This is a genomic window from Mucilaginibacter pineti, assembly GCF_900101875.1.
In the GTDB taxonomy this organism is placed as follows: domain Bacteria; phylum Bacteroidota; class Bacteroidia; order Sphingobacteriales; family Sphingobacteriaceae; genus Mucilaginibacter; species Mucilaginibacter pineti.
On the sequence record NZ_FNAI01000019.1, the window covers coordinates 1 to 115,343 of the forward strand.

92 protein-coding genes are annotated in these 115,343 nt (G+C 44.7%); 22 read left to right on the forward strand and 70 right to left on the reverse strand.

Annotation, left to right across the window (positions count from 1 at the left end):
* Window positions 1-329, forward strand: a 329-nt coding sequence (locus tag BLS59_RS27380) for a response regulator transcription factor (RefSeq protein WP_143014263.1), incomplete at its 5' end; no start/stop codon positions are given.
* 487 nt (window positions 330-816) lie between these two features.
* On the forward strand, window positions 817-1,410 hold the full coding sequence (locus BLS59_RS27385; protein ID WP_143014264.1) for a DUF6624 domain-containing protein: 594 nt from the start codon (window positions 817-819) through the stop codon (window positions 1,408-1,410).
* Between the two features lie 17 nt (window positions 1,411-1,427).
* Here the strand turns inward: BLS59_RS27385 and BLS59_RS27390 are convergent, their stop codons facing one another.
* Both BLS59_RS27390 and BLS59_RS27395 read right to left on the reverse strand, forming a co-directional pair.
* Window positions 1,428-2,408: a transposase gene (locus BLS59_RS27390; RefSeq protein WP_091155791.1), complete on the reverse strand. Its 981-nt coding sequence runs from the start codon at window positions 2,406-2,408 to the stop codon at window positions 1,428-1,430.
* 442 nt (window positions 2,409-2,850) lie between these two features.
* On the reverse strand, window positions 2,851-4,788 hold the full coding sequence (locus BLS59_RS27395) for a heavy metal translocating P-type ATPase (protein ID WP_091155793.1): 1,938 nt from the start codon (window positions 4,786-4,788) through the stop codon (window positions 2,851-2,853).
* A 138-nt stretch (window positions 4,789-4,926) separates the two neighbouring features.
* On the opposite strand from BLS59_RS27395, the gene BLS59_RS27400 reads away from it, so the two are divergent.
* Window positions 4,927-5,748, forward strand: coding sequence for an SDR family oxidoreductase (locus BLS59_RS27400; protein ID WP_240315358.1), 822 nt, complete (start codon window positions 4,927-4,929; stop codon window positions 5,746-5,748).
* Between the two features lie 40 nt (window positions 5,749-5,788).
* Here the strand turns inward: BLS59_RS27400 and BLS59_RS27405 are convergent, their stop codons facing one another.
* From BLS59_RS27405 to BLS59_RS27420, 4 genes are all read right to left on the reverse strand, one after another.
* Window positions 5,789-7,021 carry a cation:proton antiporter gene (locus BLS59_RS27405; RefSeq protein WP_091155798.1) on the reverse strand — a complete coding sequence of 411 codons (1,233 nt, stop codon included), beginning with the start codon at window positions 7,019-7,021 and terminating at the stop codon, window positions 5,789-5,791.
* 38 nt (window positions 7,022-7,059) lie between these two features.
* Entirely contained in the window at window positions 7,060-7,515 is a 456-nt protein-coding gene (locus BLS59_RS27410) for a MarR family winged helix-turn-helix transcriptional regulator (RefSeq protein ID WP_162842791.1), read from the reverse strand.
* Window positions 7,516-7,547: 32 nt separating this feature from the next.
* The gene (locus BLS59_RS27415) at window positions 7,548-9,131 is read right to left on the reverse strand and encodes a DHA2 family efflux MFS transporter permease subunit (protein ID WP_091155801.1); all 1,584 of its coding nucleotides are present in this window, start codon (window positions 9,129-9,131) and stop codon (window positions 7,548-7,550) included.
* Between the two features lie 250 nt (window positions 9,132-9,381).
* On the reverse strand, window positions 9,382-10,842 hold the full coding sequence (locus BLS59_RS27420; RefSeq protein ID WP_091155803.1) for a sensor histidine kinase: 1,461 nt from the start codon (window positions 10,840-10,842) through the stop codon (window positions 9,382-9,384).
* A gap of 156 nt (window positions 10,843-10,998) precedes the next feature.
* Here BLS59_RS27420 and BLS59_RS27425 point away from each other — a divergent pair, with 156 nt between their 5' ends.
* A complete protein-coding gene (locus BLS59_RS27425) occupies window positions 10,999-11,358 on the forward strand; it encodes a response regulator (protein WP_091155805.1) in 360 nt (119 codons plus the stop codon).
* Window positions 11,359-11,562: 204 nt separating this feature from the next.
* Here BLS59_RS27425 and BLS59_RS27430 read toward each other — a convergent pair whose 3' ends face one another.
* The 15 genes from BLS59_RS27430 to BLS59_RS27500 form a co-directional block, all read right to left on the reverse strand.
* A complete protein-coding gene (locus BLS59_RS27430; RefSeq protein ID WP_091155807.1) occupies window positions 11,563-12,573 on the reverse strand; it encodes an LLM class flavin-dependent oxidoreductase in 1,011 nt (336 codons plus the stop codon).
* Window position 12,574: 1 nt separating this feature from the next.
* Entirely contained in the window at window positions 12,575-13,450 is an 876-nt protein-coding gene (locus tag BLS59_RS27435; protein ID WP_091155809.1) for an SDR family oxidoreductase, read from the reverse strand.
* Window positions 13,451-13,475: 25 nt separating this feature from the next.
* Window positions 13,476-13,781: a VIT1/CCC1 transporter family protein gene (locus tag BLS59_RS32105; protein ID WP_205411368.1), complete on the reverse strand. Its 306-nt coding sequence runs from the start codon at window positions 13,779-13,781 to the stop codon at window positions 13,476-13,478.
* 217 nt (window positions 13,782-13,998) lie between these two features.
* Entirely contained in the window at window positions 13,999-14,754 is a 756-nt protein-coding gene (locus BLS59_RS27445; RefSeq protein WP_091155813.1) for a glucose 1-dehydrogenase, read from the reverse strand.
* Between the two features lie 46 nt (window positions 14,755-14,800).
* The gene (locus BLS59_RS27450; protein WP_091155816.1) at window positions 14,801-15,820 is read right to left on the reverse strand and encodes an aldo/keto reductase; all 1,020 of its coding nucleotides are present in this window, start codon (window positions 15,818-15,820) and stop codon (window positions 14,801-14,803) included.
* A gap of 30 nt (window positions 15,821-15,850) precedes the next feature.
* Window positions 15,851-16,267, reverse strand: a complete 417-nt coding sequence (locus BLS59_RS27455; protein ID WP_091155818.1) for an organic hydroperoxide resistance protein — start codon at window positions 16,265-16,267, stop codon at window positions 15,851-15,853.
* 46 nt (window positions 16,268-16,313) lie between these two features.
* Complete coding sequence (locus BLS59_RS27460; RefSeq protein ID WP_091155819.1) at window positions 16,314-17,303, reverse strand: NADP-dependent oxidoreductase; 990 nt, start codon at window positions 17,301-17,303, stop codon at window positions 16,314-16,316.
* Between the two features lie 19 nt (window positions 17,304-17,322).
* Window positions 17,323-17,745: a MarR family winged helix-turn-helix transcriptional regulator gene (locus BLS59_RS27465; RefSeq protein WP_091155821.1), complete on the reverse strand. Its 423-nt coding sequence runs from the start codon at window positions 17,743-17,745 to the stop codon at window positions 17,323-17,325.
* A gap of 65 nt (window positions 17,746-17,810) precedes the next feature.
* The gene (locus tag BLS59_RS27470; protein ID WP_091155822.1) at window positions 17,811-18,791 is read right to left on the reverse strand and encodes an MlaD family protein; all 981 of its coding nucleotides are present in this window, start codon (window positions 18,789-18,791) and stop codon (window positions 17,811-17,813) included.
* 5 nt (window positions 18,792-18,796) lie between these two features.
* The gene (locus tag BLS59_RS27475) at window positions 18,797-19,573 is read right to left on the reverse strand and encodes an ABC transporter ATP-binding protein (RefSeq protein WP_091155824.1); all 777 of its coding nucleotides are present in this window, start codon (window positions 19,571-19,573) and stop codon (window positions 18,797-18,799) included.
* Between the two features lie 2 nt (window positions 19,574-19,575).
* On the reverse strand, window positions 19,576-20,349 hold the full coding sequence (locus tag BLS59_RS27480) for an MlaE family ABC transporter permease (RefSeq protein WP_091155826.1): 774 nt from the start codon (window positions 20,347-20,349) through the stop codon (window positions 19,576-19,578).
* 437 nt (window positions 20,350-20,786) lie between these two features.
* The gene (locus tag BLS59_RS27485; RefSeq protein WP_091155828.1) at window positions 20,787-21,383 is read right to left on the reverse strand and encodes a TetR/AcrR family transcriptional regulator; all 597 of its coding nucleotides are present in this window, start codon (window positions 21,381-21,383) and stop codon (window positions 20,787-20,789) included.
* Between the two features lie 60 nt (window positions 21,384-21,443).
* Window positions 21,444-22,733 carry a TolC family protein gene (locus tag BLS59_RS27490; RefSeq protein WP_091155831.1) on the reverse strand — a complete coding sequence of 430 codons (1,290 nt, stop codon included), beginning with the start codon at window positions 22,731-22,733 and terminating at the stop codon, window positions 21,444-21,446.
* A gap of 11 nt (window positions 22,734-22,744) precedes the next feature.
* On the reverse strand, window positions 22,745-25,837 hold the full coding sequence (locus tag BLS59_RS27495) for an efflux RND transporter permease subunit (protein ID WP_240315359.1): 3,093 nt from the start codon (window positions 25,835-25,837) through the stop codon (window positions 22,745-22,747).
* Window positions 25,838-25,862: 25 nt separating this feature from the next.
* A complete protein-coding gene (locus BLS59_RS27500; protein ID WP_091155834.1) occupies window positions 25,863-26,933 on the reverse strand; it encodes an efflux RND transporter periplasmic adaptor subunit in 1,071 nt (356 codons plus the stop codon).
* 82 nt (window positions 26,934-27,015) lie between these two features.
* Between BLS59_RS27500 and BLS59_RS27505 the strand changes: the two genes are divergently transcribed.
* From BLS59_RS27505 to BLS59_RS27515, 3 genes are all read left to right on the forward strand, one after another.
* Window positions 27,016-27,294 carry a hypothetical protein gene (locus BLS59_RS27505; RefSeq protein WP_091155837.1) on the forward strand — a complete coding sequence of 93 codons (279 nt, stop codon included), beginning with the start codon at window positions 27,016-27,018 and terminating at the stop codon, window positions 27,292-27,294.
* Between the two features lie 236 nt (window positions 27,295-27,530).
* On the forward strand, window positions 27,531-28,241 hold the full coding sequence (locus BLS59_RS27510) for a potassium channel family protein (protein ID WP_091155841.1): 711 nt from the start codon (window positions 27,531-27,533) through the stop codon (window positions 28,239-28,241).
* Window positions 28,242-28,659: 418 nt separating this feature from the next.
* Window positions 28,660-29,517 carry a PAS domain S-box protein gene (locus tag BLS59_RS27515; protein ID WP_091155844.1) on the forward strand — a complete coding sequence of 286 codons (858 nt, stop codon included), beginning with the start codon at window positions 28,660-28,662 and terminating at the stop codon, window positions 29,515-29,517.
* On the opposite strand, the gene BLS59_RS27520 is transcribed toward BLS59_RS27515, so the two are convergent.
* Entirely contained in the window at window positions 29,498-29,884 is a 387-nt protein-coding gene (locus BLS59_RS27520; protein ID WP_162842792.1) for a sensor histidine kinase, read from the reverse strand. The two genes, BLS59_RS27515 and BLS59_RS27520, sit on opposite strands and share 20 nt — an antisense overlap.
* A gap of 638 nt (window positions 29,885-30,522) precedes the next feature.
* Here BLS59_RS27520 and BLS59_RS27525 point away from each other — a divergent pair.
* From BLS59_RS27525 to BLS59_RS27540, 4 genes are all read left to right on the forward strand, one after another.
* Complete coding sequence (locus tag BLS59_RS27525; RefSeq protein WP_091155852.1) at window positions 30,523-30,819, forward strand: hypothetical protein; 297 nt, start codon at window positions 30,523-30,525, stop codon at window positions 30,817-30,819.
* Window positions 30,820-31,065: 246 nt separating this feature from the next.
* The gene (locus tag BLS59_RS27530) at window positions 31,066-31,389 is read left to right on the forward strand and encodes an ArsR/SmtB family transcription factor (RefSeq protein ID WP_091155856.1); all 324 of its coding nucleotides are present in this window, start codon (window positions 31,066-31,068) and stop codon (window positions 31,387-31,389) included.
* Window positions 31,390-31,430: 41 nt separating this feature from the next.
* Complete coding sequence (locus BLS59_RS27535) at window positions 31,431-31,922, forward strand: SRPBCC family protein (protein WP_091155860.1); 492 nt, start codon at window positions 31,431-31,433, stop codon at window positions 31,920-31,922.
* A 45-nt stretch (window positions 31,923-31,967) separates the two neighbouring features.
* Complete coding sequence (locus BLS59_RS27540) at window positions 31,968-32,408, forward strand: VOC family protein (RefSeq protein WP_091155863.1); 441 nt, start codon at window positions 31,968-31,970, stop codon at window positions 32,406-32,408.
* Window positions 32,409-32,833: 425 nt separating this feature from the next.
* On the opposite strand, the gene BLS59_RS27545 is transcribed toward BLS59_RS27540, so the two are convergent.
* Window positions 32,834-33,460, reverse strand: a complete 627-nt coding sequence (locus tag BLS59_RS27545) for a class I SAM-dependent methyltransferase (RefSeq protein ID WP_091155867.1) — start codon at window positions 33,458-33,460, stop codon at window positions 32,834-32,836.
* Window positions 33,461-33,712: 252 nt separating this feature from the next.
* Between BLS59_RS27545 and ppsA the strand changes: the two genes are divergently transcribed.
* Together ppsA and BLS59_RS27555 are read left to right on the forward strand one after the other, a co-directional pair.
* Window positions 33,713-36,361 carry a phosphoenolpyruvate synthase gene (gene ppsA / locus BLS59_RS27550; protein WP_091155870.1) on the forward strand — a complete coding sequence of 883 codons (2,649 nt, stop codon included), beginning with the start codon at window positions 33,713-33,715 and terminating at the stop codon, window positions 36,359-36,361.
* 129 nt (window positions 36,362-36,490) lie between these two features.
* The gene (locus BLS59_RS27555) at window positions 36,491-36,913 is read left to right on the forward strand and encodes a DUF2846 domain-containing protein (RefSeq protein ID WP_091155874.1); all 423 of its coding nucleotides are present in this window, start codon (window positions 36,491-36,493) and stop codon (window positions 36,911-36,913) included.
* 96 nt (window positions 36,914-37,009) lie between these two features.
* Here BLS59_RS27555 and BLS59_RS27560 read toward each other — a convergent pair whose 3' ends face one another.
* The 17 genes from BLS59_RS27560 to BLS59_RS27640 form a co-directional block, all read right to left on the reverse strand.
* Window positions 37,010-38,821: a right-handed parallel beta-helix repeat-containing protein gene (locus BLS59_RS27560; RefSeq protein ID WP_091155878.1), complete on the reverse strand. Its 1,812-nt coding sequence runs from the start codon at window positions 38,819-38,821 to the stop codon at window positions 37,010-37,012.
* Window positions 38,822-38,825: 4 nt separating this feature from the next.
* Window positions 38,826-41,084, reverse strand: a complete 2,259-nt coding sequence (locus BLS59_RS27565) for a beta-galactosidase (protein ID WP_162842793.1) — start codon at window positions 41,082-41,084, stop codon at window positions 38,826-38,828.
* A 79-nt stretch (window positions 41,085-41,163) separates the two neighbouring features.
* Window positions 41,164-44,091 carry a glycoside hydrolase domain-containing protein gene (locus BLS59_RS27570; protein ID WP_091155885.1) on the reverse strand — a complete coding sequence of 976 codons (2,928 nt, stop codon included), beginning with the start codon at window positions 44,089-44,091 and terminating at the stop codon, window positions 41,164-41,166.
* 356 nt (window positions 44,092-44,447) lie between these two features.
* Window positions 44,448-44,870 carry a DUF5018-related domain-containing protein gene (locus tag BLS59_RS27575; RefSeq protein ID WP_091155889.1) on the reverse strand — a complete coding sequence of 141 codons (423 nt, stop codon included), beginning with the start codon at window positions 44,868-44,870 and terminating at the stop codon, window positions 44,448-44,450.
* Between the two features lie 76 nt (window positions 44,871-44,946).
* Window positions 44,947-46,830, reverse strand: coding sequence for a RagB/SusD family nutrient uptake outer membrane protein (locus BLS59_RS27580; RefSeq protein ID WP_162842794.1), 1,884 nt, complete (start codon window positions 46,828-46,830; stop codon window positions 44,947-44,949).
* A 16-nt stretch (window positions 46,831-46,846) separates the two neighbouring features.
* Window positions 46,847-50,131 carry a SusC/RagA family TonB-linked outer membrane protein gene (locus BLS59_RS27585; protein WP_162842795.1) on the reverse strand — a complete coding sequence of 1,095 codons (3,285 nt, stop codon included), beginning with the start codon at window positions 50,129-50,131 and terminating at the stop codon, window positions 46,847-46,849.
* Between the two features lie 173 nt (window positions 50,132-50,304).
* A complete protein-coding gene (locus tag BLS59_RS27590) occupies window positions 50,305-51,378 on the reverse strand; it encodes a FecR family protein (protein ID WP_091155900.1) in 1,074 nt (357 codons plus the stop codon).
* Window positions 51,379-51,579: 201 nt separating this feature from the next.
* The gene (locus tag BLS59_RS27595; protein ID WP_091155903.1) at window positions 51,580-52,152 is read right to left on the reverse strand and encodes an RNA polymerase sigma factor; all 573 of its coding nucleotides are present in this window, start codon (window positions 52,150-52,152) and stop codon (window positions 51,580-51,582) included.
* A gap of 356 nt (window positions 52,153-52,508) precedes the next feature.
* Complete coding sequence (locus tag BLS59_RS27600; protein ID WP_091155906.1) at window positions 52,509-55,070, reverse strand: family 20 glycosylhydrolase; 2,562 nt, start codon at window positions 55,068-55,070, stop codon at window positions 52,509-52,511.
* Window positions 55,060-56,223, reverse strand: coding sequence for a sialidase family protein (locus BLS59_RS27605; RefSeq protein WP_091156135.1), 1,164 nt, complete (start codon window positions 56,221-56,223; stop codon window positions 55,060-55,062). Before BLS59_RS27605 ends, BLS59_RS27600 begins: the two co-directional genes overlap by 11 nt.
* A 2-nt stretch (window positions 56,224-56,225) precedes the next feature.
* Window positions 56,226-57,404 carry an AGE family epimerase/isomerase gene (locus tag BLS59_RS27610; RefSeq protein ID WP_091155910.1) on the reverse strand — a complete coding sequence of 393 codons (1,179 nt, stop codon included), beginning with the start codon at window positions 57,402-57,404 and terminating at the stop codon, window positions 56,226-56,228.
* An 11-nt stretch (window positions 57,405-57,415) separates the two neighbouring features.
* Window positions 57,416-59,524 carry a GDSL-type esterase/lipase family protein gene (locus BLS59_RS27615; protein WP_091155912.1) on the reverse strand — a complete coding sequence of 703 codons (2,109 nt, stop codon included), beginning with the start codon at window positions 59,522-59,524 and terminating at the stop codon, window positions 57,416-57,418.
* 28 nt (window positions 59,525-59,552) lie between these two features.
* Window positions 59,553-60,785, reverse strand: a complete 1,233-nt coding sequence (locus tag BLS59_RS27620) for an MFS transporter (protein WP_091155916.1) — start codon at window positions 60,783-60,785, stop codon at window positions 59,553-59,555.
* Window positions 60,782-61,948 carry a kelch repeat-containing protein gene (locus BLS59_RS27625; RefSeq protein WP_162842796.1) on the reverse strand — a complete coding sequence of 389 codons (1,167 nt, stop codon included), beginning with the start codon at window positions 61,946-61,948 and terminating at the stop codon, window positions 60,782-60,784. The genes BLS59_RS27620 and BLS59_RS27625 overlap by 4 nt, the downstream gene beginning before the upstream one ends.
* Window positions 61,949-61,977: 29 nt before the next feature.
* Entirely contained in the window at window positions 61,978-62,916 is a 939-nt protein-coding gene (locus BLS59_RS27630) for a dihydrodipicolinate synthase family protein (RefSeq protein WP_091156140.1), read from the reverse strand.
* Between the two features lie 58 nt (window positions 62,917-62,974).
* A complete protein-coding gene (gene nanU / locus BLS59_RS27635; protein ID WP_091155923.1) occupies window positions 62,975-64,519 on the reverse strand; it encodes a SusD family outer membrane lipoprotein NanU in 1,545 nt (514 codons plus the stop codon).
* An 18-nt stretch (window positions 64,520-64,537) separates the two neighbouring features.
* The gene (locus tag BLS59_RS27640) at window positions 64,538-67,837 is read right to left on the reverse strand and encodes a SusC/RagA family TonB-linked outer membrane protein (RefSeq protein ID WP_091155926.1); all 3,300 of its coding nucleotides are present in this window, start codon (window positions 67,835-67,837) and stop codon (window positions 64,538-64,540) included.
* Between the two features lie 176 nt (window positions 67,838-68,013).
* On the opposite strand from BLS59_RS27640, the gene BLS59_RS27645 reads away from it, so the two are divergent.
* Window positions 68,014-68,721, forward strand: a complete 708-nt coding sequence (locus BLS59_RS27645) for a FadR/GntR family transcriptional regulator (RefSeq protein ID WP_091155929.1) — start codon at window positions 68,014-68,016, stop codon at window positions 68,719-68,721.
* Between the two features lie 103 nt (window positions 68,722-68,824).
* Here the strand turns inward: BLS59_RS27645 and BLS59_RS27650 are convergent, their stop codons facing one another.
* From BLS59_RS27650 to BLS59_RS27660, 3 genes are all read right to left on the reverse strand, one after another.
* Window positions 68,825-69,862 (reverse strand): hypothetical protein, encoded by a 1,038-nt coding sequence (locus tag BLS59_RS27650; protein WP_091155933.1) that lies wholly within the window; start codon window positions 69,860-69,862, stop codon window positions 68,825-68,827.
* An 11-nt stretch (window positions 69,863-69,873) separates the two neighbouring features.
* The gene (locus BLS59_RS27655; protein WP_091155937.1) at window positions 69,874-70,518 is read right to left on the reverse strand and encodes a collagen-like protein; all 645 of its coding nucleotides are present in this window, start codon (window positions 70,516-70,518) and stop codon (window positions 69,874-69,876) included.
* Window positions 70,519-70,740: 222 nt separating this feature from the next.
* Window positions 70,741-72,048: a DUF3472 domain-containing protein gene (locus tag BLS59_RS27660; RefSeq protein ID WP_091155940.1), complete on the reverse strand. Its 1,308-nt coding sequence runs from the start codon at window positions 72,046-72,048 to the stop codon at window positions 70,741-70,743.
* A gap of 204 nt (window positions 72,049-72,252) precedes the next feature.
* On the opposite strand from BLS59_RS27660, the gene BLS59_RS27665 reads away from it, so the two are divergent.
* The gene (locus tag BLS59_RS27665; protein ID WP_091155944.1) at window positions 72,253-72,696 is read left to right on the forward strand and encodes a DUF1569 domain-containing protein; all 444 of its coding nucleotides are present in this window, start codon (window positions 72,253-72,255) and stop codon (window positions 72,694-72,696) included.
* 3 nt (window positions 72,697-72,699) lie between these two features.
* Here the strand turns inward: BLS59_RS27665 and BLS59_RS27670 are convergent, their stop codons facing one another.
* The 3 genes from BLS59_RS27670 to BLS59_RS27680 all read right to left on the reverse strand — a co-directional run bounded on the left by BLS59_RS27670 (window position 72,700) and on the right by BLS59_RS27680 (window position 74,221).
* The gene (locus tag BLS59_RS27670) at window positions 72,700-73,089 is read right to left on the reverse strand and encodes a hypothetical protein (RefSeq protein ID WP_091155947.1); all 390 of its coding nucleotides are present in this window, start codon (window positions 73,087-73,089) and stop codon (window positions 72,700-72,702) included.
* 159 nt (window positions 73,090-73,248) lie between these two features.
* Window positions 73,249-73,758, reverse strand: coding sequence for a hypothetical protein (locus BLS59_RS27675; protein ID WP_091155948.1), 510 nt, complete (start codon window positions 73,756-73,758; stop codon window positions 73,249-73,251).
* Between the two features lie 79 nt (window positions 73,759-73,837).
* The gene (locus tag BLS59_RS27680) at window positions 73,838-74,221 is read right to left on the reverse strand and encodes a winged helix-turn-helix transcriptional regulator (RefSeq protein ID WP_240315360.1); all 384 of its coding nucleotides are present in this window, start codon (window positions 74,219-74,221) and stop codon (window positions 73,838-73,840) included.
* Window positions 74,222-74,327: 106 nt separating this feature from the next.
* Between BLS59_RS27680 and BLS59_RS27685 the strand changes: the two genes are divergently transcribed.
* Window positions 74,328-74,924: an FMN-dependent NADH-azoreductase gene (locus BLS59_RS27685; protein WP_091155956.1), complete on the forward strand. Its 597-nt coding sequence runs from the start codon at window positions 74,328-74,330 to the stop codon at window positions 74,922-74,924.
* Between the two features lie 57 nt (window positions 74,925-74,981).
* On the opposite strand, the gene BLS59_RS27690 is transcribed toward BLS59_RS27685, so the two are convergent.
* The 10 genes from BLS59_RS27690 to BLS59_RS27735 form a co-directional block, all read right to left on the reverse strand.
* On the reverse strand, window positions 74,982-77,486 hold the full coding sequence (locus tag BLS59_RS27690; RefSeq protein ID WP_091155960.1) for a glycoside hydrolase family 2 protein: 2,505 nt from the start codon (window positions 77,484-77,486) through the stop codon (window positions 74,982-74,984).
* A 446-nt stretch (window positions 77,487-77,932) separates the two neighbouring features.
* Window positions 77,933-79,384 carry a TlpA family protein disulfide reductase gene (locus BLS59_RS27695; RefSeq protein ID WP_091155964.1) on the reverse strand — a complete coding sequence of 484 codons (1,452 nt, stop codon included), beginning with the start codon at window positions 79,382-79,384 and terminating at the stop codon, window positions 77,933-77,935.
* Between the two features lie 113 nt (window positions 79,385-79,497).
* Window positions 79,498-80,877, reverse strand: a complete 1,380-nt coding sequence (locus BLS59_RS27700; RefSeq protein ID WP_091155968.1) for a glycosyltransferase family protein — start codon at window positions 80,875-80,877, stop codon at window positions 79,498-79,500.
* Window positions 80,878-81,443: 566 nt separating this feature from the next.
* Complete coding sequence (locus BLS59_RS27705; protein ID WP_091155972.1) at window positions 81,444-82,283, reverse strand: hypothetical protein; 840 nt, start codon at window positions 82,281-82,283, stop codon at window positions 81,444-81,446.
* A 93-nt stretch (window positions 82,284-82,376) separates the two neighbouring features.
* Window positions 82,377-83,351: a Gfo/Idh/MocA family protein gene (locus tag BLS59_RS27710; protein ID WP_091155977.1), complete on the reverse strand. Its 975-nt coding sequence runs from the start codon at window positions 83,349-83,351 to the stop codon at window positions 82,377-82,379.
* A gap of 8 nt (window positions 83,352-83,359) precedes the next feature.
* Entirely contained in the window at window positions 83,360-84,895 is a 1,536-nt protein-coding gene (locus BLS59_RS27715; RefSeq protein ID WP_091155979.1) for a GMC family oxidoreductase, read from the reverse strand.
* A gap of 100 nt (window positions 84,896-84,995) precedes the next feature.
* Window positions 84,996-85,868: a phosphatidylinositol-specific phospholipase C/glycerophosphodiester phosphodiesterase family protein gene (locus BLS59_RS27720; RefSeq protein ID WP_091155983.1), complete on the reverse strand. Its 873-nt coding sequence runs from the start codon at window positions 85,866-85,868 to the stop codon at window positions 84,996-84,998.
* Between the two features lie 93 nt (window positions 85,869-85,961).
* Window positions 85,962-86,417 (reverse strand): PIN domain-containing protein, encoded by a 456-nt coding sequence (locus BLS59_RS27725; protein ID WP_091155987.1) that lies wholly within the window; start codon window positions 86,415-86,417, stop codon window positions 85,962-85,964.
* A complete protein-coding gene (locus tag BLS59_RS27730; protein WP_091155993.1) occupies window positions 86,410-86,637 on the reverse strand; it encodes a UPF0175 family protein in 228 nt (75 codons plus the stop codon). The genes BLS59_RS27725 and BLS59_RS27730 overlap by 8 nt, the downstream gene beginning before the upstream one ends.
* A gap of 40 nt (window positions 86,638-86,677) precedes the next feature.
* The gene (locus tag BLS59_RS27735) at window positions 86,678-88,822 is read right to left on the reverse strand and encodes a glycoside hydrolase family 31 protein (RefSeq protein WP_091155996.1); all 2,145 of its coding nucleotides are present in this window, start codon (window positions 88,820-88,822) and stop codon (window positions 86,678-86,680) included.
* Between the two features lie 102 nt (window positions 88,823-88,924).
* Here BLS59_RS27735 and BLS59_RS27740 point away from each other — a divergent pair, with 102 nt between their 5' ends.
* Window positions 88,925-90,460, forward strand: a complete 1,536-nt coding sequence (locus tag BLS59_RS27740; RefSeq protein WP_143014266.1) for a glycoside hydrolase — start codon at window positions 88,925-88,927, stop codon at window positions 90,458-90,460.
* Between the two features lie 398 nt (window positions 90,461-90,858).
* On the opposite strand, the gene BLS59_RS27745 is transcribed toward BLS59_RS27740, so the two are convergent.
* Window positions 90,859-91,950, reverse strand: a complete 1,092-nt coding sequence (locus BLS59_RS27745; RefSeq protein WP_091156005.1) for a lysylphosphatidylglycerol synthase transmembrane domain-containing protein — start codon at window positions 91,948-91,950, stop codon at window positions 90,859-90,861.
* 135 nt (window positions 91,951-92,085) lie between these two features.
* Window positions 92,086-92,676: a DUF4202 domain-containing protein gene (locus tag BLS59_RS27750; protein ID WP_091156007.1), complete on the reverse strand. Its 591-nt coding sequence runs from the start codon at window positions 92,674-92,676 to the stop codon at window positions 92,086-92,088.
* Window positions 92,677-93,854: 1,178 nt separating this feature from the next.
* Here BLS59_RS27750 and BLS59_RS27755 point away from each other — a divergent pair.
* A complete protein-coding gene (locus BLS59_RS27755) occupies window positions 93,855-94,829 on the forward strand; it encodes a metallophosphoesterase (protein WP_091156011.1) in 975 nt (324 codons plus the stop codon).
* 242 nt (window positions 94,830-95,071) lie between these two features.
* On the opposite strand, the gene BLS59_RS27760 is transcribed toward BLS59_RS27755, so the two are convergent.
* From BLS59_RS27760 to BLS59_RS27770, 3 genes are all read right to left on the reverse strand, one after another.
* The gene (locus BLS59_RS27760) at window positions 95,072-96,316 is read right to left on the reverse strand and encodes a YdcF family protein (protein WP_091156013.1); all 1,245 of its coding nucleotides are present in this window, start codon (window positions 96,314-96,316) and stop codon (window positions 95,072-95,074) included.
* A gap of 118 nt (window positions 96,317-96,434) precedes the next feature.
* On the reverse strand, window positions 96,435-97,835 hold the full coding sequence (locus BLS59_RS27765; protein ID WP_091156017.1) for a sugar porter family MFS transporter: 1,401 nt from the start codon (window positions 97,833-97,835) through the stop codon (window positions 96,435-96,437).
* A 27-nt stretch (window positions 97,836-97,862) separates the two neighbouring features.
* On the reverse strand, window positions 97,863-99,683 hold the full coding sequence (locus BLS59_RS27770) for a class I mannose-6-phosphate isomerase (RefSeq protein WP_091156020.1): 1,821 nt from the start codon (window positions 99,681-99,683) through the stop codon (window positions 97,863-97,865).
* 534 nt (window positions 99,684-100,217) lie between these two features.
* Between BLS59_RS27770 and BLS59_RS27780 the strand changes: the two genes are divergently transcribed.
* A complete protein-coding gene (locus BLS59_RS27780; protein WP_091156028.1) occupies window positions 100,218-100,946 on the forward strand; it encodes a GntR family transcriptional regulator in 729 nt (242 codons plus the stop codon).
* Between the two features lie 40 nt (window positions 100,947-100,986).
* Here the strand turns inward: BLS59_RS27780 and BLS59_RS27785 are convergent, their stop codons facing one another.
* The 6 genes from BLS59_RS27785 to BLS59_RS27810 form a co-directional block, all read right to left on the reverse strand.
* Entirely contained in the window at window positions 100,987-101,331 is a 345-nt protein-coding gene (locus BLS59_RS27785; RefSeq protein ID WP_091156032.1) for a hypothetical protein, read from the reverse strand.
* A 258-nt stretch (window positions 101,332-101,589) separates the two neighbouring features.
* Window positions 101,590-102,936 (reverse strand): glycosyl hydrolase family 18 protein, encoded by a 1,347-nt coding sequence (locus BLS59_RS27790; protein ID WP_091156037.1) that lies wholly within the window; start codon window positions 102,934-102,936, stop codon window positions 101,590-101,592.
* Window positions 102,937-102,970: 34 nt separating this feature from the next.
* Complete coding sequence (locus tag BLS59_RS27795) at window positions 102,971-103,990, reverse strand: glycosyl hydrolase family 18 protein (protein WP_091156039.1); 1,020 nt, start codon at window positions 103,988-103,990, stop codon at window positions 102,971-102,973.
* Window positions 103,991-104,010: 20 nt separating this feature from the next.
* Window positions 104,011-105,609, reverse strand: a complete 1,599-nt coding sequence (locus BLS59_RS27800; protein ID WP_162842797.1) for a SusD/RagB family nutrient-binding outer membrane lipoprotein — start codon at window positions 105,607-105,609, stop codon at window positions 104,011-104,013.
* 28 nt (window positions 105,610-105,637) lie between these two features.
* Window positions 105,638-109,147 (reverse strand): SusC/RagA family TonB-linked outer membrane protein, encoded by a 3,510-nt coding sequence (locus BLS59_RS27805; RefSeq protein WP_091156045.1) that lies wholly within the window; start codon window positions 109,145-109,147, stop codon window positions 105,638-105,640.
* Window positions 109,148-109,199: 52 nt separating this feature from the next.
* Window positions 109,200-110,258 carry a FecR family protein gene (locus tag BLS59_RS27810; protein ID WP_091156050.1) on the reverse strand — a complete coding sequence of 353 codons (1,059 nt, stop codon included), beginning with the start codon at window positions 110,256-110,258 and terminating at the stop codon, window positions 109,200-109,202.
* 215 nt (window positions 110,259-110,473) lie between these two features.
* On the opposite strand from BLS59_RS27810, the gene BLS59_RS27815 reads away from it, so the two are divergent.
* The gene (locus BLS59_RS27815) at window positions 110,474-111,073 is read left to right on the forward strand and encodes an RNA polymerase sigma factor (protein ID WP_162842798.1); all 600 of its coding nucleotides are present in this window, start codon (window positions 110,474-110,476) and stop codon (window positions 111,071-111,073) included.
* A gap of 362 nt (window positions 111,074-111,435) precedes the next feature.
* Here the strand turns inward: BLS59_RS27815 and BLS59_RS27820 are convergent, their stop codons facing one another.
* The 3 genes from BLS59_RS27820 to BLS59_RS27830 all read right to left on the reverse strand — a co-directional run bounded on the left by BLS59_RS27820 (window position 111,436) and on the right by BLS59_RS27830 (window position 114,281).
* Window positions 111,436-112,119 carry a hypothetical protein gene (locus BLS59_RS27820; RefSeq protein ID WP_091156057.1) on the reverse strand — a complete coding sequence of 228 codons (684 nt, stop codon included), beginning with the start codon at window positions 112,117-112,119 and terminating at the stop codon, window positions 111,436-111,438.
* 222 nt (window positions 112,120-112,341) lie between these two features.
* Window positions 112,342-112,905: a hypothetical protein gene (locus BLS59_RS27825; RefSeq protein ID WP_091156061.1), complete on the reverse strand. Its 564-nt coding sequence runs from the start codon at window positions 112,903-112,905 to the stop codon at window positions 112,342-112,344.
* A gap of 479 nt (window positions 112,906-113,384) precedes the next feature.
* A complete protein-coding gene (locus BLS59_RS27830) occupies window positions 113,385-114,281 on the reverse strand; it encodes a LysR family transcriptional regulator (RefSeq protein WP_091156064.1) in 897 nt (298 codons plus the stop codon).
* 102 nt (window positions 114,282-114,383) lie between these two features.
* Here BLS59_RS27830 and BLS59_RS27835 point away from each other — a divergent pair, with 102 nt between their 5' ends.
* Window positions 114,384-115,016: an NAD(P)H-dependent oxidoreductase gene (locus BLS59_RS27835; RefSeq protein ID WP_091156067.1), complete on the forward strand. Its 633-nt coding sequence runs from the start codon at window positions 114,384-114,386 to the stop codon at window positions 115,014-115,016.
* A complete protein-coding gene (locus BLS59_RS27840; protein WP_091156069.1) occupies window positions 114,988-115,278 on the forward strand; it encodes a putative quinol monooxygenase in 291 nt (96 codons plus the stop codon). The genes BLS59_RS27835 and BLS59_RS27840 overlap by 29 nt, the downstream gene beginning before the upstream one ends.
* Window positions 115,279-115,343 lie beyond the last annotated feature (65 nt).

A 115,343-nucleotide genomic window follows, 5' to 3' on the forward strand; every position in this document is an offset into this window, starting at 1 on the left:
ATAATGAAACACTCCAAAGCCTGATTGCCCAATTCCTGCTTGGTAGCGGTTACCGGGTCACGAGTTACCCGGCATTGACCAGCATCGAAGAATTAGCCGCGATACAAGCGGATCTATTCATCATTGATGAACGCCTGCCATCCGTTAGCGGACATATTATTTGTATCATGTTGCATACTCATCCAGGCACCCAATCTATCCCGCAGATATTGATATCGGGCAGTCCCATGCTGGACAGATATGCGGAGCTAGCTGAAGTTACGGCAAGCCTGCAAAAACCATTTGGGATGGCTGAATTATTAATTCTAGTGAAGGATATTTGCGGGTAATTGCTGGTCATGACGGCATAAACATCACTGCAGGTGCTGCAGGAATCGTACTTTCGCTAGAAGTCGATCACAAGATAACTGATACTAAGACGGCCTCTTCGTCTGGCCATTGATAAAAGTATCCAGATGTCCCTTTTTACCAAATAAATCAACTGAAAAGCTTATTGACGTTTCTTATTTAGCCTCTTTATAGTTGAGGTCTTTGAGATGATATTGACTTCCGATACATTTTCTCTAATGCCGCTGCTCGCTTTCGGTCATGAGCTGGTGGTGTAAAGATCGGCACCCATGAGTTCAACGAGGAACTGCTGGAGACCAGCTTTCGTCTTTTCTGGGATGCAATAAAAGCTTAAAACCTCGGCTCAGTCCAATGCCATTAAGTTAAGAGGAATGGATATTGATCAATTTCCTCTTAACCTATAGGCCCCAAAAAAATAATTTTATGAAAAATGGGAGCAAAGATCTATCTTCACCTAAATTATTAGTTATGAAACTACTGTCTGTTTTTTTATTTTTTATCGTGCTGTCCCCTGTTGCTTTTTGTGAATCGAAAATCGATTCTGTATTGCTAAAGAGCATCATGATGATGTTTAAAGAGGATCAAAAATGGCGAATTGAATCTCGCAACCTTATAAATGGCAAAAAATCCCTATATAATGAGGCAACTATCAACAAAAATACGGGAAGAGTGGATAGTTTAAATATGATTGAAGCTAAAAAAATAATTTCCAAACATGGCTTTCCAGGTTACGACTTAGTTGGTGAAGATGGCAGTAAGGGTTTTTGGGCAATCATACAGCACTGTGACGAGGATTTAGCATTTCAACAGAGAGCGTTAGTACTGATGAGCAAGCAAGTTAAACGACACAATGCATCAGGAGAGAATTATGCCTTTTTACAAGATCGAGTATTGATTGGTCAAGGACATAAGCAATTGTATGGGACACAAGTCAGTATAGATTTAAAAACACACTACGCAAAGCCACTACCAATTCAAGATTCACTTAACGTTGATTTACGTCGAAAGACAGTTGGGTTGTCCCCATTAAATGACTATCTGAAACTTTTTGACAGACGTTAAACTACTTTAAAGCCAACTCAAATAGCTCTTTTATAATTAGTTAGCGTCTCGTATTTACTTCTCGATTTGTAGGTTTTTCTGCAATGTGGATATTTTCGATTTGGCCTCACTGGTTCGAGATAATGAATAAATAATTCTTCCAGATGATGCACTATCTTTTCAGGATATCGATTCATAAACAAGTCTATCAGCCTGTTTTTCATTATTCCAAAGGCAATGTTCTTATTGATTTTATATTGATGTAGCCGTTTTGAAGTAATTAAGACTATCTTTTTTTCACATGGTTTTGCGATGATCGCCTGCAAATTGGACAGGAAGAAAGTAATATAAAAATCTTGCATGATCGTCGTAACGCGCTGTCCGCTGAACGCTTCCAATTGTAATTGATTTTTGATCGAGCTAAAATTAGTTTCAATGCCCCATCGCAAAAAATACAACTCTTTGAAGATTTCTTGTGGGTGTTCTGCTTTGTTAAACAGATTAGTTGCCAATACTTCTATTGTACCATCGTCAAGCACGACCTTAATTAACCGAACATTGATAGTTGAACCTGTCGGAACAAGTAATCCATGCTTGTATAACTCATCTGATGAGTACTTATTCGCTCTAAAAGCAACCACTGTGTCGTTATCAATACTAATAACAAAGTCTCTTATCTCGTAAGTAAACCTTAGCGGACAACGCATAATGAATGGTTGTGGCTGTTCTTTATTTTGGTGAAGGAAGAAACTGATAAAGCCAGGACAACCACGATCATAGATCAACAACATATTCGGTTCATAATATTGCACCCAATGTTGTGCCATTCTCTGTTCAGATATTTTCACAGGATACAGTTCTGTTCTTATGGTAATCTCATTTAATATATCATAAGCGGATAGTGCCTGCCCCATTGGGATTTTTTTCTCTCTTTTATTGCTTTGAGTGCCAAAGTGATTTATGACTTCCTCGTAATGAATCAAATTTATTATTGACCCATCTACGGCAATAACTCGCATTCCATTCCAACGCTTAATATCCTGTCCTAATGCTCATAGAAACCTTGTACCAAAACTTCATTGAGGCAAGCAAAGAATAAATCTTTGATTTTCATACGTTGCTGACAAAAAGCTGATTTGCTTACCATTAGTTCATCTATTTCCAACCAATTATAAAATTCAGCGATTTCAATACTGTAACTCTTACGGAAAATTAATTAATAAAAGAACCAATCGCTCAAACCCTAACTTTCTATTGCGGGAGAAATCCGTTTTTGAGTGTGTGAATAATTCCTTTAGTTCTATTTGAGTAGCAGACTGTGTAATAAAGTTCTTTAGGTCGTTAATGATTTTAATGTTTGCAGGCATATACAGCTATGATTTCCGTAAAATTAAAGAACCGGATATGATCCGGTTCTTGACTGTAAAGCCGTCAGGTCCTCAACTTAATGGCATTGTCGACTCAGTCCAGCTTCATCTGCTGGATCCGCACCGCGTTGAGAATGGCCAATAAGGCTACTCCCACATCGGCGATGACCGCCTCCCAGAGGTTAGTCACGCCGCCTGCGCCGAGTACCAAAACGATGACTTTGACGATCATCGCCAGGCTAATGTTCTGCCAGACGATCCGTTTGGTGAGCTGACCTACCCCAATAGCTGCCGTGATCTTAGCGGGCTGATCATTCTGGATCACGATATCAGCGGTCTCAATGGTGGCATCGCTGCCCAGGCCGCCCATAGCGATCCCTGCATCGGCCAGCGCCACAACCGGGGCATCATTCACCCCATCGCCCACAAAGGCGATACGCCTGCCTGCGTCCTTAAAAGCCTGAACCTTTTGCACCTTGCCATCGGGAAGCAGGTCGCCATAAGCTTCATCGATACCTAATGCCTTGGCCACCTGGTCGACCACCGCTTGCTTATCCCCGGACAGCATCACCGTGGCGATGTTCAGTCGATGCAGTTGTTCAATAGCCTGGCGGGCATCCTCCTTGATCTCATCCGCAATGGTCAGGTAACCGGCATATTTTTCGTTAACAGCGATCACGACGACTGTATCGACCAGTGTGTCTACCTGGGCAGGATATGGGATATTGAATTTCTTTAGCAGCCGGGTATTGCCTGCTAAGACACTTTTGCCATCAACCGAGCCTTTCAGACCGTGCCCGGAGATCTCTTCTACGTTTTCCGCTTTTAGTCCGCCCGGCGTGTCACCGGCATAGGCTACGATCGCTTTGGCGATCGGGTGTGTAGAATTCTTTTCGATCACCGCTGCCAGGCGCACCAGTTCTTCCTTGTCCAGTCCTTCCGCGACCACTTCCTGGACTTTGAATACCCCTTTGGTAAGCGTCCCGGTCTTATCCATGATTACCGTGTCGATACGGGTCATTACATCCAGGAAATTGGAACCCTTGAACAGGATACCATTGCGCGAAGCCAGGCCGATACCACCGAAATAACCTAAGGGTATAGATACCACCAGGGCGCAGGGGCAACTGATCACCAGGAACACCAGCGCCCGGTAAAACCACTGGTGAAAGTTATAGGCGTCTGTAAAGAAATAGGGCGCGAAGCATACCAGCAGCGCCAGTGCGAAAACGATGGGTGTATATACCCTGGCAAACCGGCTGATAAAAAGCTGGGTTTGTGATTTACGGGCGGTGGCGTCCTGCACCATTTCCAGGATCTTGCTGAGTTTACTGTCTTTAAAAAGGGACTTGACCTGGACCTCGGATACTTTATCCAGGTTGATCATGCCTGCTAAAACTGCTTCACCTGTCTTTTTGGTATCCGGCCGGCTTTCACCGGTCAGGGCAGCGGTGTTGAAGGTGGCCGACTCCGAATGAAGGATGCCATCGAGTGCGACTTTTTCACCCGCTTTAATCTGTATGATCTCGTCTAGCTGAACGGCTTTGGGATCGATGACCGAAGGCTGTCCGTCCCGGATCACGGTAACCTGGTCAGGCCGGATATCCAGCAGCGCTTTGATGCTGCGCTTGGCGCGGTCTACTGCCGCATCTTGGAACCACTCGCCAATGGAATAAAAGACCATCACCGCTACCCCTTCGCTGTAAGAACCGATGCTGAAAGCACCGACGGTCGCTACGCTCATCAAAAAGAATTCGTTGAAAAAGTCGAAGCGTTTGGCCTTACGCCAGGCCATGCCTAATACATTATAACCGGCCAGCAGGAAAGCAATGGTAAAAATGACCAGGTTAATCGGGAATGGGGGCTGATAACGGAACCCGAATTCGAGGATCAGCATGGCCAGCAGGATCAGCAACGCGGTGAGCAGCGGCCAATGGCTCAGCCAACTTTCCTGTTCAGGCTCTTTTGTCAGATCTAACGTTTCTTCTTCCTCTTCATTATCGGTAGCTGGTATTACTTTATCCGTATTCATCGTTCTTAATTAATATTTAATGATTAGTGCAGCTGCGTTGCTGTCCGTCAACGTTTGCATAAGCGCAAACGTTAAAGGTAGGGATAAAGGACGGTATCTACTGCGGCGCAGTAGTGACCCTGGTCACTAACACTGCTGATGCCGGTCATCGTTCGCCAGTTCTTTTTAGCCTACCTTTGTCAAATATCGGAACAGAAAATGAATAAATTGGAAAATAAAGTAGCTGTCGTTACCGGGGCCGCTTCCGGAATGGGGAGAGCTATCGCCCTGTTATATGCGCAGGAGGGTGCTAAAGTTGTGGTGTCGGATATTAATTTAGCCGGTGCCAGGCAGGTTGCCACCGAAATCCAGACAGCCGGCGGAACCGCCGTTGCAGTGCTGACCAACGTAGCGCTGGAAAGTGACATTCGGCTCCTGATCGACACGGCGATCGAGAAATTCGGTACGCTGGACATCCTGGTCAACAATGCGGGCATTATGGATGACTTCGTACCGGTGGGAGAGATCACGGACGAATTATGGGATCGGATCCTGGCGGTAAATATTACCGGCCCAATGCGGGCAATGCGAAAAGCACTACTGGTCTTTGTTGAAAAAGGTTCGGGTGTGATCATTAACGTAGCTTCTATCGGCGGCTTGCAGGGGTCAAGAGGCGGCGCCAGCTATACGGCCTCTAAGCATGCCCTGATCGGACTGACCAAAAGCGTGGGCTTCCAATACGCAAAAATGGGTATCCGTTGTAATGCGATAGCGCCGGGAGCGGTCAATACCAGTATCTCTGACACCATCAAAGCTCCCAGCGAACTGGGTATGGAAAGAGCAATGTCCGGCATCGGCCTTAACCCCAGGACCGGTGAAAGTGATGAGATCGCGACAGTTGCCTTATTTCTTGCCTCGACGGATGCCAGCTTCGTGAATGGAACAGTTATCGTTGCCGATGGCGGCTGGACGGCCTATTAGGCTTAAGTTATTATTAAGCGCCATAGGAGGCACTTCTAAGCTAAATTAGCTTATTGACCACCTTGTTCAACGTTAAGCCCTGGAAGACGATGGAGAAGACCACGATGAAAAAACTGCCGGCCAGTATAATTTCCCTGTAGGGTGAATCAGGTAGCGACAACGCTAAGGCTACCGATATGCCACCCCTTAATCCACCCCAGGTCAGGATAAAAATGCTGCTATATTGCAGCTTAAGCGACCGGCGTAAAAAAACGATAGGGAGGATGATGCTCAATCCTCTTGCGATTAATAAAATAACAATGGCAAGCCCTCCTACAAGCAAATAATTCCAGCTAAAGGACACCGAAACCATTTGCAATCCGATCAATACGAACAAGATCGTGTTAAGTAATTCATCCATGAGCCCCCACACTTTTTCCAGGTATTCCTTAGTGTCATGCTCCGGGTCTTTGCCGAAACAGCGGCTGCCGATCAACAATCCGGCAGCAACAACTGCTAAAGGAATGGATACGTGCAGCAATCCCGCTACAACGGAGATTCCCATCACCAGTGTGATCGATATCAATACGATCGTCTGAAAATCATCAACAGAGCGGATCATTCGGTAAGCCAGCCAGCCCATGACGCTTCCCAGTACGATTCCGCCAAAAACTTCCTGCGCGAATAATTGTGCAGCGACAGAAAGCGAAAACGTTTTCCCTGGAGTCTCCGTAAGTTCTAAGAACGTAACGAACAACACCAGTCCGATACCGTCGTTGAAGAGTGATTCCCCGGATATGATCGTTTCTAACCGTGCGGGCATCTTTGACTTTTTTAACAACGCTGCCACGGCCACGGCATCTGTGGGAGAAATTAACGCGCCAAACAACAAACAGTAGATTAAAGGAATGGGTAAATGAATCAGTCCAACTATGAAATATAAAAGACCGCCAAACAACAAGGTCGATAACAACACACCCACCGTGCTGATGATGAGCACGCCTCTTAAATTTTCTTTCAGTTTATTAAGGTCGAAGTGCAGGGCACTGGCAAATAGTAAAAAGCCAAGCAAAACATCTAACAGCGTTTTTGAAAAATCAATCGACCGGGAGAGATCAAGTATAAAACGGCTAAAGCCAGGCAACGCTTTACCCGCTACTAAGGTAAGTAAGGCTGTGACTATCGCCAGCACCATCACGCCGATAACGCCCGGAAGCTTGATCCAACGCGCATTAACGTAGCTGAACAAAGTGCTAATCGCGAACAAAAAAGTAATAATAACAAACAGGTTCATATACTTAACGGTGTTGATCCTAAAGGAATTGATAACGGTTAAATCATAAATTCCGTTAACGAGTGATTCATTTTAGCCAGCATCGCGATGCCCGCTTTAATTTCTATGCCGGTCACCTCAGCGGCTAAAGTTAAGTAGCAATCTGTGACCAATGGCGCCAGCTGTATTTTTAACTGCTGAGCTTTCGGTGTTAGTATGATCAGCTTATTGCGCCGGTCATTTTCGTCTTCCTTCCGGGTAACCAGGCCGGCCTTAACCATGTTGTCGATCAGATAAGTCATGCTGGATTTATCCTTAAATAACAGATCCGATAACTCCTGCTGGTTTAAACCAGCCTGGTTACCTAATAGTTTCAGGATCTCCAACACTTCAAAGCTAACACTGATACCGGCCTCTTTGAGTTTCAACTGGAACATTCGGCGCAGCTTGTACCGTAGTTCGAATATAGACTGGCAAAATTCGGCAATCAGCTCAGCTTTTGGATCAGGTTTCATCATTACAAATTTACTGGATAATCAATGAAAATTTAATGTGCGGCATCTGCCAGGCTTACTTTGGAACTGGATTTCTTAATAAACAACAATACCAGCGGAACAAATATTACGAACAGGATGCCGACCATCATGAAAACATCCATGTAGGAAAGCAGCGTAGCCTGCACCGTAACCGAACCGTCCAGCATTTGATAAGCGGTATTCCGTGACGTTAAGCTGTCCAGGCCATGCGTCCGCATCCCGGCAGCCAGTTGAGCAACCCGGTTTTGTACATTCAGATCATTGACATTCAGTTTGCTCACCATGTCCACCCGATGAATGCTCGTTTCCCTGGACAAAAAAGTGGAAATCAGCGCTACCCCAAATGAGCCGCCCAATTGGCGCATCATGCCAGTAAAAGCGGCGCCCTGACCGATCTCCTGTCCTTTAAGTGTAGACAAGGACATGGTACTTACCGGCACGGATAATAAGCCCATGCCCAGCCCCCTAACGATCAATGGCCAAAAGAAATCTCCCGCGCTGGTATCGGGCACGATGATCTTGTAACACATCATACAAAAAATATAAAAGATGAACATGCCCAGGGCGATCAGGTATTTTTGTTGAACACCTCTTTGTATGAGCATAGCCACTACCGGCATCATCACCGCTACGAACAAGGTACTGGGTAATTGCAGTACACCGGCCTGCTGGGCGGTCCAGCCCAAAAGTGACTGGGTAAATAGCGGGATCACGAAGGTGGATCCGAACGTGCCAAAACCCATAATGAAAGACAACATAACCCCCATCCGTAAGTTACCGTTTTTTAACACTCTCAGGTTAACCACCGGGAACCTGGTTTCCAGCTGGCGCCAGACAAATAAATACAAGCCCAGGAAAGCGGTAATGCATAAAGTGATGATCAATTTGCTATTGAACCAGTCATCTTCCTGCCCTTTTTCCAGCACATACTGTAAAGAGGAGATACCGACGGTCAGCAAAAATATTCCGGCCCAGTCGATCTCGCTGGCAGTTCTCTTTTGTTCATATTTCGGGCTTCTTACATATGACAAGGTTAATAACGTGGCAACGATACCCACCGGGATATTGATAAAGAAGATAAACGGCCAGGAAAAGTTATCTACGATGTAGCCGCCCAGCGGAGGGCCCAGGGTTGGCCCGACAATAATACCTAAAACATAGATGGCCTGGGCCATCGCACGTTTTTCTGGCGGCCAGCTCTCGGTGATGATCGTTTGCGAAGTGACCAGCAAGGCGCCGCCGCCCATTCCTTGTAAGAACCGAAAAATGATCAGCTCCGTAATCGAATGCGCATTGCCGCATAGGAAGGAACATATGGTAAAAATTATAATGGATGCCGCAAAATAATTCCGCCGGCCAAATTGCTGGGATAGCCAACTGGTTAAGGGTATAATGATCACGTTGGCCAAAGAATAGGCAGTGATCACCCAACTGATCTCGTTTAAAGTAGCGCCTAAGCTACCGCGCATATTGTTTAGCGCAACATTTACGATCGTAGTGTCTATGATCTCCAGTAACGCGCAAAATACTGCGGTAACGGTGATGATCACCAGCCGCGGTCCATGTTCAACTAACGATTCGCTCTGCTGTTGCATAAGATATTAAATATAATGCAAAGTTAGAATTCCAACAGTTTAAATTCAAACTATTTTTTCGTGTTTGAACTAATGTAGCTTTTGGGTGGTTCAGGCCAAAGCGATTCTTTTCGTTTCAAGCATACGGATCACAAGCCCTGCGAGCGTATATCCGATGCAGCGCTTTATTAAATTCTGACTGGAGGACGTTTGGTTGTTTTGATCCCCACAATAAGCTTCTGTTAACTTTTTATGCCGATCTTATCCCTCTTTAACATGGCAACGTAAACCAGAAAGTACTTCCTTGATTTAGTTTGCTTTCAGCCCATATTTTGCCCTGATGCCGCATGACGATCTCATAACATAAGTAAAGTCCTATGCCCAGCCCGGAAATTTGCGGGTTCTTGTCATCAACCCGGTAGAACCTCGAAAATATATCGTTTAGCTTATCCGGTGCTATTCCAACGCCATGATCCTTGACCCCGATTTTTATAAAATCACTTTCTCTGCTTAAGTAAACCTCAATTTTATGCTGGCCAGGCGCATATCTTATAGCATTGGTTAACAAATTGATCATGACTTGTTCTATTCGATGTGCATCCCCGTAAATAAGCTGCTCGTTTAAATCAGTATGCAAACTGATCTCATAGCCTTCATTCGAATGGGAAATTAGGTCGATCGCATCCTCTACTACTTCTCGAATAGCTAATGCCTCATTCGAGAATTGCAGTTTCCCAGCTTCAATTTTAGACACGTCCAGCAGATCGGCCACTAAAGCGCTTAACTTAGCCACCTGTTTTTTTGTCTTCTGAACGAACATTTTGTTTTTTTCATCAGTTACGCGTTGGGAAAGGATCTGCATGTAACCATGTATACTGGTTAAAGGTGTTTTAAGCTCGTGGCTTGCGAGTGCTATAAATTCATCCTTTTTAGCGTTAAGATCTTTCAACTGTTCATAGAGGTCAGCCTTTTCCTTTTGCGTAGCGTGGTCGCCGCTGATATCACGGGCAATTTTTGAAGCGCCGATAATATTCCCGTTATCATCTTCTATCGGGGAGACGGATAATGAGATGGGGATCAGTTCACCGATTTTTGTTCGTCTGAAAGTTTGAAAATGATCTACCTTATTGCCCTTTTTAATTTCACCGATTATAAAGCTTTCTTCCTGTATACGGTCAGGGGGAATAATGAGTGAAATATGTTTACCAACTGCTTCACCTTCATCGTAGCCGAAAATTTTGGTTGCGGATCTGTTCCAGCTGGTAATGATGCCATCCAAAGTTTTGCTGATGATCGCATCATCGGAAGTATTAACAATAGCGGCGAGTGTAGCTTTTCTTTCTACCGATCTTTTCTGTTCTGATATATCCCTGGCGATTTTGGAAGCACCGATGATATTGCCGCGGCTATCTATGATCGGTGAAACGGTGACAGAGATCGGTATAAGAATGCCGCTTTTGCTTTGTCGCACCGTTTCAAAATGGTCGACTTTTTTACCGCTTTTGATCTGACCGATAATGAAATTTTCTTCTTCTAACCGGTCATCAGGGATGATCAGGGAGATATGTTTTCCGATAGCTTCCTCCGCGGTGTAACCAAACATGTTTTCCGCAGCAGGATTCCAGCTGGTAATTATTCCTTCAAGGGACTTACTGACAATAGTGTCATCGGTAGATGCAATGATCGCAGATAGAATAGCCTGTTTTTCTTCTAATAGGTTAAAAGTGTCCATAGGTGATATTAAGCGAGGTTGTCAACGAAACTAAACTCCCAAATCTCTAAAATATTTTAACAACTAAAAAGATCCAATAGTTGAACACGGCTAAATTTCAATTTTTTCATCAATCAAATATGGTCTGCCTTTTGTTAAAGTCTTGATTTACTTGCTATGAAACAGAAAATATTAGTCTTGGATGATGATCAGGACATTTTAGAAATCATATCGTATATTTTATTGGATAAAGGGTATGAAGTGGAAACACTGAATACCGGTGAGGATGTTTTTAAAGTGATACAGCAATTTCACCCTGACCTGATATTAATGGATGTCATGTTAGGCAACATGGATGGCCGGGTTATTTGCCGTCATATAAAAAGTAGCTTGGAAACAGAGAATGTGCCTGTTATCCTGATATCGGCTTCACATAATTTATCACAATCCCTAAAGCAAGATGGCGCACCAAATGATTTTATAGCTAAGCCCTTCGATATTGATGATTTAATAAAAAAAGTGGAAGCAAATTTATAGGTATTACTTATAAGACAAATATTTTTTTTAGATGTTGAATTTAAAACACAAGTTACCTTAAGCCCTTATTATCTATCTATTTCCAATGAACCGATAGTTTTCAACTCCCTTTAGATGCAATATTAGACCATTAGCGCCTGATATCAGGCCGGTTGATTATAACTACTCGGCCATTCATCTCCTTTTCTACGCTCGAATTTGCCGTCAATTGCTCCTGATCACAGGTACTACCTTGCCTGCAAATAGCTCTACTCCTTTAATGACGTCAGTAAAATCCTGCCCGCCGATATCGATCTGCCCGACATAACGGGTAAGCCCCATGTTTTCCTTCAGATACAGCAGCTTATCAATAACCTGCTGCGGGCTCCCCGCGATCAGCGAACCGTACGGAGAAAGCATACTATGATAATGCGCTTTGGGCATGGCTTGCTTATACAAAGGCTCCAGGTAAGCAGAATAGTAGGGATAAAAATCGTTAACAGTCTCCTGGGATGTACCCGTAACATGCAAATGTGAAAAAACAGCTAAGCGCAGGTCTTGCCTTGCGTAGCCGCTTTGTTCCCAGGTTTGCTGGTAAAGATTTGCCGTTTGCGCATAGCCGGGAAGCGATCCGCCCAATACTGGAATCGCTACCGGGTATCCCATTGAAGCCGCCCGTGCCACACTGGCCGGGGAACCCGCGCCGATCCATACGGGCAGTTTTGGCTGTGCCGGCCTTGGCGCGATCTCGGCATGGTCAAGCGGCGCCCGGAACCTGCCCTGCCAGCTTACCTGCTCACTGGTATTGAGCTGCTCAAACAGTTTAAGCTTTTCCATAAAAAGGGCATCGTAATCTTTAGTGTCAAAGCCGAATAAGGAAAAGTTATCCGTAAAAGCACCTCTGCCGAATATCAGTTCGATCCGTCCCTCCGATACCAGGTCGGCGGTTGCAAATTCCTGGAAGGTACGTACCGGATCAGCTGTGCTGAGCAAGGTGGTCGCGCTGGTCAGCCTGATCCGTTTGGTAATAGCGGCCATGGCTGAAAGCGTGGTAGCTGTAGCCGAATTCACGAATTTAAGTCCGTGATGTTCGCCGACACCCAGGATATCCAAGCCTGCCTCATCTGCGATCACCGCCATTTCCAGCATCTGGCGCATCCGCTCAGTGGCAGAAACACTTTTCCCGGTTTTAGGATGGCGCACCAGGTCGCCAAAAGTATATAGACCCAGTTCCATATTATAACTGATACGCGTTTTTCAGGAATTCCTTTAAGGTTTCCGGCTTCCTGCCGATGAGTTGCTCCAGTTCGGTCCCCGGGAAATCGAATTCGCCCTGTGCAATAGCCTGGCAGAATGTGGCCGCGCCCATTATCGCTTCATCCGGTACGCCGACCTGTTTTAAGGTGCCGGTGAACGTTTCCACATCAGGCGCTGCATAATGTACCTGTTTGCCCGATAGTTCGGTAAGCAAGGCAGCGATATCGTAAAACGAATAAGCTTCAGCTACCGCGATCTCGTAGGTTTTATTTTCATGACCGGTACCGGTTAATACCGCTGCACCCGCAGCAGCCATATCTAAACGCGAAGTATAAGCGCACTTGCCTTCTCCTGCCGGCAGGAAGATCGTCCCGGTGTTCAGTACCTGGTCACCCATAAACATCGGTAAAACATCGGCATACAAGGCATGCTTTAAAATGGTATAAGTAAGGCCGGATGCTTTGATCAGTTTTTCAGCCAGTAAATGTGCCTGCGCCACAAAGGCGATAGGAGAAGAGCCGTCTTCTGTTTTGCGCTGGAAGCTGGTGTAAATCACGTGACCGACTTTCGCCGCTTTTGCCGCCTGAATAATATTTTCATGCTGCCTGCTGCGATGAGCCACATCGCTGCCTGATACAAAATAGAGTTTGTCGACGCCCTGAAATGCGGCGACGAGTGAATCATGATCATTGTAATCGCCCTGAACCAGTCGCACGCCTTTTGTATCCAGCTCATGGGCTTTCGACAGATCCCTGACCATAGCGGAGAGCTGTGCTGTTTGATCTCTGCTGATCAATTCATTGATCACGGCTTTTCCCAGATGCCCGGTGGCCCCGGTAATTAATATATTTCCCATAGCTTGATTCTTTATTTTTAATGTATTAGCCGGCGTCTCCCAGGTATAAGCCGATCGCCAGCACGATCGCACCGCCTACGATCACCTGGATGATCGTTTTGATCAGCGGCGTCTTCATGAACCTGTACCTGATATAGGCGATGGCCAGTAGTTCGAGCCCAACCACGATATAAGCCGTGTGAAGGGCAACGGTTAAATTGGGGATCAAAAAAGGAAAGGTATGGAGCATGCCCCCGATGGCTGTACCTGCCCCGGTTATCGAACCCCTGCTCCAGGGACTGCCTCTTCCCGTTACCGAACCGTCATCGGTCAATCCTTCCGCCAATCCCATACTGACGCCCGCGCCCAAAGAGGCAGCCAAACCGACAAAGAAGGCCGATAACGGTTTGCCGGTCAAGCCCGCAGCGGCGAAGATAGGCGCCATAGTAGACACGGAACCGTCCATCAGGCCAAGCAGAGCCGGTTGAACTTTTTGAATAACAAAACGGCTTTCCGCCTGCTGCTGCGCTTCCGTTATTGGTCGCATACTCAAATTTTGTGTTTACTGATTATTTAGCGGTCAAACCGCCATCCGTTGGCAGTGGTACGCCTGTAATTAAGGATGCGGCATCGGAACAAAGCCATAGAGCGGCATTGGCCACTTCCTGGGGTGTCCCAAAGCGCTTCATGGGTTGATTCGCACGATACTGATCTAAAAATTGGGCGAATTCGCCCTGCGTCAGTCCGGGCGTTTCAATTGCGCCGGGGCAGATGGCATTCACCCGGATCCCTTTTTCCGCGTACTCGATCGCCGCAGTTTTGGTCATACCCACCACCGCATGCTTCGAGGCGGAGTAAGCCACCATGTTGGGTGTCGCATCCAAACCCGCAGTAGAGGCCATATTAACGATCGATCCCTTGCCGCCTTGTTTTAAGAACTGCTGCAGCTCATACTTCATGCACAGAAATACGCCTTTCTGGTCTACCGCTACGGTATGATCATAAACTTTTTCATCATATTCATGAAGAGGTGCAGATACACCGCCAACGCCCGCATTATTAAAGGCACAATCCAGCCTTCCGTAGGTTTCCACTGCTTTGGCAACCATGGCCTGCACGCTGGCGCTGTCCGATACGTCCGTTTTGACAAATACTGCTTCACCACCCGCATCACTGATCAGCTGCAGCGTCTCTGCACCGCCTTTTTCACTGAAATCTGCTACGACTACTTTAGAGCCTGCGGCAGCGAACTGCACCGCAGCGGCCTGCCCGATGCCGGAACCGGCGCCAGTGATTATGACTACTTTTTCTTTTAAACTTTCCATCGTTTCTCCTTTAGAATAATTACAAGTGTGTTATGGTAACGATAATTTATATCTGCCTGTCGCCGCCTGTATAATCCAGCATCCAGTTCGGGTATTCGGCGGGTAATTTACTCGCGGCATCGAGTTGCTGTAATTCTTCCGGTGTAAATTTGAGGTCTATCGACTTCAGATTGTCCTCCAGCTGTTCCATCTTATTGGCGCCGATGATCACGGTTGTTACTGCTTGCTGATGCAACAGCCAGGCTAAGGCCAGCTGTGCTACCGTCGCACCTTTAGCCGCAGCCATGGGCTGCAAAAGATCAACTAGATCAAATGCCCGGTCCCGGTTCACCGGCGGAAAATCAAAGTTGGCACGCCGTCCGTTCTCTTTATTTTGTTCATCGCGGCTATATTTCCCGCTCAGCAAACCGCCTGCTAGTGGCGACCAAACCATCAGCCCGATCTTTTGATCGTTAAGCAATGGGATCAGTTCGCGTTCCAGGTCACGTCCGGCAATGGTATAATAGGCCTGGAGGGATACGAACCTGGAAACCTTGTTATAAAAGCTGTAATCCAATGATTTCATCAATTGCCAGGCTGCCAGGTTGCTGGCGCCGATATAGCGTACCTTACCACTTTTTACCAAATCGTCCAGTGCGCCGATCGTTTCTTCAAAGGGCGTAAGGGGATCATAACTGTGTATCTGGTAAAGGTCGATATAGTCCGTTTGGAGCCGTTTCAAACTGGCCTCGGCCTGCTGGAAGATATGTTTACGGGTCAGGCCGCTATCGTTAGGACCGTCGCCCATTTTACCTCTTACTTTGGTTGCCAATACGAGGTCATCTCTATTCAGACCAAGATTTCGGATCGACTGACCGGTTAGTTCTTCGCTCATCCCTTCCGAATAAACGTTGGCAGTATCGATAAAGTTAATGCCCCCGTCAATTGCCCGTTTCATCAGTGCATCGACAGGCTCCTGGCCCAGGTTGCCTATGGCGGCAAACCTTCCTTTGCCGCCGAAGGTCATCGTGCCCAGACAAAGTTCTGAGACTTTAAGCCCGGTATTTCCCAATAAATTATATTTCATTTCAGTAGATTTTAAAGCGATTGGCCTATGTTATTTAACCACCAGTTTGACATCCACATTGCCGCGTGTCGCATTAGAATACGGGCAACCATGATGCGCTTTATTGACCAGTTCTTCGGCTACGGCACGTTCCACGCCGGGTACTTCTACTTCCAGTGTGATCTCCAGGTTGTAACTGCCGTCTTCCTTTTTACCCAGGCTAACTTCTGCGGTAACCGAGGTCTGGCCCGCTTTGATCTTTTCAGCGCGGATAATGTTCAGCAGCGCGTTATCAAAACAGGCCGCATAACCGCCTGCAAATAAGATCTCCGGGTTCAGGTAATCGCCTTTAGGGCCGCCCAGCGATTCGGGGGTACGTACTTCGATATCCAATACGCCATTATCCGATTTGACATGTCCGTTTCGTCCGCCGGTAGCGGTGGCTTTCGCCGTATACATTATTTCCATTTCGTTGGTTATTATAATTTTGAATTGATATTCTTTACTATTACTTTTATACCCTAACCAGCATTTTGCCGGTGTTTTTACCGGAGAATAGCCCTATAAAAGCAGCCGGTAATTGCTCAAAACCTTCCAGTACCGTTTCCTGGTTTTTTATTATTCCTTTTTTGTACCAACCTGAAAGTTCCTCGATAGCATCCGGGAATCGTTCCTGGTAAGTCGGCACATGATAACCCTGCACAGTAATGCTGCGATTCAGTATGAACGGCAACAGATCCAGCGCATCTTTTCCATGACCGCCGTTATAGGTTGCTATCTGCCCGCAGATCACCGCACGGCCGAACATGTTTAATTGCTGGATGACCCTATCCGAGATTTCACCTCCTGTATTATCGAAATAAACATCAATGCCCTTTGGGCAGGCAGTTTTCAAGGCCTCGGGAATATTGTCTGTTTTGTAATTGATCACTTCATCATAGCCCAGTTCCGCTTTCAGCAACCGCACTTTATCGGCCGAGCCGGCTAGCCCGATCACGCGGCAGCCTTTTAACTTGGCAATCTGCCCGATAATAGTTCCTATAGCGCCCGCAGCGCCTGATATGACTACCGTTTCGCCGGCCTTGATCTTTCCGACGTGTAACAAACCAAAGTACCCGGTTAAACCGGGCACGCCCAGCAAGCCTAAATAGGCGCTGGCGGGAATCCCGCCGGTATCTATCTGCTGTAATTGCCGGGTATTGGAAATGACCCGCGTTGCCCAGGGCAAGTGCCCGGATACGATGGTGCCAACCGGCAGTGTTTCATCAGTACTCTCGGCTACCCGGGCCACAGCTGCCCCTGAAATAGCCTTTCCGATGGCAAAAGCTCCGGACGGTGATTCGTTCATGCGTCCGCGCATGTAGGGGTCTACCGAAAAGAACAACGGTTCTAAAACTACTTCTCCCGGCTGCAACGGGCGTAGCACTGTTTCTTCCAGCCTGAAATCACCTTCCTTCGGTACTCCTTCCGGGCGTTTCGCCAGGACGATCTGTCTTACTTCCATATCATTGATTAATTACTTGTTAAGCGATTTCCCGTAACAAATTATCCAGCATAGACCGGACAGATATATATTCTGCTTCTTTCAGCTTGAGCGTTTTGTTCAATTCTTCAGGAATACATTCCGCCTGATGCTGTAAGGATCCGCCTGTCTTTGTCAATTGTACGATCACGCTCCGTTCATCTGCAGGATCCCGCCGTCGGGTCAGCAATTCTTTTTTCTCCAGCCGCTTTAACAAGGGTGTGAGCGTGCCGCTATCTAAATATAAAAGGGTACCCAATTCTTTAACCGAAAGTTGCTGCTGCTCCCATAAGACCAGCATAACCAAATATTGGGGATAGGTCATATCGAGTTCCTCCAGCAAGGGACGATATAAACTGGTGATCTGCCGGGATAAGGCATACAATTTAAAGCAGAGCTGATCGCTGAGAACCGGCATTTTCATTTTGGCAAATTTAATTGTGCAAAACTAATCTAAATTATCGATTTAAAATACTTGGATTGTCATTATTAATGAAGCTGCGCCTTCTTTTTGTCGGCTTTTTTGAAATAGCCCTTGAACAGAAAATTGTGTTTCAAGGCTTCCATGTTCTGATTGAACCCGTCGGTCCCTTTCTGCAGGTTTTCTATCGTTTTGTTTAGGTTGCTGCCTGCCGCAGAATCCCGCAGCAAGACCTGTAAGGGGCCTTTTCCATAAGCGAGGTCCTGGTGTACGCCATCGACCACCTCGTTAAGCTGCTTGGTCAGCGCACTGGTCTGTTCGCTTGCGGACCTGATCTTCATGCCGGCCTGCCGTAAATTACCTGCAAAAGCAGTATCCGTCAGTAAAAGGCCAAGTGAGCCTTTTCCCTGTTTTATCCCGGTAACGAGGGTGTTCAGGCCGTAAGTAATATGGCTGGCATCCTCCGTTGCTTTATTAATATTTCGTAACGAAGCTTTTAAGTTTTCTCCCATTTCCTTATTATCGATAACTTCCATGAGTGTGCTGCTGTTGATACGTGTGATCGTGCCTTTTAAACCTTCAGATATCACCGCCAGATTGTTATTTGTTTTGGAAAGCGTTTGCAACATTTCCTCGGTACTAACGGTTTTCTGCGGACTCAGCAGATCTCCGTTCGCTACGTTAACGGCAGTACCTTTCACCTGGATGATATTGACCACTTTATTACCCATCAGGCCTTCGGTACCGATCGCTACTAACGCATTTTTATGGATATATGCTTTTACCTTACTGTTGATCGCTAAGGTAACCTCGATAGTCGTATCATTGATCAATGCAATATTTTTGACGGTACCGGCCTGGATGCCTGCGTAAAGCACATTGTTCCCCTCCATCAGCCCATTTAAATTGGAAAAACGCGCTTTCAATACAAAGTCGCCGCCGAAAAGGCTTTTGTTTTTACCGATCATAAAGAATGTTAATATCAGTACGAAAAGGCCGGCCATCACGAATATGCCGAGCTTGGTGTTATTTTCTCCCTGGTTTGCCATGTTGACTATTCGAAAAATTGTTTAATATTTTCATCTGCTGATTGTTCTAGTTCCTGGTAAGTCCCTTCCGCGTAGCATTTACCGTCCAGCAACAAGATCACCCGGTCAGCAGTCGTCTTGACGCAATTCATATCATGTGAAATAATGATCGAAGAGGTATGGTATTTTTCCTGCAGGCTGAGGATGAGCTTGTCAATCTCCCGGGCAGTAACGGGATCAAGACCGGTAGTAGGTTCATCATACAGGATGATCTCCGGCTTGAGGATCATGGTTCGTGCCAGGGCAATGCGTTTCTGCATGCCCCCGGATAACTCTGCCGGCATCAGGTCTGCCGTTTGCGCCAGGCCCACGTTTTCCAGCACCTCGGCTACCATATCATCGACCTGCTTTTGTGTAACATCTATCCAGTGTCTTCGTAAAGGGAACTCCAGATTTTCCCTGACCGTCATGGAATCATATAAAGCATTTCCCTGGAATAGGAAACCCATTTTGCTTCTTACACGATCGAGTTCCTCATGCGTTAATTTAGTGACATCGTCGGCACCCACGATGATTTTTCCTTTATCAGGCCTTAACAGGCCGATGATGCATTTGATCAGTACCGACTTGCCCGCGCCTGATTTTCCCAGTACGACCATATTCTCTTCCTTCTGCAGCGTCAGGTTAAAATCGTTCAGCACGATATTATTTCCAAATTGCTTATACAGGTGCTCGATCACGATTGCAGGTTCACCCATCGGAGTACCGGTCTTGCCGGTCGGAATTTTCATGGCTTGGTCCATTTTTAATTAAGTCCTAAAACATCGGTCAACTGCACGACCAGCAGATCAATGACAAAGATCAAAACCGAGGACAATACCACCGCAGAATTCGCGGAGATGCCCACGCCCCGTGTTCCCTTGCTGGAATTGAATCCTTTATAGCAGCCTACGATACCGACTGCAAACCCGAAAAAGAAGGTTTTGATGAATGCCGGCAGTACATCTCCGAAACTGAGGCTTTGGTAGATCTGTGTAAAGAACAGGTTGAAGCTGGTTACCGACCGGATGTTAACGCCAATATAAGCGCCAAATAAGGAAATGGCATCCCCCAGCAGGGTCAGCATCGGCAACATAAGGGTGCAAGCAAGCACCCTGGTCGCTACCAGGTATTTAAATGGGTTCGTTCCGCTGACATCCATCGCATCGATCTGCTCGGTCACTTTCATTGAACCAAGTTCTGCGCCGATACTGCTGGCAATTTTTCCGGCAAATATCAGTGCCGTAATTACCGGTCCGATCTCACGTACAATAGCGATCCCGACCATAACCGGCAGTTGCGATTCTACGCCGTAGCTTACCAATGAAGGCCTTAACTGCATGGTTAATACCAGTCCCATAATAAAGCCGGTCAATCCCACCAGGGGGAACGACTTATAGCCAATCTGATAGCATTGGGCTAAAAGTTCCCTGAATTCATACCTGGGCTTGATGCCCAGCGAAAAAAAATGACCGGCAAACCTGGAAAGGTTGCCGGTTTCATCAAAAAAAGCGCGGATTCTTGCCGTTAAGGTAGTCACTATATACAGGTGTGAATGTCGAATTAAACAGTCAATAAAAAACAGATCATTACACAATAGCCATCGCTAAGATTGTGCATTCAGCTCGCCGACTCTTCTTTCAATACTGAAAAAAGGAACCAGTTTTGCATTGATCTCTGTTGGACAAAAATACATATAATGTCGGTTGCCTATATGATCGAGGCTATTTTTTTACAAGATTCAGACGTTTTCGCCTGTAATTTGTTATTTTTACATAATACAGAAAGTGTATAGGTTTCGCCTGGTCGCCCCCTGGCAACGAGTTCTGAATTTAACTGAATTCACCTCTTTTGATGGCACATGCCTGGGTGATTGCTGGCTGGATCAGATGCTTTTTGGAAACGGCTATCCCTTTTGCGGTTAAAGCATCCGGTTGCTTTTGATTGGAGCAGAGATGCCGGGTCAGTTCAGAAAGATCATTTGAGCCCCTTATAAAGGATCTGCGCCAGCCAGTTCAACTTACTTTCAAAGTTTTCCATTCCGCCGTACAGGAACATTTCAAGCTCGAAGCTTCTGAATGCAGTGACCAGCGTTTGCGATAGGAATTTCAAATCTGCCCTTGTTAAGGAGCTGATCTCGTTTCGGTCAGCCGCAGACTGAATGATCCTGCTAATGATCTCCGCTTCTTCGTTAAAGCATAATTTGCTTTTTTTGATAATAGCTAATGTAGCATCTTCCTTTAAATCTTCCATCAGCAGGCTGTACTGTTTCAGTAACTTTTTTAAGATCTTGAGCTTGGCCTTGTAATAGCTTTCAATATTTTCGACAAAACCTACGGTCGGGCTGAACGTTTGCCCGGACTTGTTTACCATCTCGCTGATCACCTCGAAGGCCAGGGCGTCCAGCAGCTCTGCTTTACTTTTGAAGTAATAATACAGGGTACTGCGCCCTTTGCCGCTTGCTTTTGAAATATCCTGCATGGAGACTTTGGTAAAGCCATATTTCATAAACACCCCGCTGGAGGCTTTGATGATATCGTTTTTCACCAGGTCATAATCAAAAGGAACTTTCATGAGCTAATAACAGGGAATATGTTGAACAATAATAGGAATATTTTGCATCTGTAACACGGACTATTCCTCGTTGATCTTACCGGTGATATATAAATAAGCTGCTTTTTTAGACTGATAACTAGCATAGGCGTTGATCAGGTCACCGGTAGCCTGCTGGTAGGCTGCTTGGGCATCCAGCACATCACTGATCGCGGCGAGCCCGGCCTTATAATTGTCCTGGTTGACCTTTAAATTTTCTGTGGCTTGCTCCAGGTTTACACGAGCATAGGAGATCTCCGTAAGGCCGTCCTTCAGGTCATACCAGTTCTTCATGACGCCAACCTTCAACTGGTTGCGTCCATCGGCCAGGTTATTTTGCGCTATTTCCTCGCTGATCGCCCGCTGCTTTAACTTCTGTCTTCCCCGTCCCCACAAACCGTCCGAAACCGGTATCTTAACCGTTGCGAGTGCAACAGGCATAAATGAGCTGCCGATGCCCCCGTTTATTACTCCGGCCTGCGTCGCACTGACACCGGCCGACAGGCTTGGTAAATAGTCGCCTTTGGTCAGCCTGGTCTGCAGCTTTTCAGCGTCCACATTTTTTGCCAGCAACTGGTAATTGTTGTTCTGGTTAAGGGAGGTATCGGGGCTCACGTCCACCAGAACGGGAGACCGGCGGAGATCAAGCGTATCTTGCATGACCAGTAAGGAATCATAATGCATGCCGGTGTAGAGGCAAAAATCCAGCACCGCCAGCCTGCGCCCGTTCGCCAGTTTACTTTTGTTGAGTAATAAGTGACTTAATTGGACCTTGACTTTCAGCAGATCGTTCCGTGCGATCAGGCCGGAGGCCAGCATATCCTGCTGCTGTTTCAGCAGGCCTTTCAAAAAAACCTCGTTCGATGCCAGTGTTTTATTTTGTTCCTGCAGGTTTACGATATTCCAGTATTTTTGCTCGGTGGACAACAGGACAGAATCAACAGACTGCCTGGCCAGTACTTTATTAACCTGTAACTGCAACGAAGCCAGTTGGTTCCCTGTACGGATCTTTCCGCCGGCGTAAATAGCCTCGGTACCGGTGGCGCTCAGCAGGTAAAAATTGTTAATGCCTTTTTCCAGTAAGGGCGGATAGGCACCGATGAAGTCCTTGAAGCCGTATAACCCGGCGCCGTTAACGGCTACAGAAGGCAGGTAATCGGATTTGGCAGCAGCGACATCAGCTTTGGCTGAACTGATCTTTAAGTCACTGTTCTTAATGCTATAACTATAGGCCAAAGCAGCCTTTTTGCTTTGCGCGATGGTGATGCTGTGCTCTTGCGCAACAGCTGTTAAGCAAAGCATACTGCATATCAGGATGAAAATTGATCTCATATTAAAATTAATTAAGCTTTCGCCGTTTCCTTTTTCGCGGTTTCGGCATGATCGTCTTCCTTCCGGAAGAATAGCCAGTACAGTGTAGGTAACACAAATAGGGTCAGCAGCATAGATACCAGCAGGCCGAAGGCGATCACGGTACCTAAGGGCCCCCAAAGCGAGGAGCGGCTCAGGATCATAGGAATTACGCCCACTGCCGCGGCAGAAGATGTCAGGAATATCGGCCGCATCCTGCGCTCTGCTGATAATATAGCCGCTTCCCTGACGGTTTTGCCTTCATTGCGCCGCAGTTCCTCTGCGTGATCGATCAGGATAATGCCATTCCTGACCACGATCCCACACAGCGCCAATAAACCCAGGAAGGAGGTAAAGCCAAAGGGATAACCCGTTACAAGCAGACCGAAGGAGGCGCCGAGGATACTTAACGGCATCGTGGTAATGCTCAGCAGCGCATGCTTGATGTGCTGGAAATGCCAGATCAGGATCAGGAAGATCAGGATAATGCTCATCAGCAGGGATAAGCCCATCGGGCCCAGGTTCTCATTCTGCAGCTCCAGCTCTCCGCCGTAACTGATCTCCACTCCTTCCGGCAATTTAATTTTACGGATCGCGGGTTGTATATCCGCTAATACTTCGTTGGCAATGGCGTCCGGTTTAATATCCATGCGAACCGTTAAAGTAGGAACGCTGTTTCGCCGTACCACCTGGCCGTTTTCCCATTCCGGCCGGATACCCGCAACCTGGCGTAGGGGTACAATGGCTTTGGTCTGCTGCGAAGGAATGTTCAACTCCAGCAGATCGGATGAATGGCTCCGCTCGGCCCTTGGCGTTTTGATCTTTACATCCAGCGGATAGGTGCCTTCCCAGATCTGGGTAGCATTAAGCCCCTCCATATTCATAGCGACAGTATTGGCGATATCATTTTGGCTGAGGCCGAGGCGGGCAGCTTCCTGGTTTTTAATGTCGAGCCTGATCCCTTCCTCCATTTCATTATAGTCCGTCCTTGCCCAGATGACTTCCGGATGTTGCTTACCGATAGCTAATACCTGGTCTCCGGCGGCTTTTAAAGCCGCAATGTCATTTCCGGCAATACGCACCTCGATCGGCGCAGGCGCATTGACCATGTTCAGTTGTTTCATGCGCACATAAGCCGAAGGAAAGATATTGCTGTATTTCTGCTGGTATTCGCTGATGACCTCTTCTGTTGTTTTTTCTGTGGTCGTGTTGACCAGGATCTGCGCATAGTTCTTAGCCGGCAGGTTAGGAGCATATAGGGTATGGAAACGGGGCGAGCTGGTGCCGATAAAGCTGGTGTAATTAACAATGCGGTTATCTTTGGCCAAAATATGCTCCATGCCTTTTACCACGCTGTCCGTTTGGGACAGGTTATAGCCGCTGGGCAGGTTGATCTCTACTGCGAACTGGTTCCGCTCTACCTTTGGAAATAACTGCTGTGGAAGTTTACCCATGATCACTACCCCGAGCACTACTGCCAGTATCCCGAAGAGTACTGTCAGTTTATAATGGTCCATGGCCTGGCCGATATGCTTGTCGAAAAAAGCCTGCAAGCGGTCCAGTAAAGATATTTTGTCACTTTTCTTTTCTTCTTTCTTTTGCAATCCGGTTTTGATGAATACCGTGTTAAAGAAAGGAACCAGCACCATAGAGATGGCCAGCGAAAGGCTCAGCGCGATGATGATGGTCACCGGGAATACGCTGATAAAATCCTTGGCAACCCCGGTCATAAAAAACATCAAAGGAAAGAAAGTGGCAGAGATGGCCAGCGTTGCCGTAAATACCGAGGGAAACAGTTCTACCGCGCTGCCTTTGGCCGCGTCCCAGACGGACATGTCATGATCCAGCTTTTCCACATGATTATCGATCACCACGATCGGGTCGTCCACGACGATGCCCAATACCACGATGAGCGCTGCAAGGGTTACGGTATCGAGCTCTATACCGGCGAGGTACATGATGGCCAGGGTAGCTGCGATCGTGATCGGTATCGTGGCAGCCGCCACCGCGGCAATGCGGAACGGCAAGAGCAGCAGGGCAATAATAATGACACCGATCAGGGCGAAGCCGAATTCTTTCATAAAGTGGCTGATGGATTCATCGACCACTTCGGGCTGATTGGCCAGTTTCACCAGCTTAATATCGTGCGGAAGATGCTGCGTTACCTTATCCAGCCGTTTTTCGAGCTCTTTACCAAATTGAACAATGTTCTTGCCGGTGGCCATTTCCAGTGAGATGATGATGCTTTTAGTTCCGTTGGAGGTTACGTACGCATCCGGTTCCTCATATTCCCGTTTGATGGTGGCAACATCCCTTAACCTGACCAGGTTGCCATTATCATCCCTGCGGATGATCTGCCCGGCAAGGTCGGCTTCGGTTTTGTAAAAACCCGTCAGGTGGATCGGGCGGTCGATCACTGTACCCTTTTCTGTACCGGCAGCGCTGACCGCTCCTTCATTTTGCAATACCTGCATGATCGTGTTGGCGGTGATGCCGTACTGCAGCAGTTTATTGTTATCCACGTAAACACCGACCTGTTCATTCAGGTCACCCGTATGCGTTATTTTAGCGACATCTTTGACCTGGCGCAGTTCTGCTTCGATATCCTCTACATTTTTTTTCAGTTCCTTATAGTTACGGGTGGAAGACTCTACCGCGAGCAGCAGCGCAGAGGTGTTTCCGAAGTCACTGTTGACATAAAAGCCTTTGACTTCTTTTGGCACCTGTCCCTGCAGCAGGAGCATGCCGTTCTTGATCTTGTTCCAGAAGGCTTTGGTGTCAGGACCATTAACCCGGTCAGCGACTTCGACAAAAATATACATCATCCCATCCCGTGAATAGGAATATGTTTTGGTCTTATCGACCTCGTTATTACTGAACAGGTATTCCTCTACTTTTTTGGTGAGTCGTTCTTCTACCTGTTCCGAAGTAGCGCCGGGATAAACGCCAATGATGACACCCTGCCGGATGGTAAAGTCAGGAAACTCATTCCTTGGCATATTGAACAGGCCCAGGATACCCAGGATAAACAATACGGTGGCTATCGCAAGCGGGATAACGTGATAACGCATCGCCCACTCGATCATCTGACCTTTTTTATTCATGATTGTATTATTTATTGAGAATGACCGGGGTGCCGTCTGTTAATTTCTGATAGCCGGAAGTAATCAGCCGCTCGTTGCCGGATAGGCCGCTTTTAACTGCAATGCCGCTATTATATAAGGCACCTGTCTGTACCGGTTTACGCAAAGCCTTCTTTCCGGCATCATCGGTTATAAAGACATAATTGTTGCCTTGCTCATCTACCTGGACAGCCTGCGCCGGAACGATGATTTGCTTCTGCCCGCTGCTGTCCGTGGCAGATAGGTGGTTGTCAGGACCGAAGGTTACCTTGCAGAGCATGCCGGGCTTCAGCGCTTTGGCCGGGTTAAGCAGGTAAACCTTCACATTGTAGCTGGCGCTGTTTTGCTGGGCCAATACACCGATCTCCGAAACTTTTCCGATCAGCGGTTGACTGCCAAGAGCATCTACTGTTACTACTGCCTGGTCGCCGGCTTTATACTGGTTGATCTCGCTCTCCGGAACCGCTACTAAAACCTGCACCGACCGGATATCCAGCAGCTGGATATCCGGGGTTCCGGGACTGGCAGTAGCGCCCGCTTCCGTCTTTTTGTCACCGATGTAACCGTTTTCGGGTGCAAATAATTTAGTGTGTACGATGTTCTGATAAGTCGCTTTGGCTGACGAGGTGGCCTGCTCAAAGTCAGACCGCGCCTGCAGCATTTTGATCTCGGCGATGCTTCCTTTATTATATACGGCTAGGGTGCGGTTATAGTTCTCTTCGGCCAGCTTAGCCTGGGCCAGTTGTGCATTATACTGGTTACGGTACACCGTTTCGTCAATAGCTGCCACCAACTGGCCCTTGTGAACATAATCGCCGGTCTGCACCGGCATTGCGGTAATAGTCCCCGAGACCTGGAAACTCAGGTCGATCGTCTTGTCCGCCTGAAGCGTGCCGTTATATTGGATGCGGTCAGTCGTTCCCGGATTTGCACTGCTGAGCAGCAAGCTATTCACCCTTATGGTATCAGGTGTGATTTTAAGCTGCGTTTTATGTCCGCAACCACAGAGTAGTGCTGCGATAAACCAGATACCGTTGACGGTGTAAAAGTTGTTTTTCATCGTATCGACATGTATATATGGACAAATAATGTTTTTTTGTCGAATATGTTTTGAAAAAAATAACTTAATCGTTTAGAGTCATGTGTTATATTGCTTTTGTCATTTTGTAAATTATAAGGCGCTGGCCGATCTTCACTGTTTCCTGATCCCGAAGGCGCATGATAGCTTATCCGGCATTGAAAAGGACAGCCTGGAGAACAAGAATCTGATGGACGTTTTGGAAAATACATTATTACCGATGTACTACCGGCAGCCCGAACGGTGGTCAGCGATCATCAGAAAGGCCGCCGCTGATATTGTTTCCGGGTTTGAAGCAGGCAGGATGGCTAAAGAATATTATCAGAATCTGTATAATGTGTAATCAATCAGAGCCATACCGTAAATTGCAGCACCATGCACCATCCGTGGCTACATTGTAGGCACTGGAAAGGGATGCGGAATTACTGTGAAAGAAATGCGGACCAACCATCATGCCGTAAAACTTGATAGATCAGCGAGGTCTATCTTGACATGAAGAAGCAGCGACAGCAGGACGAGTGGTGCTGGGACATTGCAAATGCTCAGAGAGTATGGAAAAGCTAAATTTACAGGAGCCGAATGACCGGTAAAAACAATCAGACAAAGGCGGGAAGCCACCTGTTACATCATAAGAGTCGTATTGTCAAGCTCTGCGGCAAGCAGGAGGCTGATCGTCGTGCGATCGGACTGGAATGGATTATTGAGCTGGCACTGCTGCTAATTCAATACCTTTTCCCAGGTCTGTATATCCGGCATATTTCTGAGCGGTACGGTACTGTTTCAAAGACAATGGCTTCTGAAGTGTATTTGATCACTAAGTTAGTGTTTGTTTGGGCCATACTTTTTATACCGTTGTATGACCAAGGCTTTAGGATGGCTGGATACCCTGTTTTTTTGTTTGCCGCCTTATACCTTTCCATAGAAACGCTTTTTTATATACCGACTTTATTTTTTGACGAGCAAGTTTCCCATGAGCATTACTCCAAAGTTCGGGGTGCGATCCTTATGTTCATTCACTACTGGATTCTAATCATTACCTTTGCCATCACCTATCTGAGCACGCGGTCGATCAATTTTACAAACGGGAGCGTCGTTACTAAGCCTTTTGATAGTTTTTACTTCAGCGTGATCACGGCTTGTACGATCGGTTATGGAGATATCACTCCCCATACTACATTTGGTCGTATGTGCGTCATTATTCAGTCGGCCATCTTTGTCATATTCGGCGCTGTTCTAATTAACCTGCTGATCAGTCAACCACAAGATAATGCGAACATCCACAAAGATTGAAATCGATCTGGCCATGATAATTCGATGTCCAGCACTTAAAGAGTTGCCTTAACAATAAATATTTAAATTAAAATTATATCCAATGACAACTCAAGACAATAACATTGCGGCCTGCGTTTGAGCCGGAAAACTACTTATTTGCCGCCTGGCACCTGATGAAACATTGGAAGAAACCGCCCAGGATTTATCAGAAGAAGAAAAAGAGGCGCAAATAGAAACCGGAATGTTTGGTACCGCCGAAGGGTAGTTCAGTTGTGATGAGGACACGGTAACACTTGGAAACAAGATCAGCAAGGCGCTGCAAATGATCGATACGGCAATTGCCTTGTCGACCGCCGGCTGGCGATGACGGCATAGACTATTACTAAAAGCCTGGAGGGGAGTTAACTTTTAAGATAACTATCTCGTATATTGGTATATGCATTGGAAGTTGAACAGGTATCGTTTTTTATTGGTGCCAGCCATCGTGCTGGTATTCGGGCTTGCCTGGGCATTTTTTGCCGACCCGGCGATCACTTATCTGGCGCGCAATCTCGATCCCGAGCGCCAGGACACGCTCCGCTGGGTCAATGATGTGCTGATGGTCTGCCTGATATCCGCGATACTAGCCGTGCGGATCCGTAAACAGCAATACGCGCTTGCCCGTTCAGAAGAGGAGTATCGCCGCCTGTTCGAAGCCAATCCCAACCCGATGTGGATCTATGACCACGAGACCCTGCGGTTCCTGCGGGTGAACAATGCAGCGGTGAAGAAGTACGGTTACCCGCAGGAACACTTCCTGAAAATGACGATCTATGATATCCGCCCGACGGCAGACCGATCATCGCTGGATGCCTTTATCGGCAAGGAGCACGAAGAACTGGTTGATGCCGGCGTCTGGCAGCATGTCGGCCGCAGCGGCGAGGTCTTTGACGTATCGATCACTTCCCACCCGGTCGAGTGGGCCGGAAGACCCTGCAAAGTGGTGATGGCCAGCGACCTGACACCGTTGCTGAAAAAGAAACAACAGCTGCGGGAAGCCTATCAGAAGCTAAAGGCGAGCAACGAGGCGCTGCTGCGCGTGGCCTGGTCCAATTCGCATGAGCTCCGCAAGCCGTTGTGTTCAGTGATCGCACTGAGCGACCTGCTGCACGAGACGGTGCTGGACAATGAAAGCCGTGAGATCGCCGGCCGGCTAAAGAGCGCCTCGGAGGAACTGGATGCCATTGTCCGGGCGAATAATGCCCAGCTCACGGACGCGAAAAGCAAAAATGATGTTATTGAGCCGCAGGCATAGCCACATAGAATCTCGTACCCTTGCCCGGCTCGCTTTCCAGCCAAATGCGCCCCTGGTTAGCTTTAATAAAATCCTTGATTAACAATAAGCCCAGGCCGCTTCCCTGTTCCTTTTTGGTACCGAAGTTGACTTTCAGGTTGCTGGTCAGGAAGACCGCCTGCTGATCCGGGCTGATGCCGATACCCTGATCGGCCACCGAAAGCACCGCTTCTTCAGGTGACGGGAGCTTGGCGCCGATTGTGATCGCGCCGCCTTCGTAACTGAATTTAATCGCGTTGGAGAGCAGGTTACGGATAATGAACTCGAAATGATCGGCATCCGCGTGCAGCGTCAGGCCTTCCGGGAGGTCGGCTATTGCATTGATCACAATAAGTTATCAGGCCTTTAAAGCAGCTTTAGCTAATCCTGTTAAAAGTTTAAAAAATGAATGATGTAAATCAGGTGATCAAACGGCTAATAAATTCATTGGGTTTATATAACAGGTATTTAATAAGGAGGGCCGGTGAAAAGAAAAATAAATCCATAAACTAATAAAGGGGGCGGATAATGACTGTGCTTTAAAAAAAACTGTTGCCTGCTACTTGTGATTACATTATCCCCGTGCAGCCGTAGCAGGTAAAATTTGATTTATAGCCTTTTTTTCTTATCTTTATACTAAGAAAACGATTTACAGTTACAGGACGCTTTAGGTTATACAAGCCTGGGCAGTTGATAACTGATGATATAGATAGGAGAGTATTAGCACGCCGGTGTTCTTTATTTTACGGGTATTTTCAAGATCATGGCAAAATCGTGGCAATGAGTTTTGGAAATAACGTAAATACTTGATTTATAACGCGCTATTAAGAAAGGTTCCAGACCCTCCCTCTCCGCAAACAACAAAACCTGGCAAATGCCAGGTTTTGTTGTTTATAGCAAGTGAAGCCGATTTGAGACGTTGTAAATCTTGTATTACTTAAAAGCAAAATCTCTAAACACTTATAATAACTTGGCTATATTTGTTAAATGCCTTATGAAATTCATATATATGTTGGAGCTGCTGATATTACAGAAAAATACGGCCCCAAATATCCAATGGGCGAAAGACATGCTTTCTTATTATATCTTAGGGCGGATAATAATTCTGAATATAACTTAACCGAAGCAGAAGAAATGATTATTGGCCTTGGTTTAGGAAAAATCGAGTTTTCGAAAGTTGGAAAACTAAGTCTCGAAAAAGTAAATAACGATGAAAAACGAGAATACTACAATAATGCTATGAAAAATGGTTCTACTTTAATTGTATATTCTGATCCAATCTAATTGTATTATTATCCGCTTCGTTATTGCCAGAATTGCAGTTAGGTGTCCTAATTGCCTCCCTCCCCGCCTTGTCATACAATAGCCTGCTAAAACATTAACTCTTAGCAGGTTATTCTTTTTAAATCACCTTCATTACCTCTAAACTTCACACCATCATACCTCAACAAAAAAAATACAAATAAATTTGCGCAACTCAAAAGTTGCATATATATTTGCAACCTGAGAGTTGCTCATTAATAACCAAGAATGAAACAAGATATATTCCAGGCCATATCAGACCCCACACGCAGAGCTATTTTAACGCTAATCGCCATCCAGGCATTAACACCAAATGCAATGGCAGAAAAATTTGATATGACCCGCCAGGCAGTATCAAAACATATTAAAGTATTGCACGAATGCGAATTGATTAAACCCGAGCAGAGTGGCCGAGAGATCTATTATCACTTTAACGCCAAAAAAATGCAGGAGTTTGACCATTGGTTAGCCCAATTCAGGCAAAACTGGGAAACGCAATTTAACCAGCTCGACCATTTATTAACAACAATTAAAACACAGACCACGAAGTAGCATTGATACAAACAAAATTATTAACCAATCATCAATAAAAAATGAACAACGATTTGCTATTTGATTTTAACGTTGACAAGGCAGCGAAAACGGTTTATATAACCAGGGAGTTTAACGCCCCACAGGCCTTAGTATGGGATGCCTTTACCAAAGCCGAACTACTGGACCAATGGGGCGCACCTGCACCTATGCGCGCCAAAACCAAGTATATGAATTTTGAAGTAGGCGGGCGGCGGTTTTACGCAATGATAAGTCCCGATGGACAGGAACGCTGGGCGGTACAGGAGTTTACATCCATTACCCCGAAAACCAATTTTAAGATGTACAACGCGTTTTCAGATAAACACGAAAACCGTGAACTGCCGGGTTCTGAATGGGATTACAATTTCAGCGAACAAAATGGCATAACCAAAGTAAACATTACCATTTTTAATGAATCGTTTGAGCGATTGGAAAAATTATTGGAAGGTTTCAAAATAGGCTTCACCATGACCTTAAAAAACCTGGAAGAGTTGTTGGCCGCATTATCATAGAAACAATAAAAAGAAAATATACAATCACATTTAGATTTAAAAATCATGAGAACAATTAACCCATGGATCAACTTCAACGGAAATGCCGAAGAAGCATTTACTTTTTACAAATCAGTTTTTGGCGGAGAGTTCACAAAAATCGTCCGTTTTAAAGATTTAGCAAGCGCTGAATTTACGGTACCAGCTAATGAAGCAGATAAACTCATGCACATTGCCTTGCCTATTGGCAAACACAATGTATTGATAGCTAATGACGTTCCTGAATTTATGGGACGGGTAAGCGAAAGCGAAAACAGGTCTAAAATAGCAGTGGCTGCCGAAAGCCGTGGAGAAGCAGATAAGATATTTAACGGACTATCAGCAGGCGGAGATGTTGAAGGACCCATTGGTGACAGTCCCTGGGGTACATATGCCGGAATGTTTAGAGATAAATATGGTATTGAATGGATTGTGGAATTTGACCCCAATTATAACGGGCAAATTTAACCGAAGAAAAAAGCGATCCCTTACCTGGTGTCGAGTCCAATGTCATAAAGATAAGCTAACCATTTGCGCGTAAAGATTGAATTTAGGGTAACAACACACCTAAAATATAAGATTTGATTACGGCTTTAAAGCAGATTTAAATTTTCAAAGTCTCTAAAAAGGTCAAAAACGGTATAAGGTGTTCGATTGAAATCCCTCCCTCTCCTCGAACAGCCCTGCGAAAAATAGTTAAAAGCCTGCAAATAAAACAATTGCAGGCTTTTGTTTTTACACTAAACTTTCCTTTTATGTACCAATTTGCAACAAAAAAGTACATATTCCGGTGCGTCATTTTTTAGTTAATCCCTACGCACTGAATTGGATATATAATATTGATTAACAACAAATTAACTATTTAATATTTTGATTCCTGTGCATCTTCGCAATCAGCTATCACCTTTCTTGCACTTAATTAAAAAGAACGGATAATTCTCCATGATTTCCGTGATCTCAAACAATCCGGCTTTGCTAAATTCTGCGTTAATTGATTCTCTGTCGTAAAAAAACATCTTAACGCCATCGAATATTTCATAACGGTCTTTGCTCACCAATTTGCCCTGACCATACGTTGGGGCATCTTTTGAAATAGCCGTAAAAACCATATAACCATTATCTGTAAGCTGATTATAACAGTCGTTGATCAATTTTTCCCTTTCGCCGCCATCTAACAAATGAATTAAGGCATAGCAAAATATGCCGTCATACAGGCAATCGTCAAAAGGCATATCCGTTACAGAACCGTGGTAAATGGTCATACCTGTTCCGTAGTGCTTCTTTGCCATATTAATAGCAGTTTTTGATATCTCTATCCCTGTAACTGCTATTTCATGATCTCTGAAAGTTTGTGCATTGCGGCCATAGCCAATACCCGGAATAAGGATATTTTTAACCAGCTTTTCAACAAAAAAATCCTTTGTTAGCACTGCCGATTTTGAGGGTTCAAATCCCCACATTTCCTGCTTATTGATAAAGGCGTACTCCCAAAATTCGGGTTTTTCGTTTTCATTTATCATAACGTGTTTCCATTAGGTTACTAAAGTAACTATTTATTAAAACTACCTTCAGCTATACCCCAAAAAGAAAAAACCGGTGTATCACCGGCATCAAAAAACAGCATATAAAACGCTTCCCACAGCCCCTTTATTTGTATGTATAACGCCTTGTTTCCGTCATTATTGCGCCTAAAAAAATATAGTCAAAAAACAGTATTTTAATATATCATATCTTATATTTTTGGCTTTACAGCCCCCCAAAAAGCCATCACTATGATACCAAAAAACAAACTCAACACCCAAAACAACAGCACGTATGCAATTGATTTTCAGCAAATAGACAGAACAAAGCTTATGACCGTTGGCGGCAAGGGCGCTAACCTGGGCGAACTATGCAGCATTATTGGGACACAAGTACCAGATGGCTTTTGCGTTACCACTCAAGCGTATAAAAAAGCTACCGAAGACAATCAGGAGCTTACCCGTTTGCTGGATGAATTAAGGCATCTTAAGGCAGAAGACAGGGTAAATATCAGCGCGATCAGCGCAAAGATTCGATCGGTCATTGAAACGATACCCATTGCTGACGATCTTGCAGAAGATATTGCAGCCCATCTCGCCAGGTTTGATAAAAAAGATGCCTTTGCCGTACGGTCCAGCGCTACGGCCGAAGACCTGCCCACAGCATCCTTTGCAGGTCAGCAGGATACATATTTGAACATTATCGGCAAGGAGGAAGTTCTAAAGCATATCAGTAAGTGCTGGGCATCGTTATTTACGGATAGGGCGGTAATTTACCGCATTCAAAACGGCTTCGACCAGCGTAAGGTTTACCTGGCGGTGGTTGTTCAGCAAATGATTTTCCCCCAAGCAGCAGGCATTTTGTTTACCGCCGATCCCATTACCGGTAACAGGAAAGTGTTATCCATTGATGCCAGTTTCGGCCTTGGTGAGGCTATGGTATCGGGCCTGGTGAATACCGATCTTTATAAAGTGAGTAACGGCCAAATCATCGATAAAAAGATCTCTGCCAAGAAACTGGCTATATATGCCTTAAAAGAAGGCGGCACGCAAGAACAGGAAATTGAGCCTGAGCAGCAGAACAGGCAAGCGCTAACCGACGAGCAAATTATCAGGCTTGAGCGCATAGGCAAAAGTATCGAAGCACATTTCGGCTGTCCCCAGGATATTGAATGGTGTTTGGCCAGCGATACATTTTATATTGTACAGAGCAGGCCAATCACTACTTTATACCCTGTTCCTGAATCGGGTGACCAGGAAAACCACGTTTATATATCAGTTGGCCACCAACAAATGATGACCCACCCCATGAAACCACTGGGATTGTCTTTATGGCAGTTGAGAGCTGCCCGGCCCATGTTTAAAGCTGGCGGAAGATTGTTTGTTGACGTTGCGGATGGCTTGGCTACGCCTGCCGGCAGGGAAGGTTTATTAGATGCTATGGGACAACATGATCCGCTCATAAAAGACGCATTGCTGACCATCATAGAGCGGGGCGATTTTATAAAATCGTTACCAAATGATGAACAAGCGCCGGTGCTTGTTAAAAGCAATAAGGGAATGTCATCCGCGGATATTTTGGCGCAGGTGGGAAACGATCCGGCAATCGTTTCTGACCTGATTAAAGATAGTGAAACATCCGTAGCAGCGTTAAAACAAAATATGCAAACTAAATCCGGATCAGATGTATTTGATTTAATCCTGGAAGACATTCAGCAATCAAAGAAGATGATATTTCATGCACAACATATGGGTGTTATCCTGGCTGCAATGAATGCTTCAACGTGGCTCAATACAAAGATGAACGAATGGCTGGGTGAAAAAAACATAGCAGACATCCTTTCTCAATCCGTATCAAATAATATCACTTCGGAGATGGGCCTGGATTTATTGAATGTAGCGGATGCTATCCGTCCTTACCCGGAGGTAATTAATTATTTACAACAGGTAAAAGATGATAACTTTTTAGATGAACTGATTAAGTTTGACGGCGGACAGGAAACAAGGGATGCTATTGATACTTATCTCAACAAATACGGTATGCGCTGTGCCGGGGAGATCGATATCACCAAAAGGCGTTGGAGTGAAAAGCCATTAACACTCGTTCCTATCATTCTGAATAACATTAAAAACTTTGAACCTGGGGCAGGCAAGCGAAAATTTGAACAGGGGCGACAGGAGGCGCTGAACAAAGAACAAACGTTGTTAGATAGATTGAAGCAATTACCGGATGGTGAACAAAAAGCCGAAGAAACAAAAGCAATGATCGATCTGCTCCGGGATTTAGCCGGTTATCGTGAATATCCTAAATACGGCATCGTTAACCGCTTCTTTGTTTACAAACAGGCTTTGCTTAAAGAGGTTGAGCAACTGGTACAAGCCAACGTTATTCGCGATAAAGAAGATGCCTACTACCTCACGTTTGAAGAATTGCGCGAAGTTGTACGCACCCATAAACTGGATCATGAATTGATCAGCAAACGAAAAGACGAGCATAAATCATTTGAAAAATTAAGCCCGCCACGCGTTATCACTTCTGATGGTGAGATCATTTCAGGCAAGTACAAACACGAAGACCTCCCGGCCGGAGCCATTGCAGGGCTGGCTGTTTCTACAGGAGTTATAGAAGGGCGGGCCCGTGTAATTTTAAACATGGACGATGCCGATCTGGAAGATGGGGATGTATTAGTAACCCCCTTTACCGACCCCAGCTGGACGCCATTATTTGTATCCATAAAAGGCCTGGTTACCGAAGTTGGCGGACTAATGACCCACGGAGCAGTTATAGCGCGTGAATATGGCTTACCGGCAGTTGTGGGCGTAGAGAATGCAACCAAACTCATCAAAGACGGACAGCGCATAAGAGTGAATGGAACAAACGGATATGTAGAAATACTATAAACCATTTCCTGTTATTGGGGTTAAATAAATGGACGTGGAATAATTTATTCTCAGATAATTAAATTATTAAACTGCTGTTTTTCCTATATTGTGGTAATTAATCTAATCCGAAATTTTACACTAACTCCTATGAAAGCAATTAAATTATTCTCGCTGCTGGCATTTTTTCTAACAACCTCTTTTGGCGCTTTTGCACAAGCAAAAACAGGACAGCTTTATTTGATCCGACATACAGGATTTACCGGCTCTGCTGTTAATTATTCATTTTATGTTGATGACCAATTAATTTGCAAGCTAAAGAACAAGTCTTTTTCCATACATGATTTAGCGGTGGGCGATCATACCGTTAGTGTAGTTAGCGGTGGACTATCAAACGGAAAAAAATCGCCGCCGTTAAAGATCACCGTAGTCGAGGGGAAAATAAACTATGTTAGCGTAGTAAGTACCCAGGCAGGATATGCAAATAAAATTACTTGCCAGGAAATTACGCAAAACTCGGCTGATCCTGTTTTAGCAAAATCGAAACAAAAAAAGGATTGCCTGTCTAAGTAATAGCAGATAGCTATTTTAAGATTCATTATCCGGGCGGGGTGCGTCCCCGCCCGGATAATACACTTCCCCTGCACTGGCCCAACCACTAACAATGTGCTATGGATACAATTGATATTTTATATCTGATTGTATATCGCCCTTTACCATCTGGTTAACGCTGATATCACAAGCCCCTTTCTCCCGAAACTTATTGTTGGCTATTTTTACTTTAGTACAGGTTATAAAATTAAATGCCGGTCGTTTTTTACCCGGCTGCATAAAATCAGATTTTACTATTTCATTATTAATAAAATAAAGCCCGTTAGTACTCCTGGCCGATAGCACCGGATAATCATACACCTTGAATATATTATTTTCAATGCGGATGTTTTTATGCACATAGTATTTGGGCACGGGCTGATGGTTTTGCGGATTGATACTGATGATATAATTATCGGGCGATGAATTGTACCCACACTCTATAAATTGATTATTTCGTATGGTAACATCGGTAACCGGACCCGATTCATACCAACCCGATGCATCATTTTCAATTAAAATGGCTTGCATGCCGGTGCGGTAATAAATATTGTTTTCTATAAGTACCTTACGGCGGGTGGTAACTAAAGTGCCACGGGATATGGTACCTTCAAACCGTGAATTTTTAATGGTAACTGACGGTGTCCAGGTGATATTTTCAAACGCATCGCCTACTTTTATATCGCTGCCAAGTGGCTTTTGCATTTCAACCAGCATTTCGCGCTCAGAAATAAGGCTGGCAGTTTTAATTACCCCTTGTCCAAAAATTTGAAGTGAGGCCGTATGCAGATATGCCACGGTATCGCCAGTTGAAAAAGCCTCAAACCCATACGTTTGAGCATGCATAAACCGAAGTTTTAACACCGTAGGCGATACAATTTCAGTTATTTTAAGGTGTGTACCATGAACGTTTACCGGATCATCATGCAAACCATTAAAACGGCAGTTGTTGATGGTGATTTGCCCTTTACAGCCTGAAAAATGCATCCCATCAGCCGATGAGGCAATTACCCTGCCGCTGCCTTTCTCAGGCGCTACAAAAACGCTGTCGTAATTTAAATTCTCGCAAAACTGCGATACAATACCCAGGCCATGCATAGAGTACATATGCAGGTTGTGCAATGAAATATTTTCAGATCGGTTGTTAAATGCACCAACATAATCGCGGTAGCGATCTCTGATAGTCAAAACTTCGCCGGGCTTACCGTTAAATTGTGAAAAATCACCGGTAAACTTCACCGTTAGCGGTGCTATTACTTCGGCTTTGCTTTTTAAAAATGGTTCCCAGCTACTGTATAGCAGCATTCCTTTATCCGGGCTAACTAAAACAGCATGGTAATTTTTGGTCAGCCATTTTTCACCGTACCATTCCAACCTGCCGTCAATAATATCAAATTTCGAATCGGGGTGAATGCTGGCAATAACACTTGAAGCCGTTACTTCTTTCAACGTCATTTCAGACATACCCGGGCGCTCGTAGTTTACAGAAAGGTTTTGTATCCTTACCCGTTCGCTGCTGTCGATAACCAATGTTATCATTTTCCCATGAAAAACAAATACCGATCCGTTTCCTTCAATAGTAAGATTTTTTGCGCCTTTCAAATACAAACCCACCCGTTGTTTTTTAACAGGGAACTCTTCTTCAGATGAGGAGTTTGTAATATAGTAATGTGTTTCAGTAGCAATATCGGGCCAAAAATCATACCTCCCTTTAGGAAAGTTTAACATCGGCTCACTTAGTTTTTTACTGGCTTCAATCGCTTTCTTTACACTTCCGGTAGCATCAGCAAAGCTATTGGGCCTGGCGCCATATTGCGTTACATCAATAGTTTGCGCGCTTAAATTAAAACTGCAGCTTAATAGTATCAGGTATAAAAAATAGTTTTTCATTGGGTTAGTTATTCAAGCTTAATATAGTTTGATATTGAGGCGATGCTGTTATACTTTTAAATATGCTGCCTTTGGATTTTATACTATTTACCAATGCGCCTGGCAAACCGGTAATTTCATCGTTCCAGTCTTCAATATTCAGTGTAACGTTGCCATTCCCAATAAATCTGTTCAGGCCAATTTGCCAGGTGGTACCGTTAAACAGGTTATCGGTTTTTATGGTTTGTTGCTGTATTAATTTGCAGGAACCACCAAGGTAATCAACATTTAATATGATATCGGCAAGGTTAGCCGGCAACCTCGCTGGCACATTAATTACCGCGTTTTGTTTCTGCGGATATTTTATTGATACCGTTGATACATATGATTGCACTTTAAACTGATAATTATCAAATAACGAATTAGTGCTTGCCGTACTAGGTTTGCTGTTTGCAAACGCATTTAATGCCCTGGGATAAACCTGCCATTTAAAATCATTACTGTTAATTTGCTGAAGCGTTATTTTTTTATTTTCGGCCAAAACATCTGCTGTGGTAATCAATAATGCGTCATGCTGTTTAAGTTTAATTCGCCAGGCATTTTCGGCCTGCTGGCGGGTTAAGAAAACCAAGGTGATGGTGTTGCCCCTGGTATCTGAAAAAGTAATATCTGCTTTATCAATAGCTTTTAACCGCAACTGATATTTCTCCATCCGGCTTTGCCAGCCTTTAAAGTTTTGGGTCTTTATTGTATTTGCATCTATTGCCACTTGCGGCTTTACGCCTGGCAACTGCTGAAAAAATAGGGTAATGTTTTTTCCGGTTATAATTCGGGCAAGGGGTTGTGCGGTAACATATTTTATAATAGCGGCCCCGGCCTTTAAATTAAACGGCAATATTGCAGTGGTTTGGCCTTTGACTATAATGGATGGAAAATTGATGGTTTCCCCCGGTAAGTTTACCCGCATTGTTACCGTTTTATCGGGCATTGTTACACGTACCTGTGTATTACCTAAGAATAGAAACCCACTACTGCCATTTGCGCGTGCAACATACCTGAGGTTTTTGGTATCCATTTCGTTGCGCACCGGATTTTCCGGTTCAAAGACTGTCATCTTTGCCAAATCTGTCCCAAAATCGTTAACAAAAGAATGGAGGATCTTAAGGTATTTGTACGATGGCCTGAGTAATCCAAACTCGCTGATAGGGGCTTGAAAATCGTAACTTTCTGGCAACCCCGGTTCTTTTAGTCCCGGGGTTTGTGTACCGCCGTGAAACATATAATAACCAATCAAATTCATTCCCCGGCCAATTTGGTTTTGAAGATGTGCTTCAACCACTTCAGGCGCAACAACAAAGCGATTTGGATAGGTCATTTGACTGCCCGCCCCCTGTTCACATAAGCCTTTAGGAAACTTTGTAACGTCATAAAAAACCTTACCTATGGCATCCGTCATGATCCATTGATCATCTCCATATAAAAAATCTTTGGTAGCGCCGCCACCTGCTTTTTCCCAGCCACGATATGCGTACGAACCCTGCAAGGGTATCACTTCCATTTTATTATCATCAAAAACTGTATTGGCGGTTACTGACCAATAAACGGGTTTTATATTTGCTTGCTGTGCAATTTCCTTTAATTTACTGATGTGTTCGGCCTGCCCGCTGGCATATTCATTCTCCAGTTGTACGCCAATTACAGGGCCTCCTTCGTTAAAGTACATCCCATTGGTTTGTTGTCCTATTTGATTAAAAAGGGTGGTAGATTCTTTTAAATATTCCGGGTTATTGCTTCTGTGCCCTTTCATTTGCTGTACCCAATCGGGGAAGCCACCGTTTAATTGCTCGCCATGGCTCCACGGACCAATGCGAAGCCAAACCAGCATTTTTTGATTGGCGCAAAGCTGCAGAAAATGCCGCAGGTCGCGGTTGTTTTTCCAATCCCATTGTCCTTTGGCAAGTTCGTGCTCGTTCCAAAAAACATAAGTTGCAATTATAGAAAGGCCTGCACTTTTCATTTTTACAATTTCCGTTTCCCAATTTTGGGCAGGTACACGGTTGTAGTGCATCTCGCCCATCATCGGGAACCAGGGTTTTCCATTACGTTCAAAATAACGGCTATTTACACTTAAGGTTGTGCCCGAAGGGCTTTCCCCGGAGAAGTTTAAAGGAACTTGCCGGGGTATTTGGCCATGCGTTAAATCTATTTCATAAACAGTGTTTTGTGCTAAACAACTGAAACAGAAAAACATATTTATCAATACAAAGAAGATTATCCTTCTCATTTCGATACTTTTTAAAAATTTCATATTAAAACTTATATTTTCTGGTCATACACATTTATATGGCTTGAGCTTGTTAAAATTAGTTTACTTCAAGCAAGCAGCCTTTAGTTGGGTCAATGGTAATCTGGTCGGTTAACTTGTAGGTATTTGCCGATTGAAAATTATCAATTGCCTTTGCTGTTAATACCGCTGTTTTAGGTACCCATCCCAGTTTTTTCCAGTCGATATTTATGGTAACCTGCGCTGTATTTTTCGCCCAGCTGGCAATAGCGATGAGCATATGCCCGTTTTTTACATAAGCTGTTGCCAGCACATCGGGGTTTGAGGTGGTCACAACTTTATCCTGCTGCCAGTAGCCTATCATTTTAGCATCGGCAACACCAAATTCGTCCCAGGTTTTCCAAAGCGGCCGGGGGTCGCAAATAATACCATCAGTACTCCATCCCAATCGCGACGACATGCCGTATAACATTCCACGCCAGGCGTTACCGCATTGAAACAGCATATCGCCCGTTAACCCAAATGGTATGCCCGAGGTTTCCACCATCCAATTGGCCGGCGACATCTTGTTGTACATGAAGCTTTCGCCAAACCAAAGTTTGTTGATGTAAGGGAAAAAGTCGGTATACTTTGCTGCCGGACCGATTGAAAAGCCGGTATTTGAATGCAGATCTATAACACAATCGGGTTTCACATTTTCCATCACTTTGCGCATCCGCTTCAGCATAGCCCTGTCATAGGAAACATCATCAAGATAAAGCCCGTCGATATTGGTTTTCCGTAATATCCAGTTCAACCCTTCTATGTAATAATTAAACCAGCGCGAATCGCCACTGGTTAAGATGGCGGCATCGCAGGCCTCATAACCAATAATGGGGGTAAACCATTGTACATCATAATGCTTAATTAAATGCTCCCGCAGCCACAAATAGCCTCCGCCATCGCCATCGGCATAAATTTCTGTTCCTAAACTTCTTAATGCCCATATTTCTGCCGCCTGGTTTGAAAGTTCGCGAATGGTATAATATATTTTTGTTTTGATGCCTTTTTTATGCCAATAGTCTGCAAATGCTCTTATGCTATCGGCCCTGATAAAAGGATAGTTAATGTACGGGTTGATGCGATTAGCGTGGTGAACGTTCACTATTTTTATACCTGCATCCACCGCCGACTGAGGTGGGGCCGGAATGCCCATATAACTTTGATAGTACCGTTCTGTAAACTGCTTTTTGGTATCAACCTCTTTAAAAGGGGTTATCAGCAGCGAAAACTCAAATTGTAAACTGCTATCTTTTTTCAAAGCTCTTTCGCCGGTAAACGCCTGTGTGTTTACAGCAGCATTATCTGAGCCAATACGGAAGCCACCCGCATTATTATTATACCAGGAAGGCGGTGGTGCCGGATGGTACAAATTTAGCATGGGCCCCGAGTAGGTTGCCCCTAATAGTTTACAATAAATGCCTGCATCGTAATCACCTATCCAGTAAGAATCATAGGGGCCTTTCCATTTCCAGTCGTATTTTACGGGTGTAAGTTCGGCTCCTGAGCCCATGCCCATAAAGTATTTCGCATCGTTTTTATTAATGGGCAAATTCAGGTGGATATCTTTTACCTGCAGGTTTATTTTGGGGCGTACATTTAACGAATAATGCAAATAACCGTCAGATTCCATACTGCCGGTGTAGTTAATTTTAAGTGAATCATTCTCTGAAGTGCTTGTCCATTCAACTACGCCGCTCGCCTTTTTTGTGAACGTTACTTTGCCTGCCCTCAGCTGCATTATCCCCTTATCTGTTTCAACAGCAAAAGAAATGGGACTTTGCAATATTTGTTTATTATGAACAGAAATAGCGCCGGGCATACCCTCATCATTCAAAACAACAGCGGCCATTTTTGACCTTATTTCGCGGTTATTTATTTGCAACGCTGTATAATTACTGGTGTTTTTATCATTGATACCCATCGTTGAATTAAGCCACCGTAAACGCGAGTAGCGCCATAGTTCATCATCGCCCCGGTTTACAATTGTTTCATTTTGGATGTTTATTTTTACGGTAACAATGTGTGCCGGCGCGTTCTCTGGCGTAACTTTTACCTGAAACTCTTTAATCCCAGGCTTAGCATTTTCAGGAATATCAAGCCCTATCCAGAACGGTTGAACCTTCCCTTGTTGGATGTTTATAATTTTGGTAAAGTATTTCCCTTTAGAATCATTGCCCTCTGTATTAAAACAGGTTGCGGGGTAAGGCGCATTTATATATTCGATCTTAACATTTTTTAATGCTTGTTTTGAAGCGAAAACTCCTAACTGAAAAACATAATACTCATTACGCAGGGCACTGCCCTGAAAAGAGTTTGATGTACCTGTTTTTATCCATTTATAGGGTAAATCATCAAACATTTTGATGGGGTATTTCCTGTCTTCGGGAAAAACCAGGTAAGGTGAATTGGACTGGCTAATCAAGTTATCAGCTTCTTGTTTTTTGGCCACCACCTCCATTGGGTAAAAACTGTCAAATGATGTGCGCGACTCTATCTGCAGTAATTTAGCTTGCTGAAGGTTATGAGGAGCTTTTACCGAAAGCTTATTCTTCTGCACCCAATCCCCGTTTGGCAATGTTTCCTTTTTCAGATAATCACCTTCAAAACCGCCGTCATATTTTTTGCCATGCCACGGGTAGTAATACACAAAATATTTTCCGGCTCCCTTATTCGGCTGAAAAACCAGATCGCCTTGTTCCCTGTTAATATTTACCCGGTAAATATTAACAACAGGCTTGCCGGCTTCATCTGTAATAATAATTGCCTTTTTATCGGCATCAATATCCCTTCTTCGCCAATCAATTTTTATTTCTACCGCATCGGCATTTTTATCCACTTTAATTACCGCACGATGGTTACCCAGGGTATCGGTCCAGGGGCTTTTTGAAACCTCATAGCTTATGCCCTGCGCAAGGGCGGTAGTAGTTAATAAAGACAGTATTATTGTGACGGAGCTTATTTTCATTGTTGTTCAATAAATAATAGGAAGAATAAATTTTAAAACGGAGCAGATCTTTAGCGTATGTTGATGTTAGGGTTTGCCAACAAATTATTGGTATTAACTAAGGTTAGCCTCTGCAAAATAATGATTGCACTACCAAAACAAGAGCGTTGTTGTGTTAAAACCCAACACAAACGTTTGATAAAAATGCTCCGGAGAATTAGTTTTTTGAATCCCCATAGTTTACACCGTCAGCGCAAAAGCTACCACATTAAAACACGCCCAGAACCGCGGTATGCTCCGTGCAATTGTTTTACTAAAATTTAAAAAAGCGGCGCTGGTATGCTACGCCGCTTTTAAATTTGATACTAATTGTGATGCTAATTATTGGTAAACGATGTAACGTTTATTGTCCATACCCTTTTGTTTCCGTTTGCGGCGGTAACCTCATACTTCAATGGTTTGGTTGCATCGGTAGGGTCGCCCAGGGCAGGGGTACCCGTCACTGGTTTTATAGTTGCAGCGGTTGATATGTTCATATAAAACCACAGGTTGGTTTGTACAACCTTAGCCTTTTCTTCTGCCGTAAACTGATCATTGGCAGCCGGCACGCTTATTATAATATTTATCGTTGAGTTACTTTCATCAACTGTTTGCGTTACATTTAACTTTTGATAGGCGACAACTGGCTGACCGTTCATGGTTTGACCACCATCAAAACGATACTCTGCGTTTACCAATGAAATCTCGTTTTCATTAAATGATGGGTATTCTGGCAGGCTCTTTTTTAAACACGATGACATTAGCACGATCGTAATTAGGGCTAATAGAGAATATATAGAATTAAATTTATTTTTCATATCATTTTTTTTTGTGTGATTACCATCCTGAATTTTGAGGTCCGAAGCTCGGGTTGTTATCTATATAACCTTGTGCAATCGGAAACAAATACCGTCTATTCGGCTCAAACCGACGCTGATTATATCCATTACCAAAAGCGCCGGTAACGATAGAAAAAGATTTACGGTCTTTAGAAACATCCATTACACGAATTGGCTCAGTTAATTCGATTATTGTTCCATTCGATGCTATGCCGTCATTAGCCTCTGCACCAAATCTGCCCCATCTTAACAAGCTGTAATAGTGATCATTTTCTTCCGTGAGTTCTACACGACGTTCTCTTTTATAATCTTTCCAGGCATCGGTTAGGTTACCAGCTGCTGATTGCGGTATTTGACCGTGTGTTACACGTGTTTTATTTAAATTGGCTACGGCGTTAGGTACATCTCCTTTAAGTAAATAAGCCTCGGCAAGATTCAGATAAACTCTACCCAAACGCATACATACATAATGATAATCTGTTGATACGGTATTAAGGAATGATGGTGATACATTGGTATATACTCCTTTTCTCCAATACATATTGCTCAGCCCAAATCCATATTCGCCACCATTAATACCAAGCCAGCGACCGGCATTGCCCCGTAAACAGGTGGTAAATAACTCGCCATAAAAGCTGGTAGAGTCACTGATGATGGATGCATGCCAACGGGCATCGCGATTTTCGTTGGTTAATGTCCACATTGTTTCAGTACTGCCAGGCTTAATGCGTCCTTGTTTTATCTGGGTTTCATCTGCTGATACGGGCACTTTATTCTGCGGGAATCCCAGCCTGGTAAACGGAGCCGTTACATTTACGCTTTCATCTACTGCATTTTTATATTGCGATGTTTGATTCCAAGGCAAAACTTTTGTAGGATCTGATTTGTCAATTGTTAAATAATCATCTGTTAAGTTTTGCGCGGGGAAATTCTCTGGCCAGCACTCAAACGGTACTGATTTATTAAATAATGGAGAGCCGTCAAATTTTTTAATTTTATCCGCTGTGATATTAGGTATGCTATTCTGCATAGGCGTGTTCTGCACAACGGTATTAAGGGCCTTATTATAGATGGCATAAATAATTTCAGGGGAAGTGCTTTTGGTTTCATTGAACATACCTTCATAATCGGTCTCTAAAGCATACCCGCCACCAATAACTAATTGAGCATTTGTAATAATTTCATCCAATAATGGATCTGCTGTATTTACATTTGGCGCAGCCGGGTAGTTTTTATAAGCCAGCGCCTCCAAACATACCTCTGTTAAAAAAGCCGCGGCCACGTATTTGTTAGCCCTGCCGGCAATTTTTGTAGTGGGTAAATCTGCAACCGCGTCTTCCAGATCTTTTATAATATATTTATAACTTTCTGATGGATTGGCAGTTGTAGGGAGTTTGAAGTTATCATTTTCGGTTAGAGGTTTATCTATCCAAACAATACGGCCTGTAATTCTGGCGATATTGAAATAAGACATCGCTCTTAAAAACTTACCCTCTGCAATCAAAGCTTTCTTATCTGCATCTGATATACTGGTAGATGCGCCCACATTTTGAATAATAACATTGCACCGGCGTATATCTGCCCAATTATCAAAACCGTAATCACTTCTATTGGTTAGTGATTCGCTAAAAACCGGATAAGCGTTGCCTGCGGTGCCGTATGATGCTAAAATATTAGTGGTTCGGGTATCTACACCAGGGCCGCTACCGTATGCATACATAATACCATAGGTGCCATAAATAAATGTTTCAGCATTGGCTTTATTGCTCCAAATTACATCTGCGGCAACTCTGTCATAAGGCTGTGCGTCTAAAACTTTTTTGCAGGAATTTAAAACCGTTACACTGGCTAAAAGTCCTATAATTGCTATAATTTTTTTCATTTTGTAATTTTTTAAATTAAAATCCTGCATTTAGACCTATCGCAATCGTACGCTGAATAGGATATCCGTAGTTACTTGGATCTGATTCAGGATCAATAAAATATTTTTTACTGTTGGATGCGGTTAGCAAATTGGTACCGGACACAAAAAGACGCAATGTTTGAAATGCAGACTTTTTAAGTACCGTTTTCTTGAAATCATAACCAAATTGTGCAGATTTTAAACGTATATACTTTGATTTAATCAACCAAAAATCGGAAGAGGCAAAATTGTTACTGCCATTTACGCTTGTTGCGGTAACTGCCCTTGGGAAAAGCGCATTGGTATTATCAGGGCGCCAATAATCTTGCTGGAAAGCATAAAAAAATTGATTTTGCAAATCTGACCCCTGCACCGCTGCACCAAGATACCTGTCTCTATTGCCAGAACCCTGTACTACAGCGCTGAAACTAAAACCCTTATAACCCAGATCAATAGTTATACCATAATTTATTCGTGGAAAAGTGTTACTGCCAATCAGCCTGTTGTCATCTCCATTAATCTGACCGTCGCCATTTACATCCTCGTATTTTAAATCACCGGCCACAACATTCGTTGCACCTATGTTACGAGCCCCTGTTAGTAATTGATTGTTGTTAGTGTAGTAACCCAAATTATAATAACCCGTTGTTAAAAAACCGCCTGCGGTACCAGATGATCTTGTATACGGATTTTTTAAGCCCGCTTCATCATCAGCCGGATTGCGTTCCCATAATGAATTGTATTTGGTGAAATTAAAGCCAACTTTATAGTTAAAACCACTTATATTACTTGCCCAGTTTACATTAAAATCAAACCCCTCTGTTCTGAAGGCACCAGCTTGAAAATTAATTAAAGGCAGGCCAATGCCTAATGTTTCGGAAAATATAGGGTTGGTTGTTACAAAGCCTGTTCTGCGGGTATAATAATAGTCAAACGTACCGTTCAGCCTGCTATCCAGCGTGGCAAATTCTAATGCCAGATCTCTGCTGTTAATGGTTTGCCAGGAATAATTGCTATTCGGCAAATTCCCTGGTTCTGATGTTCCTTGTACCTGGTTACCATTAATTACCCACGCCGTTGGGTTAATGTTATAAGCGGAGATGTATTGAAATGCTCCTACACCGCTTTTGTCACCCAGCCTGCCAAATGATCCCCTTAGTTTTAACAGGTCGAAAATGCGCTTATCCTTTAAAAATTGCATAAACTTCTCTTCGGAGATGAGATAGTTTGCCGAGGCCGCGTAAAAAGTACCCCACTGCTTGCCCGGAACAAAGAGATAATCTCCGTCACGACGGATAGAGCCTTCAACCGTATATTTAGATTTATAGCTGTAGGTTAACCTGGCTAAAAATCCTGCACGAGCAGATTCTGATTCGCCTCCATCTACTGATTGATCAAGCGCCGGCCCCGCTATTATTTGATCATAAATAATTTGATAACCTTTTCTGGTTCCTGAAACATTGGACGAGTTATCCCGTTGCTGTTCATAAACGCCAGTAAAATCAATTTTATGATCGCCAAAGGTTTTACTATACAATAAATATCCTTGTAAAGTCATGGTGCTGCCCTGACCCTGGCTTGAGGTTAAACTCGGAGCGTTGGCATAAACTGGTGTAGTGCTACCAATTGCATATCCCGGCGCCAGATAATTCCAAGTTTTACCCACATTGTTATATGAGGTGTAAGCGCCATTTGCTTTTATTTTCAATCCATCTAAAAATGGGGCGCTATATTCCAGGCCAAGGTTGGTGTTAAGAATTTTAGAAAAACCGCGATTGTAGCCGGCAGTGGGGTCAAGCTCACGTAAGGGATTATCAGGAATGGTAGTTGGAAGCCCAAATTCGTTCTTTCCTAACTGGGTAGCACCCTTATTTTGTATATGGCTAAACACACCATAGAATCCGGATACCGGTGCTGAATTGCTCTCGACGAAACCGTCTATTCCTGTGGTAACTTTTAAATTGACCTTTTCGAAATTACTGGTGGTATTTAATCTAAAAGTTGTTCTTTTATTATAGTTATTATCGGTTCTTAATATGGTTCCCTGATCGTAATAAGAAAGACCAGCATAGTAAGTGAGCAATTTGGTACCTGAAGATACTGACAAATCATGGCGCATTTCCGGAGCAAAATTCTTCATGGTTAATGCCTGCCAATCAGTATTCGGAAAATTTAAAGGATCGGAGCCCGTTCTATATTTCTCCACATCTTCGGGAGATTTGTAAACGCCTTTTCCCTCATCGGCATACAAGCGATTTAAAGCTACTACCTGATCATACGAGCTTACTTTTTTGGGGAATAAAGTAGGCTGTGAAAAAATCTGGTTGTAGGAATAGTTGATACTCGTCTTCCCTACTGCGCCGCGTTTTGTAGTTACCAAAACAACACCATTTGCTCCTGACACCCCATATAAGGCTGTAGCTGCGGCATCTTTTAATATCGAATAATCGGCGATATCATTGGGGTTCAAATTGGCAAAATCATTTGCCGACCGGAGAATGTTATCAATTACGAATATAGGTGAACTTCCACCACGTATAGATATACTGCTTTTGGACCCTGGCGCTCCATCGCTTGCGGTAACTATCACACCGGCTAATCTGCCGGCAACCGCGTCATTAATGGATTGAACTGGTATAGACGCTACATTTTTCATATCCAAGGTTGCAATAGCGCTGGTAGTTTTACGTTTGGTAGTTGTACCATACGCCTGAACCACAACCTCGTCTAAATGATTACTGGCCAATTTAAGTGATATCGCCATTGGCGTAGTTGTGGCTGGTATTTCTAACGTTTGAAAGCCAATGAGCGAAAAAACAAGGGTGGAGTTATCTGGTACTTTCAACGTAAATTTACCGCTGACATCGGTAGAAACACCAAGCCCCCTTACCCCCTTTACAGATACAGTAACGCCTGCAAGCACCGCACCTGTAGTATCGGTAACGGCACCGGTTACGGTAATATCCTGAAAATAATCAACACCCTTTTTATTGATAACTATTAAACCATTATTACCAATTGAAAAGCTTAGGTCCATGTCTTCCAGTAGCTTATTCAATATATCGGTTACCGGGGCATCGGTAACTTTTAAGGTAACATTTTTTTCAGCCGGGATATAGGCCGAATTGTACACAAAGTGATAATTGCTCTGTTTTTCAATAACATGCAAAGCATTTGGCAGCTTAACATTTTTTACATTTAAAGAAATCTTTTCCTGAGAAAATACCGATGCCGACACTTGCAGGCAGGTAACAAGTATCACAAAAAATGTTATTTTCATTAACATTAGGAATTTGAAGAGCAGCATAAGCAATCGCCGCTGTTGCATTACGTAGTAATTAATCATATTTTTGAGTTTTTGGTTGCTAAAAATTAAGCTGCCCTGAGTCAAAGGATAAACAGCTTAGTTTGATCAAAAATTTGAGGGGATGCTGTTGACGCAGTATTCCCTTTTTATTTTGATATTATTATATTGTTTTTGGTTAGTGAATATTTAAAATGGTGTGCTTTTTGTAAGGCGTTTAAAACATCGGTAATGCTTTCGTTATTAAAAGTTGCGGTAAACCTGTAATCGCTAAAACCGGGTGGTGCAAACTGGATGTTTACGTTGTACCACCGTTCTAAAATGGGTTTAATATCTGCAAAGGTTTGATCGCTAATTTCAATCCGGTTTTTTGACCAGGCTATTTCAGCAACACTACTGTCGCTACCAAGCGTATAATGATTTATTGCGATTTCCGAAGGTAAATGACTGCCTCTTAAAGCATTAGTTTTCTTTTCCTGCTTTTTTACGTTGGCGTAAACTATTACTTTTTGACTGGGCCTCATGGTTATTAAACTCCCCGGGTTCCGGTTATCTTCCATAGTAATGGCCCCCCGCAACAAAGTAATTTCTGAGGTATTATCACCCTTATAGGTTTTTATATTAAACGAGGTTCCTAAAACCTTCACATTAAATTTTTCTGTAAATACTTTAAAAGGTTTTTTCTTGTTATGGGCCACATCAAAAAAAGCTTCACCCGATAAAAACACTTCGCGGTCATTTTTATTGAAGTCTTTGTAAACCGTAAGCTTGCTTGCCGAGTTTAAAAAAACTTGTGTGCCATCTTCCAAAACAATTTTTCTTTTTACGCCATTATTTGCAGTATACACAGCGGTACGGTTTGTTACGTCGTTTTCTGATTTGAACGTTTGATAACGGAAAAACAATAATGAACCTATAATTACCGCAGCAGCAGCCACAGCAATTTTCAAAATGTTATGCCTGCTTCCAAGCGGAATGATCTTAGCTGGTGTTGGTGTTTCTAATTTTGATTCCAACAGAATCAATTGTTTATCAACTGGTTTTTTATTGCCATTTAAAATATAATACAGCTTAACTGCCGCATCAAATAATTCTTTTTTATCGGCATTTTCATTAATCCACTTTTCCCAATAAGCCTTACTATGCTTATCGGTTCCTGCGCAATATTTTTGAAATGTGCTATCTATTAAAAGGTCTTCCGGGTTTTGGTAATCATTCCCCATGGGTATTAATTGGTTTATAATATGAAGTGCCTAAATAGTTGATTTTTTCCTAAAGAAATTTTCAATTATTTTTTCGGCTATTAAAACCACCCTGATAAAACGGCAGATAATGGTAAAAGCAGGACGACTTTATACTTTAAAACGGAACAATGAAACCGGGAAGAAAAGTGGTTGAGGAATCTGCGTAATTATATAATTTGACTAAACGGATTGAAAATAATCGCCATTGAATTCCTTTCGTAATACTTTAAGGGCATCATAAATAGTGTTATAAGCCGTTTTTATAGTTTGGTTTGTTTGACTTGCAATTTGCTCATAACTTAACCCCTCAAAGAATTTAAGATGAATGAGTTGTTTTTGACGATACGTAAGCTTGGCAAGCGCCGCCTTTAATTTGTATTGTGTCCATTCATCCTGCTGTACCTTTACAATAAACTCTTCATAACTCATTTCTATCCAATTGCCTTCTACACCGGCTTTAAGCAATGCCTCGCTGATCTTTCGTTTTCGCTCTAATACCTTGAACAGTTTACGTTTTAAAAATACACGCAGGTAGGCTTCAACATTATCTACACGGTTAAGGGTTGCGTGCTTTTCCCAAATAGTTGTGAAAACATGATCTGTAGCTTCGCTCGAGATATCAGCATCGGCACAAACCCTTATGCCAAAATTCACTAATGAATAATAAAGCTTTTGGTAAAGATCAAAAAAGGCATCTTTATCTCCCGATCTAAGTCGCTCCCATAACAATTGATGTATTAATTTTTGATCCATGGCGCAAATACAACTTTGAAAACCCTTTCATGACAACGAAAGTGATTACACAGCAGTAGTGAATTTATAAAAATTTGCAGAAATGAGGGTCGACCGTTTATATGAAGACCTACGCTTTTTGTTAAAAGAGCTTAGGTCTTCAAGGCTTATTTATTGCCAACCTATTGTGTTTATAATTTTACGCAAATTATAATTTTGAAATCAATAAATCTCATTAAAACGAAACACAAACGTTTGATAGCTGAAATTGATGGGCAATAACCCCAATTTTAACAAATGCCATTGCTTGGATCGGGGTAAACCCCAACAGACGAAAATGCAGCATGTATCAGCAGGCACGAGTTGCCTTAGTCATATTAAAAGGGTAAAAAAGTAAACATCCATTTAACCGGATTGCCGAAACCATTCTCTTTAAAACTACCAACCGGTAATTTCACCAAAATTTTGTTCCAGCCCTGTTTCAATAATATACGGGCAGGCTGCCGGTATTCGTAGCCTTCATCAATCAGCGGCGCTTCCAGGTTGCCTTTTCGGCCTGCGTATTTCCACGCGGGCGGGTTAATGAGGTTACCGTTAACCCATACCGCGCTTTGTTTATTATCCCATGAATCCGGCCCCGGTGTATCCGTGTCATATGAGCGTGAAAAGTTGTTAAAACCAATCCAGCAGTCCTTATAACCCGCCTCATTACTCCAGATTTTTGTAGTTGCGTACCAGGTTGTATTTTCCTGCGGATGGGCAAGTAAACCTTTAACCTGGGGATACCACCAATGCCTTAGTATTAACGTACCCCCAATGGCAGTAAAAGATGCGGTATCGTTAAATGAAGTATCGGTTTCGGGTTTAAATTTCGTGGTTACGTCGCCGGCATTTTTATACGGACCATAAAATGCCCACTCCATATTGGCCTGCCGGTAATAGGGAAAAGGCAATCCTTTAAAAAACTGTTGTTTCTGATCCAGCAACCGGTTTTCAAACTCCCTGAAATTATTTAACGCTGCTGTATCCGCCGATGCAATAGTGACTATTAAACCGGGCTGGCCTCCACCTTTCCAGCCGCGCTCGGCAAAGGCAAGCATGGCCGGGTATGCCGGGTTCATGGTTAAAACATCTTCCTGTTTACTTACCGCCCTGTCATTCCACAAACAAATTTCGCCGCCTAAAACGTTGTTATTGCCAACGGGAACACTACCTATCATCCGGTAAAAAAGGGTTATCACGCTTTCAAACGGGTCCATATGATTGAGGTACAGATACCTGGAGTCGATATATTTAAGCGCCTTGTCTGTAGCGCCCTCATCCATCCACAGCTGCCTTATTGTGCTGGCAGGTATATTACCACCAGGGCTCCAGCCTATAGTTTTTACGCCGTATTTTTCAACCGTACGGCAAATCTCAGGCAAAAAACCGGGGTTACTTATCTTCACCTCATCGCCCCCAATGTGCAGATAAGCTGGTTTGTATGTTTCACATACTTCCCTGATAATATCCTTCAATATACTGATGCCGGTATCACTTTGCATACTTACATGAAAGGTTCTTTTAAATGCCTCACTATGCCCGGGCATATCAATTTCGGGTACAAACTCAATATGCCGCTCTTTACAAAAAAGCTGCAAATCCTGGATATCCTGTTTGCTGTAAAACCTGCCTTTATCGCGCAGCATATTCTCTGGCAACGTAAGCTGCGGATATTTTTTTATGGCTAAACGCCAGGCAATATCCTCGGTAATGTGAAAGTGAAATACATTCAACTTATACAAAGCCATGATAGCAATCTGTTGCTTCAATAGCTCCACCGACTGGTAATTACGACCGGCATCAACCATATAGCCTCTCCAGGCAAAGGCCGGCCAATCGGTAATATCGCAGGCATCAAGCGCTGCATTATCGCGCAGTAATTGCATTAGTGTTTGTATCCCATTGAAAATTCCGTGGGAGGTATTTGCCGTTATTTGAACATAGCGCTCTGTAATACGTAAATGATAGGCCTCTTCCGGGTGCTGCGGCGCTTTAACTTTTGCAAGCGTTAGTCTGATATAAGGTTTACCCCCCGCCGAATCCCGGCTAATGGATTGCGCGCCATTTGCCTTCAGCAGTTGCTCAAGGATGCCAGCTTCATTAACTAAACCTTTATCGGCTATTATTGTACTGCATTTATAGAAAGAAAAAAGGCCGGGCATCCATTTTAAGGATTGTGGCAGGGGCAGCAACGCCGGCTTTGGCTGAAAATTAAACACATACGGATAAAGCAGGTGTTTCCAAAGTAAATAGCCCTCTCCTTTTAAATGAAGTCCATCGTTGGTAAGGTCGGCCCTAAGCAGGCCATCTGCACCGCAAAAAGCATCGTGAATATTGATGTAAACATAATGATGGCTCACCGCCATATGCTGCAGCTTTGAATTTATCTCAGCTATTTGTGCCGATTTACCGGTATGTGTGCCAAATTTATTATAGATCTTATTAACGGGTAAAATGCTTTGCACATATACCTCTGTAGCGGGACTTGCCTCATGAAGATAACCGGCAATCAGCATAATATTTTTAACTACGCTATCCGGCGTAATATTACGTGAAAGGTCATTAACGCCTATCAGCAGAAAGATCTTTGCCGGCCTGCGACGGGCTACCTCGGGCAGCCGGGCTATTACACCAGTGGTAACATCGCCGCTGATACCCCGGTTTTTAATATGATCATCGCCAAACAGCTCATTCCATTCCGCGCCATCGGTAATGCTGTTGCCTAAAAAAATAATGTCGCCCGTGGTTTGCGGCAGTGTTTTAAAATGAGTTACCCGTTGCTGGTAATAGGTAGAGAACAATGAATCGGGATAAATCGGCAGTTTTGCCTGCGCCCCGGCCATCAATCTGCAAATAAGCAAACAGCAACAGATAGCAAATATTCTTTTACCAGCCATATGGGGTGAATACTATTTGTTTATAATCATCTTTTTCATACAATATACCGATATGCTTTTTATCAACCGGTACCAGGTCTGAGTATGCGCTGAAATCGCCCTTATAACCTGCCGGAGATTTTGCTATAACAGTATTTTGTTTCCAGGTTTTACCTTCATCAAAACTAATGCGCAAGGTAAGATTATCCCGGTTTAAAGTATCGGCATCATTACAGACTGCCAGGATTGCTTTACCCTTGCTTTTACCCAAATTTAAAATGCTGCCCTGGCAAACAGGATCGGGCAAATGGGCATCAAAATAAGTGGTATCCCAGGTTTGCCCGCCATTACTGCTCAGGGCTATGATCCGCTGCTTTATGTTACCCAGCTGGTTGCGGATGTTCATCATTAATTTATTACCGCTTAGCTCAACAGCCATATTTTCATTGGCTCCCGGCATATTAACCTCATCGCTTAGCTTAAATGTTTTGCCATGATCGTCTGTATAATAACCAAAAGCCCGACCATCTGCATAATGCTTCTGCGGTTCGCCGGCCGAGTGGTTGGCTGCTATATAAATACGGCCTTTGTATTTACCGGCTGCCAGTTGTATAGCATGGCCTGGGGTATTGGCGTAACTGCGCCAGTCGGCCGCAAAATTATAAGCACTGTTAACCTGGGGCTGCTTTGGCTTGTGTACCTGCAGCGTAATATTTACCGGGGCCGACCAGCTTACACCATTATCTGTTGATGTTTTGTACCATACCTCGCGCAGGCCTTTTCCCTTACGCACCATATTTTCGGAGGCGTTGCCTGTATTATAAAACAGGAACAGCCGCCCCCCGGGATATACCGGATCGGTAAGATCAACTACCGGGGCTGCGTTCCCCGTTTGCAGGGTATCATTAGATGCTACAATCTGCAGGGCTCCCCAGTGCTTGCCGCCATCGGTGCTTCGTTTCAGCACTATCTGGATATTGCCAAAATCGCCGCCGCCGTTTACCCTTCCTTCTGCAAAGGCAAGCAGGTTGCCATTAGGAGCTTTGGTAATGGCCGGGATCCTGAAAGACCGGTACCCCTCAGCTCCCGATTTAAAAACTGTTACCTCCTGTTGCTGCGCATAAGCACACGTAACAAGCAGGTTAATAAACAGGTAAATGATTAATTTTTTCATGGTTATATAACTTCTTTTAATAACTGCATACAATACCATTCCTGGCGCGGTAAATGAAAAGGGCCTTTAAATAAATTGCCTTTGGCGGTTTGCGCTATGCTGCCATCCTTGTGCAGGTAGCCAAACCATTCGCCGTTTACGGGGTCATGAAATTTGCTGTAAGCATAATCATGCACCATTTTGTGCCAGCGGGCGTATTTTTCATTACCGGTGAGGGTATAAGCCAGCAAGGTTGCTATAATAACTTCATTATGCGGCCACCAGAATTTCATATCCTGCCAGTACTCCTGCACCGGTTTATCATAAACATCACGATAGTATAAGATACCGCCATGTTCTTTATCCCACCCGCGTTCCCACATATAATCAATCATGGTGCAGCCAAGTTCAATTAAGTGTGCATCGTTATTTCGGTATTTGGCTTCATGTAAAATAAACCAGGCACCTTCCATAGCATGGCCGGGGGTTAACGTACGCCCGTCAATATGGTCAATAATGCTGCCATCGGGTGCCACCTGCTCCATTACGCATTTGATATCATGTTTCACAAAATTGGTTTCAATTTCTTTGATCCATTTGCTAATGTATACGTCACACCGCTCATCGCCTATAGTTTCCCGCAATTGCTGGGCCGTATTTATCATGATCATAGGCACACCAATTCCCTTTGAAGGTCGGGTTCCCGCAAATTTGGCTGGCAGCAGGCCGGGAACAGTAGCGTACTCAATGCACTTACCAAACAGGTCCCTCGCCCTTTGAGCAATGCCCTCATCGCCAGAAGCCTTGGCGTAAGCCGCCATAGCAATAACCGCAAAGGTTTCAGAAAAAAAGTAACGCCGCTTACGTATCGGACTGCCATCACGGGTTACGTGAAAAAACATTTGCCCATCGGTATCAAAACAATGATCAAGTAAAAAATTAATACCTGTAAGTGAGCCGTCCAACCACTCCTGCCGTTTTTCTACGGTGTTATATAAGGTTGCCAGCAGCCAGGCAGCCCTGCCCTGAATCCACACGGCCTTGTCGTCATCAATTAAACTGCCGTCATGGTCACGCATGAACAGGTAACCGCCATATTGCTCATCAATAGAGCGGGGAAACCAAAAAGGGACGGTATCCTGCAGCAATTGCTGCTCATAAAATTTTTTTAATGTATGGAGGTCGGTATCAGAATAACTCATTTCTTTAGATTTTAGTAAAACACGTTTTCCTTTTCATGCAGCTGCATGGTAAATGTTGAAGCAGGCAACCCCGCTTCATTAATTAAATTGGCCCTGCTGAAGGGCTGCATGGCATAATTAATACTTTTAATATTTTCGCCGGCAGGAACGGTGAGCTGCACCTTGTTTCCTTTAATGGTTGCCGGTGCTATGATGCTTTGCCCTTTATCATTGATCAGTTCAAAACCAATTAGGGGCTTGTTGTTTGTAGTTTTTAATTGCTGCGCGAATGCAAAAGACACGATAATATGATCACCGGTTTTGCGGGCTATCGCTGGCTCGGGCCCATTGGCTTTAACAGGCAGCCGATAGGTGTAACGCGCTGCCAGCAGGGCCAATCTTTCCCCTATTTCTTTTTTTCTGGTGGGATGCACGTTCAAGGAATCACCCAGATCAAAACTTACCGCCATTTGTGTATCCGGGATCTTTTTTTGCAGCCTGCGCTGGGCCTCCCTGAAAGCCGGCCACGAAGGCCTGTTGATACCCGAGAGCTGTACGCTGTAAAAAGGTAATTGAGATCCCCATTTTTGCCGCCAGCTGCTAACCAGCGTTGTAAAAAGATGCGTATATAATTCAACGTTGTGCGTGTTGCTTTCGCCCTGGTACCATACCACACCCTTTACCGGGAAACGTGTAAGCGGATCAATGGCGGCTTCATAATTATAGCAGGGCTCATAAGTATGGCGCTGTTTTGGATTGGCAGCATTTTTTAAGTTGATGGCCTCCCTGTCCCGGCAAAACTGCATTTCATAATCGGAGGTACGCCAGTTGTTCAGCATATCAACCAATTCGTTGTCATGTTCCATCGTATACCGGCCTATCCATGATTCTGTTGGCGAACCGCCAACGGCCACTTCAATTAAACCAATAGGTACTCCTGTATCATGGGTTATTTTTTGACCGAAATAATAGGCTACCGCCGAAAAATCAGCCGCCGAACTACTGTCGCAAGCTTTCCATGAGCCCGAGAAAAAATCAAGTTTGTTGGCTTTAGCTAAACTTACAGAATCCCAGGCTACCGCATCTGTTTCGGTCTGCAAATTGAGCTTATATAAACGCAGCTTGGTATTCCCGCTCGCGGCTTTCATAGCAGCCGCTGCCCCTGCGGAATGGTTTAAAGGGAAATACATATTAGATTGCCCGGCACAAAGCCAAACATCGCCCAATAAAATATTGCTGATGGTAATACTGGTATCCCTTGCGATAACCTTCATTTGAAAGGGGCCTCCTGCTTTTGAAGCTGGCAGCATTACCTCCCATTCGCCATTTTCATTGGCCTTTGCCTTGGCAATACTTCCTTTAAACGCAACACTGATCACCTCGCCGGCATTGGCCTTGCCGTATACCGGGATAGGCCGGTCGCGCTGTAATACCATTTGATTGGTAAACACGGCCGGCAATTGTAATCCGCCATAATTCCCGGTAAGTCTGTGGTAAACGGCTTGGGCTAATATCAATGCCCCTTCTTTATCCGGGTGTAAATTATCGGCAAACAGGTTGGGCCGGTTATAAAGCGGCTCATGAAAGTCCATTAAACCGGTATGATTTGCTTTGGCAATAAGCGGGATCAGGTTTTGAATTTGCCCATACCATTCCCTTGTGCCCGATTTAAACCTCGGGTGCCCGCTGAAAATGGGGCTTAGCTTACAAATAAATATATGCACATGCGGGTTGGCTTTTCTTATGCTATCAATAAGCCAGGCATAGTCGGCTTCAAAACTTTGTTTAAAATCGGGCCAGTCCCTTGGGTCGGTATCGTTAAGCCCAAGGTGAATAATGGCGATATCCGGTTTGGAGGCTATTAAACCGGCAAACTCGGATGTTTTAAAATAGGGGTTGTGTCCATTTTTCAATAAGGTAGCACCGCTATGCCCGAAGTTTGAAACGCTGTAATTAGTCCCCAATAGCTTTTGCAATTGGGCGGGATAACTTTCCTGGCCAGGCCTGGCCAGACCGTACCCATACGTTACCGAGTTACCAACGCAGGCTACCTTAATAATTTTATTTTGAGCCGAAAGCTGTTTTACCGGGATCGTTAAAATGATCAGCAGTACTACCCGGAATATGTTCTTAAACTTCATCTGCTAAAAATTTATGAATTGGATAAAATCAGGCATCTGCATATTCATCATGAACCGGCCGGAGAAAATAGAGCTGTATAGCGAGGGCTACTATTACAACCGCCGCCAGCATAGCAAAATCACTTCCAAGGTTTCCGGCATCTGATGATTTGCCTAAGCTATCAGTTATAAAAGCGCCAAAAAAGACACCGGTCATGTTCATAATGCCGTAGGCTGTTGCCCTGTATTTTGCCGAAACAAACTGGCAAAGGATGGGCATATTGTTAGCATCGAACATACCGAAACCCAACCCAAAGCAAATCCCAGCACCCAAAACAAAGGGTAAAGAGTGCCCGAAGCCCATAAGCAGCAACGCCGGAATGGTTAAGGCCAAACCCATAGCACTCGTGAATACCCTGCCTCTTTTGTTGGCCTGCGACCATTTATCTGACAGCAAACCGCCTGCTATTACGCCAATAAAAGAGGAGGCCGCAATTGTTATGGTAGACAGCGGACCCGCGGTTGACATCGGGATATGCAAGTTTTGAGCAAATAGCGTAGGCAGCCAGTTTTTGGTAGCCCAGCCCGGTAAACTGGAAACCGCGAAGTAAAACAGGATCACCCAAAAGGCTTTATTACTTAATAACGTACCAAGGCCTTTAAACAGGCCAATTGTTGGTTTGCCGGTTTGTGAAACAGCATCCGCACTTTTATCTTTCTCCCTTAAAAACAGGATCAATATGCCTGAATAAACCATCCCTACAACACCAAAGGATTGAAACGTTGCCTGCCAGGAAAAAGCGGCTGCTGCCGTAGCACCAAAGCCACCCAATGCCTGCCCCACATACAAACCCGTCATATGTACCCCAACTGCAAGTGACCTGGACTTTGTAGTATGAAAATCTGCGATCAGCGACAGCCCTGCGGGAATATACAGGGCCTCGCTAACACCCATAATAGCACGTAAAATATAAAGCTGGTTAAACGTGGCGGCATAACCCATTGCAAACGTTACGCCCGACCAAACGAATAGGCTGTAAACAATTAACCATTTACGGTTTAGCCTATCGGCGATGATACCCGAAATGGGGCTCATGAGGCCATAGATCCAAAGGAATACCGCCATCAGGTAACCAAAATTGGTAGCCGATTTAAGCTCGGCAATATCAATTTGCATAGCAGGCTTCATTACCGATAGCATTTGCCTGTCCATATAATTGAGCAGGGCTACTACCCACAACAGGCCAACCAATATCCAGGGATAGTTTTTTCCGTTTTTCATTTGATATTGAGTTTTCCCATGCTGATGGCTGCCGTACGAACGCCTGGTTTAATTTCACCGCCGGGAATAAAAATTTCATTATTCCACTTTACGGCGGTAGTGGTTACCTGTCCGTAAAAAGGCAGCTCACCAACTTTTTTCCAGGAGTGTTTAACGGTATTAAACAGGTAAACATCCTTACTAAAACCCTGATGGTTATTCAGCAGCACCAGTTTTTGCTGTTGTAATGTTTGTTTTTCTTGTTCAGTAGCAGCCTTGGCTATAAGCGCGTTGTACGTTTCTATCTGGTGAAAAACATTCCCTTTATCGCCGCCTATCAACAGTATCTCCTGTGTACCGATAGTTACTGCGGTTGCCGCCGAAATATTGGTGGTGTGTTTGCCATCACCCACGCCGCCCAGCTTAATCCATTTATTATACAACGGATCATAACAAAACGTGTAACCATGCAAATCACTTATGCCCGACGCTGTAGCGCTACGGCCGCCAATAACATAAATACAAGGGTATTTTCCGTTGGATTGCGTAACAGCTACCGAATGTGACATAGCAACAGGCAAAGCTGGCAACACCTTCCACCGCGGATCTTTACCGGCCAGGTTAAGCATAAAGCATTTGGCCGATGGCTTGCCTCCACACTCGCCGCCAATTAAATAGATCACCTGCCCAATACTGCTCATGCAAGCATTGGCCAGGGGTATTGGCAGCGATGGCAGCGCTGTAAAAACAACATCCTGTTTATTACTATCCCAGCTCATTATAAAAGCATTTGTGCTGCCGGGTTCTGTTTCAGTTTCTCCGCCTGCACATACAATACCCTGGGGTATAGTTGTACTTGTTCCGTAAGCTATCTTTTGCAACAGGTGGTTTGTTTGAGGTTTAAGCCAGGTAAAACTATCGCCTTTTGTTTTTTGTAGCACATAAACATCATCATAATGGAGCTTTTTACCACCCTGCCAGGGCATAGCGCCATCGGCAAAGTTTGAGCCGCCTGCAACAATTAAAACGCCATTACTTTGGCCGGTAAAAACACCGGCCAACCCTAACTGCTTATCCATACCCGGTGCCGCAGGTATTTGCGACGGTACCGACCATACTATTTTTCCGGAACTTTTACCTTGCGCCATAAGATGACCCGGCGTAAACGCGATGCTGCTTGTCATTAAAAGTAGATAGGTTACAAATTTCATTTTTAAAGGTTTGCAGCGGGTGCTGTCGATCTGAAATCGTCAAAACCCAGTTCGGAAACGTCTAATTTAAAGCTTTCAAACTGATCTACAGTCATATTGGCAACGGGCAGCCTAAATTCGCCGCAATTAACGCCAACCAGTTTCATATAAGCCTTGCCCGTAGCAATCCCGCCATATTTACCCAGCAGCCTAATCATATCTATTGACTTTTGCTGGAGCTGCTGCGCTTTGCCGAAGTTATTATTATCAAAAGCAGCTATCATTTCATGATACAAGGGGGCGGCATAGTTAAATGTGCTGCCAACCGCACCTTTTGTACCCAGCGCCAGGGCCGAAAGCATATTTTCATCGCGGCCCCAAAGCATATCGTATTTACCGTTTTTAAAGCTGATGCAGCTTTGAAAGTCCATAAAATCCTCGTGGGTATATTTAATGCCGGCCAGGTTATCAATTTTACCATCCAATGCCTTTAACAGCTCAAACATGGAGAAATTGCCCCCCGTTAATACCGGGATATGGTAATAATAAAATGGCATATCCGGCACTGCCGATGCTACCGCAATACAGCTCTCTGCCAGCATACCCACATTTGCCGGTTTAAAGTAAAATGGCGACGTTAACGAAACAGCATATAAACCCGCCGCTTGCGCGTGGCGGGCCAGATCAATGCAATCGGCCAGGCAGGTACCACCTAAAAAGGCCATCACCTTAAAATCCGGATCGTGGTTGGATGCTTTGGCCCAAGCTTCGGCAATCAGTTTCTTTTCGTTCAGGGTTAGGGAAACGCCCTCGCCGGTTGAACCGTTGATGAACGCGCCGGTAACACCGTTATGTTTTAAAAATGCGTAATAGGCAGGGATAATATCCAGGTCAAGCTCGCCCTCCGCATTTAATGGCGAAAAGGGAGCGCTGATCAATCCTTGTAGATGTTCAATTTTCATATAAGTTTTATAGGTAAATAAGCGGGAGATCATGCTCCCGCTTAAATAATATTATTTGTTAAAAAGCAGCGTAACCGGGGGTTTGCGACAGCAGCCTGTTATTGGTTAACGTGGTACGGTCAACCGGCCATAACAGTGCGTAGGCCTGTGATGCCGGCAAAGTAGTATGTTCAAATACATAGCTATCGCCCGCCCTGCGCAGGTCATACCAGCGCTTTCCTTCGAATACAAACTCAAAAAAGCGTTCCTGTAAAATGGCTTCTCTTGGGTTGGCATCTACCGTTTGATTAGGGAAACCCTGGCTGGCGGCATTATAATTGGCGCCAAAGGCCCTTGCCCTTACCAGGTTAAGCTCCGTTACCGGCGATTCGCCCAATACTACTTTAGCCTCGGCAAGCAGCAGCAGCAGATCTGCATAACGGTAAATAGGGAAATCATTGGTGATTAACCTGGCACCCGCGTTTTGTTCGCCCTGGTATTTATCTGTAAAACATCCGGCAATTTTGAATGTGCCATCGGTTAATTTTTGATAAGCGGGCTGTATGCTGGCCAGCTTACGGCTGTCCTTGTCATCAAACTCCCTGAAAGCGGCTATCCTTACCGGGGCCCTGAGCAAGCCGCCCCAGTTATCTGTAGTTGGCGAAAACTGGCGATTGGCCAATGAATCGTAAAAATTGGAGATCAACCCGCTTTGCGGCACAAAACTACCCTGAACGAAAGCCATTGTTGCCTCATTAAGCTGGTAATGACTTACAAATATCATTTCGTTATTGCCCTTGGTGGTTGTGGCAAATACATCGCTGAATTTAGGCAGCAGCTGCAAGGCCGGTACACTGGTTTGAATGTCTGTAAGGGCAGCTTTGGCGGTGGTTGCGTCTGCAGTGCTCCCACCGCGGTTGGCTGTCCATAAATAAACGTCGGCTTTGAGCATCAGCGTAGCCGATTTTGACCAGTAAGATTTCAGGTTCCTGAAAGTGTAATCTGTTCCGAAACTGGCAATTGATTTGTCAATATCGGCCTTAATAAGCGTCATTACATCTGCTGCTGATGAAGCGGCCTTTGCCAGGTTGGATATATCAAGCGTAGCGCCGGAGGTAGGTTCGGTTTGTATGATCACCCCGCCCCAGGTACGGTACAGCTGGTAATAATAAAACGCACGCATGCCGTATGCTATACCAAGGTAATAGTTCTTGTTTGCGTCGGTTACTACGGTTGTGGTATTTAACTTACTGATGAGCAGGTTAAGCTGGTTAATGTTATTGTAAAAACCGCCAAAACTACTTACACCGGGGTTATCCAGATTTAGGTTTTGCGTCCACAAACGTTCCAGACCTTGTGTGGCTTCGCCGGTAAAAGTTCCGTTGGTACCGGGATCGGTTGCAAAAATATCTGCACGCATTTCGCCCAGAATCTGGAAAGCAGAATTGTTTGACCTGAACTGAGTATGCACACCAGCCACAAAAGAATCGAACTGATCGGCAGTTTTCCAGAAGTTGCCATCCGTTACACTGCTTACAGGTGCAAGGTCAAGCTGCTTACGGCAGGAGCTTGCTGATATCAGGATAAACAATCCTGATAAAATGATTAATGAATATTTTTTCATATCAAATACTTTTTAAAATTAAAATGAGGCTTGTACACCCACTACATATGTTTTAGGCGTTGGATAAGTACCCTGGTAAATACCCGTTAAGGAACCGTTGGATACCGGTGCTTCTGGTGTAGGGCCACTAAATTTTTTCATGTAGAACAAATTCTCGGCACTGGCAAACAACCGCATTTTTGACAGGAAATGTGTTTTATCAAGCAATGATTTAGAGAAATCATAGGATAAAGTAATTTCCCGGCAAGCCAGGTAATTGCCGCTTTCATACAGGTTGGAGTTATTGCCGTTTAAAACCGCCGAGGCATTATTACCCCTGGTATAGTTTTGTTTGGATCCTACTACCTGATCGGCATAATAAACCTTTGGTATATCGGTATTGGTATTGGTTGGCGACCAGGCCTGTTTTTGCAGGTCGATATAGTTGAAGGTACCCTGGTAGTTACCTAAAGTACGGGCCACAAGATCATTATAAATGGTATTGCCTAAAGTATATTCAAACCTTGAGTAAAAAGAGAAGGCTTTGTATGCCACGTTTAAGTTAAAACCACCTGTCCATTTAGGATAAATGTTGCCCAGGTAAACCTGATCGCGCGAGTCGATGGTGTCGTTCTTATCCACATCCTGCCAGTTCACATCGCCCGGGGTTATGTGTCCGCCTTTTCCTGCGGGCAGGTTTGGCCCGGTTATGCTGGCTACATTATCTATGCGGTTACCTGCGGTTGCCGCTACGTCTGCCGCATCTTTAAATATAGATACCTGTTTGTAACCATATATCTGGCCTAAAGGCTGTCCTTCCTGGATGCCGCCTACCCAGATAACCTTGCCCGATTTTGGGTCATAAACCTGTAAGCCGCCTTGCCTGTTGTTGGCGTTGCCATTGTAAGGCAGTTTAAGCACCTTGTTTTTTACATAAGATGCGTTAACACCTACATCAACCCGCAGGCCGCTTGGGTTATTAATTACATTTGCTTTAAGTGTAAATTCATACCCCTTGTTTTGTAAGGTCCCCAGGTTGGTTTGGATACTGGAGAAACCGGTGTAGCTTGGTAAAGGCAAACTGGTTAGCAAGTCGCTGGTGATGCGGTTGTAATAATCAAACAGGAAGCTTACCCTGTCATGAAAAAAGCCCAGATCGGCACCAATATCTGTAGTGCGGCTTTTTTCCCACCTTAAATTGGCGTTGGTTAAACCGGTATTCAGGAAACTACCCTGACCGTTATATAACGTTTGGGCAGCGTATACACCCTGTACATCATAATTACCTAAACCGGCAATATTTCCATTTGAGCCATAACTCACCCGTGGTTTAAGCGTAGAGAATACTTTATTTAACCCCCAATTTTCAAAGAAGGCTTCCCTGGTAACGTTCCATCCTGCAGACACACCGGGGAAATAGCCAATACGGTTATTAGGGGCAAGCTGCGAAACACCGTCTTCCCTTAAAACAAACGTTAAAAGGTATTTATTATCATAACCATAATTTAAACGGGCAAATGTTGAAATGATCCGATTTTCGGCCTGCGAACTGGTGTTGCCACCCACGGCAAATAACGTTGAGGCGTTTGCGGTGGATATATTGTCTGTTGGCGCATTTGTTCCGTCAACCTGTATGCCTAAGGCTTTTTGATCGTAATACTCGGTACCTATCATTGCACTTACATCATGCTTGCCAAATGATTTGGAATAATTAAGGATAGCGTTATAGGTTTGCTGAAAAGTTCTGGAATAACCGGCAATTGCCTCCCTGCTGGTACTGCTATACGATGGCGGGGTGGCAAACAACGTTGCGTAAGTTTGTGTAGCCTGTTGAAATGACTGGTTGATCTGCTGGTTCAAATAACCGCTGCCCGATACTTTTAAAAACAAGTTGGGGGTAATATCCCATTTAACAGCTGCATTGGCGGTTATCCTGTCTACCTCGTTGCTGCGTTTTAATTTACCCAACCAGTACAGGGGGTTACCGTCGGCGATGGCATTACCCGGATTAGGCAGCGTTTTGGCGGCATCAAGCCATGGGTTAAAAGTTGGCCATAAAGCCAAAGTACGGTACAGTGAATTTACATCGCCGGCAGGCGCGCCTAATTGCGACGAGGTAGAAAATGTTGCACCGGTAAATACTTCAACATTTGGTTTTACTTTGTAGGAGCCATTAAAATCGCCGGAGTAGCGGTTGTAGTTTGATCCTACTATCACCCCATCTTCATTATAATAATCTAAACTGGCAAAGTACTTGCCTTTATCGTTGCCGCCCATCGCGCTCAGATAATGGTCTTGTGTGCGGGTATTTCTGAACAACACATTTTCCACTTCCTTGCTGTGGTCTTTATAAATGATCTTACTGCCAGGATTTGCCGGATCGTCCAGATCTTGCCAGCCTTGTGATAAAAGACCAACATTTGCCGGTGTTTCGGCCTTGATATCAAATGAAGCAAGGTTTGCGGCATCGGTCAGTAATCCATATCCGCGGGTAGCGTTGATCTGCGCCAGGGTCCTGCCCGAGTTTACGTTGCCCAGGCGGTTATAATAAATATAATCGCCGGCATTCATATACTTGTAGCCCGGCCGTTGCTGGTTAAAGCCCTGGGTAAACTTATAAGTTATTTGCGCTACGCCAGATTTACCTTGCTTGGTGGTTATCAGTATTACGCCATTGTTGGCCCTTGCACCATATATTGCGGTTGAGGCCGCATCTTTTAAAATGTCTATTGAAGCAATATCATCGGCCGGGATATCATTGTAGGCGCGGATAACCCCGTCAACAATTACCAACGGCGCTCCCGGACTATTTATTGATGCCCCGCCCCTCAGCACGATTAGCGGAGTTGCTCCCGGCGCACCGCTGGCATTCACTACCTGTAAGCCAGATACTGTTCCCTGCAGGGCGCTCCCGATATTTGCCCGGGGTGCGGTTGCCAGCACTTTATTGTCTAAAGTAGCAATGGCACTGGTTACGTTTTTACGCGATTGCGTGCCGTACCCTATTACCACAACTTCATTAAGCGCCTTGTTATCGGGTTTAAGGGCTACGTTAATTACTATTTGCTCGCCAACTTTTATCTCGCGGGTGGTATAACCCAAAAAGCTGAACACCAATACATCATTGGCCGATGCATCAATGGTATAGCTACCGTTAGCAAGAGTTGGCCCGCCTTTGTTAGTGCCTTTAATGGTAACACTTACGCCCGGCAGCGGGCCATGATCGTCGTCAGCGATGACCTGCCCGCTGATCTTTTTGGTTTGGGCCTGTGCAAACGTAAAAAGCAATAAGCAAATTACAGTAAGCAAAGCCCGGTGAGGGGTAAAATTTCGGTTCATTTTAAATTGATTAGTTTTGTATTATGTCATACATAATACAATTATAGGAAATTATATTTTATATTCACAAAATAAATCGGGATATATTTTTCATTTGATTATCTGAGTGTTAGGAATACACTTACAGAATTTTGATAATTATTGACAGCTATTTGTATGTTTGCATCAAGAGAAATATGAACAATAACGGCCTCATCAAAAACATTAAAAATGTAGATACCAGTTCGCTGGTAGACAGGGTTGAAAAAAACCTGATAGAGTTTTTTATTGAAAAAAACTTTAAGGTGGGCGATTCCATACCAAAAGAGCTGGAACTCTCCGTATCCCTGGGTGTAAGCCGAACGGTGATTAGGGAGGCTCTGTTGAGGCTGCGGTTAATGGGCCTTATTGATTCAAGGAAAAAACGAGGTGCGGTACTTACCAGTCCAGACCTGGTATCGGTACTGGAAAAAAGCATGAATCCGCAAATATTGGATACCGTTACGCTAAAAGAGATCTTTGAAATGCGCCTTGCGCTGGAAATTGGAATAGCGGATTTTATTATAGAACGCATAACCCCCCAGGATATAGCAGAACTTAGATCGATAGTGGCCGTGGAGCCTGCTAAAGCAGAAGCAGCCATATTTGATGTAGAGCAGGAAATAAAATTTCACGGAAAGCTATACGATATTACCGGCAACGAAACCCTGCGCAAATTTCAGAAATTGCTGCTGCCGGTATTTGATTACGTGCACCAAAGCGGTTTGCTTAAAAAACCTGTTAAGCTCAAAAAATTTGTTTCGCACGCGGGATTGATCGATCTGATGGAAAAAGGATCGGCAGAAATGCTCAGGAACGGGATGCGTAATCACCTGGAAAACCATTTCGCGCGGTTATTTGAGTAAAGCGCAGCGCATGCCGAATAACCAGGGATGAACAATAAAAAAGCCTGCAAATCACAAATTGCAGGCTTTTACACACATTACTACATTTAATCCCCCAATTAAATTATTGAGCCTTTGCGGTTATGGTATAGTTCATACTGTATACCCAATCGTTAAAATTCACAAAAATAGTTTTCTCCATGGTGCTGTTGCTGCAGGCTATTACATCTTTCACCAGCACCTTATCATGCTGAATACCTTTATCGTTTTCCAGATGTACTGTTTTTTTATTGAAAAGGGTTTGTGGTGCAATGATATTTACAAGGTCAACCTTTTGCATGGAATAGGCAGCTATGTACTTTGTCCAGATATCTATAATGGCCGGGTTTGAGGAGTTGTTGATATCATTTGCCGATAAACTGAACGAGCGACCCGAATCCATATTGGTTTTACCTGCAAACACCCTGGGCTGCTGGCACACACCAACCCACCAGCAAACCACTTCCTGCGATTCGGATGTTTGGTTGGCGATGGTTTGTCCGTTCACGTAAACATCTGTCCACTGGCTTAGGCCCAATTTTACGGCTTGCTGGGGATGATCAGTTTCAATACTGTTAAGGTGAATGGTGAGCGTATATTTTTTATTTATGTTAACAGTACCCGCAACAATCATCTTTAAATTATCGGGGATTTTAAACTCTTTTACCTTGGCCATTGAGGCACTATTGCCAACCTGCTGCCCTGTTAACACCTGGATGCGCCTTTGCCTGGCATTATCCGGAAATTTCACGGTGATATTTGGTAATGCCCAGGCGCCTTTATCATTTGTGGTAACAGTATAGTTTTGCGGCAAATAAGGACTTTGATGCCCGATAACAATGGCCTGCCGCGGTTTATCCCCACCCTGCGATACAGGAGTAATGTGTACCGTTACCGTTGAGCCGGCAACACCGGTACCCATAAAGTTTATGGGCTTGCTAAAATCGGTATTATCAACCGGCGACAGCAGTGCCGGCGGCGGTATTACCATCACCTGCGACTGTTTTAGCTTTTCGCTGTTTATTACAACCGGCTTGCGCACTATTTGGGCGTTAACGCTTAAGTGGCTCAACAGTATGGCAGTTGCAAGGCCAAAAAGGATTGGTTTTATATGGTTTTTCATGGTTGAGCTATCTACTGTTTGAGATTAAGGTAATTGCTAACATCGGTGTAGCTATTTAGGTTGATATTGCTCTTTTTCATGCCGGTAACAATGGTACCCGTTAAAGCCACAACCTTAAACCTTAAGGTTGGTATGTTGTAGGTATTTAACTGTGGCGAAGTAGTTGCGGCGTTCGAAAAAAAGAAATGCAGCCGTACTTTGCCTACATCTGTTTGATAGGCAAAATTCAGGGCATATTTTCCAATACCGTTATAAAATGAGTAAGGTAACGGAAGCCATTGATCTTTATAAAAACCGGGGGTTGATTGATAGTAAACCATCACAATACCGTTGTCGTTTAAAAAACTTTGGGTAAGCAGGGTGTTGGCCCTGTCGTAATACCGGCTAAAGTACCCGCTTGATGTATTGGGAGCTGTGGCCACGTAATAAGTTGAATTATAAAGCCAGGCCTCGTTTTTAACCGTGAAGGTATCTATCTTAACATTGGCATTGCCGGTGGCGCCTTTAGGGCCGGCAACGCCGGTATCACCTGTTGTGCCTTTAACACCTTGTTCACCCTTATCGCCTTGCGGACCAACCGCACCGTCCTTACCGCAGCTGGCGGCAAAAGTGGCCATCGCCAGTATAAAAACTAAATTGCAGATCTGTTTTTTCATGGTTCATTGATATTTGTTGAAGTATGAAACCAATTTAAACAGATGCCGCAAGCTATTTTACGATAATGAGCGAGCAGGCCGTTTAGCCGGATAAACCATATAGTTTGGCTTAGGGAAGGTTTGGTATTGGCAGTTAGTGTTAACGAAAAAAGCGAATGAGTTTCCCCATCCGCTTTTCGTGATCATTAAATTATCACCGGTTTTAACCAATCATTCCTTCTATTATTCTGGCAACGTAACTACGGGCTGGGTGCCGGTATTGCAGGTAAAGTTTTGATAATCGCTTGCTGTTTTAGGTACAAAGCCGCCTGTAAACATGCTATAACCTGTACCGCTTACGCTTGCGCCGTAATCTACCCTTGAAAAAACATCGTCATGGGTGGTAGTGGTAAATTGTCCATTCTTCAATTGTACCCATGATCCGGCTGGGGTTACTATCCATTGGTTTTGGGCAAGCATGGTACGGCCTTTATAGCTGTTTAAACCGCCGCCAAAATCTTCAACAAAGGAGTAAAGCCCATCCATATTATAGGTACTGATTGGTTTGTAATACTTAGCCATCAGTTTCCATTGATTGTTTAGATAAATAAAACCGGTATAGGTAACTCCTCCGGCATCGGGCACCGAGTGCACTAAAAACTTATAGGTAGTGTTTGCCGCCCAGGAATAGGTGGCAATGGCATGCCTGCCGGTTCCTTCATTACCAAATACCTCTTCGGTAGTTACCAGGCTGCCTTTTGATACAAGTCTTACTGCGTAATCTGCCGGTACCTGGTTAGGGTCGTTCCCGTCATAATCGCTAAATACCGAGAAAATTATGCGGCGCTCTGTAGGGCTGTTAACCTGTATACCGAAATAGCCTCCGTAAAAGCCATTGGCCATAAAAAAGGTGTTTACCAGATCGCTCCCGGTAGATACTTTAATTTCATTATAAAACCATGAAGCTACGTTACCCGATGGAATGCTGTACCCCACATGTATAGCCGGGCAGGTACGGTAAGTTGATTTATTATAATAGGCGGTAGTAGCCGGTGTGCCCGATATAATGAGCGCTTGTACATCGGCATAGTAACCGCCCGGTTTTGTTTTTCCTTTTATCTGAAAGTATTTGATGCCCGTGCTTGGCACATTTAAATTACCAACTGTTATAGCCTGGTAACTATTGCTTTGGGGCACGTTAACATCAACTATCTGGCCATCATAATAAATGGTGACAACACCCGGCCCATCCGGAGATTTAGCCAGTAATTTGGTAGCGATGGTACCCGTTTGGTTAAAGGTGACGTACACCCGGGGTATATCGGCATTATTTGTCCAGTTGCCAATTCCCGTACTGCTTATATCAACAGAATTTTCGTCGGGTACGCCATAGGCATTTCTTAATAAAATAGTGTCGGGCACTACACTTACAGGAAACGATCTGATCGCATCTCCCACAGGTACAGTCGGCGCATTTTCCTTTTTACAGGAATTTAAACTGATGGAAAGGGCAATTAACGAAACTGCCGCAATTAAAGCTGTTTTTCTCATTTGTTGTTTGGTTAGATTATTTAATTTTATATTAATAAATTTAACGAACCGCCATCAGCAAAATCATTTTATTTCTACGCAAACGTTTGATTAATAGGAAATTACGGCATTTTACCAAGCCACTTGCTTTTTATAACCTTGTTTATCTTATTAAAATGGAGATGTATTAATTATCTTAGTTTTATAAACCACCTAAGCTGCAGTATGAAATCAATATTTGACCAGGCGACAAGCGATGAACTAATTGGCCGTATTAATGCACTTACTAATGCAAGCACCGCGCAGTGGGGCAAAATGAATGTTTACCAAATGGTAAAGCACTGCAATTTATGGGAAGAAATGATTTTAGGTAAACCGGTTTATAAACAAGCCTTTATTGGCAAGCTGTTTGGCAAACTGGCCCTGAAAAACCTGTTGAAAGATGAAAAGCCAATGGGCCGCAATTCGCCCACAATACCGCAATTGGTAATCAGAGAAAACGGAGATGTTGCTGCCGAAAAAGCAAAATGGATCACATTTATTAACGGGCACGTCAATTTTTCGAACCCTGATTTTGTACACCCTTTCTTTGGCAAAATGACCAAAGAGCAGATAGGCCACTTAGCCTATAAACATGCCGACCATCATTTAAGGCAGTTTAATGTTTGAGTTTTACGCAACAGGCTGCGCGGTAAACATACCGGCATAGTATTTACGGTAGGCGTACCCCAAAAGCAGGTTAGGTACAACCAGTGTAACGCCCATTAACCAGCCCGAAGGCACCAGGAAAGTGTGAAACAGCAATACATTTAAGCTGATAGGAAAAAGCACCACCGCCGAAAATGCCGGATACCTGTTGAATAACAACGATAAACCGCAGGTTATCTGTATTACCTTTTGCATAGGGTAAAAGTAGCCCGTACCCTTTAACCCGGCTATAAAAGCACCCGCGGCGCCGGTGTGTAATGGCTGGTAAGGGATAAAATGCAAAAAGTAATCGAGCCCGAACACGAGGTATAAAAAGCCAAGCAGTATGCGGGAAATTAACGCCGTAATTCTCATCTATATAATTTGTTTTTTATGGTGATGAAGCTATCATGAGCGGGTTTATACATTCCCGTTTGTGAGCGGTAGCTCATGACGGTTTCATAACAATTTTTGAAAATATGATTGGCTCAAAACTTGGCAATTACATCCATATTTTCAAATGTTAGCCGGGTTTTATCGCTTTAAATAAAAAATAGAGGTTGTTGAACCTGTAGCGCTTGAGTTTTTACCGGTAATTACCAGGCTATGCGCGCTTATAGTCACGGTGGCATTGGTTAAAGGGGCGTAAGCGTTGTTGGTAGTTAGCACATTAGCGGCAGATAATTTATAGGTGCAGGGATAAGGGTAGGCCATACCGTACCATACTTCCTGAAAATCGCCGTTGGCCATAAATTCAAAGTAATCCCCATCTGCTGCCGGAAGGTTTCCCGTAACCGGAATCTCCCCATTAACTGTATAATTGCCTTCCACCGTTACAGAATCGCTGATGAGCGTCCATTTGCCAACAATAGAAGTAGGATCGGTAACAGTAGTAGTAGTAGTGGTATCAACAGGCGTAATGGTTTTGCCGGTGTTAGGATCTATTTCTCTTGTGGTAATAGTTACTTTTTTACAGGAAAAAAAGGTTAGGGCCAGTATCACACCGGCGCAAAGGCTCAGGTTGCTTTTTAATGTTGATTTCATTGGTAACAGCTACTTCAAATACAATTGCGATAAAGATACAAATGATTGACAGTAAAGTAAATATAAATTAAAATCGAAATTAAACAGCCACAGGCTCCGACCGGCGACTTTCAACAATGCGCTGCCTATGCTCGGTGCCCCAGGCGCGCAACGCTTCCAGAATAGGGCCCAGGGTATCGGCATAAGGGGTTAACTCATACAGTACCGTAACCGGCACAGTATCAAATACCTTGCGCTCAACAAATTCATTCATTTCCAAATCCCGCAGTTCTTTTGAAAGCACCTTGGGAGTAATGTCCTGCAATGATCGCTGGATATCTTTAAACCGCTTGGGGCCGTTTACCAGCGCAATTATAAGCGGCATTTTCCATTTACCATTAAGTACATACAGCGCATCGCGCACAGCATTAATACTGGCCAGGCATGCCTCGGCGGTGGGTTTGGTTTTGTATTGTATCATCATTGCAAATATCGCTACTATCCAAAAGGATACCGGTATCCTTTTGGATAGTAGTATCTTTTTAATACCAAATGTAGATAGGTTTGCCCAACAAACAAAATTTAAAAAAATGAAAATATTACATTTAATATCAAGCCCCCGCAAGGCCCAATCTGCCAGCATTAAACTGGGCAACGCTGTTGTTGAAAAAGTACAGCAAGCTAATCCAGGCAGCACATTAATAGCACATAACCTTTCTGAAACCACATTTCCGCATTTAGAGGAAGTGCATTTGCAATCGTTCTTCACCCCGGCCGAAGGCCGCTCGCCCGAACTTACCGAAGCCGTTAAACACTCAGACAATGCCATTGCCGAATTGAAGGCTGCCGACGTTATTGTGATAGATGTGCCGATGTACAACTTCACCATTCACACGGTGTTACAGGCTTGGATAAACCACATTGCGCGTGCAGGCCAAACATTCAAATACGATGAAAATGGCCCCGAAGGGTTGGTTAAAGGCAAGAAGGTATACCTGGCTATAGCATCCGGCGCAATATATAGCAGCGGACCCTATAAACCCTACGATTTTACAGAACCTTACCTGAGAACAGTATTGGGCTTTCTGGGGATGACCGACGTAACCGTATTCCGGGCCGAAGGTTTGAGTATCCCTGACCTACAGGCTACCGCCTTGGATAAAGCAGTAGAAAGCATAGTGCTGTAACACAATTTTAGCGTCAGGATCTCAGCAGTTATTTGCTGCTGAGATCCTGACGCTTTTTTAATATTTAATGGTAACAGGTTTAAGGCCCCGGCGGGTTGCTGTTATGGTTATAGCTCCCGGCTTTTCTCCGGCACGTACCAGTACGGTGGCTATTCCGCCCATCGCCTTTACCACCCGCGGACCAACAATTACCCCATTCCCTTTAACCGTGAAAGTAACCCTGGATGTATTATCCAGGCACATTACGGTTCCTTTTTTATCAGTAATAAGAGCGTTTACAAAAATAACATCAGCGCCGTTGGCAGCTAAATGCAGGCCCTGGTCGTCGGGAATAAGGCGAAGTTTGGTTGCTTTTAAGGGCGTATTTACGTTTTGTGTGGCCACTTTTTTGCCTTTTATATAGCCAATCGCGGTTAATTTACCAGCCTGCCATTGCACATTATTAAACGTAAACGGTGGATGATCAAGATGTGTGCTGTTACCGCCATCAAAGGAGTTACCGCCCTTTTCAAAGTCGCCATAGTCGGTATCCGGTCCGGCATCGGGTTGTTGTTTTTTGAACAGTTTACCGTTTATGTAAAGTGCTACCTCATCACAATTGGCGTATACAACTACCTTTTGGGGTTGCGTGGTGGGTGTCCACCAGTTGGCTATAAAAACCTCGGGCTTGTTATCCGCACCGAAAATGCTTTTTGTGGGACTTAATTGGCTCCGGTAAAAATAATAACTGAATTTGGGGTGACGGTACACATCCATTACGCCCCAGTTTGATGTATTTTTGCTAAAAGCTTCAAAGCCATCAAAAAATGCCCAGTTGGCATCGCCTATGGTCCAGGGGTAATAGGCAGGGCCTTGTAACAGGTTGTGCTCCCACTGAAAGTTCCAGGCATTTTGCAGTAACGCCTTTTCGCCGTCGCCCCGGTTTACGCGGGTTGTTGAAGTAGCGCCGCCAAATTCATAATCGCCGTATTCGCGTACAAAACCAGCCTCCTTTGGCTGAATATTCTGCGGGCGGGATATGGGATCCTCCCAACTGTTATAAGGCACATCCCACTCGGTATGTTTAGCGCCGTAGGTATCGCCCGATGTAAAAAAGTTATCGCCCGGATACTCCTCATGCGCTACGCGCGACGATTGTATGCGGAAGCTATCAGACGGATAGGTTTCATTCAGGCTCACCTCCCACATAATTACCGAAGGGTGGTTCCTGTCCCTCCTTATCATTTCCCGTATATCTTTAAAAACCCGGCTTTTAAACAGCTCGCTATCATTAAAAAATTGCCAGCCCGGAATAGGGTCGCCCAGCATTATACCCAGCGAATCGCAAATATCATAAACCGAAGGGTCCTGCGGATAATGCGAAAGCCGGATAAAATTGAAACCTGCCTTCTTTATCCGCTTCAAATCACGAAACTGTGCTTCGGCCGTGAGCGCGTTACCAACAACGGGGCAATCCTGGTGGCGGTTGGTACCAACAATGCGCAAAGGCTTATCATTAAGTTTGAATCCTTCGGCTCGGCTGTAAGCCAATTTCCTGATGCTTATCTTTTGCGAAAACCTATCCACCAGTTTCCCGTCGCTCCACACCTCAGTTTTAAGCCGGTACAACACCGGCGCATCCGGCGACCATAGCCGAGGAGTGAGTACCGTTATTTTTTGATCTACCTCTGCAACCGAATTAGCATCAACTACTGCCGAGGCCGATACTGAGCAAAAGTCTTCTGTACCGATGCCCAGGATCTGCTTTACTATAACCGCCCCATTTCTATAAGCCGCTGCATTTTTAAGCTGCGTTTTTATCAGCAAATCGGCACTTGCTGCCGATATATTTGCGGGGCGCACAAACACACCGCCACCGGCAACAGTGTTGGCGTCGGTAGGGTCGGTAATGTGCAAGGGGGCTTTAACCACCAATTGTACGCTGCGGTAAATACCGCTCCAGTACAAAAAGCCCAGGGTAGCCAACGGCTTACCGGGTGGCACATTTTTATTATCTCGGTTATCAAGCCGTACTATTACCTCGTTTTTGCCACCGGTATTTAAGTTACCAAGCGGTACATTAAACGGCAGGTAGCCGCCCTGGTGCTGCATTACAAATTTACCGTTCACCCAAACAGATGCCGTTTGCATGGCACCCTCAAAATGCAGATAAACAACCTTGCCCTTGTAAGCCGGCGCAGCGGCAAATTGCTTACGGTAATAACAAATACCTGTAAACTGGTTAATACCGGGGTTTAGTTCGTTTTCATATCGGGCCGGGTGGGGCAACGATATATTGAGCCATTTTTGACTGCGGATAAGCGGGTATTCGTTTTTGAAACCGGTTATGGCTTCCCTCACTTCGCGGGCAATGGCGCTATCGGCCGGTTCGTTTTTATTAACAATTTTTTCCTGGTTAAACTGCGAAGCGAAGGACGTGCCCTTGCGTACTTCTATAGTAGTTTTCAGCATAGCGGCAGAATCTATCCTGAACATTTCCCAGCCATGATCAAAGTTGATGGTTTGAGAAAACGCGGGCAGCAGGATGTTAAGGAGGATTACCGTTAAAAATAACTTTTTCAAATTTTATATTTTAGGAGATAAGGAGGCAGCATTTGTGCGCCGGATGAAATCACCCCGGGGCATCAGCACAATCAGCCAACTAAATATAGGCACATAAAAAGCACGCTGCCAAACAGGGCAGTGAAATAAAACCGCGCAAACGTTTGATAAACCGCATTTTAAACGTTTTATGGTTCGAATTTGGAGAGCTCCGGACGTAAACTTTGCAAACGGTTCGACTCACCCCGTCTGCGCTGCGCTGGACACCCCTCTCTACGGCAAGCCGCAAAGAGGGGAATTGCATTTGTTTGAAATAAACTTATTTATCTAAATATTTTTTTTACCCTCTTTCCGCCGAAGGTGAAGAGAGGGTCGCCCGCGTAGCGTGGCGGGGTGAGTCGTCTTGAATTTACAGAGCTGGTTGGATAAATCAGTCGAAGTATAAAACTTTCCTAAGAAGCACTTGACTACTTAACTGCTATCAGTGTTTTCAACTTGTTCATCAGCGCGTCGCCCCGCAGATCGAGGGCTATTATTTTCCCCTGCGGATCGAGCAGGAAAGTAGTTGGGTACGCCAAAATATCGCCATAACCTTTTATTTGTGTGGCTTTACCTTCGGCAGTGATATTGGGCCAGGGGATATTGTGTTCCCTTAGAATTTTCAGCGTGGTATTCTCGTCGCGATCGTCTACAACGCCTACTATCTCCAGGTTGTTACGGCTGTATTTGGTGTAGGCTTCTTTTAAAAAATCAAATTCCGCAATACACGGGCCGCAGTAAGTACTCCAAAAATCAATGAAAACATATTTACCTCTTAAGTTAGCCGTGGCTACTGCCATACCCGTTTGTAACTGCGGGTTTATGTTTACGCCCCTTATTTCGGGCGCTTTAAAACCAAGCTGCCTTGATACCATTGTTGCCTTAACGCCCTTGCCTACTGGCTTGGCTATCGCCGCCTTGTCCGATCCAAAGCCGCTGATATCCGCGCCGGTTAGTACAACATCGTTACCGTTATTGGTAATGTCTGATAGTTTAAAGTCGTCGTCGCCAACCTGGGCAAACTGACCGGTTCTGATAGATTTTGCCTTTCCCAAACCGGTAAAATATGGCCTATCGGGTACTATAGTAAAAAAGGGCATGCTCCGGTTATCGTCGGCAATTATCATATACGGTTTGCCCTTGTATTTAAACTGCATGTACCTGAACTCAGGAAAGGAAAATTGCAGACTAAAATTTTGAGGATTATGCGATTGCTGCAAAAACACCAACTTGCTTTCTTCCTTTATCTGCTTCTTAAACAAATAGCTCAGAGTTACCGGCACTGCCGAACTAACTATCATACTTTCATCATACACATTTTTTAACACGGGTTTTAAAGCGTCGTCAGCATAGTCGCCATTGTTATTGGCATCAACAATATACACGGGCTCGTTAGCCGTGTTAAAGCCTGCCAGTACGGAGATGTAACATTTAAGCGGCCGGCGAGAGAGCGTCACGGTATCGGCAGGACTAAAATGCAGATCAGTAAACTTCGACATCAGAAACTCCTTGTTGAACAAACCCGAAACATAGTTTTGGTAATAGAATTGTGCCTCGTTGGTCATGTAAAAATATTCGATAACACCCGTGAGGTTTGCGGGCTTGTTTTTCATAACGGGGTAGGCTTTGGATTCCTCCCTAAAGCGGGGCACATTGCTGTTCCTGTAAGAGTCTGCCGTCCCTATTTCAGAACTGCTAAACCCTGCCGGACCAACACCTGCAACTTTATTTAAATGAAAAGTGATGGAACTTGCCTTTTGTGTGGCCATTGCCGCCACTTTTAAAGACCGTGCAAGGGCAGAATCCTTACCCGCGGTTTGACCATAGGCCAGCACGCCGTTAACAAGCAAAGCAAAAACAACAAGAGGTATTTTATACATGGATATAGGGATAAGGCAAAGTAATAAAAACCGGTACAGGGGATATCCGGCTTTTCATTCAGACCAAAATAAAACATTAAGGTTTAAAAACCTAAACGCTTTTTACGCTCCCTTTATTTTGAACCGATACCGGGATAGTTTTTCAGTTTACCGGCATCAAGTGCGAAGGATATTTTATCGATATAACTAAACAGCAAAACAATTAACCCGGGGATGGCCGCCAAGATAAGGCGCTGGTAATCGGCGTAACCACCAAATATAGCAACCGCTATTTGTCCAACAATCAGCAGCCAAAGCATAAAGGGCAGCCAAGGCACTTTTTTCAGTTTGATCCACTGGGCAGCTATCAAACCAAAAGTGGGAATCAAAAAAAGATACAGCAAATTGAACGTGATATGAAACAGCAATCCTTCCAGTTCCTCAATCCTGAAGGCCAGAAAGCTAAACTTATGACCGGCGTAATTGATAAACATATTTTGGGTTTGCAGCTTAACAAGGGTATCATAAATATACCATGCGTAAACCATCTTCTGATTTTTTATGCAGTTCATCAAAAACCGGTGAACCCGTTCGCCGTCAAACCTTACCATCAGGTTTACCATCGGTCCGCGCTGCGCCTCGGGTTTTCGTAACTGTACAAAATTGTTTTCGATGGCTGCGGAGATCTCGGGGTCGTTACCATTTTTATACATATTGGCATTCAGGATAACAGCCATCTGGTTATTGTTGCTCACCGCCGAAATGCCGTTGAAACCGAAGTGCTTTTTGTTGAGGTTTGAATAACCTATTAACAACGCAATAACAACAAACGATGCCCCTAAACCCCAAAGGCCGGTTTTGCGTTCGGTCTTAAATACTATCAGCCTTAGCAGCCAAAAAACCATCACCAATGGCAGCAGGTATATAAAAGCGGGGCGCAGCATAATGGCCAATAGCACCATCAAACCAAGTAAAACAGCTTTTATGCCCGCAGGGCGATGCAAATAACTAACCAGCAGGTAAAGCACAACAACCATAAAACTAACCGAGAGCGATTCGGTAATGAGCACCTTATCGAAGTTTATTACGGGCAGCATCACCCCATACAACAACGCCGCCGCTATAATTACAGCACGCTTTTTAAAGGCCATTTGCACGGTTCTATAAAAGGGAATGATGCTTAAAAACGAAATAAAAATTTGTGCGGTAACCACATTATCCACCAAGTTTTGCCTGCCGAACAACCCTGTCAATTTAATAAAATACGGGTACACCGGGGTACGCAGGCGTTCTGTTTCGCCAAGTAAAATATTGGCATTATAGTTAAGATACGATGCCGTATCCACCGCCTTCGTATTTAACAGCACCGAATAATAGATTCCCCGCACAACCGCACTCACCAGCAGAATGCAGCACAGATCGGCAGAGATGAAATTAAGCCACGGCATAGCATGGCGGCACTGTTGTGCAACAGAAGTCAGCTTTGCATTAAAAGCATTTCTTTTAGTGGTCATGAAGGTATTTGCGCGGGCCCTATAGTAGAATATCGTTGGCAAGATGAGAAAGGTTGCTTTGGGGCCCACATTTCCATCGCTCGCCCCTCTCGAGAGAGTAATAGCCCATCAATAGCCATAAAAACGTAAGCAGATTTTCTAACTCCGTAGCAGTATCGTGTTTATAGGTATTTTATGGGTATCAATAGCTCCATAGGAGCTTCCTGTTAAATAAGGAGGCACCTACGGAGCCAAGCCTCTATTATATTAAACTATAAACACGTAGCCCCGAAGGGGCGGGCAGGTAGCCTATCAAACTTATTTATGATATCTCTGTCTACTCATGGGCTATTACCAACGAGAGGGGAATTTAAAAACGAGCAGCGGCCCTCGTGCGATTCCCCTCTTGAGAGGGGGGATGATATCTCTGTCTACTCATGGGCTATTACCCTCGAGAGGGGAATTTAAAAACGAGCAGCGGCCCTCGTGCGATTCCCCTCTTGAGAGGGGGGAGGGGTGTGTTTCTCAGCACAAAAAAAGGCGCCCTTTACAAAGGGCGCCTTTTTTATAAATCTAAAACTTATGATTTACCATTTTATCAAGCCAGTGTGCGGGCTGGTGAAGGCCAGTACACCTGCTATAATAACGTATAACCAGCAGATAACGTAAACGATAACAAAAGGCTTTCTTTTGGTTAGCATTTCCGGGTAAAGGATTGGTTTACCGGCAAATTTACCGCGTGGTTTGTTAGGGAAAAAGAATGTTTTGTATGTTTCGATAGTAGCAATGGTAAAACCGATGCTGCAAAGACCGATGGCTAAAAAGTTATCTGTTAAGTTAGCGGCAACCCATCCCCAGAAATAAGCGATGCTTGGGCTGCGGAAAAATTTAAATGTTTCAAAACCTTCAATAGGGGCATCTTTCCAGGCACCACCAAAGGCCGAGATCCAGCCACCGATAGCAAGGATAAACAGGATAAGATAAGGGTTCCATTGAACACCACCTTCTTTGTAATGACCCCACATGGTGATGATACCGTAACCTATACCAAAAATGATAGCTACGTAAAAGAATGCAGCAATCCAGCGGTCGCGTTTGCTTTCAACAACTTTACCAAAAACGTGCAGCTGCATCGGGATAAAATATTTTGTTTGATCGGATGTACGCAGGAATGATTTCCAAACCTCTACGGTTAACCTCTCGCCTACATAAGTACAACCCCAAAGCAGGAATATACCATTCGCAGTAGTAACATCCAACCCAGCCCAGATAGCTATCAGCGGTGCATATATCATAGATATGATGGTACTGCGGAAATATTTAGGCCATTCAAAACCTTCATGTGGTGAATCTTTGTACATACCCCAGGTTGATGTATGTAAACCGGCTGTAAGCCCTGTTAAAATTGCGATGAGTATTAGTTGCATGCTTTAATTGTATTGTTAATTGCAGTGTTGATAAGATGTATTTTTTTAGGGGGCAAAGGTATAAAAAATAATATAATTGCAGTTGCGTGTTGGTTATATGACGCTTGTTTGATAAGCCTGCTCAATCAGCTCCACATCGCGCCTGGCCATTTGCAGGTTAAAAGCCGCATCTTCGCCGGTTTTAAGGGCATGTATAAAATCGGTAAGCATGCCTTTGGCACCGCCAATATCGGCTATGCCGGGGAATATCAGCTTCCATTTTGGGCCGCGTACAAAAATGTATAACCCGTTCGATTCAAATTTTATAGAACCCTTACTGCCGAACACACGGGAGTTACGCAGGCCTTTAAACAGCGCGTTAACCTCCCAGGAATATAACAGGGTACCTATAGGGCCCTCGGCATATTTGGCTACCACCTGCATACTGCGTTCGGGCTTGCCGGTATTTGATGGCTGAAAACCGGTTACCGATTGTACGGTTAAACCCAGGTTGGAGATAAAATTGATCCAGTGAACGCCGCCTTCAAACAATGCGCCGCCGCCTGCCGTTCCTGCATCGGCACGCCAGTCGGTTACCGGCTGGGTTTTGGTGGCGTTAAAAAACATGAATTTTAAATCGCCTATGGGGTTTGTGGCTAATACCTCGCGCAGTTTTTTAAGGGCCGGTTTGTAAAAATAGTTTTCGGCCACAAACAGCTGTACGCCTTTTTCCTGTCGAAGTTTGTCGATGGTATCAAAATCGGTAGAGTAGAAAAATGACGGTTTTTCGCAGATGACATGCTTGCCGGCCGTCATGGCTGCTACCGATAATTCCAGGTGGCTATCCGGCGGGGTGCAAATGAATACCACATCCACATCCGGCGATTGGAGGGCGGCCGTATACGAAGAAAAGAACCCTTTTCCCTTGTATTTATCGGCATACTCCTTTGCCTTGCTTTCGGCCCTGCTGGCAAAGTACAGATCAACACCCGCAAAGCCGTTGAGTCTTTTGGCGTGTTTACCGGCTATTACACCACAGCCTAAAAAGACTATCCGTACCTGGCCTTCTACCTTTTTATAGGTCGACATATTTATTTTTAGTTTGATTTAGTGATTATCTCGCCCACCCGCAGCGCGTTTGCCGCAATGGTTAGGCTTGGGTTTAGGGCGGCCGATGTTGGCATTACGCTGCCATCGGTAACATATAAATTCTCAATACCACGGAAACGGCAGTTCTCGTCAAGGGCCGAGGTTTTTTCGTTAGCACCCATGCGCACCGTACCCACCGCGTGCGAAAACGTGCGGATCTCATGTACATAATGGGTTAGCGCTCCCGCGCCCTTCATGATCTTTTTACCCTCATCGGTTAAAATTTTCATGGCGGCATTATCCCTGTCGCTATAATTATGGTTGATAATAGGGCGCGGCAAACCAAATTCATCAGGATTTGAGGCATCGATAGTTAAAGCATTATTGTACTGCGGCTGATCTTCAACAATAGCCAGCAAGCCACTCAACAACTTCACCGCCGGACTCAGCATTTTCCCTAATACACCTTTCAGCTCATTTTCAACCACGCTGCCTGGGGGCGTTGGCATTTGCTGCAAACTGCCCAGTTTATTAAACTCCGGCGCTTTGGGGTGCCCGAAATAATAATCCAATATAGCCAGCTGTTTATGAAAGCGTCCTTCCTTATCTGCAACGCCGGGGAAAATGCCAAATATAATGGAGTTCAAATGCCGCATGAGATAACGGCCCACCACATCACCGCCGGGGTTATATTGCGGCAAACCCGATGACAGCAGGATATGCGGCGTACCCAATGAACCGGCAGCCAGTATAAATTTATCGGCTGTAAACGTATGTTGCTGTTTTGTTGTTTTAGACACACAGTCAACACTTACAATGCGGCCGTTTTGTACGTTTAATTTGGTTACCACCATGTTGTGCTGCAACCCCATACCCTTTGCCATAAGCTGCGGGATAACGGTTGTAGCCAGATCGTTTTTGGCGCTCACGGCACACGCAAAGGTATCGCAGGTTTTGCAGTTAAGGCAGGTTTGCCTGCTGGTATCTTCGTAGTTAATAGCCAGCGGCAACTGAAAAGGGTGCAAGCCCAGTTTTTGCGCGCTGCTTTTTACCTTTTGCGAAATATTTGCCAAGGCGGGTGCGTGCTGCGGCAGCGGCGCACTACGGCGGGGTTCTGTTGGGTCGATACCTGTTTCGCCAGAGATACTCAGGATACCTTCGGCCTGGGTGTAATAGCTCTCCAGGTCGTTATATTTAATGGGCCAGCCCTGCGCGTCTTTACCCTCTATCTGCTCATTTTTTTCAAAATCGGCCTCACGGAAACGGAACGATACACCGCCATAAAAAACGGATGGGCCGCCTACACAGGAGTATAAACCCATGGTTGGTTTGTTACCGCCAACGGGTACATATAACAGGGAAGATTTATCGTAAAATGGAGAAAGATCAATAGAGCCTTTAGGGCCCCAGTTTTCTTCAACGCTGCGTTTCACCCAGTCGCCGCGCTCCAGCATTAACACCTTCATCCCGGCATCAACCAGCTGTTTAGCAGCCATTGAACCTCCAAAACCACTTCCAATTACAATAGCATCATAGCTATTCATATATAAAAATTTAAGGGCGGCAAGATAAAGATATTAACTGAAAGTTACCCGCGTGTATGCATAACGGGTTTGTCAAAATGCAGATAGGAATTAGGGATTATTAATTTTTTGCGGCAGAAACAGGGCTGCTATTTACAGATTGGTAAGTTTGTAAATTTGAACTCCCTGCACCAGTAAGGAATGTTTTCAGCGTAGCCAATTGATCCGTATTTATCATATCCACACCCGATGCTAACAGGTAACGCCATACGGCTTTGTTTTCTGGCGCGGCATATAGTCTTACTTTTTTGCCTTCGGCATGGGCTTGTTCAATTGCCATTTTAAATTTTGCATCTTCCTTTTCGGACAAGGTTCCCTTACCCGCCCAATGCAAAAACCTGGAATACTTACAGCTCGACATTAAATACACATCGGTGCTTTTAGCAGTGTTTTCATTCAGCCGATCGTCGACAAAAGCGTATCTTTTGGTTTCGTTTTGGATAGTAGCGACAGGCCTGTTGCCCGATAACACAATAGTTATCAACCCCGGGTAGATCACCCCGTTATCATAGGAAGTAAGTAACGACGAGTATTTGGCCAGCAGTGGCTTCAAGGCCGCATAGGTTTTATCGGCCCCGGTTTTAATATCGATCATTAAGGTGATGGGCTGCTGATAATTGGAGTAAATAGCGCCCTTGTTGTTTTTTATATAATCAGCAAGAGGTTTAAGATACAAAGCTTCTAAAGTTCTTTTCGATTTAAAATAGGGGAAATAATGTGCTACTATCAGCTTATCATTTATCAAGAAAATGTCTGCTTCGATATTGGTAAAGCCATTATCCAGGGCCTCGTACAATGGCTTTTTACGCAGGTAATCATTATGGGAAAACGCGTTGGCTAATGGAAAAACCTGGCCCAGGCAACTTGTTGCAGTAATGAGCATCAATGCAAATACCGGCAAGCTTGTCCTGAAAAGTTTAGTAGTACGCCCCATAATTCAATTACCCTAATGTGTTTATAATATCCTGGTTTAGTGGAACACAAGTTAGCAGAAATACGGGGAAAATGCTAATGGAAAGTAGTCAAATTATTCGCCGGCTAATTTCAAAGCCTGTTGTTCAATTGCATCCGAAATTCGAAAATCGGTTTTCTTTATCTTTTCTAATATCGGCTTAATAGACGGAATAACTCCGTTTAATTTTGCTTTGATGATTACTCCTATTGTACCGGTAAAATTTAATCCGAGTTGTCCCGCAATTTTTCTTGCTTTATAATCGTCAAGAATAACGGTGCTTTGAGGTGTTTCAAGGGCTAAGGCAATTGCGCTTGATTCGCCTTTGTCAATCTGCATTTCTAACAATTGCTGACTGTATTTATCGGCTACTTTTTCAATGATTACCCATTCGGGAAGTGGTTCACCAAATTCTGTAGCAATATCAATAGTGGTAACTATGTTTCCATAAACCTTATTTAGCAGGTCGAGCTCATTGATATTACTTAATATGATTAAACAACTGGTATCAGAGATGATTATTTTAGGCATTGGAAACATCTTGCGCTAAATCAGATGCCGGATAATTGAAAACAGAAACATTGTAACTGCCTAAAAGCTCCGTAAAAGTTCTTTTGGTAAAGCCAACAATTTCGGCTGCCTGGCCAATAGAAAGCTTCCCTTGCTCATAAAGACGGGTGGCCACAAGCATGGCTATTTCTTTATTGTCCAAATCCAAAGAATCGGGCATATTAAGCGTTATTGTTTTCATATATCAAATATAAGCAATTAATTATTGTAGCGTATGCTTGCTACTTAATCACTTCCCAACCCTTAACCACATACCGTTGTTTTTTAAAGCCGCCGCTGCGTTTTACGCTGCCTTTGTTATTCATGTAGGATAGCTCAACATTATTATAGCTGCCGGTTTGAAAGTTAAACGTTATGCCATCGTCCTCAAAAAGCGAGGTGCTTACCGGGTTTGCGCCATACACCTTGCAGTTGATCTCGAATTTGGTGTCGGGTGTAATAAACTCTACAGGTTTGGCCAGCGGCAGTATGGTGCCTTCTTTTATAAAGATGGGCAGTTGGGTGTATGATGGTTTAATGGTGTATGATTTGCCGCCCTCAAACTTTTGATTGGTGTTAAAATCGTACCAGTTCCCTGCGGGCAGGTAAACCTTTCGCTCGTCTGCGGCTTCGGTTAGCGGGGCGGCCAGTATGTTCTGGCCGATCATGTATTCGTCTGATATATCGAACGTGTTTTTATCCTGCGGGTAATCAACCACCAGGGCGCGGAAAGGTGGGATACCTTTTAACCTATAATCGGCAAAGGCCCTGTACAGGTAAGGCACCAGGCTCATCCTGAAATTCAGCAGCGTGCGCACATCTGCCTCTACCTGTTTGGCTTCGGGCATCAGCTCGTTTTTGTTGTTTTTATCCCTGTCTATCTGCAGCCAGGGTGGGTTTTGCAAGTACCACGAATTGTAAAGTGTTTGTGCCGATAATACCGCTGTTTGACTCCGGCGCATAAAATCCTTTATCGATTTCGACTCCCTTACCTCGGGCGACCAGATCAGCCCCGAAAAGCCGGAATTAACAATCATGCGGATATACTCGTCATGCTCATAAGTGTCGCTATATAATGCCGCCGGATATGACGACGCGAAAGAGCTGGATGCTCTTACATCTAAAAATGTACGCAGGTTAAGCGTTTTATAAATATTGTAAACCGTTTTTTGATAAAGCAGGCCAAATACCTGGTGCATCTGCTCGCCATCTAAACCCGAAGGAAAGCGGCTATGCTCCGGAAAACTCCAGGTAGAGTTGCCGGTGGTGAGGTTGGAGTTATCGCACTCGTCCATTTTAAAGCCCGATATGCCATGCTTAACAAAAGTTTCCTGGTGATAATCGGCAAAAAGCTTGCGGGCAGATGGATCGGCAAAATCGGGTACCAACCCGTTCCAAACCAGGTAATCGCCAGATTTGGTTTTAAGCGGTTCATACAGCGGCGATTTTGGCGATACAAAAGCGTGTTCCCATAAATTAATATGGAAACCCTTGTTTTTCATGGTATCAATAAATTCATTTGGCGATGGGAAGAATTGGTTGTTCCAAACGTACGAGCAGGAATAGGCCGCCGTTTGCCACCTCGGTTCCAGCCCCAGCACATCGCAGGGGATATGGTTTGCCCTGAAGTAGGCGGCCATTTTACCCACCTGCTGCTGGCTAAAATCCGCCTTAACGCGGTACTTAACACCCAGGCCCCACATGGCAGGCAAAGCCCCACCGCCCGAAAACAGGTTGTAACGCTGCAACACATTCAGCAGGTCGGGTCCTTCAAAAACGTATATTTCGATGCCTTTGGCTCCAGGCACATCTACCGATACATTGCCGCTGCCATTATCCTTGTTCTTGTAAAGCTCATCGACAGAGTTGCCGCCGGTATTATTTTTTACAACAGCCGCACCATTATTTTTGGCAGTAGTGCCGCAATAAAAAGTGGTGTAGCGGGTGGTGTTCACCAAAATGCCATAACCTTTGTTTGATACATAAAAGGTAGTTGGCGCATGGGTATAACCCAGATCTGCCGATGGATTATCATTAACAATGGGCTTTTTGCGCAGGCCCCGCTGGTTAAACGACCCTATCTGCAAGCCGAAACCATAAAGTTGTTCGGTATCATCCAAAGGGATTTCTACCAATACGCCCCTATCGGTAATGTTTACGCGGATGGCGTTTACATCAAACGGAAGTTTGGCGGCAGGGAGTTTGGCAAGGGCATCGGTCAGGGGCTTTTCCTCGCAAAAGCTGTAGGGGGTAAGCTTGTCAATAACGCCGGTGCTTATTTTTTTAATACCCGGCGCTACATCGGTGGTAACCGCTTCCTGCGCATGGCTGGTTAAAAAACATAGCTGCAGTAAACAGCATAAGATATAGGTTAATTTGTTTTTCATGTATTGTAATAATCCTATGATACAGGGTTTAAAAATACTTTATCAGCGCTTAAATTAGGCATATAAGTACGATATTTAGTCGAATTAAAAATATACCCCATTTTGTCACTATCAACTACCCTCAAGAAAACACTCCTGATAATTGCCCCCGTACTGTTTTCTGCCGCTTCTGCAAACGGACAGGATAAAACGGTTACCGTAAATATCAACCTGTTAAACACCCACCAAACAATCAGCAATTTTAGCGCCTCGGATGCCTGGGCCTGCCAGTTTGTTGGTAATTGGCCCGATGAAAAAAGGAACAAGATTGCTGATCTGCTTTTCAGTTCGGCCACTAATGCCGATGGTTCGCCCAGGGGCATTGCCTTATCTATGTGGCGGTTTAATATTGGCGCGGGCAGCACCCAGCAAGGCGACCAGGGCGGCATCAAGGACGAATGGCACCGCACCGAATCGTTTTTAAACAGCGATGGTACCTATAACTGGCAAACGCAGACCGGGCAGCTATGGTTTTTAAAGGCAGCCAAGGCAAGAGGAGTGAAGGAGTTTTTGGGGTTTAGCAATAGTCCGCCGATATGGTTTACTGTAAATGGCAAGGGGTTTGCAAGTAACAGCAAAACCAACATTGCCCCGGATAAGTACGATGCATTTGCCGCCTACCTTGCAAGGGTTGTGAAAGGTGTTGAGCAAACCACAAAAGTTAAACTAAACTACATAAGCCCGGTAAACGAACCCCAATGGGCCTGGAGCGACAATAAGCAGGAAGGCAGCCCCTATAACAACGCCGAGATAAGCGGACTTGTGAAAACTATTGATAAGGCTTTTGTAAAGGATAACATTAAATCGAAGATAATTGTGGGCGAGGCGGGCAGTATTAACTACCTCTACTCGGGCAACAGCCAGGGCAAGGGCAACCAGGTGCAGGAATTTTTCAGGCCGGCATCAGCCAATTACATCGGCGATCTTAAAAGCGTAAGTAAAACCATTACGGCGCATAGTTATTTCACCACATCGCCAATGGCAACTGCTGTAAAAATGCGCAGGATGCTGGCCGATACCGTAGCCACCATCCCCGGCCTTAGTTTCTGGCAATCAGAATATTGCATTTTGGGCGGCAATGCAGGAGAGATTGACGGCGGCAAGCGCGACCTTGGTATTGATGCCGCCCTGTACATGGCGGGCGTTATCCATACCGATTTGACGGCAGCCAATGCTTCGGCATGGCAGTGGTGGCTGGCTATTTCGCCCTATGATTATAAAGACGGACTGATCTACGTAGATAAAAATAAAACCGATGGCAATTATTACCCCTCAAAAATGCTTTGGGTATTAGGTAACTATAGTAGGTTCATAAAACCCGGTGCCATCCGTGTTGATGCCGACGCCGCCACCACTCCCGAACTGAAAAAGCCGCTGCTTGTTTCGGCATTTACCAAAGGCAAGGATGTTACCATCGTTATCATCAACCAAAATACAGATGAAACGCCCGTGAGCTTAAACACCGGCAACAGCAAAATAACGCTAACTAAACGCTATACTACATCGCAAACAGAGGAGCTGAAACCGGGCAGTATTACCGGCAATAATATTACGGTTCCCGCACGTTCGGTAGTAACGTTGATTGGAGTGGTTAAGTAGCCTCACCCCAACCCCTCTCCAAGGGAGAGGGGCTAAGAATTACGTGTATGAAATAAAAGAAGTTGTCATTCTGAGGAACGAAGAATCTGCTCTACGACTATACTTATACAAGAAATAGATCCTTCGTTCCTCAGGATGACAAACTGATTTCAGGGCGGCGGCGTTTGAAATGCCGCTATTTTTTTACTGATGCTTTCGCTCGTTTTTTAATTCCCCTCTTGAGAGGGGCGAGCGATGGAAACGCGCGGTGGCGGGGTGTGTTCACTGCTAAGCCAAGTCCCCTCGGAATCGCACATATCCTTTAAAAAGGTTGTCATTCTGAACGTAGTGAAGAATCTATTGTACGCTATGCAATTCTTAGAATAGATCCTTCGTACCTCAGGATGACAAACTATCTATTAAGAAGTTACATCCTGCTTCAGCGTTTGTTTCCTCAGTAAACTGATCACCACATAAGCGCCAATCATGGCCGGGAAAAACAACAGAAATGAGCGTTGCAGCAGCGTAAATATAGGCAGTATAGCTGCCGGCACAATCCGGCCGAATAATACTGAGATCCCCACCTCGGCAAAACCACTACCACCCGGGCTGGGTGCAAAATATATCATAAACTGTATCAGCACCTGAATAGATATCACCTGTAACAAGCTGGCGTTTATGCCCAGTCCAAGTAATATTACATATTGCATACAGTATTTATTGAGGTACATTACCGTAGTTATCAGCAAACTCAGCGGAAACAGGATTGGGTTATCCTTTAATATGATGCTGCAGGTTTGCTGGTATTTGTTAATGCTGGCGAAAGAGTTATCGGCCCAGCGGTCCATTTTTTCACGGCGGCGCGGGAATATAGCCGATACCAGGTTGGCAAGCTTTCGGATAATTACCCCCATCCAAACCGGTTTCCAGAAAGCCAGTAAAAAAGCAAGTAAAAACAGCAGGAAAAAGCTGAAACCATATTTAAGCATCGACGGAATAATACCGCTTACCGAACTGGTATCCATAAACATAATGGCCACAAAACCTGCCAGCGGCATAAATATCAGCGTAGCACCCATGTTTATCAGGCTTACCGCGAAGGATTGGATGAACGTCATCCCGTTGCTGGTGTACACAAATATTTGTGCCGGTCCGGCCCCGCCATGCGCCGGGGTAACTGCCCCCATAAACATATTGGCCACGTTGGCCCTAAAGCTTACCCAGTGCGATACCACCGGATTCAGCTTACGAATGTAAATATGGTTACGCCAGCTGCCCATCATCAAATCGCCAAAAAGCATAATGAGGCAAATAAAAATGTACTTGTAGGAAATATGCTGCAACGCCTTAACCGTGTTGCCGGTATTGGTATAAAAAAAGATGCCGGCAATGGTAACAACCGTAATAAGGGCAAACCAAAGCGCACCCTTAATTATCAGTTTTTTATTAAATACCTTTTGTACTTCCTGTTTCTCTTCTATTGTGGCGTTTTCCTCGTTTGCAGGTATCATTATGGGCGTAACGTATTAATATGTATAACAAGCATTTAATGAACAACAACGCATATAATAACACGATGTTGCCATTTGCGCAAAGGTAAATTAATAATTTTTAATACCTAACGCCGCTTCGTCACGCTATAATACTTATTTGGCAATAAGTTTAAGGGCTTCCTGTATATAATAAGCTCCCGAGGTTGAGTAGCTAAGCTGCAATGCAAACCCATGCCCGTGCGCATCCATTTTTAATAAGGATTTGCGCAGTATGTTTATCACCTTTTCGGCACTGTGTTTTTGCAGAAAATCCTCGTACTGAAATTGCAGAAACACCAGGCAAAGGGCGTTTTCCATCGTTTGTACTTCGGCATCAACCTTTATTTTTTGTTTCAGGATAATTTGCTTTACCCGCGCTATCTGTGCGTCGGTATAGCCAAGTTCGGCCAAAATAGCCGATGCTTTTTCGGCGTGGTGCAGGGCAAGATCTTTACGCCATTGCAAATATGGCTCGCGCCCCTCGGGGTAGCTGTTACGCGGAATTTCCCACCGGCCAATATGCTGACTGCGAGATGCTAACAGCAGTTCCTCGCTGGCTTCCGGGTCGAGCTTTAACACCCAATCGTACAGCTTAAGCGCCAAAAAATATTCCTGCGGATAAACTACACCCTCCCAGGAAATACTGTTAGGATCGGCCTGGTTATAGGCATCAAATTGTTCAAAGGCTTTATTTAGCTGACTCATTAAGCCAAATTAACATTTTTATGGTAGTTTTTAACTGATTATTTTGATGAGGGTGTAATCCACAATGCATATTCTGCTTACTATCTATAAGCAATTTATTTGCTCCGTCAGGAACTACCTATTTGTAGCAAAAAAACAAGAAGAAGCTTTGCGCCGTAGGTGCTACCCCGGATATAAGATGTATAATACTTTGGGCAATGCCTTCGGCCCGGGCTGTACGCTCATACTGCACAAGCCTTAGCCACTGGCCGGTATCCCAATGGCATTAAGTTAAGGATTTTGTCATTTCGACCAACGGGAGAAATCTTATACGTTTTGCAAGGTTTCCGCCGATATGTATAAGATTTCTCACTCGTACCTCGTATCGAAATGACAAACTTTTTAGTTATTATTCCTTAACTTAATGACATTGGCCGGTATCCGCTGCCATCCCTATTGCAAGGTTGTCTGAACCGCGATTTATCGGATTAAGGGATTGGTCGGATTTATAATGTTAATTTTTCGTCGTCACTCGGTACTATGCGTTTCAGCTTGCGTTCGGCTGAAGCCCTTAAGTGTTGGGAAGATGGATTTTTATAAAAATGTTGTCATTTCGATAGAGCATGGGGTGGGGAAAAGCGTGGTGCGAAAGAGAAATCTTCTGCGGGATACATAGCTTCAATGCATATCGAATAAGATTTCTCCTCGTACCTCGTTCGAAATGACAACCCTTTCTATCTTCCCAACACTTGTAGTTTGTAACGAGTGCTTAACCCGGTTACGCGATTGCATCGCGAAGAAGCGTCGCAGACGCAGGAACATATTAAGCACTCGTTACAAACGAGCGCAAGGAAAGGGGGCGTCATAGAAGATTTGCAAAACGCAGAGTTTACTCACCCGACCATCGCTACGCTTGGTCACCCTCTCTTCAGCTTCGCTGGAAAGAGGGGACGGATTAGTGGAGATATTTAAGGGGAGATCCGTTACTAACAAACAGTAGACAAAAGAAAAAATGTCTTAACCCTCTTTACGGCTTGCCGTAGAGGGTCGGCCAGCGAAGCGTAGCCGGGGTGAGTCCAACCACCATGCAGAGCAATCACCGCCCCCCCCTCTTTACAATTCCTTAATCCTGCAATATCATTCACCTAACCATTGCTTAATATCTTAGCCCAAGTAAAAATATCCTCATCCCCAACAATATGAAACGCAGAGATTTTGTCAGGAATACGGCGCTGGGCGCTTTAGGAGCTACACTGGTTGGTCCGTTGGATGCCCTTGCCGAAAGCCGGGTTACGCATTTTGAAAGTGACGACCTGTCGCCAAGCGCATCAAAATCTGATGACTTTGCGGCGTATTTTATTGCAATTGGCGATTGGGGCCGCAATGGCGAGTACGACCAGCAGGAAGTAGCCAAACAAATGGGCTTATGGGCTGCCAGTCACCCTAATGATTTTGTGATATCTGTTGGTGATAACTTTTATCCCAAGGGCGTTATCAGCGAAACTGACCCTTTGTGGCACTACTCATTCGAAAATATTTATACCGCACATTCCCTGCAATGCGATTGGTTTGCGATTTTGGGCAACCACGATTACCTGGCCGATCCGGATGCACAGATCCGTTACGCTAAAGTGAGCCGTCGCTGGAACATGCCCGCCCGCTACTACACTAAAGAAGTTTCACTGGGCGATAACAAAGGCAAGGCCCTTTTTTTAATGATAGATACCGACCCCATGCTGCACGAATCGTTTAAGGATTATACCGAAAAACAGATAACCTGGATAAACGATCAGTTAAGCAAGGCATCGGCCGATGTAAAGTGGAAGATAATTGTAGGGCACCATCCGTATTATACCGTTGGCCCGCGTATTAACAATTACGATACGCTTACGGTAAGAAAAGCGTTGTCGAAAACCTTCGAAGATCATAAGGTGGATATTTACCTCTCTGGTCATGATCATTCCCTGCAACACCTCAAGCCTGAGGGCTTTACCCATCAGTTTATTTCGGGCGCCGGTTCCGAGCTTACGCCGGTAACTACGGGTATCCCCTACAGCCGTTTCCAGGCATCTGAACATGGTTTTATGTATTTTTCGGTAAGGGCCGATAAGCTTAATGTTAAAGCTATCAACGCCGCAGGCGCGGTTCTTTACCAAACCGAACTAAGCAAGTAGGCATTTTGCCTACTTTTCGATATGTGATTATAGCTTATATATAGCTGTCTGAATTTGATTATTTATCTATTATCTAAAATTCATTGCCGTTGACTTTAGTCAACGGAATAATGACTGGAAAACGAAGGGCTTTAGCCCAAATGCCGCCCGTATAATTGGGCTGAAGCCCGCAATAATGCTTCACATTACCGTCGGCTAAAGTCAACGGCAATGAATTAAAATTTCGTTTTTGAGGCAGCTTCCTACGGATCTAAAGGCTCAACCGGGTTTATTTGTAGCGAGGCTGCAAGCGGGTAAAACTCCTGCTCGGTAGGCGAAAGGCGTTTGCCAAGCGTATAGGGAACGTAGTGCAACTCCTGCAGGCAGCGGTCGGCCATGCCCGAGATGTAGGTGCTCTGGCTTTTATCTGTAGAGGTAATAAATGGTTTTGCAACCGGGATGCCGTACCTGAAAATAAGGCGTGCGCAATTGCGTAAATTGGTGGTAGTATGCCTGGCATGCGGATCCACCAGGATAACATCGGCAGGTACATGCAGCGAATCTATCATAAACCGCTTCATTTCATCGGCCTCGCAATAAGGCGTTTTATACGGATGCACCTTACCGCCCGATACCATAATAAATGGTGCCATGCCCTCCTTACATTTAGCGGCTGCTCCACGGCAGCGGGCAATACTGCCAGCGCTTATGGCCACGCCGGGTAGTTCGGGGCCTTCGCCGGGTACCAATATCAGCGTGTATTTGTATTTATTCCAATTGGTGTTTTTGATGCGTTTGTAAGCCTCTTTGTTTGCCTTGAGGGTCATGGGCTCGTCGTTGGCAGCATCATTGCGACCATTAATTTGCAGGCAGTGCAGCGCGTAATTCATGGCTGGTAAAAAAAACAGCTTACTGTTGTCTTTATCTGTGGTTAGGCCCACCGCGCCGTCATGGATTACCTTTATATATCCTGCATCCCGCACATTAAAGCTAATGGAATCTACCGCAGGATAGTTTGGTTTTCGTCCCCCGGCATAAACATCAATGGTGTAATTAACCGCGGTAGCATCTTGCTCAAAAGCCTTTGCTAATAACATTGCCGGGGTTAGATTTTCATATTCGCCGTAAGCGCCCGAGGGTATCAGGTGCTTTTTTACCAGGGTACCCAGGGCGTTATCATCGGCATACAGGGCAGTCAACCTTTCGGCAGCGGCTTTAATTTCGTCGGGATTAAATTTAATAGCGTTGGTGTAGCAGGCGACATCATTACAGGTAGTCAGCGTGTTTTGTATGGCGGCAAGTTTGGTTTTGGTAAGCTTAATAAGCACCGGGTCATGCGCTATCAGTACGCTTGCGGGTTTGTAATTTTGCAGCAGGGTAAGCAGGTAGTAATTTTTAGCCTGTACAAAGTTTTTACCTATTGGCTGATAGCCCACCTGGGGCTGCGCACCAGCGCAAAGTCTGCAAAACACCACCAGTAGCGCTACAAAATATTTTCTGGCATCCATATAACAAAGAAACATTTTTATAACGATAAGCGCGCTTTACAGGAATAAAAATCGCTGCCGGCGACCAAACCGACAGCGTAACCAGTTTATTATTTATATGAGAAGGTATTATTTAGGTTTAATTTTTAGCGGTGTATGTATCTTTCCAATAGGCCTCAATGTTTTCCAATGAACGGCCTTTGGTTTCGGGGATAAGCTTGTAGGTAAGCCAAAGGGCAGGAGAACAGCATAATGCAAACAGCCAGAATGTCCATGACGAGCCTAAGCCCTCCAGCATAATTGGTGTTAACTGCCCTACCAGGAAATTGCCTATCCATAACGAAAGTGTGGCCAGCGCCATGGCTTTGCCACGCATAGCGTTAGGGAAAATTTCGCCCACAACAACCCAGCATACAGGGCCAAATGAAAATGCAAAACAGGCGATAAAAGCCAGGATGAATATCAGGATCCACGGGCCCGAAGTAATGTTGAGTGCAAATAATACGCCTATGATGATAAGCGAAATTACCGCGCCGCCTATACCTACAAACAGCAGCGGCTTACGTCCCCATTTGTCGATTGTAAAAATGGCCACAAAGGTAAATACCACGTTTACCAGGCCTATGGTTACCTGCCCGCCAAGCGCGTTGTTAAGTGTAAAACCCGCCTGCTCCAAAATACGCGGACCATAATAAATAACCGCATTTATACCACACACCTGCGACAGGAAGGGCAGCAACAGACCTATCCACAAAGCGCGGCGGTATATGGGGGTGAACAATTCTTTTATTGAACCTTCCTCGGTATTCCCTTTTCCTTTTATGGCGTTAAAGGCTGCAACTTCTTTGTGGGCGGCATCGGCACCATCTATTTTAATGAGTATGGCGGTGGCTTTCTGTTCCTGTCCGCGCAAGAGCAGCCAGCGCGGCGACTCTGGAACAAGGAACAGGCTTACCAGGAATATGGCTGCCGGTAAAGCGCCAAGCCCAAGCATGGCCCGCCAAACTTCGGCCGAAAATATTTTTGTGAGTTCGGCATTGCCAAAGGTGTTTGCGGTGTGACCGGCCAGCCACGCGTTTGAGAAATAGGCCAGCACAATGCCAATGGTTAATGCCAGCTGGTATAATGATACCATCATTCCGCGAAAGCGCGAGGGCGAAAACTCGGAGATATACAAAGGCGAAACCATAGAGGCCACCCCTATGCCCAAACCGCCTATCAGCCTGAAAACAATAAGACCGGTAAACGATCCCGAAAGCATACAACCCAATGCCGACGCCAAAAATAATACAGCCGACAGGATGAGCACAATTTTACGGCCGTACTTATCGCTCAGTTTGCCAGAGCAGCTAACGCCGATGATGCAACCCAGCAGCGCGCAGCTTACAAACCAGCCCTCGCTTACGGCGCTCAGGTTAAAATCGCTTTTTACGAGGCTCACCGTGCCCGATATTACGGCCGTATCAAACCCGAACAAAAATCCTCCGAGTGCGGCTACCAGGCAAACCAGGTACAGGTAAGTGTTATTTTTCTTCTCCACAATTATATTATTTAGGTTGGTTTTGGTTTATTTTAAAAAGGCTTTAACAACCTTAGCGCGGCTATTGCCCAAATTGGTTAGGGTGTATGACGTAGCTGCTGCGGGTATCACAAAGGTTTCGGCGTAGGCAAAAACCTGCTCGGTACCGTTGTTGGTTTTAACCCGCACCGCCGATCCTTCAACCAGCATCATTACATGGCAAACATTGTTGGTATCAATGGTAATTTCGGTATCAAATTCAATGCGGTGCACATCATAAAAATGCTCGCGGTGAGTTGGTACGTGTACCAGCTGCCAGTCGGCACCCTGCTCAATAACCGTTTGTTTAGAGATCAGTTCTTCCTGCACCTTATCGCCCTTACGGGTAAAATCGAGGTTGTTGAAAGCGTGATCTATGTTGATGGGGCGCGGGTTACCGTCAAGGTCAAGCCGTACCCAATCATACATTTTAAAGGTAAAGATGTACGGTGTGGCGCTTATTTCCAGTACCAGGTTATCGGTCCCGGCGCTGTGTACGGTACCGTTTGGTATCAGGAACAGATCGTGCTTTTTGGCGGTGTGCGCCTGTACGTATTCGCGTATTTCTATCTCCTTGTTTTCGGCCTGGCTTTCTTCCAGCGCAGCCCTGAAGGTATCGGGATTAATATTATCCTGGAAACCGAGGTAAACTTCGGCCTTATCGGTACAATCTAAAATATAATAGGTTTCGTCTTGGGTGATCTTCTCGCCAAAAACCTCCTGTATGTATTTTAATTTTGGATGGCATTGGATAGACAGGTTACCGCCATCATAAGTATCCAGAAAATCAAACCTGATGGGGAACTCATCGCCATAAACCGGTGCGTGTTTACCCAGCACCTGTGTCTGGTTGTGGAACATCAAAAAATCGAAAGAAACTTCCAGCAGGTTGCTGTCGCTTTCAAATACCAGCCCATTTTCAGGTACTATCAACTCAAACGACCATGCGTAGTTCACTACGTCTTTATTAATATTCCGGATATTTTCGCGAATCCAGTGGCCACCCCATGCCCCCGGCTCAAACCAGGGCCGCACCCGTATTACCGATTCACTTAATTTATTAAGCCCGGCTGCAAAATCGGCCTTAAGCATCCAGTTGATATCATCGAGCCATTGTGCATCGGCAATAACGGCAATTTTATTAAGCAGTTGCTTTTTATAAGCGTTGAGCAAAACCCAATCCACAAAGTAAAAGCGCTTGTACATGTAAAAAGGTTCGTTAACTGCATCGGCACCCAGATTGGTAACCGAACCTGCCCTCATCCTGAATTGCAGCTCATTCTTTGGCAGATCGATGTAGATAACCGGTACATTCCAGCCGCTTAACGCCGCGCCGGTGCCTATTATAATATTTATGTCAAAAGCAGTATCGGGCTTTAGTGCCGATAGCTTATCTGTCTGGTACAGATCGGCAAGGGTAAGGGTGCATTTTGTGCCCCATACCGAATCGGCCGCGCCCATGAAGGGTTGTACCAATGCATCAACAGTATGCACCGGTTTTAAAAATGCCTGTGTTTCTATCCAGTTCACGCTCAAGCCTTCGGCAGTAAAATAGCGGCATAAGGCATTTTTAATGCGACTGTAAAACACGCCTTCAAACCCGTCAATCACCACCGTTTTTTGCCCGGCAATGTATTGCGCCAGCGAGCCGTAACCGTTAAAAATTTTACCGCCGCCTAATGCGCAAACAGGGTAAATATTGTATTGTTGCTGCCCGGTTGCGGTACCGCTTAGCTTTGCGGGCATCAAAAACTGTGAAGTTTTCCTGAACGGGACCCCGGCAGTTACGTTTGGAACTATTGCATTTGTTATTGTTTGGTCAGTACTCATTTAATTGTAATAATGTATGAACATATCTTAAAATCAACAAAATCCCATACGAAGATTTTAATTTATAATGATAGATTCACGTATTAGCGGCTTAATGTTATTATGTACAAACATATAAATAATTTTATAATCCAAATAATTTATTTTTACTTGTTAAATTTAAACATCAAAGCCTTATTAACTATTTTAAAAGCACTTTACACAACGTAAATGGCTATTACCAATAGATGCTTAATTTGACCAAAGTCCTATTATTCACCGCAATTTAACCGTTAACTAAAGCCAAACGGCAAAGGCGGGCAAAAATATTTCAAATGGCCGTAGCAAGGGCTTATTTTGCGTCTTGCGTTTGCAGATCAGCTATGCAAATGAATTAATCATAGCTGAAGATGTAAAATATTGTTGCTTTATGTATACAAATGGCTTCAATCAAAGTTCGCAAACGGTTGTTATTAAAGCATTTCCCGTGCGTATTACGCGGCAATATGTACACATGTGCATAAAAATAGTTATCATTGTAATTTACTCAGACAAATGAAATACGCTATAGACCATAAAAGCCCTATACCTTTACACGTACAGGCCGAAGCACTTTTAAGGAAGTTAATAGCTGAGGATGAATACCAGGAAGGTAAGCTTTTGCCAAACGAGGTTGATATGGCTAAAAAGCTGGCTATTTCGCGTACTACATTAAGGCAGGCCATCAACAAACTGGTTTTTGAGGGTTTATTGGTACGTAAAAAACGCTTTGGTACCAAAGTTGCCCAGGCATCGGTAAGTTCAAAATCAAATAACTGGCTTAGTTTTTCGCAGGAAATGAACCTGAGGGGCATACCCATTAAAAATTTCGAACTGCATGTTACCTGGGTATTTCCAGACCAGGCGCTGGCTAACTTTTTTGAAATTAAAACCGATCGCAAGATCCTGAAAATGGAACGTGTGAGGGGCCGCATTGAAGACCCGTTTGTATACTTTGCATCATACTTTCATCCGCGCGTTGGGCTTACCGGCGATGAAGATTTTAAAAGACCGCTGTATGAACTGCTGGAGCAGGAACATTCTGTTATTGCCACCCTCTCCAAAGAAGAAATAAGCGCAAAAGCGGCCGATCATTTTATTGCAGATAAATTACGCATAACCGTTGGCAGCCCGGTACTGCTCAGGAAACGTTTTGTTTATGACCAGGGCGAACGCCCCATTGAATACAACGTTGGCTACTACAAAGCCGATAGTTTTATTTACACGGTAGAGAGTACACGGTAGTATTAAGAGCCACAAATATGTGGCTCTACAAAAACCGATTTTAGGTACGCGGGCGTTTAGGATTAAAAGCTACCAGGTAATTCAAATCTTCTACCGGCGCAAAGCGGTCATTATTAGGCCTTGGCTCCTCTTTTTGGAACGATTGGTTAAGCCTCGATTTAATGGTATGAAAAACCTGCAGTAAAATTTCGGGACCAACTTTGGCAGATATAGTTGGATAATAATCCTTCTGGATCTTTATTCTTTCGGTATTGGTTGCCATGCTTAGTTCCCAGCCATCTTCGCCTTTAAAACCATGTTCTTTTGCAGCGTTCTGCATATCATACATGTACATACGGGTTTCGGTTTCAACAGCTTCCTTGTCGGCTTGTTTATCGGCTATCATATTTTTAATTATTGAGTGACATTATTATCAGCTTAAAGCTTAATTATCACCGTAATAAAAATGGCAATGCCTAAGAGATATGCAGTTGTTGGGGGAGGAATTTCTTAAAGTTACACATAGTTTCCCGCATATTGGCCATTTTTAAATATTAATTAAATTGAAGCGAGCATTTCATAACAAAAAAGAGGCGCATAAACTGCGCCTCTCCATAAACCAAACAATATAAAATCAATAATTAATCTATTCCTATCTGCACATCTATTTAAGCGCGTTATATAAAGTTGCCAGTAACGAGTTGGCGCCCGTGGCGTCATAATCTGCCGCCCAAAGGTATGCGCCTTTAAAGCCGTTGTTTTTGATGTATGCAGCCTTTTGGGTTACCAGCGGGATGCCGTTAAAATAAACGCCTTTGGCTATATCGGCTTTCTCTTTTCCTGCGGCGGTTGGGTCGGCAGCTATAATATCTTTATAGGTCATGTAATCGTATGATCCCCAGCTGGCATTGTTTCCGGCATCGTTAAGGGCGTTATATCGCAAACCAAAGGCCGGGATACCAACCACCAGTTTGCTGGCGGGCAGGTGAAAGTTAGTCCATATTTGTGTACCCGATACCATGAAATCAAAACTTGACGACTGCCCTACAGGTGCATCCGGACCAATGTGCCCGTTATCTTCATAAGCATGGATATTTACCCATGTTGCTGCCGAAAGATCGGGATATTCCCAATGCTGATAGTTTACAGTAGCCGTTACCGTTACTATGGCGGTGGCCGGCAAAGCGGCCTTAAGCGCTGTTAAAAACGGACCGATAGCATGAATATTAAGCGGCGCATTGCCAGAGTTGATATCCGTCATGTTGATATCAACACCATCCATTCTCTCTTTTGCCACGTAAGCTTTTACCGATTGTACCAGCGAAGCCATTGCCGCAGGATCACGGATGGCGCTGCCAAAGTCATTACTTTCGTAAATAGCCCAACCGTCGATACCGGAAAGGTGACCGCTGATACCCAGGATGATCGGGATACCGGCAATGTGCGCACGGGCCACCAGTTCATCGGCATGCTGGGCAATGTTGCCTTTGGTAATATCCAGGCTTCCATCTGCCGATACTTTGCCCAACTGGTAGTCAAGATGCGTCATATTGGGGTTTTTCCAGTTGATATCGGCCGCGGTACCGTCTTCGGTAAGGTTTGCCAGCACTACCTGGGCATAAGGTTTAAAGGTGTAGTTTGTAGGGTTAACCAGTACCTTGGTTTGCCTTGATGTGGTATCGCCATTGTAAACCACGTTAAGTTTAATGGTGTACTCGCCGCCTGCATCGGGCTTAAATTGATAGGCCGTATCTGTCGACATTTGTTTACCGTCTACCAGCCAGCTGATCTGCACCTTGCTGGCCGGTGAAAAAGCCAGGCCGGTAAACTTAGCCGTTTCGCCCTCGTTAATAATGCGCGAACCGGCAAAAATACGCAGCTTATCAAATATCCGCGGCGAATAGGGGTTGGCGGCTTCCTGCTGCGCAACTTCATCTTTTTTACAGCCCGAGAGTACCATAAACATGACCAGCACCAACGCCGGAACCAATGTGTATATAATCTTTTTCATATTTTAATATGTTTTAACTATTCAGTTTAATTAATCATTTAGTGTTTGCTTTTATCACGCTGTTAATGGCGCCAAGCAATGAATTTGCACCTGTTGCATCCTGCCTTAGCTGCCATATCATAATACCGCCGGCTTTATTGAGCGCCAGTTGGGTTTTACTTTTTATGGTAGGGATGCCGTTATAATACATAATACCGCCACCGCTCACCGTTACCTGGTCGTCATTTTCTGAACCGGGATAGGCCAGCAAAATTTCGGCAAAGGACAGGCTTTCGGGCGCGTTTGTACCAAAACCATAACCATAAAACGGCACACCCACGCTCAGTTTTTCTTTAGCTATACCGCGCGTGCCGCTCCAGTAGGCTATATCATCAACTGCCATGCTGTACGGCGAGTGCTGCCCCGGTTTGGCCTGGTTCCAGGGGCCCGTTTTATCATACGACATTACGTTGATAAAATCAAGCTGGGCCAGTGCCTTATCCGGATAGCTATCGGCATATACCGTTGCAATGGCGGCCGTGGTCAGTTTCTTTTTGGCCTTTAGCGCGGCAGCCAGGTTGGTAACAAATGATTGGTAATTATTATCAACAAAGCTTTGTTCCAGGTCAACATCAATACCATCCAGCGAATTATCATCGGTAAGTTTTAACAGACTGGCAATAAACTTTGCCTGGTTGCCGGGTGCTATCAGCGTACTTATGTACGCGGGCGGTGTGCCACCTGCTATAGATACTAATATTTGTACACCCTTTGCATGGGCCATTACAGCCACCTTGCGCAGGTTATCATCGGCAGCAAAATTACCGTCCTTATCCGGGTTAATAAAGGCCACGTTAAGGTGAGTTATCATACTCATATTAATAGCGCTGGCCTCATCAACCAGGTTACCTTCATAGCGCAGATAGCCCACCACCCTGAATTTAGCAGGAGTGGTAGTGTTTGTACTGTTGTTGGTATTTTCCTGCGCTTTTACACCACTTTTTTTACAGCCGGCAATAGCCATCAGTACAAAAAAGGTTAATGTTAGCAGCGCCTTGTTTTTAAATATGCTCATCTGTTGTTATATAGTTGTTGTTATTTATCCCACCATACTTTACCTGTCCAGTCGTCGGTACCGCCAAGGGCCGCTATAGCCGGGGCTATGTTCACGGAGTTTTGCTCGTGCTCGGTTAATGGGTACTCAAACCTGCGCGGTATAGTTTTCACTGTCGATTCGGTAGTTGGGGCCGGTGTCAGATCGGGGAACCCGGTTCTGCGCCAGTTGGCGTAGGCTTCGGGGCCGTTCATGAGCAGGGCTATCCATATCTGGGTATCTATCTGCTCCAGTTCTTTACCCGGTGCAAGCTGGTTATCCAGTTTAAATTTATTGATCTCGTCAGCAGTTAAAGTTGGGCCGGTTGGGTACAGCGCCAGTTGCTGGCAGGCAGCTTCCAGGCCTTTTTCAAAGTGTTGTTTTACTGTTCCGCCCATGCTCAGTCCCCAGCGCGTGTTGGCTTCGGCCAATAAAAATTCTACTTCGGCATAGGTCATGTGGAAGTATGGGGCATCACTGCGCACCAGGAAATCGGCCAGTTGCACTTTTTGCCCGCCGTTTGGAACAGACAGCGTACCACGACCGGGATAATCAATCTCAATAGCACCCAGGAAATCATCATAAGTATACTTGCCCGGGCCAACGCCTAAAAGGCCAACCTTGGCTTTTACCTGATCGGTAACGTCCAGCCTGTCAGATAGTTTATCGGGGTTAACCCAGTATGCCCTGGCTATGTAGTTTAAACGCGGGTCATTGGTATCATGCATTTTGGTTAGCAATGTGGTACAAACGCGCGGGCGGCCATCATCCTGGTACTGGTTAATACCAACCGAAACACCGTTGCCACGGATATCTAAATAACCATTGGTAATGTTCATGTAATCAAGCTTGCAAAGCTCGGCGTTGCTTGATATCAGGCCCGAGTTAAAGGCATCCTGCGCTTCGGCTTTGGCGGTGGCGTCGTCAATTTTTACCAAACGCATAGCTAAACGCAAACGCAACGAATTGGCAAATTTTTTCCAGCTGCCAATAGGGTCGGGTTTGCTGCCGTACAGCAGGTCCTTGGTAATATCATCTTTGGAGGCATCAAGCTGCGCGGCGGCGGCTTTCAGCTCTTTAAAAAAGTCGGTATAAATATCTTTCTGCTTGTCATACTTAGGGCGCACGGCCCCGGTAAGGTATCCTTTGCCTGCATCAACATATGGTATATCGCCATACAGATCGGTAAGGCGGGCAAAAATGTACACCTTCATGATACGGCAAATAGCGTTGAGGTTGGTTTTGTTGGCCACACCCGTGGTACGCGAAACGGCATCTACAATGTTCAGTACATCGGTAGGGTAGCCAAGCTGCCAAAGGTCATACATGTACTGCTTGCTTTCAATGTATGCGCTGCCGTAGCGGGTGTAGTATGCGCCGCCTATTTGCTGCATCATTGGCATGGTAAGTATAATGCTGGTACGCTCGTTTATATCTACGTCGCCACCAAAACGTACCTCTACAAAATTCAGCTGGTTTATTGGGTCGAGGTTGCTTGATTTTGTAGGATCGATGTTGGTATCCCCAAATTTATTGCACGATAACAGCAGTACCGGCAACAGGAAAGCAAGGGGTATATATTTGGTTAATATTCTTTTCATCTTGTTGGTTCTAAAATTATACATACTATTAAAATCTGAAGTTTAAGTTAAAGCCCCAGCTTTTTCTTGAGGGTAATGAACCGTACTCCAGGCCCTGGCCGTTGCCGTTGTTGTAGTTTGAATCGGGATCAACATTCGGCACATTTTTATGAATAATAAAAGGGTTACGACTTACAACCGCTACCGTAAGATCTTTAATGCCCAGTTTTGAAATGGTATTTGCCGGGAACCTGTAGCTAAAGGTTATCTCGCGCATTTTTATGTAACTGGCATCGTAAATAAACGGTGTAGCCACCCCATTACCATCGCTGTAATACTGCGACCAATAGTTTGACGGATCAACCGCAGTGGTATTTTTTGTGTAGGTGGTTTTGCCGCTGGCATCTGTAGTTGCCAATACGCCCTGCGGCACATAGCCCTGCACTTTGCCTGCCGCGCGCCATGCCTCAATGGTTTGGCCCTGTGTTTGGCGATCCTCTTCAGATTTTATCCACTCGGCCCTGCCTGGTAGTGTTGATACATGGCTACCGCGAATTATGGCAAACATATTGGTCATGGAGAACAGGTTTGCACCATGTTTAATATCCATAACCATGCTTAAACCAAAATTCTTGTACCTGAACGAGTTGGTTAAACCGCCTGTCCAGCTCCAGGTACCTTTACCCAGGATGCTGCGCTCTTCGGCCTGGGCCGGGGCAAGCGTTTGCGGATTAAGGATAATGTTACCCTGCGGATCGCGCTGGTAATCGTAACCCAGGATGGCTCCATAAGGCGCGCCCGGTTTGGCCACTACCGATACGCCTAACCAGCGTGCATCAGACAAGGACAGGTATGGGATACCCTCGGCCAATGACAATACGGTATTGGTGTTTTTGGCAAAATTCACGTTAACATCCCAGCCAAAATCTTTAAGCGCAATGGCCGAACCGTTAAGCGCCACCTCGATACCTTTATTACCAATTACACCGGCATTAACCAATTGCATGTTAAAGCCCGACGACTCCGGCGCAGGCACAAGGTTTATCTGATCGCGTGATTTTGAGTTGTAGTATGAGATATCTAAATTGATCCGATCCTTAAAGAATTTTAACTGCGTACCAATTTCAAATGAGCGGGTACGGGTTGGTCTTAACCCCCTTGGCGGGATAGTTGTATTGGCTACTGTACCCAGCGATACCCCGTTAAACGGCAGCGGCGACAGTGTATAATTTAAATTTAACAGGTACGGATCGGTATCGTTACCTACCTCGGCCTCGGAGAGCCTTAATTTACCGAATGACAATACCGATGGATCGATCTTAAAGAAATCGGTAAAAACAAAACTGGCGGCTACCGATGGGTACAGGTAGGTATTGTTTTCAACCGGCAGGGTTGATGATGCATCCTGCCTTAAACTGGCATCTACATATAACCAGCTTTTATAGCCTGCACTAAATAAAGCGTAAATGCCTGTATTTTTTTTACGATAATGGTTTTCAACAACAGATTTATCGGCAAAGCTGTTAGGGCTAACCACATCCGGTACATTCAGCGTTATAAATGTAAGGGTTGAGCCCGGATTGCTGATGTTTGATAAGCTGCTGCCAAAGCGTGCCGCTAAATTCAATGACGGGGTAACCTGTTTTTGTAAGGTTAACAAAAGATCGCCCTCGGTTGTGCCCAGCCTTTGATCAAGCTGATCAAGCTCACCAGCCAAGGCGCCCGGCGTAGTACGCGGACTAAACTTGCTATACTTTAAGTAGGTAAAATCTGTAGAAATACGCCCCTGCAGGTTCATCCAGCTGGTAATTACGTAGTTTCCCTGCAAGCCGCCTATGAAGCGGTTTTTGCTGGTGGTGTTCTTCATTTCGTTAATTACCCAATACGGGTCTAAACGGTATTGGCCGCCGCCCCAGTCAACATAACTGCCTTCCGAATCTTTGTAGCTGTTTTTAAAATAAGCCTGATCTACGTTGTTGGCCAGGCCCACAAAGCTGTTGCCTATATTTCCCGGATCATCTGCCAGTGCAGGGCGGTTCACCACGTTTTCGTTAAGGTACATTACCTTGGCCGATACGGTTAGTTTGCTGCCCAGCTTTGAGCTGCCGGTAAAGTTAAACGTACTGCGGCGCATGTTGCTGCCCGGTACTATATCCCTGCTGCGCAGATCGCCTATTGATAAACGAAACGATGAATTATCGTTGGCGTTTGAAAAGGCAATGTTGTTGGTAGTAGTAGCACCTGTTCTGAAAAAGTTATCGATGTTGTTTTTTACCAGCGCGTATGGGCGGTATTTACCATCAAAGCCTATCACCTGCAAGCTGGGATCAAGCCGCGGACCAAAGTTATTGAACAGTGTATTTTTTGCCTGGCCGGGATCAATAACCAATTGCTCGGCAGTACCCTGGCCGTATATGTACTGGTAATCATTATAATGGGTTAACTGATTTTCTATAGATGTGGTACTGTTCAGTTCGATACCCAGTTCCTTTTTTGAAGTACCTTTTTTGGTGGTAATTAAAATTACACCGTTACCCGCGCGGCTGCCGTACAATGCCGATGCCGATGGACCTTTCAACACGCTTATCTTATCAATATCATCGGGGTTAATGGCCGATATGGCATCGCCGAAATCAAACCCGCCCGAGTATTTGGCACCACCTACCTGGCCGTAGTTGGAGTTATCAATAGGTACACCATCAACCACGTAAAGCGGCTGGTTATTACTGGTGATACTGGTATTACCACGAATAATTACCCTTGATGAGCCTGCAGGGCCGCCAGCCGTGCTGTTGATAATTAACCCGGGAACCTTACCGGCAAGCGAGTTGATAACATTGGTTTCCCTTGCTTTTTTAAGCAGGTTACCATCCACCTCAGATACGGAGTAGCCCAATGAGCGCTCTTCCCTTTTAATACCAAGCGCGGTTACCACAACGGTATTAAGTTCGGTAGCTTTTTGTTTTAGTGTTATCCTAACTACTTTAAGTTTATCGGTAGCTACAATTGATGTTGGCTCGTAACCCAACATGCTAAAGGTTACTATTTCGCCATTATTTGCTGTTATTACAAAGTTGCCGGTTTCGGTTGATGTGGCCGACCGGTTTTTGGTGGTGTTGGTAATGGTAACGCCGGGCAAGGGAAGGTTATCCTGATCGGTAATTTTACCTGTTAAACTAAAATCATCGGCCACCACCTGCGACGTTACCTTCGGCGGTGTTTTTTGCGATTGGATCATCACCGTTTCGCCCACAATTTTGTATTGGGCGTGCAGTTGCTGCGTTAACAGGTCAATAACCTGCGGCAGGCTTTGCTTGCTGATAGTAAGACTGATCTTTTTTTGCAGATCAAGATCTTTAGGGTTGTAGGAAAAGTGCACACTGGCAGCTTTTTCTATCTGGGTAAAAACAACCGGCAGCGCCGAGTTTTTCCAGCTGAATGAATACACGGGGGTTGATGACTGCGCGTACCCGGAAAGCGATACGATCAGTAAAACCGAAGGGAGCATCCTCAGTAGTATCCATGAAAGAAATCGTGAACGGAGTAATGGTTTTTGCATATGATTATAGTTTTAGGATTTTGGTGGATTAATAGGGGTTGGGGATTATCGCTTAAAAATTGAGTTTTACCGTGCTGCCCTCCTGCTTATAGGTAAAGTGATTGGTGAAACTAATGGCGTATAAAACCTCGGTAAGGTTTTTATTGGTAAACTCACCGGTGAACGATACATCATCGGCAGGTTTATTTACGGGAGTAACGGTAATGCCGTAGGTGGCCTTTATTTTGGCGCTTATTTCATCAAGCCCGGCGCTTTTAAATACCAGTTTACGGTCTATCCAGTTTTGCAGGCTGGCCGCGTAAAATGTTGATTGTTTGAAAGCCGTTTCGCCGTTGGTTAAAACCGCCTGCTGACCGGGGATAAGCAGCATATCATCTACTTTCTGGTCGGGCCGGGTGCTTTCTACCTTTACCTTACCGGTTGATAGCATTACACTGGCCACGGCTTCGCCGGGATAGCTTTGTACTTTAAAGGAGGTACCCAGCGCGGTGGTAGCGGTTTTGCCGGTAATTACCACAAAAGGCTTGTGTTTGTTTTTTGTAACCTCAAAAAACGCCTCGCCAACCAGCAGCACATGGCGGTTGCTGGCGTTATAATCCTTCGCTATTTTAAGCGTGCTTGACCCGTTGAGCAATACCGAAGTACCATCGGGCAAAACGATGTGTTTGCGGTGGTCAAAATCTGTGCTGCCAACCGTGGTATAATTAACATCAGTAGCCGCACTGTACAATTTAGCGCCAGATGGCGGCGCATTAAACTGGTAAACCCCGAAGGCACCCGCCATTACCAAAAGCGTAGCCGCAATAGCCAGCCAGCCGGTAAAATATTTTTTTATGCCGATGGTTTTTTCATATAACGGTTCTTCAAACTCGGGAGCCTGGTTTATGGCAGCTTTTAAACGGTTAAGGGCAACGGCCTTTTCGGCAGGGCTTACCTTGATGCCCAGCAGCAGGCAAAGTTCACGGGCATCGCCTATATTTTTACTTAGCGAAGGCTGCGCGGCAAGTATAGCTTCCCATTTGGCAACGGCAGCTTTATTATCATTATAGCAATATTGTACAAAGCTGTCGTCAGTTAAAAAATCGGCCGTTTGGTATGAAGAATAGTCCATATAAAGTATTTGTTGAATCTTTTACACACAAGTGCAGTAGATTATTCTTTTTTACCAATGTTTTTCCAAATAAATTTTATGTTGTGATTTTTTGCTGTATAATTGTATACTTCAATAAGTATGGGGTAGTTTTTTAAATATTTTAAAAAGTGCCGTAATTTGTAAATCCACTATTAATTGTTAATCTTTAGATGGAAGTGTCAAAAACAGTATTAATGAGTCCTAAACGCGGGGACATTTACAAAAACTGGCAATTGCTTGCTGAAGGAGAGCAGCAGGGACTTTTTGAATGCTTTAATATTTTTTACGACGACCTGTACCGCTTTGGCCTCTCGCTATATAAAAACCCCGAACTGGTTAAAGAAGGCATCCATAATTTATTTTTGGAGCTATGGAAAATTAAGCACAAACTGGCCGATGTTCAAAACGTGCAGCAGTACACGCTTACCATTTACAAACGCATACTTTACAAAACTTATCAGCAATTTTCTGAAGAAACCCAAACCTGCGATCTTATTGCCGATATTGAAGTAGAGAGCAGCCATATTGAACCATCATATGAGTCGATATTGATTGCCAGCCAGCACGATGAGCACATGAAAAAGCGGCTGCAGAAAGCGCTTAATCAACTCTCGCCCCGCCAAAAAGAGATCATTCGCCTGCGTTATTTTGATACCGTGGCCTTTAAAGATATTGCCGACCAAACCGGCTTAACCGAGCGCACCGTTTACAACACCCTGCACAATGCCATTAAAATACTGCGCGATGTAATATGCGTAACCGTGGTGTTCAGGATGTTTGGTGATGGGAAGTAGGGCTGCATTACGCAGATGCGTCGCAGACGCAAAAACATATTAAGCACTCGTTAAAAACGAGCGCAAGTGTTGGAGGCGTAAAAAGGTTGTCATTTCGATACGAGGTACGAGTGAGAAATCTTATACGATATGCATTGGGGCTTTGTATTTCGTTGAAGATTTCTCCTCGCCCCGTTCACACGCGCCCGCTCAGGCTCGTCGAAATGACAAACTTTTTATAAAATTCAGTCTTCCCAACACCTGTGGTTAAAAACGAGCGCAAGTGTTGGCAGTAAAACAGGGTGTCATGCTGAGTCTGTCGAAGCATAGCGGGCAAAGGCCTCTACGCGCAACCCTTCGACAAGCTCAGGGTGACAGGCTTTTTACTCCGTTTGAACCACGCTCGAATAAATAGAAACCAGTTTTCCGGAAGTAAAATTAAGCTGCACCCGGTTATATTTTTTATCACCTACAGAAACAGAAAAATACCATTGTGGCGATGCACTCATTTGGGGATCATACACCTTGGTAATATCTTTATCAAAAATTCCGATATACTCAAACCTGCTGGTATAGGCACTTATTTTTTTAATGGCTACCAGCTTATTATAAATGCCGTCAATGTTATCGCCTACAGCAACCGTTGAATTTACTCCGATATCCATCGGCCATTTAGGTAATACCACCCCATCATTTGTATAAATAGACTTTACCTTATTATTGGAAAAATAGATCTGGATACCGGTGCTTGTGCCTACCTTTTTATCCAGGTAAATGGATGTATATAACGGGATCTTATTTTCCAGCCCCTCCAAATTTGTAAAAACACTGCCAACAACAGATAAATTAGTGATCTTTCTTTCAGCACGAATTTCCTGGATCTTTGCATAAAGATCGGCGCTTGACTGCCCTATAGTTAAGCCCCATTGCTGCCCGGTTGTAAGTGTATCGCTTGAAATGATCTTTGTTGGTGGCGGCTCGACTATTATTTTAGTTGAGTCCGTTGCCTCTTTTTTACATGCCGGAAATAACAATAAAACAAGAAAGAAAATGGAGAGCTGTTTCATAAGTTTTGAAAGGTTTATAATAGCTATACGCAGCCAATAACCAAAACGCTACATTCAGCGTGACATTTTTGTCATCCTGAGCGCGGCGAAGGATCTATTATGCGATTTCCAGATCCGCCTTGCATGGTGTTGAACAGATCCTTCGTTCCTCAGGATGACAAAAGGGGAAGAGAGGGTACGTAAAAGCTTGTCATCCGGAGCAACATGACACTCTTTTTTAACTCAGGGCGTTGTTATCGTCTTTTGCGATCCATCGGCGTTTACAATGAGGGTGGTATTGGGGCCGGTTTTAAAACTGTAGGAATGGGTACCGTCGGCATTCACGATAAGCGTGCCCTTTAGGTTATCCTTCACCGTAAACGTTGATCCATCGGGATTGGTAACCTCGGTGCTGCGGTAATCCTTAGTTATGGTAGTTATAAAAACCGACTGGGTACCATTTGGATGAATGATAGTTGTTTTAGGTGCGCGATCTATCCAAAGTGTTTTTGAACTATCCGGCGCAACAAGTATAGCAGTTGGACCGCTTAGCGTAATTACATAATGGACACCATCGGGCGTTATAACGGTAACTACTTTTCCTTTCCTGCTAAGTGAAGCGGTTTTGCCGGGAGTATAATCAAAACTTGTGGTGTAGGTGCTGTCTTTACTTGATGTTACCGCCCGATAAAGGGTTAAATCAATCCCGTCGAATGTGTTTTTCTGTATAAATTCGGCGCCTGTAGTTTGGGCAGAAGCAGCACCCGTAATGGCAAATAACAAAAGGGCAAGGATAATTTTTTTCATAGCGATGCAGGTTTATATGCGTTTTGACATGGAACACCCGTTAAGGTTTAAAGTGAGGAAAAACTAAAAGGACCTGTCATGCTGAGCCCGTCGAAGCATAGCGGGCAAAGGCCTCTGCGCTCTACCCTTCGACAAGCTCAGGGTGACAGTCGCTCCTTTACTCGCGCGGGCTTGCAGCCCGTGTGAAAGCATGTTTTAAGCTTCCAGCTTAATAAACACCGGCTGAAAGCCGGAACCATCCTAAGTCACGGGCTGCAAGCTATAAGTGTTCGAAACCTTAGCGACTTATAAAAGGTTGTCATTTCGACGAGCCCGCATGGGCATTGTGTGTGAGTGGCAAGGAGAAATCTTCAACGAAATACTGAGTCCACTTACATTTCGCAGAAGATTTCTCCTCGTACCTCGTCGAAATGACACCCTTTTTATTTGTTCGAACACTTATAGCTGAAAGCCCGCTCCAATGCTATACGTTCTATTTGTTACGCCATTTCCTTTTCAAATATGGCTTGTATGGTGGCTATTTCTTTGGCGTAAATGGTTTTCTTACGCATGGCAAAGTGGAGTGTGTTTTCAATCTTAGGGGCCCCTTCCCATATCAGTTTTACATCGCCTTTGTCAATTTCGCGCTTGCACAAAAAATCGGGGATAACGGCAATGCCCTCGCCGCTGGCCAGGCACCGCACTATTGAATTTAAATTGGGCACTATGTAGTTGGGTTTAAAACTTGGCCTGCGGCCAAAGTTGGTGTACCAAAACCTTATCCAGTGCTCCATATCGCCGGCAGTGCCGTACCATTTTTGCTTAATAAGCCATTCCTGTATATTCTTGCTGTCATGCTGGGCAAGCAGTTCGTCAAATACGTTGGTATCGGTGTTTTTGCCACCCACCAGTACAATGGTTTCTTTTGAAAAAGCTTTATAGTCGATGTTTTTACCCTCGCCTTTGTGCGGGGTAATGATGAGGTCGAGGATGCCGCTGTCCAGATCGCTCAGCATCTGCACATAATCGCCAAATTTAATGATCACATTGAAGGGCAGGCCAGCCAGGTAAGGCTCCAGCGTTATCTGAAAAGTTTCAAAGCACATGCCGATGCTAATGGTGGGCGTATCCTTTTCGGTACTGCGGTGAAAATGCTTTTCGGCCGATTCCAGCTTTTCCAATGCCTCCTGGATATAGTTGTACAGGATCTTTCCCCGTTCGGTAAGTACCATTTTGCGCGGTGTCCTGTCAAACAGTTTATAGCCCACGTACGCTTCCAGCGAGCTCAAATGCAAACTCACGCCCGGCTGCGATACATACAGGCTTTCGGCAGCGCCGGTGAGCGTGCCGGTATCATAAATAGCTTTAAAAGTGCGGTACCATTCTAAATTTACCATAACTCAATCCATTATAATTATAATACAAAGGTATGATTTATGTTATTTTAATTATAGTTAATACCGGGGTATTTTTGTGCTGTAATAAATAAGCAACACACAATGAAGAAAATATTTGTAATAAACGGCGGTCAAAAGTTTGGTCACTCGGGCGGTAGGTTCAACAAAACAATAACCGATACCACCGTTAGTTTTTTTGAAAACCAGCCTGGCTTTGAAGTTAAGTATACCGATATCAACGAACCTTATGACGCCCTGGAAGAGGTAAATAAATACGTTTGGGCCGATGTGATCATTTACCACACACCTATTTGGTGGTTCCAGGTGCCGCACGGACTAAAAAAATATATCGACGTGGTATTTACCGAGGGCCATGCAAAAGGTATCTATCACAGCGACGGCCGCAAAGCCGAAAACCCCACCGTTAATTACGGAACCGGCGGCATGCTGCACGGCAGGCAATACATGGTTACCAGTTCATGGAACGCGCCTAAAGAAGCCTTTACCCTGCCCAATGAATTTTTCAAGGAAACCAGCGTTGATGATGGTCCGCTGTTCGGCTTTCACCGCATGAATGCCTTTACGGGGATGACGCCTATCAGCGGCCTCCATTTTCATGATGTGGAAAAGAATGCAGACATTGCACGCGATATTAAAATTTACAAAACGCACCTAACAAAAAACTTTGTTGATAACACGCAAGAACATGAATATCTACTTAACAGCAATAATTAAAAGCAAACCCGGCCACGCCGAAGAATTGAAACCACTTTTACTGCAACTGGTAAAAGGCTCAAAATCTGAAGCGGCCTGCCTGCAGTACGATCTTTTTCAATCTGCAGATGATGCCAACATTTACATTTTTCATGAGCTATGGAAAGATGCCGAGGGACTGGCCCTGCATGGTACCCAGCCGCACATCAAGGATTTTATAGCAAATTCGGCGGATATCAGGGATGGTGATATTATTATTTACAGCACAAACCCGGTAAGGTAAAATAACCTCGCGCGGGGTTAGCGCAGCGTAACCCGTGTGATAGCATGTATTAAGCTTCCAGCTTA

Bases quoted from the DNA above. Each gene is read 5' to 3' on its own strand.
- BLS59_RS27840 (WP_091156069.1), top strand. From the start codon at position 114,988: ATGAATATCTACTTAACAGCAATAATTAAAAGCAAACCCGGCCACGCC.
- BLS59_RS27475 (WP_091155824.1), bottom strand. From the start codon at position 19,573: ATGGACCAAGCCATGAAAATTCCGACCGGCAAGACCGGTACTCCGATG.
- BLS59_RS27715 (WP_091155979.1), bottom strand. From the start codon at position 84,895: ATGAATAGCTATGATGCTATTGTAATTGGAAGTGGTTTTGGAGGTTCA.
- BLS59_RS27710 (WP_091155977.1), bottom strand. From the start codon at position 83,351: ATGTCGACCTATAAAAAGGTAGAAGGCCAGGTACGGATAGTCTTTTTA.
- BLS59_RS27835 (WP_091156067.1), top strand. From the start codon at position 114,384: ATGAAGAAAATATTTGTAATAAACGGCGGTCAAAAGTTTGGTCACTCG.
- BLS59_RS27725 (WP_091155987.1), bottom strand. From the start codon at position 86,417: ATGCCTAAAATAATCATCTCTGATACCAGTTGTTTAATCATATTAAGT.
- BLS59_RS27445 (WP_091155813.1), bottom strand. From the start codon at position 14,754: ATGGAAAGTTTAAAAGAAAAAGTAGTCATAATCACTGGCGCCGGTTCC.
- BLS59_RS27450 (WP_091155816.1), bottom strand. From the start codon at position 15,820: ATGAAATATAATTTATTGGGAAATACCGGGCTTAAAGTCTCAGAACTT.
- BLS59_RS27565 (WP_162842793.1), bottom strand. From the start codon at position 41,084: ATGAGAAGGATAATCTTCTTTGTATTGATAAATATGTTTTTCTGTTTC.
- BLS59_RS27685 (WP_091155956.1), top strand. From the start codon at position 74,328: ATGAAAATATTACATTTAATATCAAGCCCCCGCAAGGCCCAATCTGCC.
- BLS59_RS27730 (WP_091155993.1), bottom strand. From the start codon at position 86,637: ATGAAAACAATAACGCTTAATATGCCCGATTCTTTGGATTTGGACAAT.
- BLS59_RS27580 (WP_162842794.1), bottom strand. From the start codon at position 46,830: ATGAAAAAAATTATAGCAATTATAGGACTTTTAGCCAGTGTAACGGTT.
- BLS59_RS27735 (WP_091155996.1), bottom strand. From the start codon at position 88,822: ATGAAAAACAAATTAACCTATATCTTATGCTGTTTACTGCAGCTATGT.
- BLS59_RS27595 (WP_091155903.1), bottom strand. From the start codon at position 52,152: ATGGATCAAAAATTAATACATCAATTGTTATGGGAGCGACTTAGATCG.
- BLS59_RS27790 (WP_091156037.1), bottom strand. From the start codon at position 102,936: ATGAAAAAGATTATATACACATTGGTTCCGGCGTTGGTGCTGGTCATG.
- BLS59_RS27830 (WP_091156064.1), bottom strand. From the start codon at position 114,281: ATGGTAAATTTAGAATGGTACCGCACTTTTAAAGCTATTTATGATACC.
- BLS59_RS27645 (WP_091155929.1), top strand. From the start codon at position 68,014: ATGAACAATAACGGCCTCATCAAAAACATTAAAAATGTAGATACCAGT.
- BLS59_RS27755 (WP_091156011.1), top strand. From the start codon at position 93,855: ATGAAACGCAGAGATTTTGTCAGGAATACGGCGCTGGGCGCTTTAGGA.
- BLS59_RS27810 (WP_091156050.1), bottom strand. From the start codon at position 110,258: ATGGACTATTCTTCATACCAAACGGCCGATTTTTTAACTGACGACAGC.
- BLS59_RS27720 (WP_091155983.1), bottom strand. From the start codon at position 85,868: ATGGGGCGTACTACTAAACTTTTCAGGACAAGCTTGCCGGTATTTGCA.
- BLS59_RS27415 (WP_091155801.1), bottom strand. From the start codon at position 9,131: ATGCAACAGCAGAGCGAATCGTTAGTTGAACATGGACCGCGGCTGGTG.
- BLS59_RS27390 (WP_091155791.1), bottom strand. From the start codon at position 2,408: ATGCGAGTTATTGCCGTAGATGGGTCAATAATAAATTTGATTCATTAC.
- BLS59_RS27630 (WP_091156140.1), bottom strand. From the start codon at position 62,916: ATGAAAATTGAACATCTACAAGGATTGATCAGCGCTCCCTTTTCGCCA.
- BLS59_RS27405 (WP_091155798.1), bottom strand. From the start codon at position 7,021: ATGAACCTGTTTGTTATTATTACTTTTTTGTTCGCGATTAGCACTTTG.
- BLS59_RS27585 (WP_162842795.1), bottom strand. From the start codon at position 50,131: ATGAAAATAACATTTTTTGTGATACTTGTTACCTGCCTGCAAGTGTCG.
- BLS59_RS27680 (WP_240315360.1), bottom strand. From the start codon at position 74,221: ATGATGATACAATACAAAACCAAACCCACCGCCGAGGCATGCCTGGCC.
- BLS59_RS27465 (WP_091155821.1), bottom strand. From the start codon at position 17,745: ATGAAAATGCCGGTTCTCAGCGATCAGCTCTGCTTTAAATTGTATGCC.
- BLS59_RS27800 (WP_162842797.1), bottom strand. From the start codon at position 105,609: ATGAAAAGAATATTAACCAAATATATACCCCTTGCTTTCCTGTTGCCG.
- BLS59_RS27695 (WP_091155964.1), bottom strand. From the start codon at position 79,384: ATGTATAAAATACCTCTTGTTGTTTTTGCTTTGCTTGTTAACGGCGTG.
- BLS59_RS27625 (WP_162842796.1), bottom strand. From the start codon at position 61,948: ATGACAAGCAGCATCGCGTTTACGCCGGGTCATCTTATGGCGCAAGGT.
- BLS59_RS27525 (WP_091155852.1), top strand. From the start codon at position 30,523: ATGCCTTATGAAATTCATATATATGTTGGAGCTGCTGATATTACAGAA.
- BLS59_RS27750 (WP_091156007.1), bottom strand. From the start codon at position 92,676: ATGAGTCAGCTAAATAAAGCCTTTGAACAATTTGATGCCTATAACCAG.
- BLS59_RS27425 (WP_091155805.1), top strand. From the start codon at position 10,999: ATGAAACAGAAAATATTAGTCTTGGATGATGATCAGGACATTTTAGAA.
- BLS59_RS27455 (WP_091155818.1), bottom strand. From the start codon at position 16,267: ATGGAAATAATGTATACGGCGAAAGCCACCGCTACCGGCGGACGAAAC.
- BLS59_RS27825 (WP_091156061.1), bottom strand. From the start codon at position 112,905: ATGAAAAAAATTATCCTTGCCCTTTTGTTATTTGCCATTACGGGTGCT.
- BLS59_RS27575 (WP_091155889.1), bottom strand. From the start codon at position 44,870: ATGTCATCGTGTTTAAAAAAGAGCCTGCCAGAATACCCATCATTTAAT.
- BLS59_RS27610 (WP_091155910.1), bottom strand. From the start codon at position 57,404: ATGAGTTATTCTGATACCGACCTCCATACATTAAAAAAATTTTATGAG.
- BLS59_RS27410 (WP_162842791.1), bottom strand. From the start codon at position 7,515: ATGAAACCTGATCCAAAAGCTGAGCTGATTGCCGAATTTTGCCAGTCT.
- BLS59_RS32105 (WP_205411368.1), bottom strand. From the start codon at position 13,781: ATGGGATTGGCGGAAGGATTGACCGATGACGGTTCGGTAACGGGAAGA.
- BLS59_RS27530 (WP_091155856.1), top strand. From the start codon at position 31,066: ATGAAACAAGATATATTCCAGGCCATATCAGACCCCACACGCAGAGCT.
- BLS59_RS27485 (WP_091155828.1), bottom strand. From the start codon at position 21,383: ATGAAAGTTCCTTTTGATTATGACCTGGTGAAAAACGATATCATCAAA.
- BLS59_RS27545 (WP_091155867.1), bottom strand. From the start codon at position 33,460: ATGATAAATGAAAACGAAAAACCCGAATTTTGGGAGTACGCCTTTATC.
- BLS59_RS27805 (WP_091156045.1), bottom strand. From the start codon at position 109,147: ATGCAAAAACCATTACTCCGTTCACGATTTCTTTCATGGATACTACTG.
- BLS59_RS27395 (WP_091155793.1), bottom strand. From the start codon at position 4,788: ATGAATACGGATAAAGTAATACCAGCTACCGATAATGAAGAGGAAGAA.
- BLS59_RS27420 (WP_091155803.1), bottom strand. From the start codon at position 10,842: ATGGACACTTTTAACCTATTAGAAGAAAAACAGGCTATTCTATCTGCG.
- BLS59_RS27510 (WP_091155841.1), top strand. From the start codon at position 27,531: ATGACCGGTAAAAACAATCAGACAAAGGCGGGAAGCCACCTGTTACAT.
- BLS59_RS27700 (WP_091155968.1), bottom strand. From the start codon at position 80,877: ATGACCACTAAAAGAAATGCTTTTAATGCAAAGCTGACTTCTGTTGCA.
- BLS59_RS27590 (WP_091155900.1), bottom strand. From the start codon at position 51,378: ATGGGGAATGATTACCAAAACCCGGAAGACCTTTTAATAGATAGCACA.
- BLS59_RS27820 (WP_091156057.1), bottom strand. From the start codon at position 112,119: ATGAAACAGCTCTCCATTTTCTTTCTTGTTTTATTGTTATTTCCGGCA.
- BLS59_RS27795 (WP_091156039.1), bottom strand. From the start codon at position 103,990: ATGAGCATATTTAAAAACAAGGCGCTGCTAACATTAACCTTTTTTGTA.
- BLS59_RS27660 (WP_091155940.1), bottom strand. From the start codon at position 72,048: ATGAGAAAAACAGCTTTAATTGCGGCAGTTTCGTTAATTGCCCTTTCC.
- BLS59_RS27620 (WP_091155916.1), bottom strand. From the start codon at position 60,785: ATGAAAAACGGAAAAAACTATCCCTGGATATTGGTTGGCCTGTTGTGG.
- BLS59_RS27500 (WP_091155834.1), bottom strand. From the start codon at position 26,933: ATGAAAAACAACTTTTACACCGTCAACGGTATCTGGTTTATCGCAGCA.
- BLS59_RS27600 (WP_091155906.1), bottom strand. From the start codon at position 55,070: ATGGCTGGTAAAAGAATATTTGCTATCTGTTGCTGTTTGCTTATTTGC.
- BLS59_RS27540 (WP_091155863.1), top strand. From the start codon at position 31,968: ATGAGAACAATTAACCCATGGATCAACTTCAACGGAAATGCCGAAGAA.
- BLS59_RS27815 (WP_162842798.1), top strand. From the start codon at position 110,474: ATGAGTCCTAAACGCGGGGACATTTACAAAAACTGGCAATTGCTTGCT.
- BLS59_RS27640 (WP_091155926.1), bottom strand. From the start codon at position 67,837: ATGAACCGAAATTTTACCCCTCACCGGGCTTTGCTTACTGTAATTTGC.
- BLS59_RS27675 (WP_091155948.1), bottom strand. From the start codon at position 73,758: ATGAAATCAACATTAAAAAGCAACCTGAGCCTTTGCGCCGGTGTGATA.
- BLS59_RS27770 (WP_091156020.1), bottom strand. From the start codon at position 99,683: ATGAGTACTGACCAAACAATAACAAATGCAATAGTTCCAAACGTAACT.
- BLS59_RS27780 (WP_091156028.1), top strand. From the start codon at position 100,218: ATGAAATACGCTATAGACCATAAAAGCCCTATACCTTTACACGTACAG.
- BLS59_RS27615 (WP_091155912.1), bottom strand. From the start codon at position 59,524: ATGAAGTTTAAGAACATATTCCGGGTAGTACTGCTGATCATTTTAACG.
- BLS59_RS27650 (WP_091155933.1), bottom strand. From the start codon at position 69,862: ATGAAAAACCATATAAAACCAATCCTTTTTGGCCTTGCAACTGCCATA.
- BLS59_RS27570 (WP_091155885.1), bottom strand. From the start codon at position 44,091: ATGAAAATAAGCTCCGTCACAATAATACTGTCTTTATTAACTACTACC.
- BLS59_RS27435 (WP_091155809.1), bottom strand. From the start codon at position 13,450: ATGGGAAATATATTAATTACCGGGGCCACCGGGCATCTGGGAAAAGCC.
- nanU (WP_091155923.1), bottom strand. From the start codon at position 64,519: ATGAAAAAATATTCATTAATCATTTTATCAGGATTGTTTATCCTGATA.
- BLS59_RS27670 (WP_091155947.1), bottom strand. From the start codon at position 73,089: ATGAGAATTACGGCGTTAATTTCCCGCATACTGCTTGGCTTTTTATAC.
- BLS59_RS27785 (WP_091156032.1), bottom strand. From the start codon at position 101,331: ATGATAGCCGATAAACAAGCCGACAAGGAAGCTGTTGAAACCGAAACC.
- ppsA (WP_091155870.1), top strand. From the start codon at position 33,713: ATGATACCAAAAAACAAACTCAACACCCAAAACAACAGCACGTATGCA.
- BLS59_RS27400 (WP_240315358.1), top strand. From the start codon at position 4,927: ATGCCGGTCATCGTTCGCCAGTTCTTTTTAGCCTACCTTTGTCAAATA.
- BLS59_RS27535 (WP_091155860.1), top strand. From the start codon at position 31,431: ATGAACAACGATTTGCTATTTGATTTTAACGTTGACAAGGCAGCGAAA.
- BLS59_RS27515 (WP_091155844.1), top strand. From the start codon at position 28,660: ATGCATTGGAAGTTGAACAGGTATCGTTTTTTATTGGTGCCAGCCATC.
- BLS59_RS27560 (WP_091155878.1), bottom strand. From the start codon at position 38,821: ATGAAAAACTATTTTTTATACCTGATACTATTAAGCTGCAGTTTTAAT.
- BLS59_RS27430 (WP_091155807.1), bottom strand. From the start codon at position 12,573: ATGGAACTGGGTCTATATACTTTTGGCGACCTGGTGCGCCATCCTAAA.
- BLS59_RS27760 (WP_091156013.1), bottom strand. From the start codon at position 96,316: ATGGATGCCAGAAAATATTTTGTAGCGCTACTGGTGGTGTTTTGCAGA.
- BLS59_RS27490 (WP_091155831.1), bottom strand. From the start codon at position 22,733: ATGAGATCAATTTTCATCCTGATATGCAGTATGCTTTGCTTAACAGCT.
- BLS59_RS27460 (WP_091155819.1), bottom strand. From the start codon at position 17,303: ATGGAAGTAAGACAGATCGTCCTGGCGAAACGCCCGGAAGGAGTACCG.
- BLS59_RS27665 (WP_091155944.1), top strand. From the start codon at position 72,253: ATGAAATCAATATTTGACCAGGCGACAAGCGATGAACTAATTGGCCGT.
- BLS59_RS27495 (WP_240315359.1), bottom strand. From the start codon at position 25,837: ATGATCGAGTGGGCGATGCGTTATCACGTTATCCCGCTTGCGATAGCC.
- BLS59_RS27385 (WP_143014264.1), top strand. From the start codon at position 817: ATGAAACTACTGTCTGTTTTTTTATTTTTTATCGTGCTGTCCCCTGTT.
- BLS59_RS27705 (WP_091155972.1), bottom strand. From the start codon at position 82,283: ATGCAACTAATACTCATCGCAATTTTAACAGGGCTTACAGCCGGTTTA.
- BLS59_RS27605 (WP_091156135.1), bottom strand. From the start codon at position 56,223: ATGAAAAAATTAATCATTTACCTGTTTATTAACCTGCTTGTTACGTGT.
- BLS59_RS27655 (WP_091155937.1), bottom strand. From the start codon at position 70,518: ATGAAAAAACAGATCTGCAATTTAGTTTTTATACTGGCGATGGCCACT.
- BLS59_RS27745 (WP_091156005.1), bottom strand. From the start codon at position 91,950: ATGATACCTGCAAACGAGGAAAACGCCACAATAGAAGAGAAACAGGAA.
- BLS59_RS27470 (WP_091155822.1), bottom strand. From the start codon at position 18,791: ATGGCAAACCAGGGAGAAAATAACACCAAGCTCGGCATATTCGTGATG.
- BLS59_RS27555 (WP_091155874.1), top strand. From the start codon at position 36,491: ATGAAAGCAATTAAATTATTCTCGCTGCTGGCATTTTTTCTAACAACC.